Annotated in this window: 105 protein-coding genes, 4 tRNA genes, 5 pseudogenes and 1 other annotated feature (1 of these 115 only partly in view); of the genes and pseudogenes, 31 read left to right on the forward strand and 83 right to left on the reverse strand. The window is 41.4% G+C overall.

Features of this window, described 5'->3' with window-relative positions; translation table 11 throughout:
* The 3 genes from mglB to mglC all read left to right on the forward strand — a co-directional run.
* Positions 1-284, forward strand: partial view of a galactose/glucose ABC transporter substrate-binding protein MglB gene (mglB, locus tag ACOT8F_RS13575; RefSeq protein ID WP_421652474.1) — the 3' end only. It extends 763 nt beyond the left edge of the window; 284 of the gene's 1,047 nt are visible here — the last part of the coding sequence; the start codon falls outside the window, past its left edge; its stop codon occupies positions 282-284.
* A 94-nt stretch (positions 285-378) separates the two neighbouring features.
* The gene (gene mglA, locus ACOT8F_RS13580; RefSeq protein WP_421652475.1) at positions 379-1,884 is read left to right on the forward strand and encodes a galactose/methyl galactoside ABC transporter ATP-binding protein MglA; all 1,506 of its coding nucleotides are present in this window, start codon (positions 379-381) and stop codon (positions 1,882-1,884) included.
* 12 nt (positions 1,885-1,896) lie between these two features.
* Complete coding sequence (gene mglC / locus ACOT8F_RS13585) at positions 1,897-2,919, forward strand: galactose/methyl galactoside ABC transporter permease MglC (RefSeq protein WP_421652476.1); 1,023 nt, start codon at positions 1,897-1,899, stop codon at positions 2,917-2,919.
* A 25-nt stretch (positions 2,920-2,944) separates the two neighbouring features.
* Here mglC and ACOT8F_RS13590 read toward each other — a convergent pair whose 3' ends face one another.
* Both ACOT8F_RS13590 and ACOT8F_RS13595 read right to left on the reverse strand, forming a co-directional pair.
* Complete coding sequence (locus ACOT8F_RS13590) at positions 2,945-3,142, reverse strand: ChaB family protein (protein WP_421652477.1); 198 nt, start codon at positions 3,140-3,142, stop codon at positions 2,945-2,947.
* Between the two features lie 107 nt (positions 3,143-3,249).
* Positions 3,250-3,969, reverse strand: a complete 720-nt coding sequence (locus ACOT8F_RS13595; protein WP_421652478.1) for a YebC/PmpR family DNA-binding transcriptional regulator — start codon at positions 3,967-3,969, stop codon at positions 3,250-3,252.
* Between the two features lie 192 nt (positions 3,970-4,161).
* Here ACOT8F_RS13595 and ACOT8F_RS13600 point away from each other — a divergent pair, with 192 nt between their 5' ends.
* Positions 4,162-5,271, forward strand: coding sequence for a 5-methyltetrahydropteroyltriglutamate--homocysteine S-methyltransferase (locus tag ACOT8F_RS13600; RefSeq protein ID WP_421652479.1), 1,110 nt, complete (start codon positions 4,162-4,164; stop codon positions 5,269-5,271).
* Positions 5,272-5,533: 262 nt separating this feature from the next.
* Here the strand turns inward: ACOT8F_RS13600 and ACOT8F_RS13605 are convergent, their stop codons facing one another.
* The 5 genes from ACOT8F_RS13605 to ACOT8F_RS13625 form a co-directional block, all read right to left on the reverse strand.
* Positions 5,534-7,141, reverse strand: coding sequence for an Ig domain protein group 2 domain protein (locus tag ACOT8F_RS13605; protein WP_421652581.1), 1,608 nt, complete (start codon positions 7,139-7,141; stop codon positions 5,534-5,536).
* A 207-nt stretch (positions 7,142-7,348) separates the two neighbouring features.
* Positions 7,349-7,651, reverse strand: coding sequence for an MGMT family protein (locus ACOT8F_RS13610; RefSeq protein ID WP_421652480.1), 303 nt, complete (start codon positions 7,649-7,651; stop codon positions 7,349-7,351).
* Between the two features lie 97 nt (positions 7,652-7,748).
* A complete protein-coding gene (locus tag ACOT8F_RS13615) occupies positions 7,749-9,179 on the reverse strand; it encodes an MATE family efflux transporter (RefSeq protein ID WP_421652481.1) in 1,431 nt (476 codons plus the stop codon).
* 225 nt (positions 9,180-9,404) lie between these two features.
* Entirely contained in the window at positions 9,405-10,115 is a 711-nt protein-coding gene (locus ACOT8F_RS13620) for a DNA alkylation repair protein (protein ID WP_421652482.1), read from the reverse strand.
* Between the two features lie 37 nt (positions 10,116-10,152).
* Complete coding sequence (locus ACOT8F_RS13625) at positions 10,153-10,914, reverse strand: alpha/beta fold hydrolase (protein WP_421652483.1); 762 nt, start codon at positions 10,912-10,914, stop codon at positions 10,153-10,155.
* A 209-nt stretch (positions 10,915-11,123) separates the two neighbouring features.
* On the opposite strand from ACOT8F_RS13625, the gene ACOT8F_RS13630 reads away from it, so the two are divergent.
* Positions 11,124-12,188 (forward strand): DUF3900 domain-containing protein, encoded by a 1,065-nt coding sequence (locus ACOT8F_RS13630; RefSeq protein ID WP_421652484.1) that lies wholly within the window; start codon positions 11,124-11,126, stop codon positions 12,186-12,188.
* An 86-nt stretch (positions 12,189-12,274) separates the two neighbouring features.
* On the opposite strand, the gene ACOT8F_RS13635 is transcribed toward ACOT8F_RS13630, so the two are convergent.
* The gene (locus ACOT8F_RS13635) at positions 12,275-13,762 is read right to left on the reverse strand and encodes a glutamate synthase subunit beta (protein ID WP_421652485.1); all 1,488 of its coding nucleotides are present in this window, start codon (positions 13,760-13,762) and stop codon (positions 12,275-12,277) included.
* Between the two features lie 23 nt (positions 13,763-13,785).
* Positions 13,786-18,378, reverse strand: coding sequence for a glutamate synthase large subunit (gltB, locus tag ACOT8F_RS13640; RefSeq protein WP_421652486.1), 4,593 nt, complete (start codon positions 18,376-18,378; stop codon positions 13,786-13,788).
* Positions 18,379-18,822: 444 nt separating this feature from the next.
* Between gltB and ACOT8F_RS13645 the strand changes: the two genes are divergently transcribed.
* Together ACOT8F_RS13645 and ACOT8F_RS13650 are read left to right on the forward strand one after the other, a co-directional pair.
* Entirely contained in the window at positions 18,823-19,131 is a 309-nt protein-coding gene (locus ACOT8F_RS13645; protein WP_421652487.1) for a PepSY domain-containing protein, read from the forward strand.
* 44 nt (positions 19,132-19,175) lie between these two features.
* Positions 19,176-19,505 carry a PepSY domain-containing protein gene (locus ACOT8F_RS13650; protein WP_421652488.1) on the forward strand — a complete coding sequence of 110 codons (330 nt, stop codon included), beginning with the start codon at positions 19,176-19,178 and terminating at the stop codon, positions 19,503-19,505.
* A gap of 34 nt (positions 19,506-19,539) precedes the next feature.
* Here the strand turns inward: ACOT8F_RS13650 and ACOT8F_RS13655 are convergent.
* The 18 genes and pseudogenes from ACOT8F_RS13655 to ACOT8F_RS13740 form a co-directional block, all read right to left on the reverse strand.
* Positions 19,540-19,650, reverse strand: a pseudogene (locus ACOT8F_RS13655) (SDR family oxidoreductase); the annotation flags it as partial.
* Positions 19,651-20,135: 485 nt separating this feature from the next.
* Positions 20,136-22,016, reverse strand: coding sequence for a molecular chaperone HtpG (gene htpG, locus ACOT8F_RS13660; protein ID WP_421652489.1), 1,881 nt, complete (start codon positions 22,014-22,016; stop codon positions 20,136-20,138).
* 319 nt (positions 22,017-22,335) lie between these two features.
* Entirely contained in the window at positions 22,336-22,890 is a 555-nt protein-coding gene (locus tag ACOT8F_RS13665; protein WP_421652582.1) for a beta-class carbonic anhydrase, read from the reverse strand.
* Between the two features lie 357 nt (positions 22,891-23,247).
* Positions 23,248-23,494, reverse strand: a pseudogene (locus ACOT8F_RS13670) (homocysteine S-methyltransferase family protein); the annotation flags it as partial.
* 8 nt (positions 23,495-23,502) lie between these two features.
* Entirely contained in the window at positions 23,503-24,714 is a 1,212-nt protein-coding gene (locus tag ACOT8F_RS13675; RefSeq protein WP_421652490.1) for an MFS transporter, read from the reverse strand.
* A 66-nt stretch (positions 24,715-24,780) separates the two neighbouring features.
* Positions 24,781-25,059, reverse strand: coding sequence for an ArsR/SmtB family transcription factor (locus ACOT8F_RS13680; protein WP_421652491.1), 279 nt, complete (start codon positions 25,057-25,059; stop codon positions 24,781-24,783).
* A 209-nt stretch (positions 25,060-25,268) separates the two neighbouring features.
* The gene (locus ACOT8F_RS13685; protein WP_421652492.1) at positions 25,269-25,397 is read right to left on the reverse strand and encodes a hypothetical protein; all 129 of its coding nucleotides are present in this window, start codon (positions 25,395-25,397) and stop codon (positions 25,269-25,271) included.
* A 213-nt stretch (positions 25,398-25,610) separates the two neighbouring features.
* On the reverse strand, positions 25,611-25,808 hold the full coding sequence (locus ACOT8F_RS13690) for a hypothetical protein (protein ID WP_421652493.1): 198 nt from the start codon (positions 25,806-25,808) through the stop codon (positions 25,611-25,613).
* Positions 25,809-25,992: 184 nt separating this feature from the next.
* A complete protein-coding gene (locus tag ACOT8F_RS13695; RefSeq protein ID WP_421652495.1) occupies positions 25,993-26,640 on the reverse strand; it encodes an HNH endonuclease in 648 nt (215 codons plus the stop codon).
* Entirely contained in the window at positions 26,637-27,656 is a 1,020-nt protein-coding gene (locus ACOT8F_RS13700) for an AAA family ATPase (protein WP_421652496.1), read from the reverse strand. The genes ACOT8F_RS13695 and ACOT8F_RS13700 overlap by 4 nt, the downstream gene beginning before the upstream one ends.
* A 206-nt stretch (positions 27,657-27,862) precedes the next feature.
* Positions 27,863-28,054, reverse strand: coding sequence for a hypothetical protein (locus ACOT8F_RS13705; protein WP_421652497.1), 192 nt, complete (start codon positions 28,052-28,054; stop codon positions 27,863-27,865).
* Positions 28,055-28,211: 157 nt separating this feature from the next.
* On the reverse strand, positions 28,212-28,508 hold the full coding sequence (locus ACOT8F_RS13710; protein WP_421652498.1) for a putative quinol monooxygenase: 297 nt from the start codon (positions 28,506-28,508) through the stop codon (positions 28,212-28,214).
* A gap of 51 nt (positions 28,509-28,559) precedes the next feature.
* Entirely contained in the window at positions 28,560-29,195 is a 636-nt protein-coding gene (locus tag ACOT8F_RS13715; protein ID WP_421652499.1) for a nitroreductase family protein, read from the reverse strand.
* Positions 29,196-29,468: 273 nt separating this feature from the next.
* Positions 29,469-32,645 carry a DEAD/DEAH box helicase gene (locus ACOT8F_RS13720; RefSeq protein ID WP_421652500.1) on the reverse strand — a complete coding sequence of 1,059 codons (3,177 nt, stop codon included), beginning with the start codon at positions 32,643-32,645 and terminating at the stop codon, positions 29,469-29,471.
* 111 nt (positions 32,646-32,756) lie between these two features.
* Positions 32,757-33,002, reverse strand: a complete 246-nt coding sequence (locus ACOT8F_RS13725) for a hypothetical protein (RefSeq protein WP_421652501.1) — start codon at positions 33,000-33,002, stop codon at positions 32,757-32,759.
* Positions 33,003-33,037: 35 nt separating this feature from the next.
* On the reverse strand, positions 33,038-34,126 hold the full coding sequence (locus ACOT8F_RS13730) for an ABC transporter permease (protein WP_421652502.1): 1,089 nt from the start codon (positions 34,124-34,126) through the stop codon (positions 33,038-33,040).
* Positions 34,123-35,046, reverse strand: coding sequence for an ABC transporter ATP-binding protein (locus ACOT8F_RS13735; protein ID WP_421652503.1), 924 nt, complete (start codon positions 35,044-35,046; stop codon positions 34,123-34,125). The genes ACOT8F_RS13730 and ACOT8F_RS13735 overlap by 4 nt, the downstream gene beginning before the upstream one ends.
* A 129-nt stretch (positions 35,047-35,175) precedes the next feature.
* Positions 35,176-35,712 carry a GNAT family N-acetyltransferase gene (locus tag ACOT8F_RS13740; RefSeq protein WP_421652504.1) on the reverse strand — a complete coding sequence of 179 codons (537 nt, stop codon included), beginning with the start codon at positions 35,710-35,712 and terminating at the stop codon, positions 35,176-35,178.
* Positions 35,713-35,872: 160 nt separating this feature from the next.
* Here ACOT8F_RS13740 and ACOT8F_RS13745 point away from each other — a divergent pair, with 160 nt between their 5' ends.
* Both ACOT8F_RS13745 and ACOT8F_RS13750 read left to right on the forward strand, forming a co-directional pair.
* Positions 35,873-36,637 (forward strand): GntR family transcriptional regulator, encoded by a 765-nt coding sequence (locus ACOT8F_RS13745; protein ID WP_421652505.1) that lies wholly within the window; start codon positions 35,873-35,875, stop codon positions 36,635-36,637.
* Positions 36,638-36,668: 31 nt separating this feature from the next.
* Positions 36,669-38,015, forward strand: a complete 1,347-nt coding sequence (locus ACOT8F_RS13750) for a GntP family permease (RefSeq protein ID WP_421652506.1) — start codon at positions 36,669-36,671, stop codon at positions 38,013-38,015.
* Positions 38,016-38,242: 227 nt separating this feature from the next.
* Here ACOT8F_RS13750 and ACOT8F_RS13755 read toward each other — a convergent pair whose 3' ends face one another.
* On the reverse strand, positions 38,243-42,013 hold the full coding sequence (locus ACOT8F_RS13755; RefSeq protein ID WP_421652507.1) for an AAA domain-containing protein: 3,771 nt from the start codon (positions 42,011-42,013) through the stop codon (positions 38,243-38,245).
* Positions 42,014-42,213: 200 nt separating this feature from the next.
* Positions 42,214-42,429: a binding site (T-box leader), on the forward strand.
* Between the two features lie 31 nt (positions 42,430-42,460).
* Here ACOT8F_RS13755 and ACOT8F_RS13760 point away from each other — a divergent pair.
* The 4 genes from ACOT8F_RS13760 to ACOT8F_RS13775 all read left to right on the forward strand — a co-directional run bounded on the left by ACOT8F_RS13760 (position 42,461) and on the right by ACOT8F_RS13775 (position 44,485).
* Positions 42,461-42,685 (forward strand): hypothetical protein, encoded by a 225-nt coding sequence (locus ACOT8F_RS13760; protein WP_421652508.1) that lies wholly within the window; start codon positions 42,461-42,463, stop codon positions 42,683-42,685.
* On the forward strand, positions 42,682-42,840 hold the full coding sequence (locus ACOT8F_RS13765) for a hypothetical protein (protein WP_421652509.1): 159 nt from the start codon (positions 42,682-42,684) through the stop codon (positions 42,838-42,840). The genes ACOT8F_RS13760 and ACOT8F_RS13765 overlap by 4 nt, the downstream gene beginning before the upstream one ends.
* A gap of 102 nt (positions 42,841-42,942) precedes the next feature.
* Positions 42,943-43,500 carry a cysteine hydrolase family protein gene (locus ACOT8F_RS13770; protein WP_421652510.1) on the forward strand — a complete coding sequence of 186 codons (558 nt, stop codon included), beginning with the start codon at positions 42,943-42,945 and terminating at the stop codon, positions 43,498-43,500.
* Positions 43,501-43,846: 346 nt separating this feature from the next.
* A complete protein-coding gene (locus ACOT8F_RS13775; RefSeq protein WP_421652511.1) occupies positions 43,847-44,485 on the forward strand; it encodes a 2OG-Fe(II) oxygenase in 639 nt (212 codons plus the stop codon).
* A 30-nt stretch (positions 44,486-44,515) separates the two neighbouring features.
* Here the strand turns inward: ACOT8F_RS13775 and ACOT8F_RS13780 are convergent, their stop codons facing one another.
* The 5 genes and pseudogenes from ACOT8F_RS13780 to ACOT8F_RS13800 form a co-directional block, all read right to left on the reverse strand.
* Entirely contained in the window at positions 44,516-45,583 is a 1,068-nt protein-coding gene (locus ACOT8F_RS13780) for a sensor histidine kinase (protein WP_421652512.1), read from the reverse strand.
* Positions 45,584-46,264 (reverse strand): response regulator transcription factor, encoded by a 681-nt coding sequence (locus ACOT8F_RS13785; protein ID WP_421652513.1) that lies wholly within the window; start codon positions 46,262-46,264, stop codon positions 45,584-45,586.
* Between the two features lie 91 nt (positions 46,265-46,355).
* Positions 46,356-47,171, reverse strand: coding sequence for an ABC transporter permease (locus ACOT8F_RS13790; RefSeq protein WP_421652514.1), 816 nt, complete (start codon positions 47,169-47,171; stop codon positions 46,356-46,358).
* Positions 47,168-48,174, reverse strand: a pseudogene (locus tag ACOT8F_RS13795) (ATP-binding cassette domain-containing protein). The gene ACOT8F_RS13790 and the pseudogene ACOT8F_RS13795 overlap by 4 nt, the downstream one beginning before the upstream one ends.
* 164 nt (positions 48,175-48,338) lie before the next feature.
* Positions 48,339-49,841, reverse strand: a complete 1,503-nt coding sequence (locus ACOT8F_RS13800; protein ID WP_421652515.1) for a malate:quinone oxidoreductase — start codon at positions 49,839-49,841, stop codon at positions 48,339-48,341.
* Positions 49,842-50,208: 367 nt separating this feature from the next.
* On the opposite strand from ACOT8F_RS13800, the pseudogene ACOT8F_RS13805 reads away from it, so the two are divergent.
* Positions 50,209-50,620: pseudogene (locus ACOT8F_RS13805) on the forward strand (DUF4188 domain-containing protein).
* Positions 50,621-50,697: 77 nt separating this feature from the next.
* Here ACOT8F_RS13805 and ACOT8F_RS13810 read toward each other — a convergent pair.
* The 4 genes from ACOT8F_RS13810 to gltC form a co-directional block, all read right to left on the reverse strand.
* On the reverse strand, positions 50,698-51,747 hold the full coding sequence (locus tag ACOT8F_RS13810; protein WP_421652516.1) for an LLM class flavin-dependent oxidoreductase: 1,050 nt from the start codon (positions 51,745-51,747) through the stop codon (positions 50,698-50,700).
* Positions 51,748-52,078: 331 nt separating this feature from the next.
* Positions 52,079-53,221: a hypothetical protein gene (locus ACOT8F_RS13815; RefSeq protein ID WP_421652517.1), complete on the reverse strand. Its 1,143-nt coding sequence runs from the start codon at positions 53,219-53,221 to the stop codon at positions 52,079-52,081.
* Positions 53,218-53,421, reverse strand: coding sequence for a hypothetical protein (locus ACOT8F_RS13820; protein ID WP_421652518.1), 204 nt, complete (start codon positions 53,419-53,421; stop codon positions 53,218-53,220). The genes ACOT8F_RS13815 and ACOT8F_RS13820 overlap by 4 nt, the downstream gene beginning before the upstream one ends.
* Positions 53,422-53,766: 345 nt before the next feature.
* Positions 53,767-54,669, reverse strand: a complete 903-nt coding sequence (gene gltC / locus ACOT8F_RS13825) for a glutamate biosynthesis transcriptional regulator GltC (protein ID WP_421652519.1) — start codon at positions 54,667-54,669, stop codon at positions 53,767-53,769.
* A gap of 113 nt (positions 54,670-54,782) precedes the next feature.
* On the opposite strand from gltC, the gene ACOT8F_RS13830 reads away from it, so the two are divergent.
* Positions 54,783-56,030 carry a cation:dicarboxylate symporter family transporter gene (locus ACOT8F_RS13830; RefSeq protein ID WP_421652520.1) on the forward strand — a complete coding sequence of 416 codons (1,248 nt, stop codon included), beginning with the start codon at positions 54,783-54,785 and terminating at the stop codon, positions 56,028-56,030.
* Positions 56,031-56,214: 184 nt separating this feature from the next.
* On the opposite strand, the gene ACOT8F_RS13835 is transcribed toward ACOT8F_RS13830, so the two are convergent.
* Positions 56,215-56,682 (reverse strand): hypothetical protein, encoded by a 468-nt coding sequence (locus ACOT8F_RS13835; protein WP_421652521.1) that lies wholly within the window; start codon positions 56,680-56,682, stop codon positions 56,215-56,217.
* Positions 56,683-56,802: 120 nt separating this feature from the next.
* Positions 56,803-57,924 carry a hypothetical protein gene (locus ACOT8F_RS13840; protein WP_421652522.1) on the reverse strand — a complete coding sequence of 374 codons (1,122 nt, stop codon included), beginning with the start codon at positions 57,922-57,924 and terminating at the stop codon, positions 56,803-56,805.
* A 58-nt stretch (positions 57,925-57,982) separates the two neighbouring features.
* Here ACOT8F_RS13840 and ACOT8F_RS13845 point away from each other — a divergent pair, with 58 nt between their 5' ends.
* From ACOT8F_RS13845 to nspC, 4 genes are all read left to right on the forward strand, one after another.
* Entirely contained in the window at positions 57,983-58,348 is a 366-nt protein-coding gene (locus ACOT8F_RS13845; RefSeq protein ID WP_421652523.1) for a hypothetical protein, read from the forward strand.
* Between the two features lie 618 nt (positions 58,349-58,966).
* Positions 58,967-60,232 carry an S-adenosylmethionine decarboxylase related protein gene (locus tag ACOT8F_RS13850; protein WP_421652583.1) on the forward strand — a complete coding sequence of 422 codons (1,266 nt, stop codon included), beginning with the start codon at positions 58,967-58,969 and terminating at the stop codon, positions 60,230-60,232.
* Between the two features lie 51 nt (positions 60,233-60,283).
* A complete protein-coding gene (locus ACOT8F_RS13855; protein ID WP_421652524.1) occupies positions 60,284-61,531 on the forward strand; it encodes a saccharopine dehydrogenase family protein in 1,248 nt (415 codons plus the stop codon).
* The gene (gene nspC, locus ACOT8F_RS13860) at positions 61,521-62,648 is read left to right on the forward strand and encodes a carboxynorspermidine decarboxylase (protein WP_421652525.1); all 1,128 of its coding nucleotides are present in this window, start codon (positions 61,521-61,523) and stop codon (positions 62,646-62,648) included. The genes ACOT8F_RS13855 and nspC overlap by 11 nt, the downstream gene beginning before the upstream one ends.
* 193 nt (positions 62,649-62,841) lie before the next feature.
* Here nspC and ACOT8F_RS13865 read toward each other — a convergent pair whose 3' ends face one another.
* From ACOT8F_RS13865 to ACOT8F_RS13890, 6 genes are all read right to left on the reverse strand, one after another.
* Positions 62,842-62,982 carry a hypothetical protein gene (locus tag ACOT8F_RS13865; protein WP_421652526.1) on the reverse strand — a complete coding sequence of 47 codons (141 nt, stop codon included), beginning with the start codon at positions 62,980-62,982 and terminating at the stop codon, positions 62,842-62,844.
* A 90-nt stretch (positions 62,983-63,072) separates the two neighbouring features.
* On the reverse strand, positions 63,073-63,282 hold the full coding sequence (locus tag ACOT8F_RS13870) for a hypothetical protein (RefSeq protein WP_421652527.1): 210 nt from the start codon (positions 63,280-63,282) through the stop codon (positions 63,073-63,075).
* Positions 63,245-64,039 carry a COG4280 domain-containing protein gene (locus tag ACOT8F_RS13875; protein ID WP_421652528.1) on the reverse strand — a complete coding sequence of 265 codons (795 nt, stop codon included), beginning with the start codon at positions 64,037-64,039 and terminating at the stop codon, positions 63,245-63,247. Before ACOT8F_RS13875 ends, ACOT8F_RS13870 begins: the two co-directional genes overlap by 38 nt.
* A 27-nt stretch (positions 64,040-64,066) precedes the next feature.
* Positions 64,067-65,041 carry an ABC transporter ATP-binding protein gene (locus tag ACOT8F_RS13880; RefSeq protein WP_421652529.1) on the reverse strand — a complete coding sequence of 325 codons (975 nt, stop codon included), beginning with the start codon at positions 65,039-65,041 and terminating at the stop codon, positions 64,067-64,069.
* Positions 65,038-66,732 carry an ABC transporter permease gene (locus tag ACOT8F_RS13885; protein ID WP_421652530.1) on the reverse strand — a complete coding sequence of 565 codons (1,695 nt, stop codon included), beginning with the start codon at positions 66,730-66,732 and terminating at the stop codon, positions 65,038-65,040. The genes ACOT8F_RS13880 and ACOT8F_RS13885 overlap by 4 nt, the downstream gene beginning before the upstream one ends.
* A 79-nt stretch (positions 66,733-66,811) precedes the next feature.
* A complete protein-coding gene (locus ACOT8F_RS13890; RefSeq protein ID WP_421652531.1) occupies positions 66,812-67,882 on the reverse strand; it encodes an ABC transporter substrate-binding protein in 1,071 nt (356 codons plus the stop codon).
* A gap of 220 nt (positions 67,883-68,102) precedes the next feature.
* Here ACOT8F_RS13890 and ACOT8F_RS13895 point away from each other — a divergent pair, with 220 nt between their 5' ends.
* On the forward strand, positions 68,103-68,942 hold the full coding sequence (locus ACOT8F_RS13895) for a MurR/RpiR family transcriptional regulator (protein ID WP_421652532.1): 840 nt from the start codon (positions 68,103-68,105) through the stop codon (positions 68,940-68,942).
* 451 nt (positions 68,943-69,393) lie between these two features.
* On the opposite strand, the gene ACOT8F_RS13900 is transcribed toward ACOT8F_RS13895, so the two are convergent.
* The 3 genes from ACOT8F_RS13900 to ACOT8F_RS13910 form a co-directional block, all read right to left on the reverse strand.
* Complete coding sequence (locus tag ACOT8F_RS13900) at positions 69,394-69,549, reverse strand: DUF6220 domain-containing protein (protein ID WP_421652533.1); 156 nt, start codon at positions 69,547-69,549, stop codon at positions 69,394-69,396.
* Positions 69,550-69,613: 64 nt separating this feature from the next.
* Entirely contained in the window at positions 69,614-70,942 is a 1,329-nt protein-coding gene (locus tag ACOT8F_RS13905) for a sensor histidine kinase (protein ID WP_421652534.1), read from the reverse strand.
* On the reverse strand, positions 70,939-71,631 hold the full coding sequence (locus ACOT8F_RS13910) for a response regulator transcription factor (RefSeq protein ID WP_421652584.1): 693 nt from the start codon (positions 71,629-71,631) through the stop codon (positions 70,939-70,941). Before ACOT8F_RS13910 ends, ACOT8F_RS13905 begins: the two co-directional genes overlap by 4 nt.
* A 238-nt stretch (positions 71,632-71,869) precedes the next feature.
* Between ACOT8F_RS13910 and ACOT8F_RS13915 the strand changes: the two genes are divergently transcribed.
* The gene (locus tag ACOT8F_RS13915; RefSeq protein ID WP_421652535.1) at positions 71,870-72,100 is read left to right on the forward strand and encodes an SHOCT domain-containing protein; all 231 of its coding nucleotides are present in this window, start codon (positions 71,870-71,872) and stop codon (positions 72,098-72,100) included.
* A gap of 828 nt (positions 72,101-72,928) precedes the next feature.
* Here the strand turns inward: ACOT8F_RS13915 and rlmH are convergent.
* The 24 genes and pseudogenes from rlmH to ACOT8F_RS14035 form a co-directional block, all read right to left on the reverse strand.
* The gene (rlmH, locus tag ACOT8F_RS13920; RefSeq protein WP_421652536.1) at positions 72,929-73,408 is read right to left on the reverse strand and encodes a 23S rRNA (pseudouridine(1915)-N(3))-methyltransferase RlmH; all 480 of its coding nucleotides are present in this window, start codon (positions 73,406-73,408) and stop codon (positions 72,929-72,931) included.
* Between the two features lie 82 nt (positions 73,409-73,490).
* A complete protein-coding gene (locus ACOT8F_RS13925; protein ID WP_421652537.1) occupies positions 73,491-73,646 on the reverse strand; it encodes a CxxH/CxxC protein in 156 nt (51 codons plus the stop codon).
* A 242-nt stretch (positions 73,647-73,888) separates the two neighbouring features.
* A complete protein-coding gene (locus ACOT8F_RS13930) occupies positions 73,889-75,109 on the reverse strand; it encodes a S1C family serine protease (RefSeq protein WP_421652538.1) in 1,221 nt (406 codons plus the stop codon).
* Positions 75,110-75,208: 99 nt separating this feature from the next.
* Positions 75,209-76,003, reverse strand: a complete 795-nt coding sequence (locus ACOT8F_RS13935; protein WP_421652539.1) for an MBL fold metallo-hydrolase — start codon at positions 76,001-76,003, stop codon at positions 75,209-75,211.
* Between the two features lie 19 nt (positions 76,004-76,022).
* Positions 76,023-76,847 (reverse strand): two-component system regulatory protein YycI, encoded by an 825-nt coding sequence (locus tag ACOT8F_RS13940; RefSeq protein ID WP_421652540.1) that lies wholly within the window; start codon positions 76,845-76,847, stop codon positions 76,023-76,025.
* Positions 76,834-78,189 carry a YycH family regulatory protein gene (locus tag ACOT8F_RS13945; RefSeq protein ID WP_421652541.1) on the reverse strand — a complete coding sequence of 452 codons (1,356 nt, stop codon included), beginning with the start codon at positions 78,187-78,189 and terminating at the stop codon, positions 76,834-76,836. The genes ACOT8F_RS13940 and ACOT8F_RS13945 overlap by 14 nt, the downstream gene beginning before the upstream one ends.
* Positions 78,179-80,044, reverse strand: coding sequence for a cell wall metabolism sensor histidine kinase WalK (gene walK, locus ACOT8F_RS13950; protein ID WP_421652542.1), 1,866 nt, complete (start codon positions 80,042-80,044; stop codon positions 78,179-78,181). Before walK ends, ACOT8F_RS13945 begins: the two co-directional genes overlap by 11 nt.
* 6 nt (positions 80,045-80,050) lie before the next feature.
* Positions 80,051-80,764 carry a response regulator YycF gene (gene yycF / locus ACOT8F_RS13955; protein ID WP_421652543.1) on the reverse strand — a complete coding sequence of 238 codons (714 nt, stop codon included), beginning with the start codon at positions 80,762-80,764 and terminating at the stop codon, positions 80,051-80,053.
* A gap of 534 nt (positions 80,765-81,298) precedes the next feature.
* The gene (locus ACOT8F_RS13960) at positions 81,299-82,720 is read right to left on the reverse strand and encodes a peptidoglycan DD-metalloendopeptidase family protein (RefSeq protein WP_421652544.1); all 1,422 of its coding nucleotides are present in this window, start codon (positions 82,718-82,720) and stop codon (positions 81,299-81,301) included.
* 366 nt (positions 82,721-83,086) lie between these two features.
* Positions 83,087-83,159: transfer RNA gene (locus ACOT8F_RS13965), tRNA-Phe, on the reverse strand.
* A 196-nt stretch (positions 83,160-83,355) separates the two neighbouring features.
* A tRNA-Asp gene (locus ACOT8F_RS13970) sits at positions 83,356-83,432 on the reverse strand.
* Positions 83,433-83,442: 10 nt separating this feature from the next.
* Positions 83,443-83,517, reverse strand: a tRNA-Glu gene (locus tag ACOT8F_RS13975).
* Between the two features lie 9 nt (positions 83,518-83,526).
* Positions 83,527-83,599, reverse strand: a tRNA-Lys gene (locus ACOT8F_RS13980).
* A 186-nt stretch (positions 83,600-83,785) separates the two neighbouring features.
* Entirely contained in the window at positions 83,786-85,078 is a 1,293-nt protein-coding gene (locus tag ACOT8F_RS13985) for an adenylosuccinate synthase (RefSeq protein ID WP_421652545.1), read from the reverse strand.
* 636 nt (positions 85,079-85,714) lie between these two features.
* Positions 85,715-87,070, reverse strand: coding sequence for a replicative DNA helicase (dnaB, locus tag ACOT8F_RS13990; protein WP_421652546.1), 1,356 nt, complete (start codon positions 87,068-87,070; stop codon positions 85,715-85,717).
* A gap of 108 nt (positions 87,071-87,178) precedes the next feature.
* Positions 87,179-87,628, reverse strand: coding sequence for a 50S ribosomal protein L9 (gene rplI / locus ACOT8F_RS13995; protein WP_421652547.1), 450 nt, complete (start codon positions 87,626-87,628; stop codon positions 87,179-87,181).
* Positions 87,625-89,604 carry a DHH family phosphoesterase gene (locus ACOT8F_RS14000; RefSeq protein WP_421652548.1) on the reverse strand — a complete coding sequence of 660 codons (1,980 nt, stop codon included), beginning with the start codon at positions 89,602-89,604 and terminating at the stop codon, positions 87,625-87,627. Before ACOT8F_RS14000 ends, rplI begins: the two co-directional genes overlap by 4 nt.
* 52 nt (positions 89,605-89,656) lie before the next feature.
* Positions 89,657-90,561, reverse strand: a pseudogene (locus ACOT8F_RS14005) (YybS family protein).
* 341 nt (positions 90,562-90,902) lie between these two features.
* On the reverse strand, positions 90,903-91,142 hold the full coding sequence (gene rpsR, locus ACOT8F_RS14010) for a 30S ribosomal protein S18 (protein ID WP_421652549.1): 240 nt from the start codon (positions 91,140-91,142) through the stop codon (positions 90,903-90,905).
* Between the two features lie 39 nt (positions 91,143-91,181).
* On the reverse strand, positions 91,182-91,679 hold the full coding sequence (gene ssb, locus ACOT8F_RS14015) for a single-stranded DNA-binding protein (RefSeq protein WP_421652550.1): 498 nt from the start codon (positions 91,677-91,679) through the stop codon (positions 91,182-91,184).
* 35 nt (positions 91,680-91,714) lie between these two features.
* Complete coding sequence (gene rpsF / locus ACOT8F_RS14020) at positions 91,715-92,002, reverse strand: 30S ribosomal protein S6 (protein WP_421652551.1); 288 nt, start codon at positions 92,000-92,002, stop codon at positions 91,715-91,717.
* A gap of 203 nt (positions 92,003-92,205) precedes the next feature.
* Complete coding sequence (gene ychF / locus ACOT8F_RS14025) at positions 92,206-93,306, reverse strand: redox-regulated ATPase YchF (RefSeq protein ID WP_421652552.1); 1,101 nt, start codon at positions 93,304-93,306, stop codon at positions 92,206-92,208.
* 192 nt (positions 93,307-93,498) lie between these two features.
* Positions 93,499-93,705 carry a DUF951 domain-containing protein gene (locus ACOT8F_RS14030; protein ID WP_421652553.1) on the reverse strand — a complete coding sequence of 69 codons (207 nt, stop codon included), beginning with the start codon at positions 93,703-93,705 and terminating at the stop codon, positions 93,499-93,501.
* Positions 93,695-94,579, reverse strand: a complete 885-nt coding sequence (locus tag ACOT8F_RS14035; RefSeq protein WP_421652554.1) for a mechanosensitive ion channel family protein — start codon at positions 94,577-94,579, stop codon at positions 93,695-93,697. The genes ACOT8F_RS14030 and ACOT8F_RS14035 overlap by 11 nt, the downstream gene beginning before the upstream one ends.
* Before the next feature lie 240 nt (positions 94,580-94,819).
* Here ACOT8F_RS14035 and yyaC point away from each other — a divergent pair, with 240 nt between their 5' ends.
* Entirely contained in the window at positions 94,820-95,458 is a 639-nt protein-coding gene (yyaC, locus tag ACOT8F_RS14040; protein ID WP_421652555.1) for a spore protease YyaC, read from the forward strand.
* Here the strand turns inward: yyaC and ACOT8F_RS14045 are convergent.
* The 3 genes from ACOT8F_RS14045 to ACOT8F_RS14055 form a co-directional block, all read right to left on the reverse strand.
* Positions 95,433-96,143, reverse strand: coding sequence for a DUF554 domain-containing protein (locus ACOT8F_RS14045; protein ID WP_421652556.1), 711 nt, complete (start codon positions 96,141-96,143; stop codon positions 95,433-95,435). The genes yyaC and ACOT8F_RS14045 overlap by 26 nt on opposite strands.
* A gap of 328 nt (positions 96,144-96,471) precedes the next feature.
* Entirely contained in the window at positions 96,472-97,326 is an 855-nt protein-coding gene (locus tag ACOT8F_RS14050) for a ParB/RepB/Spo0J family partition protein (protein WP_421652557.1), read from the reverse strand.
* Positions 97,319-98,080 carry a ParA family protein gene (locus ACOT8F_RS14055; RefSeq protein ID WP_421652558.1) on the reverse strand — a complete coding sequence of 254 codons (762 nt, stop codon included), beginning with the start codon at positions 98,078-98,080 and terminating at the stop codon, positions 97,319-97,321. Before ACOT8F_RS14055 ends, ACOT8F_RS14050 begins: the two co-directional genes overlap by 8 nt.
* A gap of 243 nt (positions 98,081-98,323) precedes the next feature.
* Between ACOT8F_RS14055 and ACOT8F_RS14060 the strand changes: the two genes are divergently transcribed.
* Positions 98,324-98,680 (forward strand): hypothetical protein, encoded by a 357-nt coding sequence (locus ACOT8F_RS14060; protein ID WP_421652559.1) that lies wholly within the window; start codon positions 98,324-98,326, stop codon positions 98,678-98,680.
* Between the two features lie 335 nt (positions 98,681-99,015).
* Here ACOT8F_RS14060 and noc read toward each other — a convergent pair whose 3' ends face one another.
* The 4 genes from noc to mnmE all read right to left on the reverse strand — a co-directional run bounded on the left by noc (position 99,016) and on the right by mnmE (position 104,021).
* Positions 99,016-99,876 (reverse strand): nucleoid occlusion protein, encoded by an 861-nt coding sequence (gene noc, locus ACOT8F_RS14065; protein ID WP_421652560.1) that lies wholly within the window; start codon positions 99,874-99,876, stop codon positions 99,016-99,018.
* Positions 99,877-99,987: 111 nt separating this feature from the next.
* The gene (rsmG, locus tag ACOT8F_RS14070) at positions 99,988-100,704 is read right to left on the reverse strand and encodes a 16S rRNA (guanine(527)-N(7))-methyltransferase RsmG (protein ID WP_421652561.1); all 717 of its coding nucleotides are present in this window, start codon (positions 100,702-100,704) and stop codon (positions 99,988-99,990) included.
* 20 nt (positions 100,705-100,724) lie between these two features.
* Entirely contained in the window at positions 100,725-102,614 is a 1,890-nt protein-coding gene (mnmG, locus tag ACOT8F_RS14075) for a tRNA uridine-5-carboxymethylaminomethyl(34) synthesis enzyme MnmG (RefSeq protein ID WP_421652562.1), read from the reverse strand.
* 21 nt (positions 102,615-102,635) lie between these two features.
* Positions 102,636-104,021, reverse strand: a complete 1,386-nt coding sequence (gene mnmE / locus ACOT8F_RS14080) for a tRNA uridine-5-carboxymethylaminomethyl(34) synthesis GTPase MnmE (RefSeq protein WP_421652563.1) — start codon at positions 104,019-104,021, stop codon at positions 102,636-102,638.
* 113 nt (positions 104,022-104,134) lie between these two features.
* On the opposite strand from mnmE, the gene ACOT8F_RS14085 reads away from it, so the two are divergent.
* Positions 104,135-104,386: a hypothetical protein gene (locus ACOT8F_RS14085; protein ID WP_421652564.1), complete on the forward strand. Its 252-nt coding sequence runs from the start codon at positions 104,135-104,137 to the stop codon at positions 104,384-104,386.
* Between the two features lie 683 nt (positions 104,387-105,069).
* Here ACOT8F_RS14085 and jag read toward each other — a convergent pair.
* From jag to rpmH, 4 genes are all read right to left on the reverse strand, one after another.
* A complete protein-coding gene (gene jag, locus ACOT8F_RS14090) occupies positions 105,070-105,693 on the reverse strand; it encodes an RNA-binding cell elongation regulator Jag/EloR (protein WP_421652565.1) in 624 nt (207 codons plus the stop codon).
* Positions 105,690-106,460, reverse strand: coding sequence for a YidC family membrane integrase SpoIIIJ (gene spoIIIJ / locus ACOT8F_RS14095; RefSeq protein WP_421652585.1), 771 nt, complete (start codon positions 106,458-106,460; stop codon positions 105,690-105,692). The genes jag and spoIIIJ overlap by 4 nt, the downstream gene beginning before the upstream one ends.
* 182 nt (positions 106,461-106,642) lie before the next feature.
* Positions 106,643-107,017 (reverse strand): ribonuclease P protein component, encoded by a 375-nt coding sequence (gene rnpA, locus ACOT8F_RS14100; protein WP_421652566.1) that lies wholly within the window; start codon positions 107,015-107,017, stop codon positions 106,643-106,645.
* 186 nt (positions 107,018-107,203) lie between these two features.
* Positions 107,204-107,338, reverse strand: a complete 135-nt coding sequence (rpmH, locus tag ACOT8F_RS14105; protein WP_066059809.1) for a 50S ribosomal protein L34 — start codon at positions 107,336-107,338, stop codon at positions 107,204-107,206.
* 607 nt (positions 107,339-107,945) lie between these two features.
* On the opposite strand from rpmH, the gene dnaA reads away from it, so the two are divergent.
* From dnaA to ACOT8F_RS14140, 7 genes are all read left to right on the forward strand, one after another.
* Complete coding sequence (dnaA, locus tag ACOT8F_RS14110) at positions 107,946-109,295, forward strand: chromosomal replication initiator protein DnaA (protein ID WP_421652567.1); 1,350 nt, start codon at positions 107,946-107,948, stop codon at positions 109,293-109,295.
* Between the two features lie 189 nt (positions 109,296-109,484).
* A complete protein-coding gene (gene dnaN / locus ACOT8F_RS14115) occupies positions 109,485-110,621 on the forward strand; it encodes a DNA polymerase III subunit beta (RefSeq protein ID WP_421652568.1) in 1,137 nt (378 codons plus the stop codon).
* A gap of 185 nt (positions 110,622-110,806) precedes the next feature.
* Positions 110,807-111,031 (forward strand): S4 domain-containing protein YaaA, encoded by a 225-nt coding sequence (gene yaaA / locus ACOT8F_RS14120; protein ID WP_421652569.1) that lies wholly within the window; start codon positions 110,807-110,809, stop codon positions 111,029-111,031.
* Between the two features lie 300 nt (positions 111,032-111,331).
* Entirely contained in the window at positions 111,332-112,444 is a 1,113-nt protein-coding gene (gene recF / locus ACOT8F_RS14125) for a DNA replication/repair protein RecF (protein ID WP_421652570.1), read from the forward strand.
* A gap of 15 nt (positions 112,445-112,459) precedes the next feature.
* Positions 112,460-112,732, forward strand: coding sequence for an extracellular matrix regulator RemB (gene remB, locus ACOT8F_RS14130; RefSeq protein WP_421652571.1), 273 nt, complete (start codon positions 112,460-112,462; stop codon positions 112,730-112,732).
* A 36-nt stretch (positions 112,733-112,768) separates the two neighbouring features.
* Entirely contained in the window at positions 112,769-114,691 is a 1,923-nt protein-coding gene (gyrB, locus tag ACOT8F_RS14135; RefSeq protein ID WP_421652572.1) for a DNA topoisomerase (ATP-hydrolyzing) subunit B, read from the forward strand.
* Positions 114,692-114,979: 288 nt separating this feature from the next.
* Positions 114,980-115,291, forward strand: coding sequence for a hypothetical protein (locus ACOT8F_RS14140; protein WP_421652573.1), 312 nt, complete (start codon positions 114,980-114,982; stop codon positions 115,289-115,291).
* Positions 115,292-115,343 lie beyond the last annotated feature (52 nt).

Raw genomic sequence — 115,343 nt, forward strand, 5'->3', positions numbered from 1 at the left:
AAAAAGCAGGCTATTTAACTGGAGACAAAATGATGCCAGTAGTTGGTGTTGATGCGATTCCTGAAGCACTTGAAATGATTGAAAAAGGCAAAATGGTTGGTACTGTACTAAACGATGCGAAAAACCAAGGTCAAGCAACTGTTGATCTTGCAGCTAATGCTGCTAATGGCAAAGATGTTATAGACGGAACAAAATGGAAGCTTGATGATACGAAATCCGTTCGTGTTCCATATGTAGAAGTTACAAAAGACAACATTCAAGTTGGTAAAGATGCTTACAAATAAGCCGTTCCATTTAAAGTAAACAAGATTGAGAGAATATGAGCTGCACATTTTTGTGCTCTCATATTTTTTAAGTGGTATGCAAGGAGGTCCGATCATGTCAGAAGCCAATAGTAAATACTTATTGGAAATGCTCCATTTAACAAAAAGATTTCCAGGCGTTATCGCACTTCAAGATGTGACCTTGAGAGTTAAGTCAGGATCCGTACATGCCTTGATGGGTGAGAATGGTGCAGGAAAATCAACCCTTATGAAATGTCTTTTCGGCATCTATTCAATGAATGAAGGCCAAATTCTTTTGGAGGGACAGGAAGTATCGTTCGCAACGTCCAAGCAAGCGCTTGAAAGCGGCGTTTCCATGGTCCATCAGGAGCTGAACCAGGTACGGCAGCGGAATGTTATGGATAATATCTGGCTCGGCCGCTATCCGAAAAAAGGCTTATTTATCGATGAGAAGAAAATGTACGAGGATACAGCAGCCATTTTCAAAAACCTGGATATTAACATTGATCCTCGCCGCAAAGTGAGTTCACTTTCTGTTTCCGAGATGCAGATGGTTGAAATTGCGAAAGCCGTCTCCTATCATTCTAAAATCATTGTGATGGATGAACCTACATCTTCCCTAACTGAAAAAGAAGTGGATCATCTATTCCGTATCATTAAAAAGCTTCAAAGCGACAATGCAGCCATTATCTATATATCTCACAAAATGGAAGAAATTCTGAAAATATCGGATGAAGTAACCATCATGAGGGATGGCAAAAGCATTGCAACTAAAGAAGCGAAAGACCTTACAACGGAAGAAATTATCAAGCTGATGGTTGGCCGCGATTTAACTCATCGTTTCCCTCCAAAAGAAAATCAGCCACAAGAGGTTATTTTAAAAGTAAAAGAAATGACTGCTCTTACTCAGCCTGGCTTCCAGGATGTCAGTTTTGAGCTCAGAAAAGGAGAAATTCTGGGCATTGCAGGGCTGGTTGGCTCTAAGCGGACAGAAGTTGTAGAAGCGATGTTTGGAATAAGAGCCCTTTCATCCGGATCAATGGAACTTCACGGCAAAGAAATTCATAATCATTCTCCGAAAGCTGCGATTAAGAACGGATTTGCTTTAGTGACTGAAGAACGCCGTACGACAGGGATTTATCCTGAGCTTAGTGTCAGCTTCAATTCGATTATTGCGAATTTGCGAAAATATAAAACCAAAGGCGGCTTTCTCTCAGACAAAAAAGTCTATGAGGATTCAAAATGGGTGGTTGATTCAATGAAGGTCCGAACTCCATCCGTTAAAACACCTATCGGAAGCCTTTCAGGCGGAAACCAGCAAAAAGTGATTATCGGACGATGGCTGCTAACGAAACCTGAAATCCTACTGCTTGATGAACCGACAAGGGGTATTGACGTTGGTGCCAAGTTTGAAATTTATCAGCTTATCAATGAATTGGCTGCTGAAGGAAAAGGCATTATTGTAATTTCTTCTGAAATGCCTGAGCTCCTTGGTATTACCGATCGAATCCTTGTTATGAGCAACGGAAAAGCAGCTGGAGTTGTGGATACTGCCACAGCAACACAGGAAGAAATCATGCGCCTGGCAGCATTGTACTAGGAGGAAACACAGATGAATAATGAAGCATCCCGAAAATCAAACGTATTAAAGTGGCTCATCGATAATGTCATCTATGTCGTATTGCTTTTGCTCGTTGTCGTGATTGTCATTGCATCACCTGACTTTTTATCCATTACCAACTTTCTTAATATTTTAAGCCAGTCTTCCTCCCGGATTATTATTGCGCTGGGTGTAGCTGGAATCCTTATCACATTCGGAACAGACCTTTCTGCAGGCCGTATGGTAGGTCTCGCAGCCGTTGTTTCCGCTTCCATGCTGCAGGCGTCGGATTATGCGTATAAAATGTACCCTCATTTAGCTGAGCTGCCGATTTTTATTCCGATTCTGATTGCGATGGTTATTACTGGCCTGCTTGGAGCACTTAACGGTGTGATCGTTACAAAGCTTCATGTACCGCCTTTTATCGCAACACTTGGTATGATGATTACCGTTTATGGCTTAACGTCTATCTACTTTGACCGTCCTCCATACGGAGCACAGCCAATCGGAGGCTTGAGCGATAAATTTACAACTTTTGCACAGCGCGGTATTCCAATTGGTTCCTATGAAATTCCTTATCTCGTAATCTATGCAATTATTGCTTCTGTGATTATATGGGTGATCTGGAATAAAACCCAGCTTGGGAAAAACATGTATGCAATTGGCGGAAATCCGGAAGCTGCAAAAGTATCCGGAGTTAATGTTACAAAAAACCTGATTATCATTTACACTATAGCAGGACTTCTTTACGGTTTCTCAGGTGCTCTTGAAGCAGGACGTGTAGGAAGTGCAACCAATAACACAGGGAACATGTATGAGCTTGACGCCATCGCGGCCTGTGTAGTCGGGGGCGTGTCTCTTTCAGGCGGTATCGGAACCGTTCCTGGAGTTATTACTGGGGTATTAATTTTCCAAATCATCAGTTACGGACTTGCTTTCCTTGGTGTAACACCATACGTTCAATTTATCGTTAAAGGTGCCATTATTATCCTTGCGGTAGCGATTGATATGCGAAAGCATGCAAAAAAGAAATAACCAAAAGCCGGCCAAAAGCCGGCTTTTACTTCTTTACCCAATTACCATCGCTGTTTTTCTCATATTTCTGTTTTACTGCGCTCCATGCGACTTTAAAGGCGGTTTCTTCCTTCTTATACTCTTCGTTTGCCGAATTAAAGGCTTCCTTAAATATTTCCTGAGCATGCTTTGGCAAATTATCTTTCACGGAATCCGGAAGCTCGTTTCTGGAATCATAAGGCATTGGCTTTTCCTCCTTTTATCATCTCTTATACTGACTATTTCCAATTCCTCTGCTTTCCAAACAAAAAATACCCTTCTCAATAAATGAGAGGGGCATCTTCCTTTAAATTATTCGCCTAAATCTACATTGTGATACACTTGCTGAACATCTTCTAGCTCTTCAAGCGCATCAATCATTTTTTCAAACTGCGCTTGGGAATCTTCCGGAAGAGACATTTCATTTTGGGCAAGCATCGTCAGCTCTGCCACTGTAAATTCTGTAATGCCAGCATTTTTAAAGGCTTCCTGTACCGCTTGGAATTGATCAGGTTCAGCATAAACGATGACAGAATCGTCTTCCTCTACGATATCACGTGCATCTACATCTGCTTCCATTAACAATTCAAGAACTTCATCTGCTGTTTTTCCTTCTACACCGATAACAGCTGTTGCATCAAACATATAAGCTACTGATCCGCTCACACCCATGTTGCCTCCATTTTTGCCAAATGCAGCGCGAACATCTGAAGCTGTACGGTTTACGTTGTTTGTCAGCGCGTCAACGATAACCATGGAGCCGTTTGGTCCAAATCCTTCGTAACGAAGGTTATCGTAGTTTTCTTCTGAACCGCCTTTTGCTTTTTCAATCGCACGGTCAATGATTGTTTTTGGCACACTGTATGTCTTAGCGCGTTCTAGAACAACTTTTAAAGCCTGATTCGATTCAGGATCCGGTTCTCCCTGTCTTGCCACTACATAAATTTCGCGTCCGAATTTTGCATATATCCGGCTTGTATTTGCATCTTTTGATGCCTTTTTTTCTTTAATATTGTTCCACTTACGACCCATACTGTTCCACTCTCTTTCAAATTTATATCTGAATAAATCGCTCACAGAAAGGAGCGCTAATGTTTGTTTCTATTATACCTCATTTGTCCAGATTGTTAAAAGACAGGAGATAGCACTCTTGCTTTCAATTGATTTACTTTATCCCTTATTTTTGATAAAATTCTAACTATTTAGTAAATGGAGGGATTAGAGATGACGCTAGAAACACAAAAACAAGCACCTCCCTATCGTGCAGACCATGTAGGCAGTCTGCTTAGGACTGACCAAATTAAACAAGCAAGGCTGAAAAAATCAACTGGGGAAATTTCAGGAGATGAGCTTCGTGTCATAGAAAATGAAGAAATCAAACGCATTGTTGAAAAGCAGAAGGAAGCCGGAATGCAGGCTGTAACAGACGGAGAATTCCGGAGAGCATGGTGGCATTTCGATTTTCTTGAAAACCTGGACGGGGTAATAGGCTATGATACCGACACAGGCATTCAATTCCACCAGAAGCAAACCAAATCCCATACGATCAAAGTAACAGAAAAGCTGGATTTTACGGATCATCCAATGCTTCGAGATTATCAGTTTCTGCACAGTATTGCAGGGAACCATACTGCCAAAATGACGATTCCAAGTCCAAGCATGCTTCACTTCAGAGGTGAAATAGACCGGGACGTATACCCCACTGACGATGCGTTTTTCAGCGATTTAGCTGCTGCTTATAAAAAAGCCATTCATGCCTTTTATAAAGCAGGCTGCCGCTACTTGCAGATGGATGATACAGCATGGGCATACCTCTGTTCAGATGAACAAAGAGACCAAATCCGAGCAAGGGGCCTTGATCCGGATAAACTTGGTGAATGGTACGCCAAAACGATCAATGAGGCCATAGCTGACCGCCCCTCTGACATGAAAATCACTATGCACATTTGCAGGGGAAATTTCCGTTCTACCTGGATTTCTTCAGGGGGATATGAGCCGGTTGCAGAAATCCTTTTTAGCGGCCTTAATATCGATGCATTCTTCCTTGAGTATGATACAGACCGTTCAGGAGGCTTTGAGCCGCTTCGTTTTGTCTCAAGACATGATTTGAACATTGTGCTGGGTCTTATCACATCTAAATTTGGAGAGCTCGAGGATCGTAATGTGATTAAGAGGAGAATTGAAGAAGCCTCGCGCTTTGTAAGCTTAAATCAGCTCTGCCTCAGTCCGCAATGCGGTTTCGCTTCGACTGAAGAAGGCAATTTGCTGACGGAAGAACAGCAGTGGGCGAAGCTTCGGCATACGGCTAATATTGCCGAAGAGGTTTGGGGATAAGAAAGTACCGGTCCATTTGAAGGCCGCTTATATTTTTATCCATAAAAAATGTTTGCAAAAGGCTGTTTTCGCATAGATTGTTGAGCTATTCGTACTATCTTAGAACACGCATAGAGACTTACTTCGTGGCATCTTTTCTAAAAATTCGCAGCTTTATATTGGTCCGCGATTATCTGATATAGATGAAAAAGCAACAATGTTTATGAAAAGAGCCTTACAAAAAAGCAGCAGCCCGAAACCTTCGGCCTGCTGCTTCCCCTATTTAATTGCTCACAATAAAATCATCAATATTCAGCCTTGAGCCTGAGCTTCCGGATACAACAATTTTAAATCTTACAGAGCCTGTCTGATTGACAGATACTGTTGTTGTTCCTAAGGATGAAGAGCTTGTGTGAGAGCTTCCTGCATTTGTCCACGTGGAACCTTGATTTGTGGACTTTTGCAGCTGCCAAGTTGCTCCTGTGTCACTTCCGAAGTTTCCGCTTGTGATTTGGACACTAGCTGCTCCGTTTACATCAAAGTTCATGAAAATGCTTCCGCTTGCTTTTATTCGCGCTGATTGAGAACCGTTTTTCAAATCGCCTGACTGATTGCCGAGGAGTGCATTGTCAAAATACCAGGAACCGCTTGAAAGTGTCACGTTTCCAGCTGCATAAGCTCCTTTTGTGCCTGTCTCAAACGCTTCATTTACAGTACCTGTCGTCGTGCCGCCGCCAGTGCTGCCTGACCCGTAGCCATAAGAACCAGCTTTAAAGGTAGATGGATCATACCATTTATAGCCTGCAGAAGGTGCTGACCATGGCTCTGATTGAGGCTCTGTTGAGTTTTGCGGTGTTTCCATGGAAAGAAGGGATGTCGGCTGGTCAAGCTGAAGCCCGCTCACTTGAGAAAGACTTGTGTAGCTTTCCTGTTTTGATAGCCAGTTTACTACATTCACAAGCAGTGTTCCGTCATTTTGCTCTTTAAATCCGTCATAGGTCGTTTTCTTTGCGCCTGTTTCTTCTCTTAAGTATTTAGGTGTAGCATCTTCTACTGGAGAAGAATCTCCGATAAAGGCTGCTTTACCTGCACCAACTTTGGAAACGGCAACAAAAGGTCCTTCTGCTCGTCCTCCTCCGCTGTACACACCTTGATCTACTGCATTGCTCCATGCTGCAGATGTTTGAGGAAGGTATACGATTCCTTTCGCTTTGTTTGGATCTGTGATGGCTAAAGTTGATCCTGCATGCATCGCTATAGTTGAAACACCGCTAGTGATTCCGAATGCCTGGCTTGATGGAACGATATCATTCGCTGTAATATCTCCAAGAGCGTTGTAACGGAATCTGATTCCAAAATTGTCCGAAAGCCAGTCAGAGCCCTGGACTCCTGTCATAGCTTGTGAAGAGGCTTCCTCGGAAGTCATGCCTTTAGTGGGGTTCGGATATGCACCCCTTCTGTAGCCGTTAAACACTTCTGAAGCGTCCCAGCGGTTTTTATTACGGTCTGCGTTATAATGATCGGCTATAAAGAAGATGCTGCCGCCGTTCTGAACATATTGCAGCAATGCTGCCTGCTCAGAGGTTTTATAAGGAATATTCGCTTCCCCAATAACAAGAACATCATAGCCTGAAAGATCCTGATACGTAATCGGAGTACTTTTGCGAAGCTCCTTCGCATAATAGCCTTTACCTGCTAAAGCATTGGCAAGGTCAGAGAAACCACCATCTAAAACCCAGTCAGCTGCCCCCGCTGTCTGACCGTGCGTGTTATCAAACAGCACTTTTTTGCCATTTGAAGTTCCAACAGGCTGAAGCTGCGGGGCCGCGTCTTGAGGACCTTCTGCATAGACGGAAGATCCTGCGTTTAGGAAAAACGGAAAAACAAGCATGAGAACCAAAGTATAAATAGATAATTTCTGACGGCTCACTTCTTTTCACTCCCTAAATTCAAAGTAGTATTCCACCTTAAATTAGCATGTAATTGTTAGGGAAATGTTAAGAACAGTAAAAATACTCCATAGATCCTACTGATTTCCTTTTCTCCTAATATTTTGGACATATAAAAAAACAGCCTGGTCCCGGTTTTCCGGCTTTTTTTATGGGTGATATTGGAAGGTTTCCAGATCTATGCAGGACTGCTGAATAACAATGCCTTCCGCCTGTAAAAGAGCTTTTTGTGAAAAGCTTCCTTCGTCATCTTTTATCGCGACTTCCCCTTTTGAATTAATAACCCTGTGCCATGGGAGACTGTATTTTCTGCTCATTGAATGCAGGATGCGGACAATCTGCCTTGCTCCGCGGGGACTTCCTGCAAGTGCTGCAATTTGGCCGTATGTCATTACTTTTCCCTCTGGAATCTCTTTTATTATAGCGATGGCTCTTTCTGTAAAAGGCTTCATCTAAAGCTTCCTCCTTTTTCAACCGAACGGACTCTTTATTGCTCTTCCCTTTATTATATTGAAAAAGACAGCTTGGGAATTTCCCAGCTGCCTTTTTCTACATCTGTTCTGCTGCTTTTTCTTCTTTCACCATATGATTCACAAGGGCATACCGCTGCCAGTTTCTGCTCTTCCAGCGGTAGAACATGATAATAGCGCGGGACCATTCATCCGAAGCAATGGCAAGCCATATTCCTGCAAGGCCGAGATGAAGATGAAAAACGAGAAAATAGCCAAGCGGCACACTCATGCCAACCATTGAAATCATCCCCATCCAGACAGGGAATGTGGCATCGCCCGCAGCTCTCAATGAGTTGATCAAAACGATGTTCACTGTTCTGCCCGTTTCCAGGAGAATGCTTAAAATTAATACACTGGTCCCAAGCTTGATGATTTCAGGATCGTGCGTGAAAAGGCTCATCAGCTGGTGACGCAGCAGGATGACGATGACAACCATCAACAGCGTTACTCCAAACGCCCAGCGCACACTCTTCCAAACCCTTTGATAGGCTTCTTCACTTCGGTTTCCGCCAACCAGCCGGCCTACTATAATCGCCGTCCCCATTCCGATCGCAATGGCAAAAAGGAAAATAAACATGGAAATATTCGTCGCGTATTGCCTAGCTGCAAGAGAGGCGGCACCGAGATAGGTGGCATAATATAAAAAGACAATTTGGCATGCCTGATACATAATCTGCTCAAATGCAGAAGGAATGCCGATTTTAAGAATTTTCCCTATATACTCCTTTGATAGGGAAAGGTAATATTCTATTTTCACTCTTACTTCCATAATGCGATACAGCAGCCAGAAGAATACCACGAGGGCAATCAAACGGCTTACAACAGAAGAAATGGCTGCCCCCTGCACACCCAGTTCCGGCAGTCCGAATTTGCCGAAAATCAATGAATAGTTTCCAGCGATATGAATCACGTTCATTCCAAGCGAGACAAGCATCGCCTCTTTTGTAAATCCATGAACACGAATGATCGCAGCAAGAGAATTAATAATAGCTTGTAAAAAGATAGCCCCGCCGACGATCGATAAATAGCTTTGGGCGTATGTCAAAATGTCTCCCTGAAGGTTCAATGCATGAAGCATTTTTCCGCAGAAAAGCAAAAAGGTTCCGCTGATAACAAGGCCAGCCATTAAATTTAATACAACTGCCATCGCTGAAATTTTCGCCGCTTCTGTGAATTTTCTCGATCCAATATATTGGGCAGCAACGATAGACGCACCGTTTCCGATGACTTCTAATATTAAAATAGCAATCTGGAGATACTGGTTTGCGGCTCCGACACCTGAAACAGCATTATCTGAAATCGCACTAAGCATAAACGTATCGGCAATACCCATCAGCATAAAAAGAAAGACTTCAAGAAAAATAGGCCAGGTCAAAAAAAACAGATTAAATTCTTTTTTCTGTTTACCGTCCTTCAGTACTTCGGTTTGAACAGCTGTCAAGATGTCACCTTCTTTTAGATTTTCCATTCTTAAACTTTGTTGCTTTATATAAATGAATTCGAAAACATGTATCCATCTGTGAATTTTAAGAAAAGATGCCTAGTCTTCATGCTTGTTCTAAACCCCTAAGACTAGCAACAAATTTTGTAAAAACAGTCTAAACAAATGTATCTTATCACAGTTATGAAATCGTTACACCATTTTCAAATGATGAAAAAACCCCTGGAAGCCTTAATCCAGGGACAAATGTTTTTAACAGATGCAGGTTTTCCGTTTTTTCCCGACTGCGCCTTTTTGGACCATTTTTTCAATGTATTCTTTTGCAAGAGGAACCTTACAGGCAGTCTGGCCGACGTTAACGTTCACCTTGCCGATTTTTTCTGCAATCTGTTTAGCCTCTTCATGCAAGGGAGGGCAGTAGGCTCCGGCGGCTATAACAAATCCGTTCATGACGTAGCGAACCCGATTTCTCTCGCCGTGAATTTCGGCTTCTATTTTTTTCAAAAGCCCGTATACTTCGTCATTGCTTATTTCCTCATGCGGCGCAATCGAAAGGTAATTAGCGTATGTGCTCCATCCTGCCGCAGCAACCAGCTCGCTTTCAGAAGCCATCCACTCTCTTGCAAGCTCAAGCGCATAGGGTGTTTCTGCTGTTACCTGTGCAACCGTACATTCGCTTATCATATGCCAGTTCGCCTGCTCAGCCCATTCCTTTAGCTGCTCTTTTTTCATCAACTCCGGTTTCACAGAAAGCCCTGCTAAATACATAGCATCGCTGTTTCCAGAGGCATAAAGCTTTAAGGCCAATTCCTGATCTTTTTTCACTTGTTTGACAAGATGCTTTTTCATGTCCCCTATTTTTACTCCGAAAAGCGGTTCCTTTGCTCCATGACGTTCAAATGTTTTTTTCGTTTGGTTCGATCCAAGTTCTTCCAGCTTATCTATTACGGCTTGATAATCCACTTCACCTTTCACCCCCAAATTTTATATCTATTACCTTCTAAAGTCCTCTTCCAATTCCTTCAGATGCCATATTTTTCAGAAACTCTTCATACATTCTTCTGAAAGCTATCGGACGAAACATATTGGCTGCATGGCCAGTATGGGAAATTTCTTTGTATTCCGCATGAGGAATGACTTCTTTCAAATCTGTAATGCTCGATTTAAAGAGCTGATCGTGATCCCCCATGATCCATAGTACCGGAATGCCGACTTTCATTAAATCAGAGCGTAAATCATAGTGAAGCCTGTGGCCGATCGCATCCTTCAGCACTTTTTCATGGAGTTCATGGCCATATTTGTAATACAGCTTAGAGGAGATAATAGCATATGGATCTATCACATTGCTTTTGGGAAACAAGTCCCGTGAATAGTTTCTCAGCCATTCTGTGTAATTGCCGTAGTCATTGGTCCAGAAGTGCTGAAGGACTCTGGATAACGGTGAATCAGAGTTATAATGTCCGCCTATGTAGCATAGGCTTGAGACTTTTTCCTTCCACTTTTTATAAAAAATTGTGCTTGGATAGCAGCCATAGCTGATTGAACAAATATGAGCTTTTTCAATCCTTTCCCGCTCATACAGCTCCTCAAGCTGCCTCGTCAGATGTTCCAGAGTAAAATCCGCTTCTTGTCCCCTATCTTTCCCATGGCCTGGAAGGTCATAGGCGTAAGTATTGTATCCATGGCCGAAATAGTCCATCTGTTTTTTAAACGCCCGTCTCGTTCCTGTTAGACCGTGAATAAAAACGATGTTTTCTTTCATATAGCCTCCCTGTCAAACATTCTTCTGCTTTTTAGCATAGCATATGAATTAATGCCAAAAAAGAAGAAGAGGGCCTCCAAGAAAAGCAGTGTAATAAATGGGGCCAATGCTATTTTCCATTATCGGGCATTGGCCTGTTACATAATTGACGTGAGATCCCCCTTTTTCTATACTTGAAGAACTTCCAAAAGAAACAGGAGAATTCATAGATGGATTTTACAATACGATTTCTATCCTTTTACGTTATTCAAATAGAAGATAAAGACGAACAGGCAAATAAGCGATTTAAACACTATCAAACTCTTAATTCGGAGGAATTTGAAAGCAGTCCTCTTAAGAACTTTTTAGACGGAGAGCTTGCGAAAATTGTGAAACGCAAGTCAGAGCGCCATCCAAAATCAGAGGAGGTACCAACCAAAATCGGCCACTTTGTTGTGGAACCTGGGCATGAGCTTGATTCAAATCCAAACTACAATATGTTTCATAAAATACGATTTGCTGATACAAAAGAAATGTTTAACGAAATAAGCGAACAGTTTATTCGAAACTACCTTGATACAAGCGCTGTAAGAGGGGGAGCCTTTTTAGTAGCATCAGCTGTTCCAAGAAAATACTTTGATGAGGCTTTTGTTTTTATTATGAAATGCGATTTTGAGCCTAAGGTAGCTTCGATTGCGGATGAAGCTACCCTTATTAAAACCGTCGAGATGGCCATTACGACGAAAAATATGAAATCCATTCAATATCCGTATATGCCCGAGGAGGGAATGACGGAGGAGGGTGAGCTGAAAATTCATCAATCTTCCCATGCCCGCTATTTTGAAGACTTCTTAAAATATGTGGAATATGGGGAATCCATGCCTGAAATTATGAAATCCCAGGTCATGAATATGGTTCAGGAGCATGTTTACGAAGCTTTTAATGAAAACAGCCAGGAACTCAAGCAATTCGAGCATGATATGGAAATTTGGGAGGCAAGCCCTAAACGGGAGCTTCAAGAGCGGCTTGATACCCATCAGGTGATTGAGGCGGCCGCTCAAATAGTAGAGACCTCTCCTGAAGCTGAGCTTAAAATGAAGCTTGGCGAAACGGAGATTAAGGGACTGCTAGCGGAGTTCGGTGATTCCATTCACCTGGCTAAAATCAATGACCGGTACATATTGCTGGTTGAAGCGGACTCCATTTCTTTTGAAAAAGGATTTTCACCAATTGAATTTCATAGGCCTGAGGGGCTTCATGATGTCATTGAGAGAATTAAAAACAAGCAGGGATAGGAAAAACCACAGGTCTTTAGCCTGTGGTTTTTCATTGGGATTAATTATAGCTCTATTCCAAACAGCAAGGTGCTTCGATTTTGATTTTATGGCAGCTCAGTTGTTCCCATTAAGAACCTGTCACATTCTCTTGCTGCTTCTCTGCCTTCATTGATGGCCCAGACAATGAGACTCTGGCCCCGCCGCATATCTCCTGCGGAAAATACGCCCTCGATATTCGTTTGATAATTTCCATATTCGGCTTTCACTGTAGAATTTTCTTCTGTTTCAACCTCCAAAGCTTTGATCAGCTCCTGCTCAGGTCCGCTGAAGCCAATGGCAAGAAGCACTAGATCTGCCGGCCATACTTTTTCGGTGCCAGGAATTTCTTCTCTTGTCCTAACGCCATTTTCGTCAATTTTCAGCTCAACGTTAATGGTATGAACTTCTTTGACTTGGCCATCAGAGTTCCCAACAAACTTCTTTGTCATGACAGCATAAGCTCTTGGATCTTTTCCAAAAACAGCAGCAGATTCCTCCTGCCCATATTCTATCCGGTGAATAATTGGATACTGAGGCCAAGGGTTTTCCTCTTCATTCCGTACTGGCAGCTTTTGATTGTAAATATCAAACTGAACCAGGCTTTTGCAATTATGGCGCAAGGATGTTGCCAGACAGTCTGTACCTGTATCACCGCCGCCGATGACGATAACATTTTTCCCTTCTGCCGAGATCCGCTTTCCGTCCGAGAAATTGGAGTCGAGCAGACTTTTTGTGTTGGAATGGAGAAATTCCATGGCATAGTGGATGCCTTTCAATTCTCTGCCTTCTACTTGCAAATCACGGTGAACGGCAGCTCCTCCGCAAAGAATCACTGCATCAAATTCCTCCCTGAGCCTTGAGACAGGAAAGTCTTTGCCAACCTCTGTATTCACAACAAATTCAATGCCTTCTTCTTTTAATAGATTTACCCTGCGTTCGACAACGGCATAAGGGAGTTTCATTTCAGGAATTCCATAGGTTAAGAGCCCGCCTGGCCTGTCGCTTTTTTCAAAAACGGTTACAAGGTGCCCTGCCTTGTTCAGCTGGGCGGCTGAGGCAAGCCCTGCAGGTCCTGAACCGACAACAGCCACTTTTTTGCCTGTCCGGAATTCAGGCGGCTCAGGAACGACCCATCCTTCCTCAAATCCTTTTTCAATAATAGCTCTCTCCACTGTACGGATCGCAACCGGGGGCTCATTTATGCCAAGGACACATGCCCCTTCACAAGGTGCAGGACAGGCAAAACCCGTAAACTCAGGAAAGTTGTTCATCTCATGCTCACGCTTTAGCGCTTCCTTCCATTGCCCTTTGTAGACAAGGTCGTTCCATTCAGGAATCAGATGGTAAACAGGGCATCCTGTTGTTACTCCATTTAGCAGCATTCCGCTCTGGCATGTTGGGACGCCGCAGTCCATGCAGCGGGCGCCCTGTTTTTTTACTTCTTCTTCAGACATAGGAGCTTTGTAGTTCTCCCAGTCTTTCGTACGCTCTGCAGGATCCCGTTCAGGCGTCGTCCTGCGTTCGTATTCCATAAAACCAGTCTGTTTTCCCATCCTTTCCACCTCCTGCAAATGATTTATTTTACTGCTTCCAGATTCAAATTGCTTTCTTCAAAAGCTTTCATTTCCGCTTCTTCTTTAGAAAGTCCGGTACCTTGCAATCGCTGAATTCTTTCCCGTATCTCTAAAAATTGCTTTGGAATAATGCGGATAATCTGTGAAGCTTGAGTCTGCCAGTCTTCCAAAATTCTTGCCCCTTTTGGACTTCTTGTATATTCCACATGCTTGACGATCATTTCATGGATTTGCTCTATTTCCTGATGATCCTTCAGCTGCTCAATATGAACGAGTTCCTTGTTGCATTTTTTCTTAACATTTTCAAGAGAATCATCCAATACGTAAGCCATGCCGCCTGACATGCCGGCTGCGAAATTTTTGCCGGTTGGGCCAAGTACAAGGACTTTTCCGCCTGTCATATATTCACAGCCATGATCGCCTACTCCTTCAACGACAATATTAGCTCCGCTGTTTCTGACGCAAAACCGCTCGCCAGCCAGTCCATTTATATACGCTTCTCCATCTGATGCTCCGTAAAAAGACACATTTCCGATTATCGTATTTTCTTCAGGAATATAGGTCGAGTCAGGAGAAGGATAAACGATAATTTTGCCACCTGATAGCCCTTTGCCTACATAATCGTTTGCATCTCCTTCCAGTGTCAAGGTGACTCCTTTTGGAATAAAGGCGCCAAAGCTTTGACCAGCCGAACCATTAAATTTCAGACGGATCGTATCTTCCTTCAGTCCTTCTTCGCCGTAGCGTCGCGTAATTTCACTGCCGAGCATCGTGCCGGTCACGCGGTTAATGTTGCGGATTGCTGTGGTCGCTTCGACGGGTTCACCGTTTTCAATGGCTTTTTTACACAACGGGATTAATTCCTGGTAATCCAGCGATTTTTCAAGGCCATGATCCTGTTTTACGATAGCACGGCGGCTGACGTGAGCAGGAACATCCGGCTGATGCAAGAGAGCAGACAGGTCCACATTCTTGCCTTTCCAATGATCAATGGCTTTATTCGGTTCAAGAACATCCGTCCTGCCAACCATTTCATTGATGGAATAAAACCCGAGCTCTGCCATAAGCTCTCTTGCTTCCTGTGCAATAAAGCGCATGAAATTGGCTACATGCTCAGGATCACCATTGAATTTCTTCCGAAGCTCAGGATTTTGGGTAGCAATCCCGACAGGACAAGTATCAAGATGGCATACTCTCATCAATATGCAGCCCAATACGACAAGCGGCGCTGTGGAAAATCCGAATTCCTCAGCCCCTAGAAGTGCTGCTATGACCACATCCCGTCCAGTCATCATTTTCCCGTCTGTCTCAACAACAATCCGGTCTCTAAGCCGGTTCAGGACGAGTGTTTGATGCGTTTCTGCAAGACCTATTTCCCAAGGAAGCCCCGCATGCTTGATGCTCGTTCTTGCCGCTGCACCTGTCCCGCCGTCATATCCACTGATCAGCACAAGATCTGCCCGGCCTTTTGCCACGCCTGCAGCAATTGTTCCAACCCCGACAGCCGAAACGAGTTTAACGCTGACTGTGGCTTTTGGATTAGCGTTTTTCAGGTTGTGAATGAGTTCAGCTAAATCTTCAATCGAATAAATATCATGGTGGGGAGGAGGTGAAATCAATTCCACCCCAGGGGTGGAGCCTCTTACTTCAGCGATCCACGGATAAACCTTTTTACCCGGCAGATGCCCTCCTTCACCCGGTTTTGCACCTTGTGCAATTTTTATTTGAATTTCATCCGCATTTACTAGATAGTGGCTGCTTACTCCAAACCTTCCGGATGCAACCTGCTTAATGGAACTTCTCCGCAAGTCGCCATTTGGGTTCGCCTCGAATCTCTCCGGATTTTCTCCACCTTCGCCTGTGTTGCTCCGGCCGCCGATGCGGTTCATTGCAATGGCCAATGATTCATGGGCTTCCTGGCTGATGGAACCATAAGACATAGCACCTGTTTTAAACCTTTTGCAGATCTCTTCAACCGGCTCAACTTCTTCAATCGGAATCGGCTTTCTCTTTTTAAAAGAGAGCAGTCCTTTTAATGACTGCAGGTTGCTGCTTTCATCTGTCAGCAGCTTCGAATATTCTTTGAACAATGCATAATTATTCGTTCTGCATGCTTGCTGAAGAGTATGAATCGTTTGCGGATTATACTGGTGATCCTCTCCATTTTTCCGGTACTGGAATTCGTCTCCTGACGGAAGATAGCTTCTTCCGCCTCTTTTTTTATGAAAAGCTTCCTTATGGCGCATAAGGGATTCTGTTTGGATGACATCAAGCCCAATTCCGCCAAGACGGGATGCTGTTCTTGTGAAATATTTTGAAATAACATCCTGATGAATTCCTACAGCTTCAAATATTTGTGCACCCCGATAGCTTTGAATAGTTGAAATACCCATTTTGGAGAGGACCTTTACTACCCCGTCTGTAACTGCCTGAATATAATTCTCTTCTGCTTTTTCAAAAGACTCAGCAAGAATATCCTCATTTTCCAGCAGTCCTCCGATGGAATCGAAAGCTAGATAAGGGTTAATTCCCTCTGCACCATATCCAAGCAGTGCGGCAAAATGGTGGACTTCTCTAGGCTCTCCAGACTCCAGCAGAATGCTTACCTTTGTTCTTGAACCCTCCCGGATCAGATGGTGATGAAGCCCCGATACAGCGAGCAGTGCAGGGATGGCCGCTCGTTCTTCACTGACTTCCCTGTCTGAAAGAATAAGAAGCACTGCGCCATCCTGTATCGCCTGATCTGCTTTCGCAAAAAGCTCTTCCAATGATTTCTCAAGCTCATTTGAGTCTTCTTTAGCTGCAAACAGAATAGGCAGAGTAACCGTTTTAAAGCCCTCAAGCTGCTGCTGTCTCAGCTTCTCAAGCTCCCTATTGGCAAGAACCGGTGTTTTCAAATGAATATGCCGGCAGCTCTTCGGACCGGGCTGAACCAGGTTTCCTTCCGCTCCGATTGTCGTGCCTGCTGATATTACAATTTCTTCGCGTATTGCATCTATCGGAGGATTTGTTACTTGTGCAAACAGCTGCTTAAAGTAGTTATATAGAAGCTGCGGTTTTTTAGATAATACTGCTAGAGGCGAATCATAACCCATTGACCCTACTGGATCTTTTCCAGAGGACGCGAGCGGCTTCAGAATTTTGTTCAGTTCTTCTGTTGTATACCCAAAAGCAAGCTGCTGCGTGAGAAGTGATTCTTCATCACTAAACGCCTGCACATAACCAGTTTCAGGGAGCTCGTCCATCTGAACTCTGTTAGCCTTCAGCCATTCACCGTATGGTTTTTCAGAAGACACCTGCTTTTTGATCTCTTCATCTGGAATGATTTCGCCTTTTTCCAGGTCAATCAAAAGCATCTTGCCTGGATGCAGGCGATCCTTGTATTCAATTTCATCCGCAAAAAGATCCAGTGCACCCACTTCAGAGCCAAGAACAATCATTCCGTTTTTCGTAACAGAATACCGTGCCGGCCTCAATCCATTGCGGTCAAGACAAGCTCCAATCTGCTTTCCGTCTGTGAAAACAACGGCTGCCGGACCATCCCAAGGCTCCATAAGACTGCTGTGATATTCATAAAAACTGCGTTTATCTTCCTGCATTTCATTGTCGTTGGCCCATGGTTCAGGAATCATCATCATAGCCGTATGGGCAAGGGACCGCCCGGAAAGGTGAAAGAATTCAAATCCGTTATCAAACATTGACGAATCACTGCCGTTTGTATCAATGACAGGCAAAAGCTTCTGAAGCTCCTCATCGCTGAAGCAGTCAGATGAGCAAAGTGCTTCGCGCGCCCTCATCCAATTGACATTTCCTCTAATCGTATTAAATTCCCCGTTGTGGATCGTCATGCGGTTCGGATGGGAACGCTCCCAGCTTGGAAACGTGTTCGTACTGAAACGGGAATGCACGAGAGCCAAGGCAGATTTGTAGTCAGGATGATTTAAATCAATGTAAAACGAATCGAGCTGTTCTGGAATCAGCATCCCTTTATAAATAATTGTACTTGTCGATAAACTGCTAATATAAAAAGGCTCATGCCCTTCGTTTTCAGGAATCGTTTTTTCAGCTATTTTACGAATAATATAAAGCTTTCTTTCAAATTGCATGCGGTCATTTATATCATCAGAAGGCGCAATAAAGACCTGGCAAATAAATGGCTCCGTCTTCTTGGCAACATGGCCCACAAAGGAGTCATTCACCGGAACAGTACGCCAGCCAAGGCAATCTTGTCCCTCTTCTTCAATAATGGCTTCAAACATTTCCTTGCTTTTATTCCGGATATCGTGATCCTGCGAAAGAAAAACCATCCCGATTCCATAGCCGCCTTCTGGAGGAAGAAAGATATCTTCCCTCTCACATTGCTTTTTGAAATACCTGTGAGGAATCTGCGTTAGTATGCCGGCCCCATCACCTGTACTTGTATCAGCCGACTGCCCTCCGCGATGCTCCAGATTACAAAGTATGTTAATGGCATTTTGGACAATTTCATGAGACTGTGTACCATTAATATTTGCGATCATGCCTATTCCGCAGGCTTCGTGCTCATTCGCCGGATCATACAAGCCCTGGAATTTTGGAAATCCATGTCTTTTCATGCCATCATCACTCCTATATAAAAATTATTAATATGCATTAATTCGCATTTTTATTAATTTTAGAGATTTCGTTTTAGAGAACTCTTTTTATTTTTTCGATAGTATATCATAAAAGCCCCGTTTCCATAAAATTATGATTAGTAAGAATCCGGAAATTACTAATACCCTTTCTTATAAGAAAGTATTCCTGTCATTTTACTGCGTCAATAAAAAAAAGCCTATAAAAGGCTTTATATAGAGCTTTACAGAAAAGAAAGGAGTAAAAAATTCAGTTCAAAATTGGAAATTACGTAAAACGTTTTTTGTTAAAATTTCATTAAAATTTCCATTTTCTATCAAGCAGGTCATTCTCCAAAAGGGAGAGATGAATCAGCTTCTTCAAGACTCTAACGAATATTATCCTTCCATCTGTAAAAGCTATGGAAAAAGAAAGGAGAGGGTTAGATGCATTTTTCCGGAAAATTGACAGCCGCTGCTTTAGCATCCCTATTTTGCACATTACCGTTCACAGCAAGCACTGCCGCCATATACCCTGCCCCTCTGGTAAACAGTCAAAGCAGCGCTATATCCATGGATCAGGCGAAGAAAATCGCTTTAAAGGAAACCCCTGGAAAGATCATTAAAATCGCTTTAAAAACGGACGAAGATGGCCGCCTTGTTTACAAAGTCATTGTGCTTTCAAATGGTGCTGAACATAAAATCAAAATTGATGCTAGAACAGGCCAAGTTTTGAAAGTGAAAAACAAAGATTAGACAGCTATTTTTCTTTCCAAATCAAAAGGAGAGGAAGGATTAAGATGAATCTTTTTAAAAAAACAGCCGCTATGATGATTTTTGCATCCCTTATATTGTTCTATCCGTACGTAGCAGATGCAGCCTCCTCTAACAAAATTACACAAGAGCAAAAGAACGAAACGAACATCACAATGGAAGAGGCTCAGGCCATCGCACTAAAAGAAGTCCCCGGCAAAGTAACAAAAGTAGTGTTAAAAATAAAGGACAACAAACCAGCTGTTTACAAATTTGTCATTATAGCCAAAGGAAAAAAACACAAAGTCAAAATTGATGCTAAAACTGGTGCGGTGCTAAAGGTGAAAAAGAAAAATTCTGCGGAGATAAAAAAATGAGGCGAACCATTTTGGTTTGCCTCATTTTACTCTATTATTGAGCTGTATAGCCGCCATCCATCACAACAGCCTGTCCTGTTATACTTTTGGCTTTATCGCTCGCAAAGAACATAGCGTAGTCTGCAATCTCGAGTACATCCAACATAATAAAGCCAATGAACAAAGCACTGGCTTTTTTGAAAGTGCAGTTTATAATGCTTCAATTAAAATGTTACCTCCTTTTATACCGATTAGTAAAATGCATAAAAAGTATCACGGCTATTCTTTTTGGTTATGGGTGGGGTCTGTCCCCACTATAGTGGCAGGCCCTGTCCTTCAGTACGTTAAACTGACAAGGGACAGAGGGCAGGTTCATTCAACCCTTTATTCTAAGCAAGTGTACGATTTGGGGACAGAGCTTTCATCCTTTAATTGATTGGGGGTCAGGTGTTGTACATTGAAGCCCTGTCCCTTATTCCTTTACCGTAAAAGAGGACAGAGGCTAAACCATTTAAACCCTTATCTTGCAAGGATTCAGAGCTTTGGGGACAGTCCTTTAGTGAATTAGCGAATGAAGGGCCAGGCCACTGGTTTTGGAAGGGACAGAGCCACAAAAAAACCTGACTCAACAGAGCCAGGTTCCCCATAAAATCAAACCATTATCTTGCAAATATCATTTGTAAATTCAACCGGATCACTGATTGGAAGTCCTTCAATAAGAAGCGCCTGGTTGTAAAGAAGATTTGTATACAAACCTAATTTTTCTTTGTCTTTTTCATAGGCATCTTTCAATGACTGGAACACTTCATGGTCTGTGTTGATCTCCAATACTTTTTCGGCCTGAACGTTTTGGTTATTCGGCATGGCATTCAGAATTTTTTCCATTTCAATGGATACTTCGCCATCAGTAGAGAAACAGACAGGATGTGATTTCAAACGTTTGGAGATTCTGACATCCTTTACTTTTCCTGAAAGCAATTCTCTCATAGATTGGAACAGTTCTTTGTTTTCGTTCGCTTTCGTATCCTGATCTGCTTCAGTTTCTTTTCGTTCAATTCCTAAATCACTGCTGGACACGGATCTGAATTCTTTTTCCTTGTAGGTCATAAGCATTCTGATCGCAAATTCGTCCACTTCATCAGTGAAGTAAAGAATTTCATAGCCTTCTTCTGCCACTGCTTCTGTCTGAGGAAGCTTTTCGATACGTTCATTGCTTTCTCCTGAAGCATAGTAAATATATTTTTGCTCCTCAGGCATTCTGGACACATATTCATCAAGCGTTACGAGCTTTTTCTCTTTGGATGAGCAGAACATCAACAGGTTTTGAAGATCTTCTTTGTTGGTGCCGAAATCACTGTAAACTCCGTATTTTAGCTGTCTTCCAAAAGCTTCGTAGAATTTTTCGTATTTCTCGCGGTCCTCTTTTAGCAGGCTTTCGAGTTCTCTTTTAATTTTATTTTTTATGTTTTTTGCAATAAACTTCAATTGCTTGTCCTGCTGGAGGATCTCCCTTGAAATGTTTAAGGATAGATCTTCCGAATCAACCATCCCTTTGACAAAACTGAAGTAATCAGGAAGCAGGTCCGCACATTTCTCCATAATCAGTACGCCGCTTGAATAAAGCTCAAGACCTTTTTCAAATTCCTTTGAGTAATAATCATAGGGCATTTGTTCAGGAATAAAGAGGATTGCATTGTAGCGGACAGCACCGTCGACACTTACATGAATATGCTTCAGCGGTTTGTCAAAACCGTAACGCTTTTCAGCGTAAAAGTTCTCATAGTCTTCTGGCGTAAGCTCGCTTTTGTTCTTTCTCCAGATTGGAACCATGCTGTTAATAATTTGCTCTTCTTTTACTTCCTCAAATTCATTTTCGCTGCCTTCTTTAGGCTTGCTTTCGGTTACGTCCATTTTGATCGGGTAGCGGATGAAATCAGAATATTTTTTGATAATGGCTTTTAAACGGTATTCATCAAGGTACTCGTCGTAATTTTCGTCTTCTGTGTTTTCTTTTATTTTCAGAAGAATCTCTGTACCGACATCCTTTTTGTCATAAGGCTCGATCGTGTAGCCATCTGCATTTTCAGATTCCCACTTGTATCCTTCATCACTTCCGAGTGCTCGTGAAATAACAGTAACAGCATCCGCTGCCATAAACGCAGAATAAAATCCAACTCCGAACTGGCCAATGATGTCATGGCCATCCTTCAGTTCGTTCTCATTTTTAAATGCAAGCGAGCCGCTTTTCGCAATGGTTCCGAGGTTATTTTCAAGCTCTTCTTTTGTCATCCCAATACCTGTATCGGTAATTGTCAGCGTTCTGTTTTCCTTATCAGGTGTTACTTTTATGTAGAAGCTGTCTTTTTGAAAGGTTAAGGTATCATCAATTAATGCTTTGTAGTAAATTTTATCAATGGCATCACTGGCATTGGAAATTAGCTCTCTTAAGAAAATTTCCTTTTGGGAGTAGATAGAGTTGATCATCATCTCCAAAAGCCTTTTGGATTCCGCTTTAAACTGCTTTTTTTCCATGAACGTTTTCCTCTCCTTTTAAAGCATTTGAAGGTAAGTTAGCACTCAGGTATGATAGAGTGCTAGCCACTAATTAAATAACACATACTGGGATTTGTGTCAATACAAAAAGAGAAGGGCAGCAATGTGCCTCCCTTCTCATTTTTAATTTTATCAGAATTTATATCATTTCTTAACTCAGTGTGTGAACTGAATCTAGCTCCAGCGCTTAGCCCGATCTTAGGTCACTTCAGAAAATCCCACAAAGTCAAAACCGGACTTTGCAGGTTTTTCTGTAAGTAGCTGTCGGGGCTGTTCAAGGCGCTTGCGCTTTTTTATATTATTTATCGTAGCCTTCGTCTACAAGCTCAAGTCTTCCAGTTTCCGGATCAATGACAAGTCCATGAACAGGGACATTCGGAACAAGCGGATGATTTCGAATTAAGCTGACGCTTCCTTTAATAGCTTCTGTAACATCATCAAAGCCTTTTAGCCAATTTTCAATATACAGGCCGGAATGTTCCAGCACCTGAATTGTTCCATCATCAATGCCGCGTTCTTTAAACTTTTCCTTCATTTTTGCGGGATTGATGTTGCTCATGCCGCAGTCATAATGCCCGATTACAAAAACTTCGTCTGCACCAAGCTCATAAATGGCAACTAATATACTGCGCATGATGCCGCCAAATGCTGTTGAAACAACACCGCCGGCAGACTTAATGATTTTCACATCACCATTTTTTATATTCATGCTGGCCGGAAGCAGCTCCAAAAGCCGTGTATCCATACAAGTAAGGATCACGAATTTTTTGTTAGGGAATTTCGACGTTATGTAAGGCTCATATTTCTTTTGTTCTACAAATGTTTGATTAAAGCTGAGGACTTCGTCTAACAATCTCTCCAATATTTTCCACTCCTTTAAGTAAAACTAAATTCCGCATATATATCTTATCATATCAGTTTTTTGAATTCTTATTAGGGGCCTTTGCAGAGAAAAATAAGGAACATTATAAAGATTAGCTTCATGGCATCTTTTCTTAAAATTTGCAGATGTATTCCCGCTGCATTCACTTAAATAGATGAAAAACTAAAGGGTGAGTTCTTAGGCTCACCCTTTAGTCATTAATATTTTAAGCGTTCTTTCGAATGCCATTCCATTTTTTTATTATTGATTTCTTATCATTTTGTTACCTGTTCTCCACTTTTTTGCTATTTTTTCAATTTGTTCCGGAATTATTTGGCAGATTATCCTAATAATGGATGATATTCTTGTCCTATGAAATTCAGCTAATGTTTCACGTGTAACGTTGTAACGGCCTGTGTATTCCTAGCCATCTGCAAGGAAAGCTCCATACGGTCCGACTGGTGCTGCAATCAGCGGTTTTGGCCGGATTGCTTTCATCTCTTCTTGCAAACCCTTCAATTGTTGCCTGATGGCTTGCCGTTATCGCGCAGTCTGCACTAGCACAAAAATAATTAGAATGAACCTGATAAATGATTATCTTTTTTAATGGGATTTATTCATGACCGGCTGATTTTTTGGCAAAGTTCCGCTGACACTGGCATTGGCATTGCCTGATAAGTGTCTGGAAAGGAGCAGAACTGCGAGAATGGCAAAAGCAACAGCTGCTGCGCCGAACCATGTCACAGAAGCGAGTGACATCTTTCCGGCAATCATGCCTCCAATTCCCGCTCCAGCTGCCATAGAAAGCTGCATAGTGGACTGGTTGAGGCTGAGCATGACACTAGATGAATCCGGAACAAGGGAAACTAGATTAAATTGCTGTGTAGGTCCTGATGACCATGCAGAAAAAGACCATAAAATCAAAAAGGCAAATACAGCAAGAGCTGAGTGACTTGCCAGTGAAAGCAGGATAAGAGAAACAATGTGCAGGAGCATGCCGCTGATCAGCGTGAATGGCACTCCCTTTTTATCCGCACTGTAGCCGCCGATTTTAGAACCGATCAGACTTGCGACCCCAAAGGCAAGCAGGGCGCTGCTGATCAATCCCCCGCTCATTCCTTTCACTTCAAGAAGATATGGCGAAATGTAAGTATAGGCAAGTGAGTAGCCCCCAAGCCAAAGGAAGGTGATGGAAAGACCCAAGGCTACCCTTGGTGTTTTAAGAAGGCCCAGCTGCTTCACTAACGGAACAGGCGCGTCACCTTTCACGCGGGGTACGGTAAATGCCGTAACAAATATGCCGATGATCCCAATCAGAACAATCCCAAGGAAGACAATTTTCCAGTCAAAAGCAGAAGAAACCATTCTTCCAAGCGGAACACCGATGATCAGCGATGCAGTAAAGCCCATGATAACTGTTGCGATGGAGCTTGCCTGTTTTCCTGGAGGAGCAATTTTTGCTGCCATGCTAAGGGCTGTAACGACAACTGTTCCGGCTCCTAAAGCCATGATAATGCGGGAAACAACAAACCATTCGAATCCTGGGAGAAGATATATCAGCAGGTTTGCCGCTGTAAATACTGTGAGACCATATAAAAGGAGCTTTCGCCTGTCCCATTTAGCTGTTAGCGCCATGATAATCGGTGTACCGATTGCGTAGGCCAATGAATAAACCGTGATAAGCTGACCCGCTGCAAAAACAGTAATACCCATGCTGCTTGCGATCTGATCCAAAATCCCTGTGATGATGTTCTGCGAGGATCCAACTAAAAAACTGATGAGTGCTAATACGTATATCTTCCATGCAGCTTCCATTTAAGCATGACGCCTCTTTTCTATTATTTTTATATTTCTGCAAATATCAAAATTAAAATGAAAAAATTATTTGAGCAGATAAGGAGCAAATTTCGCTGCTACCTCATGATCCAGACTGTAATAGATAAAGGTTCCCTCCTTGCGGGATGTCAAAAGGCCAGAGTCAGCCATTTGTTTAAGATGATGGGAAAGTGTTGAAGTCGCTACGCTATCCAATTTTTTGCCAAGAGCTGAACAGCATTGCCCGCTTTCTTCTTTAAGGAGCACAGCAATTCGAAGGCGCGTAGGCTCCCCAAGCGCTTTATATATTTTGACAGCCTGCTGCATTTCTCGATTTTCATCCATAATCCTCAGATCCCTTCCAAACAGCACTTATATTTCGATATCTATCGAAATATAAATTAACATATATTTTTGCAGATGTAAACAGATTAAGTAAGACTTTAAGTTTGAATAACATCGAGCAGTTTAAACAAAAAATCCGATCACCATGAATCAGTGATCGGATTTTCTTTTTTTTTATGATTCCAGAAAAAATAACGTTCCATACCGTTTCAATTCTTAATTGATGGTGGGTGATGCCCACTCTTTGCATGGGCTGGATGATGAAATCGGGCAGTTGCCATAAAAATACCGCTCGCTATGGCTTGAGCGTTTGATGATTTAAATTCCTTTATCGCCATTCCTTCTTCAATGATTGGTATCAGTTGACCAATTAATTAAACACAATGTGGGCGCTAATCACTTTTACAGATTCTTCAGCGAGTGTTGTATACATGGCAAATATTCAGGATCTTCTTTAACCAAGGAATGTTTTATATGAATCAATGTCTTGATCCATAAAAGCAATCGTTCTAAAGCAGAACAGTCTGTTTTGAAAACAGCTTCTAAAGGCTTTATAATACTGTGCAGCCATCTTTCAGCAACAGCTTCACAAAGATGCTTTGCTTTGGAAGTTCCGATAGATGGTTCCATGAACTAGCATTTAGTGCCCTTGCTACATTAACTACACTTGTTTTCTCTGGTCCAAATCGGCGATGCACCTGTTCCGCCGTAACCAGGATGGTTTCTTTCGTTAAGGATTGATCAGCCATTTCTATTACTCAACACCAAGTGAACCCATTTGCTCAGCAGCTTAGCGAGTTCCAGCGACCGCTTCTGCGGGAACGGCTCCTTCAATTTTTTCTAAATCCGATACAGTGAGATTTAGCTTAAGTGCGCCAAACGCATCTTGAAGCTGGGAGCGTTTACGGGGAAAAAAGTCTTTATAAATATACTTTAAATGAGTTTATACTTTTCTAAAATTTGTTTCGACATTGAAGAAAATTCACTGGCCGGTTCTTTTAAAGCTAATATATCCTGCTTAATTTCTTTTTTTACCACTTCATTCTGTGTTTTTTCATAAAGCTGGACAAGAGGTGATAGTGTCTGCTCGATAAATTCACTTCTTTTTTCAATTAATTCCATCCGATCAAGCTTTAGTCGTTTTAAGGAAATAAGAGCTCGATCATTTTTAGGATTGGCAAAAGGAATGGGGCCCAGAAAGAAAATTTCCTGTTCTGGAAAGTCTTTATAGGGATTTAGAAGAGGAAGATTTTTATCATCATAATCTGCTTTACTCTGATTACACTTTCTGCAGGAAATAGTGAAATTATCCCACGCGAAGGTTAACTCAGGATTTTTGCTTTTTGGCAAAATGTGCTCAATATCTCCATAATCGATATGAGTTATTCTGCTTTCACAGTATGCACATTTTCCATGTGTCTCTGATAGTAAAGCCTTTTTGATGTCTGGATGGCGGTAATTTTTAGAAAGACTTGGTGGAATTTTCTGTTTTTCTTTTACATAAGACAATAAAAGGTTGGTCCACGCCTCTTCCTTCTCCTTGAGAATATTAGGTTTTTCCTTCTTATGAAGTGAAATCAACTTTGCTCACCGCCATAAAGATGGTTAACAATTTGCGGAAAAATAGAAATCAAACCGGATTTTTGCAGATCTTCTTTTAAGGCTTTGTAAACGTTATTGTTAAGCTCTTTACCGCGGTACCGGTTTGTAATTTGAGTTAATTCTTCTTCGACCCAAATAGGATAAGTGGCAGTAACACCTAAGACATCTCTTAAGATAGCAGTAACTGATATATTTTCTTGAACAAAATCAATTTTTCTACTGGTTACTCGTAATTTTTCATCATAAGTGAGAGCAAAAATAGCTGTGTCTTTTACCGAATGAACAATGAGGGGACTATGGGTCGAAACAATGAATTGAAATTGAGGAAACGTTTTCACCAATTTTTGCAAAATATTTCTTTGTAAGGAAGCATGTAAATGAGCCTCTAGTTCATCAATTAAAAATAAAAAGGGACCTTCTCTCCCATATTGCATGTGAAAAATATGCCAGCTCAGACAAATAAGATAATTAATGCCAGATGATAATGAGTTTATGTCTATTAAGCCGCTCTTGGTTATTAATACTATGGAATCCTCTTCTATTTTCATTGAAGAAAATCCAAACCATTTAGGAAAAAGCTCTCCTAAAACAATATTAAATGCTTCAAGCAAGTCTGGATCAGTTTTTAATAGATCTAATTCCTTATCTAGATGAGACAATTGACATTCTCTAGAAGGAATATACCTTCCCTGCAAAAGCTGATGCATTGTGGGTACATGTATGTTAACTGAAGGATAAGGGCATAAAGAGTGGTTGGATGAAGAAATTAATATTTTACTATTTCCAACTAAAGTAATGTTTCCTATAGTCTCTTTATTTTCGAAAGAGTCTTTTTTTATATCCTGACATTGAATAAACAGCTGTTTTATAATTTGAAGGATCGTCGTTTTTCCAGAACCATTTTCCCCAACAATGACCGTCATTCTAGGATGGAATTGAAATTCTATAGACTGAAACTGGTTCCAATTTTGAATGGCCATAGCTTCAACAATCATTCTCTCACCTTTTTCCAGAAATCAATTAATACATTAATTTATGAGAGAAGGGACAAGAATGTTAATGCCGCTCTGATAAATGGTTAATATATGTATACAAGGTAAGTTTGGTTCGTATTAAAACTAGCCGTATTATTGACAAATTTCATCTGTCTTTTATACGAATAACCGATTTCAGCCCTTATTAATGCATAAAAAAAGATGACCTACCCTTTAGGCGAGTCAAGTGCTTGATAGGCTGACTGATATTTTCCGCCTTCAGCCACTTCTGAATGATACAAAGCTTTGAGAGCAAAGTTTTTCTCAAGGTCGTGTTCTTCCATCAGCTCTTTTACGCGGATTTGCAGCTCTTTATTGTCTTTCACAAGCTGTTTCATTTGTGATTTTAAAAACTTCATTAGTTGGTAAACTCCTTTAAAATTCGAATCTTTTCGTTAAGTATAGCATTACTCTTGCTCAAATTAATAATCCCCTCAACATGCAAGAAAGTTTAGTAAAAAAGAGCCTAAATAAAAAAGCAAGAACCCTTATTTGGGTCTCTTGCTTTAAGAATACTTATCTTTCTAATGGTTGCCCATCATATGCTTTTACGTCTAAAGGTGACGTTAGGAAATCTTTTGCTCTGCTGACGAATGAAGTGAAATGCGCAGTTTCATTATGGCTTGCTACTGCTTGTGCATCTTTCCAAACCTCAACCATTGTAAACACATTTTCTTTTTCTGTATCTTTATGAAGATCGTAAGAGATATTTCCGCTTTCTTCACGTGATGCTGCGATCAGCGGTTTAATTTCATTGAGAAAATCCTCTTGTTTTGCTGGGTTAACTTGTAATCCGGCATGAATAATAATCATTTTACCTCATCCTCTCAGGTTGTTTTGGATTGAACGAAATAGGTTACATCCTTACTTCCATTGTGCAACTTTTTCAATTGGAAGGCGAACAGAATGATGACCTTCATCTGCTGCTTTTCCGATTGAAAGAAGCATAACTGGCATGTAACGATCTTTTTCTAAACCGAAAGCTTCTGCAATTTTATCTTTCTCATAACCGCCGATTGGATTTGAATCATATCCATAAGCCCTGGCTGCAAGCATGATCTGCATAGCAACAAGACCGCCGTCAACAAGAACAACATCCTCCATATCTTCACGGGAGATTGCTTCGAAATAGGTTGAAAAGGATGAGAAAATATTGTCTTTTACATCTTGAGGCATATGACCTTGTTCGACTGCCATTCCATAGATTTCATCAAATTTTTCAAAATTGTTTAAATCGCCAAATATCGCAATAACGGCAGAGGATGTTTTGACTTGGTTTTGGTTAAAACGAGCAAGCGGTAAAAGAGTTGTTTTTGCTTCAGGACTCTCAATCACAAGAAAGCGCCAAGGCTGCATATTAACAGAAGATGGAGCAGTTGTCGCAACGGAAAGGATTTCAGTCATTTCTTCCTTGCTGATTTTTACTGATGGATTATAATTTTTAATGGAACGGCGTCCTTTAATAATTTGGTTAAAGTCGTTTGTTTTTTGTGTAATCATCGTTGAAAATCTCCTCTTTTAGCTCTAGGTAGTTTTATAAAAAATGATTCGTTGAGGAATCCATTTCGGCATGCCTGTCTTATTTTAAATACGCTCAGCTTATTTATACGTCAACATTTTATACGAGTTTGTTATAAAAAGTATAAAATGAGTGAATGCTTATAAGCCTACTCCTTTTTGTTGGGTTTGTAAACTGATATGGCTTATGGGAAATAATGGACCTACCGCAAAATAAGACCCCGGGTTGCGGGGTCTTTTGTTATATGATTTTCTCTAAATTCTCAATAGATCCTTTATATCCTCTTCTGTAAGGGAAAAATCAGTTTTTTCGTTATAATCGATCACTTCTTTAATGAGCAGCCTCTTTTTCTCCTGCAGCTCATTCATTTTTTCTTCAATCGTGCCGCGTGTGACAAGCTTGATTACGTTTACCGCATTTTTTTGGCCCATTCGATGCGCACGGTCGGCTGCCTGGTCCTCTACGGCGGGATTCCACCATGTATCGTAATGAATAACTGTATCCGCACCAGTGAGGTTAAGACCCGTACCGCCTGCTTTTAATGAAATAAGAAAAAGATTCCGTTCGCCTGCATTAAACCGGCTGCACAGTTCTACCCGTTCCTCCAAATGTGTCTGACCAGCCAGATAGAAGTAAGGCAGACTTTGGACCGCTAATTCTCTTCCGATCAGCTCAAGCATTTTCGTGAACTGAGAGAAAATCAAAACCCTTCTCCCAGAAAGCTTTGCTTCTTCTAAAATGAGCATCAGCTGGTCAAATTTTGCTGATCTCCCGCTGTAGCCATCTACAAAAAGCGCAGGATGACAGCAGATCTGCCGCAATCTAGTCAAGCCTGCCAGAATCTTAATCCTATTTTTTTGAAGGGTATCCTTATCTAAATGCTTTAATGTATCATGTCTTAGCTTGGCTAAATAAGCTGTGTACAGCTTCTTTTGCTCAGGCAATAATTCCACGATTTCCATGCTCTCAATTTTTTCAGGAAGCTCTGAAAGCACGTCCTCCTTCATTCTTCGGAGCATAAAGGGACGGATTCTCCGCGCAATCTGCTTTCTTGAAAGACTGCTGAATTCCTTTAATCCCAAGAATAGTTCGGGAAAAACAACATGATAAATGGACCACAGCTCCTCTCGGGCATTCTCTACAGGCGTCCCTGTCAGAGCAAACCGGTGATCCGCCATCATTTTTTTTACTGCTCTCGCTGTCTGTGTGAGAGGATTTTTAAAGGCTTGAGCTTCATCAAAAAAGACTGTGTGAAAGAATTGTTTCTCATATTCCTGTATATCCTTCCGCACAAGCGGATAGGAGGTTATGATGACATCCATACTTCCCGAGTCTTCGAAGCTTTCGGTCCGCTCCTTTTTACTGCCGTCAATAATTAAAGCTTTTACCTCCGGAGTGAATTTTTGAATTTCATTTTTCCAGTTATATAACAAAGAGGATGGACAAACAATCAGAACAGGCTTCTTTGAAGCACGGATCACTGGAAGCTCAGACAAAATGTAGGCAATGCTCTGTACCGTTTTTCCAAGACCCATATCATCTGCTAAAATCCCTCCAAATCCATTTTCAGCAAGTGATTTCATCCATTTGTAGCCATTTTTTTGATATTCCCTTAGAACTGGTTCAAGCTTTTTAGGAACAGGGAAAGCTAGCTCATTTGGATGAAGGAAGCTGTTCAGGAGCTGATGAAACGATTCCTCCAGCATGATGGAATCAGTTTCCGCTGAATCAAGGAGCTGAAGCCCTTGTATATACGGCATCTCAAGCTCCTTTAACAAATCCTCTTCCTGAACAGGAGCCGCCGCTAGAAACCGCTGAATTTCTTTATACTCACGCGTTTCAAGTGACAGCAGCGCACCGCTTCGAAGCCGGTAATATTTCCGTTTTTCCTGTAATGCCTGAAGCACTTCCCGGATCTCTTTTTCTGGGATATCCAAATCAAATTTAAATTCAAGCCAGTTTGTCCGTTCTCTTTTTACCAGCACCCTGATTTTTGGAGCATGATGCTCTTTAAAAATTCTTGTTCTAATCGCGGTTGTTGCATGCACTTGAGCGAACCTTTCAAGCACAGGCAAAACATGATACAAAAATTCGTACTCGAGCAGTTCATTCTGAAGAAAATAGCCGCTGTCCGTTTTGGCAAACGAGCTTTCCTCCATCAGCTTTAAGATGATCTCCTCTTTCTCCGTATCACGGATCAGCATGGTTAAGGATTGAACCTCCCGTTCATCCAGCGGGTTGAAAACGATATTGCCGTAGTGAAACTCAAGACCTGCAAGCATCCGGTTTTTTATTCGATCCAAATAAAGCTTTGCCATAAACTTAGCATCAGCCTTTTGTCTCGAAATTGCTTCAGAAATCGTTACCTCTCCGAGCCTTCTTAAGCCTGGGACCACTTTATCCAGATAAACGTTCATCTGATCTGGCGGGATGGAGATCACGTCCCTGCCAGACGCCTTGTTGACCCTGCATAATTCAGCTAAGCGCGCATAATCTTCTCCGTTCAATTGAAACAGCTTTCCTTCAAACAAAGCTGAATGATAGGGCTGCAAAAGCGTGAGGCTCCTTAATCCATCGGTTTTCAGCTGAAACCCCTTCCCTTCTTCAAAAAAATCAAACCGTAAAGGGAGGCGTTTATCTGATACATGGAAATCCTTATAGTTCTTTCCTTTCACCTTCAATTCCACTAAGTGCGCTGCCGCAAGCAGAGTGAGAAGACTGTCCCATTCAAATGGGGATAAAATGAGTGCAGCCCCGTCATGCTGGTCCAGCTTTTCATTCTCCATAATATGAACAAGCTGGCGGATGACAGCATCCGTTTCTTTTGGAAAGCAATGAAGGCGAGGGTCATAAGTAAAGGAAGAGGAAAGCGGGATAGCATGTCCGCCTTTGACTTGCTCAAGAAATGCACGGATATTCTGAATTTCTATGGAATGCATCTTTATTTTTATTTGAAAAAGAAAGGCATCCTTTTCAGCAAGAGCAGGCTGTAAATGAAAAGACGCATTCAGTACTTTTCGCTGTTCAAAGTAATTTAGCTCTGCCGCTTGCTGAATCGGACGGCTATGAAAAACCCTCAAAAGCCCTTCTGCAAGCCCGTCATAAGGAGCAGAGGGAATTTCGTATTGAAGCTCAGGAATCGTTTTGGAAGATTGGTAATCTTTTAACGCTAGTAAAACTGCCGCGATATGCTGGCAGTCCCGATTAAAGGAAACAAGCTTAGGACAGCTGCATTCAGCTTGAAAACCGCCCTCTGGAATGGCGTTTATCGAAACAGAGAATTCTTCCGTGCTCTGCACCATAGCTCTGCATCCATCATCACGGTACTCCTCAAATTTCACTTTATTTGAACGGCGGATGGCATCTCCTCTTTTATAAGAGACACTCCCGCACCTGTCTTCAATGATTTTTTTGCTTAATTCGATATTCAACACTCTGGCTCCTTTAAGATTTGCCGCTTTAATTGAGTTGATTATACACATAATGCACTGGGCTCTCAAGATAACACCATCGACCTTCCATTAAAAAAGACAGAATCCAAATTAGAATTCTGTCTTTTTGTTCATGATCATACCGTTCAATCTGTCATTGCGCTCCTGCTGCTCCTCTTGAGAGGTTAAATCATATTTTTTCAGCAGGTGGAATACCTCGTTTAGCGTCTCTTGGTGAAGCTCCCTGTTCAGCAAACTCTCTACATCAACAGCAAGCTTTTGAGGCAGGTATTCCTGCTGGCTGCTGAATTTCTGAAGAACGTCTTCCCGCGAATGATCGATTTTGCAGCTGCTCATACTGTTCACCTCTTTTCTTCTACATTTTCGCTTATCTATTCCCATTTAAACGTGAAGCTTGCGACAATAAAAGCTCCTACGGCCCAGCACCCGAGTATTAGGAATTCCGATCCCAGCGTCAAGAAGGAAGCACCGACGTTCATTACCTCTCTCAATGCATGACTGAGATGGGAGATGGGGAGAACGTATACGATCGGCTGCAGAAAATCCGGCATATTTTGAATCGGAAAGAAAACACCGCCGAGAAACAGCATAGGGAATGATAGAAAACCAGCAATCGGCGCCGCGCTTTCCGGTGTTTTCGCAATACCTGCTATAATAAACCCAATAGCCATAAAAGCAAGTGTACCGAGAATAACGAAGCTGATCAGCTCAAGCCACGATCCGCGCACACCTACACCAAAGAACAATTGCGCGATAATCAGCACAAGCAGGGCTTGCAGGCCATTCAGCAGGAGGCGGGCCGTAATTTGTGCTGCAATAAACGTTGATGCCTTCAAGGTTGTTCCTTGCATTCTTCTTAAAATCCCGCGTTCTCTCCAGGCTGCAATCTGTCCAGCCACTCCGTTCATGTTATTGTTCATAATCATCATGGCAACAATTCCAGGGACAAGGAAATCGATGTATTTCAGGTTCAGCGTTTCAACTCCCTTTGGCTCTGTTACAATAGTTGGCTTGTATGCAGCCTGCTGCTTGCTGATCTGATCAACAGATCCGTTTATTAGCTGCAAACCAACCTGTGAAACTGTTGCATTTGTCTCATCATAATAAACAGGCAGTTTGAAAGGAGCACCGTCTCCATGATTTTCACCGTATCCCTTAGGAATAACCAACGCCATTTGCAGGCTCCCGTTTTTGACGGCTTTTAATGCAGCATCTTCCTTGCTTGCATTCTCTACTTTTATTGCCTTGTTCCTTTTCAAAGCTTCCATAAACGCATTGGATCCGCTCGATTGATCCTTGTCCACTACTCCAACCGTAACCGACATACTGCTGCCATTTCCCAAAAAGGAACCAAGCATGACCATGAGAAAGATTGGAAACGCTAATGTCCAAAACAAGACCTGTCTGTTGCGGAGAAAAATCCGCAGCTGGGTTAACGTTAACTGCCAATATGCCTTCATGCTTCCCTCAAACTCCTTCCGGTCATATGGATAAAAACATCCTCAAGTGTTGCGGTACGAACCTGCAAATCGGCTACTTTAACCCCGCGGTCTGCCGCTGTTTGGATAAGACTCGTTAAAGTGGCCTGCAGGTCATCTGTATAAAGGATGGCCGCATCCTTCTGTCCGCCTACCTGTTTCACCCCATCCAGAAGTGAAAGATCGATTTTTGCTGTTTCTTCTTCAAAACGGAACTCCACCGCATTTTCCGAATGCAGGCTTCGGACTAGCTCTGCAGGGGTATCGAGCGCAATGAGATTCCCCTGGTCCATAATGGCAATCCGGTCACAAAGTACATGGGCTTCATCCATATAATGTGTCGTAAGCACAACGGTTTTCCCTTTTTCCTTTAAATTGAAAATAATATCCCAAAGCGTTCTTCTTGCCTGCGGATCAAGTCCTGTCGTCGGTTCATCAAGAAAAATAATCCATGGATCATGCACAAGAGCAAGGGCAATCGCAAGCCTTTGCTTCTGTCCCCCGGACAGGCTTTTAATCCTGCTATTCGTTTTGTCGGTTAAAATCATATCTTCAATAAGCGGATGAATAGGTATGTTCTTTTTATAGAAACTAGCATAAAGGTGGAGGATTTCTTCTACCGTTAACAGCTCAAACAGTGTTGTAGACTGAAGCTGCACCCCGATTACTTCCTTCACCTTTTTCAAATCCCGAACAACATCAAATCCGCCAATATCCGCAGACCCGCCGTCCGGCTTCCTGAGACCGACGAGCATTTCAAGGGTGGTGGTTTTGCCGGCTCCGTTTGGACCAAGAACTCCGAATACTTCTCCTTTTTGGACCTGAAAGCTCACACCGTTTACGGCTGTAAAGTTCCCGTATTTTTTGACAAGGCCGTTTACATTTATGATGGATTCAGTCATTTTTTCACACTCCAAAATGGGACAGGTCAAGCTGCCCCAAGTAAGTTTTATATAGGTATGTATTCTGTGTGGGGGATCTTTATCCTTTAGGACTTCAGATTCTTTTTCAAATTCAAAGGGAAATGAAAATCATTTACCCGATTTTTTTCTCAGTACTGTTATAAAACCATCCAAGATCTCATGCTCCACTGCAAATCCTTTTCTTTTATAAAATTCCAATGCGTTATCGTTGCCATTTGAAACAAAAATAAAATAATCCTCTACATCTTCAAATTGTTCCAGCCATTTCATGGACATTTGGAATAGCTCAGAACCAATCCGATACTGCCTGTATTCTTCTTTAATGAAGAATTGAGATAAGCAGCCTACATTACTCCCATTAACAGATTGGAGATCAAAAAAAGTGGCAAAGTCATTTGAGTAAGTTTCTTTAGGGGAAATGTTGGAATAGACGTAACCTGCTAACTTATCATTATCTTTTACTATGACAATATAGTTATGGAGTGCACTTTTAATTGACGGAACCATGCGAGTGTCGAAATTCATCGTGTCAAACAATTCCGGTTTAATCGCTGCTTGCTTCTTTTGAAAAGCCATCAGTTCATTGCATAACTCCCTGCAGCATTCCACTTTTTCATCTGGTATGATTTCGAATGTTAAATTCATCGATTCAACTCCTTCTATTTTCCTCATTTCAATCATCATGATTAAACACTCATAAGTCAAATGGATCAAAAAAATAAATAAAAGCGCTTGCAAAATTTAAAATCCCGGTTATAATACTTGTATACAAGTATACTTGCATAATAACAAAGGGAGGGAGTTCATGGCTAAAGAGGAGTTTTTATATCCTGAAAAATGGCTTTCAAAGGCTTCAGCTGGGGAAAGAATTGCCTGCGAACTGAGAATATCCATTATTTCGGGCTTGATTGAAAGCGGTACCATTCTTTCTGAAAATAAAATCGCTGCAGACTTTTCTGTTAGCCGGTCTCCTGTTCGTGATGCCCTGAAAATCCTGGCATCAGAAAACATGGTCCAATTAAAGAGGATGGGTGCTGCTGTCACTGGTTTAACCGATAAGCATATCGAGGAAATTTATGATGTCCGGCTGATGATTGAATCCTTTGTATTCGAACGCATCGTAAAGGCAGAAACGAATGATTTAGTAAAAGGTCTCAGCAAAATATTTGAAATGATGAAAATCGCCATCAAATATGGGGATGCGGATGAATTTTCTTTTCAGGATGTCTTATTTCACGAAACGATTATTCGATCTATTAACCATTCCTATATCCTCATGATCTGGAATAACTTGAAGCCTGTTATGGAAAGCTTAATTCTTTTATCGATGCGGGTGCGTTTCAAAGAAAAATATGAGGATTTTAAAAGAGTCCTTGATAATCACGAGCTTTACATTGAAGCGATTCAATCGAAAGACAGAAACTTAATGATTCAGTCACTTCATCAAAATTTTGACGATGTGCAAGGGAAAGTTGAAGATTTGTGGATGTCTCAGCAGCTTCTGGATAAAGGCGCAGGGCAAAACACAGTTTTGAAATCGATTTCAAAGGAAAACCGGCAAATATTTTAAAATTCATTTGAACTTATAAGGAGAAATTATTATGCCATTAATCATTGTTGCAGTTGGAATTCTCGTATTGCTGCTGTTAATTATGGGCCTTAGGCTCAACACATTTGTTTCATTGATCATCGTATCTTTTGGTGTAGCTTTAGCACTTGGAGTACCGGTAGCAAACATTGTTAAAACAATTGAAACAGGTCTCGGCGGAACTCTTGGCCATTTAGCGTTAATTTTCGGACTTGGAGCTATGCTCGGCAAACTGATCGCCGATTCAGGCGGTGCACAGCGGATCGCTATGACTCTCGTTAATCGATTTGGTGAAAAGAATATTCAATGGGCTATTGTTATAGCTTCTTTTATCATCGGTGTTGCCCTATTCTTCGAAGTAGGACTCGTTCTATTGATTCCAATTGTATTTGCGATTTCCAGAGAATTAAAGATTTCCATCCTGTTCCTTGGTATTCCTATGGCAGCAGCCCTATCTGTTACACACGGCTTCCTTCCTCCGCATCCGGGACCAACTGCGATTGCTGGAGAATATGGAGCAAACCTTGGTGAAGTTCTTCTTTACGGATTCATCATTGCCATTCCCACCGTTATCATTGCAGGACCTGTATTCACTAAAATTGCGAAGAAACTAGTACCAGAATCTTTCACGAAAACCGGCAGTATTGCTTCACTTGGAGAACAAAAACATTTCAAGCTTGAAGAAACTCCAGGCTTCGGAGTCAGCGTATTAACAGCTTTGCTTCCTGTTATTTTAATGTCTATTGCGACAATTATTACTTTAATTCAAAAAACAACAGGTGCTGCGGACAATAATCTGCTTGTTGCTATCCGTTTCATCGGTGACGCATCACCAGCTATGCTGATCTCTCTATTAGTAGCTGTCTACACAATGGGAATTGCAAGAAAAATTCCAATTAACACGGTTATGGCATCTTGTACAACGGCTATCACTCAAATCGGGATGATGCTTCTGATCATCGGCGGAGGCGGCGCCTTCAAACAAGTTCTGATCGATGGCGGTGTAGGTGACTATGTAGCGAAACTTTTCCATGGCAGCGCCCTTTCACCGATCATTCTTGCTTGGCTGATCGCAGCGATCCTGCGTGTTTCTCTAGGATCTGCAACGGTTGCGGCTCTTACAACAGCAGGACTAGTAATCCCGATACTCGGACACTCTGACGTGAACCTTGCACTTGTGGTGCTTGCAACTGGAGCCGGAAGCTTGATTGCTTCACACGTAAACGATGCAGGCTTCTGGATGTTCAAAGAATATTTTGGCCTCAGCATGAAAGAAACATTTGCAACGTGGACGCTTCTTGAATCGATCATCTCTGTTTGCGGACTAGGATTTACATTGCTTTTGAGTTTGATTGTTTAAATATTGATAGAAAGGGAGAAGGAAATATAGATTTCCTTCTCCCTTTTTTCGGAATATTAATTAATCAATTTCTAAATAAAATGCTCTATTATATTTTGCCTGTTGATTTCAATACGAGGCGTACGCTTTCCACTCTAATCAGTAGCTCTCAAAAATCAATATCCTTCGTTAACTTGGTCAAATAAAAAACAAGCAGCCTTAAAAAAATCAAAGCTGCTTACCTATATTCATCCAATAACCGCTCTTACTTCTTCTTTCCTAACGATCTCCTTGATCCTTTGGTCAATGCGCTCTACTTCATTAACCGGGTTCTTCCACCAATTCCTGCTCCAAATTCGTTCAATTTTCCAGCCTCTAGATTCCAAATATCTTTGGCGATAAACATCCCGTTCTCTAGCGCTAGGGGAACTGTGGTACATAGCTCCATCACATTCAACTCCAAGAATATATCTTGAGCGATCATTTGGATGAACAACCGCCATATCAATTCGATATCCAGACATTCCCACTTGAGTGGTAACCTCATATCCTAGGTTTCTAAGTTGTTGATACACTTGCTCTTCAAATGGAGAGTCAAAATGAAGATCCTGTTGGACTACGTGGGTGTTAACAGCTTCGTTAACTTCTTGAACAACAGCTTGAACATCTTCTAACTTTCCTTCGGACACGGCTCTTGCATACTTCAAATATGACTTTAGCAACTTAGGACCGCGTTCAGAAGTGTTAGCTACATTCAAATCTTCCGGTTCAATACTTGAAACTACAATGGAACCCTCTTTTGCACGAGTAACAGCTACGTTCAAACGGTTTTCCCCGCCTTTTTGGTTAAGCGATCCAAAGCGATTGTATACTTTTCCATCTTCTGTTTTCGCATAGCCAATGGAGAAGATAATTATATCCCGTTCGTCACCTTGCACGTTCTCAATATTTTTTACAAATAACCTTTCGTCTAGATCACGGGACATGAGTTCACTGTAAAGAGTACGGAATTCATCATCTTCCGATACTTGAATGTCAATTAAATCTTGTATTTTAGATTGCTGTTTGGCGTTAAAAGTTATTATGCCAAACGTTTTATTGGAATAGTGCTGAAGTAAATATTTTAACTGCGCTACTACCTCTAGTGCTTCTACTTCGTTCGATTGATTGAGCCAATTGCCGTTCACTCGTTTCCAGATTATTGCAGGCGGCTCTTTATAAGGTGTAACATTTGGAGCTATTTGCACATAACCGTTATAGAAAGCGTGATTAGAAAAGTTGATTAACTCTTCATACTTTGAGCGGTAATGCCATTGCAGTATTTTTCCTGAAAAACGCCGTTTCGCCAGATTTAATAAACTCACTGATTCGTCAGTATCAAACTTTGCTTCTTCCTCTTCTTCCTCTTCTTCCTCATCAGCATAACCTGCTCGAAACATAGTTGAAGGCGGAAGCTGTTTTTCATCACCAGCTACAATAATTTGTTTACCGCGATAAACGGCTGGCATACCGCTTTCCACTGTCAACTGGGATGCTTCGTCAAAAATAACAATATCAAATAATCCCTCAGTTAATGGAAAAATAGAAGATACCATTTCTGGCGAAGCTAGCCATACAGGTAAAATATCAACCAGTCCTTTATCAGCAAAATCATTTACCAGTTTACGCAGCGGCCATATCATTCTTTTTTTCCCCGTCTGATGTTTTAGTTCCTTTGTTGATTTTCCTTGAAGCTTCTGTACAGAATGTACTTTATCAGTAAGCTCATGTATTAAATACTCCGCAGCAACTTGCCGTTTTTCTTCCAAAAGGGCGGCAAAAGATGCACGAATTCTTACAAACTCGTTCGTCGATATTTTTTGGACTTCTGGGTATTTTTCTTCAATTTGATCAATCCAGTGGATATAGGCTGAGTTTTTAAAAATATCTACCCATAATTTTGGAAGAGATTCTTCATTATTCAGTTCCTTATTTTGTAATAATTCAATAACACTTTTTACATTGTCACTTGACTGGTGCCAAAATGCATCCATTAATTTCAGGTCTTCAAAATCACGATGGATATACTCTAGTAACAGGTCTAACTCTTTTAATGGAATGTCTCCTTCTGCAATACGTTCCTGTAATTTTTGCACTTGCTCATCCTGTATAAATGCCGATAATGTCTTTATTTCATTGGCCATCGATTTTGTAATATTACCTAATTCATGCATAATCTTTAATGACTGTTTTACCTTTATCCACTCCGTAGAACTAGTTCCTTTAAATTTTTCACCATGCGTAATTTCTTCAATGATGGATTTTCCGGTAATTGTCGTCCACCAGAAAATTCTCAAGCCTTGCAATGTTCTCTTTTGTTGATCATCTAAATCTGGATAAATTTTATCAAGCCGATGCTGTACTTCCCATGTGTAGGCAGGAGTTATTTTTTCTATATCCAAAGCCTTAATAAAATCTACTGATTTTTTTGCTTTCTGAATTAATGCTTCTAATGTTTCGATGGCTTCTATTTTCATTTTCATATTGAACCCAGCAAAACTTTTCCGATGCCTTAATGGATACGTTTCATATCCAAACTTTTCATACCACTCACCGTACGTATATACAGCCTCTGATACGTTCCTTAAAGACTCTTTTGTTATTCGGTTAAATACACTTTCTAAGGAGATAATATGATCCGTATCAGATACTGGAGTTGATACTCCATAAAGCTCATACAACTTAAAACCATGTGACTGTGTTTCGTAAAGGGCCTTCGCAATTGTATTTAATAGCTTCTCTTGATTATCCAACCGTGATGTAACAGCAATCAGGTTTTCTACTGCTTCTGCAAATTGCACCTCATTATGTTCTAAGACAGTTGAAATTTTATGATAAAGAGCTTTTCGATCTACTTTTTCATCATGTACCAAGGCAACATGCTCAGTTAGCCCTAAACTGTGTAGCCTCTGATAGACAACATCTAGAGCTGCCCGTTTTTGACATACTACGAGTATCTTTTTCTTCCGATGAAGAGCGTCCGTAATGAGATTTACTATAACTTGTGATTTCCCTGTTCCAGGAGGGCCATGAACGACTAAACCCTTTTGAATACGGGCTTCCCTTAAAATTTCTTCCTGTGAGCCATCAGTTTGTAATAAATTTAAGATGTCCTCTTTACTGTTAGAAGCTTCAGCTTCCTCTAAACCACTTGGCAAAACGCCTGCCTCAATTGAAGGATCATCTGCAGGACTTATCATTTCACCGACCAACGAGAGAGAACTCGTTTCTGAAAGTGTGATCAATTCTTCATAATCGCGAACGATAGAAGATCCTCCTTGCGGAAAGTCTCCAATGACCGCATTTTCTAGCAATGTCAGATTTGCAATCTCTGGAAGGTCATTTGTTTTGTATTCTGTTAATTTATTTATTCCTGTTTGGGTGTAATCCGCTTTTAACTGAAGCCTTTCTAAAAAAGCTGAAGCTTGAGAAAGATCTATGGAACCAGCAATTGTTGCTGCTTCTTCAAAGATATCTTCGGAAAAATTAAGCTTATTCAGTTTTCTTAACGCTAAAAATAGAGTTCTATTTAGTTGGGGCCCTCCATCTTCTATTTGCAAGACCCATTTTTGTGAATTGGTATGGTCTTTCTCTAAGCGAATGGGAAATAAGAACAGAGGGGATTGAATAAAGGTTCCGTCGAGCAGTGTACCAGATAGGAAAGGATATCCCAGATAAAAATCACGGACACCTGTCTCATCTTCCATTGCCTTTATTTGACGGTATAGATCTGTAAGCTTTTTTGATAGACTCATGGATTTTTCATCTTCTAGTGAGGGATGGAGCAAGGTGATTTTTCCTTTTGTTTTCTGCTGTACAACTTTATTTACAATGGAGTTAGCCTCCTCCATTCCGCCAATTGTATCTAGCGAGGCAATATCAAAACTCCATTTTTGATATATCTTTAATAACCGAATGGATCGGTTTCGTTTATTTATATTATTTAGCTTATCTCTCATATGGATAAGATGCGCTTTCATTTTGGTCACTTCTTTCGTTATTACAGTTTTAAAAATATTATTTACTAAGGTAAATTATACTTCATATTATTAGCAAATAATATTGAGATTTAAGACTTCATAATTTTCTTGAAAAAGTTGTCGATTCATTGAGATTTAAAAATTTTATTCCCAAATTGACTTCTCCCTTTTTTCGGATATATTAATTACAAAATATTTTTCTAAATCCGAGGATTGGGAGAGTAGCTGTTAGCATATGTCCAAGCGAGCCGGGTTGGTGAGAGCAGGTACACCGCTGACAGCGAACCGGACCCATGAGGATAATTTCTGAACTGTGCAGTAGGAAATCACGGCAAAGACAGTTATTTGATGAAGTGGTTAAACATCTGTTTAACAACAAGAGTGGTACCGCGAATGCAATAGCCTTCGTCTCTTTTTAGAGACAGAGGCTTTTATTTTTTGAGGAGGATGGATCATGATCAGCCAATTGCGCATCGTCCGCGAGCATCTGGAAACATGAGCCAGTTCGGTATTTCGTATGATTTGCTGGTTTGGAAAAGCAATATCGTCAGGGAAGGCTTTTGGTATTCAGCGTTTCAGCTGCTGAAAGAAACGGATCAGTTTTCTCTTGAAACAGCAGGTAAGCTTGAAGGATGCTGGGTGCTTAAGCAGGATTTTGCTGAAGACTTATGAACGACAATCAGTACCGGCAGCACAACATCGTTCGGAAAGCATCGGCCGTCATTAATGTCATTGACTACCGCCAGAAGTACCCGCAAATCAAAGCATATGAAGAAAAAAGAGTCCTGCGCGTCTGGCTTGTCTCCCAATTTAAAGAAATAATCTGAGATGCCCTGACCGTTCTAGGCCTGCCTACGCCAAGCTGTTTGTAGAAACGGGATACGTGATGATATGCTTAACTTAATTAACTAACGAAGGGAAGAAAAACAATGGGCACCAATGCAGCACTCCTAGTAATGGATCTTCAAAACGGCATCGTTTCAAGATACGCAGAACAGCCAGAGATCTTGACTTCTTTCCAAAAGGCAGCCAAAGCAGCAAGAAAAGCCAATATCCCTGTCATCTTTGTCAGAGTAGCCTTTCGTGAAGGCTATCCTGAAGTTCCAGCGCAGAACAAAATGTTCTCTGCCATCAGCAAGAATGGCAGAATGACAGAAACAGAATGGGCAACCGAAATCCATGAGGCTCTTGAACGGCAGCCGAATGAACCGCTTGTCACAAAGCGGCGGGTAAGTGCCTTCAGCGGAAGCGATCTTGAGATCGTTTTGCGCGGCCTTAAAGTCAATGAACTGATCCTCACAGGCATCGCTACAAGCGGTGTTGTGCTCTCAACATTGCGGGAAGCAGCAGATAAGGATTACAGCCTTAAGATTCTCTCCGACGCCTGCCTTGACGGGGATCCCGAGGTTCACCGCGTTCTGACAGAAAAGGTTTTTCCGCGTCAGTCAGAGGTGCTGACAGTGGAGGAATGGACAGCTTCACTTTAATGTAAAGCTATGTTAAAGCATTATGTAGATTTTGCAAGCCTGTTGAATGGGGCGAAGCGACGAGGAGGCTTCCAAACCGCCCGTGGAAGGCGTACGCCTGCAGTGAAAATCAAATAACAAAGCCTAATGCAAAGGCAAATCCGCTTTCGGGCGGATTTTTTGTTTCTTTGATTTTATGAATCTAGTAAACATCTCTAAAAATAATAGAGAAAAATATTTCCTAAGGTGGTAGAATATTTTTTAAGAAATTTTTCCTGCTCACAGATTTGCTTCATGGGAAGGTATTCCAATTCCCTATAATGTAACCGTTTACTAAGAGTATTTCATTAAAAGGGGTTGATGAAAATTGGCTGTAAAAACAAAAGAACAATCGATCTTTCTTCACACGGGAAGTAAGATCAAAACCGAAGACCGAGAAATTCAAATACTCACCAAAATAGAGGAGCCGCTTATTGCTGTCTTGGGAAATGTATTAAGTGAAGAAGAGTGCGAAGAGCTTATCCGCCTATCGAAAGATCATATGAACCGCTCCAAAATTGGGTCACAGCGGGAAGTGAACGACATCCGCACGAGCAGCGGCGCCTTTCTTCCAGAAATGGAAGATGGGGTGGTGGCCCGCGTTGAAAAGCGCGTCGCTAAAATCATGGGCATTCCCTGGGAGCATGGCGAAGGGCTTCACATCTTACACTATAAGCCAGGTCAGGAATACAAAGCCCACTATGACTACTTTACATCCGCAAGATCCAACCAAAATCCAAGAATCAGCACCCTTGTCATGTATTTAAATGACGTGGAAGAAGGCGGGGAAACGTACTTTCCGCATTTAAAGCTTTCCGTTGCTCCTCAAAGAGGCATGGCGGTTTACTTTGAATATTTCTACGAGGATCCAGCCCTTAATGAAATAACTCTTCATGGCGGGGCACCCGTTGTGAAAGGCGAAAAGTGGGCGGCAACGCAGTGGGTTCGGAGGAAGCAGTACCGGTAGGTGGTAAAAAGCCTATGTAACGATGATTACTTAGGCTTTTTGATTTAAAGTTACACTAATTGCTGTTCCTCTCCCAAGCTCACTTTCAACGTGAATTTCCCCCTGATGCAAATCAACAATCTTTTTCACAATCGATAAGCCTAGCCCGCTGCCCCCTCCATTCCGATTTCGGGATGGATCAGCTTTATAGAACCGTTCAAACATGTGCATCACAGTTTCCTGATCCATGCCGATCCCAGTATCTTTAATGGTGACGATCAGCTGATCTTCTCCTTTTTTCAATGCGTTCACTGTAATGGTGCCGGATTCTGACGTGAACTTGATGCTGTTATAGATGAGATTGATCCAGACTTGGTCCATCAATTCTTCGTCCGCATAAATGATCATATGGTCAAGCGAGACATCCATCATAATATCTTTCTCTGCCCATTGAGGTTCATTGGCCAGAATAATGCGGCGAAGCTGATGATCGAGCCGGTAGTCTTTTTGTTCGAGGGTTAAATGATCCGATTCTAAAGACGTCAGCTTTAACAGGTTTTCGCTTAATTTGGCCAGCCTGATGCTTTCCGTTTCGATGATCTGCAGATAGTGCTCCCGTTCCTGCCGGGCTATATTATCGTTCTTCAGCGCATTGGCAAACCCGCTGATCGAAGTTAGAGGAGACTGGATTTCATGGGAAACGTTTGAGATAAATTCCTGTCTCATTTCTTCCATGGCACCTAGTTTATCCGCCATATGGGCAATACTCTCCACAATTTTAGAAAAAGGGTGGTCGTTGCGGCCGTTCATTTCTTTTCGATAATAAGAAAGATCAATTTTGAAGTTCCCCTCAGCCATCATTTTCATGGCCTGAATCATTGGGACAAGGTATTTATTCTGCTGATCTTCTACCCATGGAATCTTTCGGATAAAATACATGCCGAAGCCAAACATCATGAACCCCAGAAAGGAATTGATCATTTGTCTGGCAAATTCATTGAGATGAAGATGATTTGCAGCATAAACAAGGGATGTCAGCAAATAAGCAAGCATCCATAATAAAAATAAAACAATGGTAACCGCTAAAATTCCTGTTATTCGCTTGATGATTTCATGCAATCAGCTGTTCACCTCCAGGCGGTAACCGAGCCCTCGGAGGGTGGCGATTTTAAAGGGGCAATCACCTTGAGAGAACTGCTGCCGGAGCCGCTTAATGTGCACATCTATCGTGCGTTCATCCCCCTCATAATCATATCCCCAAATATCCTCGATCAGCTGCTCTCTTGAGAACGTCTGCTGCGGATGGGAAGCAAGCTTAAACAGTATTTCAAATTCCTTTAAGCGCAATGTCAGCTCCTGATCCCCGATGAATACTTTATAGGAAGCCCGGTCCATGACCACATTTCCCATTTCAATCCGATTCGATACCGCAATTTGATAACGCTTGAGCAGGGCTTTTACCCGTGCTGTAAGTTCCGCTGGGGCAAAGGGCTTTACGAGGTAATCATCCGCCCCGAGGTTAAAGCCTTTCACCTTTTGAGCCGTCTCTCCTTTAGCCGTCAACATGAGGATCGGGAGGGTGTCGGAATAGTACGTCCTGACCTCCCGGCAAAATGTCCAGCCGTCCATATTCGGCATCATGATATCTAAAATGATTAAATCAATTTTCTCGGTATCCAGGACGGATAAAGCCTCTCTGCCGTCTTCTGCCTCCGTAATCGATATCCCTTCTTTCGATAAAATAAGGGAGATCAATTCACGGATATGAGAATCATCATCTATGATTAACACTTTTGCCATGCCGCTCATTCCTTTAATTGAAATAAAGGGAACCGCAAGCATGCGATTCCAATCAAGTTACCTTTATTTTACTCTTTTTCCCGTTTAGCAACTATGTTCTTTTCATATAGTACTTGACAGTCAACGGGGCAAACACCGCTACAATAACAAGTCCGCCAATCAAAGAGATCACAATGTCCCAGCCCATCGTGCCGTCGTTTACGAGATCACGGACGGCTGTTACGAGATGCGTAATCGGGTTAATGTTCACAAACCACTGCAGCCAGCCGGGCATTGTATTGGCCGGTACAAACGCATTGGAGAGAAACGTGAGCGGAAACAGAACCAGCATGGAAATTCCCTGTACGCTTGATGCCGTCCGGGCAATTACACCGAAAAAGGCAAAGATCCAGCTGACAGCCCAGGAACAAACAATCACAAGAAGTCCGGCAAGAATCACGCAGCCAAGTCCCCCTTCAGGCCTGTAGCCCATGATATACCCCATCGTCAGTGTAAGCACCGTTGCAATCGTGTACCGGATCGTGTCAGCCATAAGAGCACCGGCAAGCGGAGCAATCCGGGCAATCGGCATCGACTTAAACCGGTCGAAAATTCCCTTATCCATATCCTCCCGCAGCTGAACGCCTGTTACAATGGAAGTTCCTATGACCGTTTGAACAAGGATTCCAGGAATAATCACGGGCAAGTAATTTTGCACATTGCCTGAAATCGCACCGCCAAAGATATACGTGAACATTAAAGTGAAAATAATCGGCTGCAGGGTGACATCAAACAATTGCTCTGGCGTTCGCCGTATTTTTAATAATCCCCGAAAAGCCATTGTGAAGGAATTTTTGACGGATTGGCTAAAGCTCGCTTTTCTTCTAAGCCGGCGTTCAGACGCCGGTACTATGGTTGGATTGCTCATACGCTTACCTCTCTTTGCTGTTCAGGCCGCAGGGCGGAATCTTCCACTGCATGTCCCGTAATGGTTAAAAACACTTCATCAAGGGTTGGTTTCTGAACGCTGAACTCAGCCAGCTTAATATTTGCTTCCCTGAGAGCAATCAAAAGGTCTGCGACATCGTCAGCATGTGCCATTGGGGCCGTAATTTTCCCGCCTTCTGCCGTAACCGCTGACTGGACGTTCAGAATCCGCTCGACAAGACTGCGGGCAGCCTGCCTATCCTTTGCATGCTCAATGTTCAAATGCAGGGAAGATGTGCCAACGGAAGCTTTCAGTTCATCGACCGTCCCCTCTGCCACAACCCGGCCGTGATCAATAACTGCAATCCGGTCAGCCAGTTCATCTGCTTCCTGTAAATATTGTGTGGTTAAAAGAACTGTTGATCCTGTCTTTACCAATCGGCGGATCGTCTCCCACATCTGATTGCGGGTTCTCGGATCGAGTCCTGTCGTCGGCTCATCCAGGAAAATCAGCGGCGGCTGAGCAATGAGGCTCGCCGCGAGATCAAGCCTGCGCCGCATTCCTCCGGAGAAATTTTTCAGCGGACGCTTTGCCGCTTCCGTCAGCCCGAATTCTTCCAGTAAGTCTTCTGCCTTCTGCTTTGCCTCTTTGCGGCCTATTCCAAGGAGCCTTGAGAAAATAATCAGATTCTCCGTCGCACTGAGGGACTCATCGACCGAAGCATACTGGCCGGTACCCCGATTAATTGCCGGATAATGTGAGGCTCCTTCATCACATCGTACCCAAAAATGCGCGCTGAACCGCCATCCGGCTTCAATAATGTGGCGAGCATTCTGATTGTGGTTGTCTTGCCAGCCCCATTAGGCCCAAGGACACCGTAAATCGATCCGGTGCTCACTTTCAGATCGACCCCATCCACTGCACGATTATCACCAAAGGTTTTAACGAGACCGTAAGCTTCTACAGCCCAATCTCCGCTTTTCTTTTGAAATTCATGACTCATTGTGATCCTCCCTTTTCTGAATAACATGGATATGCTTGATAACTAATTGAGATTATAGGAAGGATTTATGAACTGAATGTGAAATGAGGAAATTTGGGCGAAAGCGTAAGGAAAGAAAAAAAGAACCTTCAATCAGTTAAGATCAAAGGTTCTTGTCACCTTATTTAGCTAAAAACTGCTTTTTTTTCGTTCAAACCAAGCGTTTGAGCAGTGGAAGCATGAATCTCCTTGAAAAGCTCAGGATTCTCGGAAAGGGATACACCGTAGGAAGGAACCATTTCTTTAATCTTCGGCTCCCACTCATTGATGTGCTGCGGGAAGCAGCGATTCAATACCTGCAGCATCACGTGCACAGCCGTAGATGCACCAGGGGAAGCACCGAGCAAGGCAGCGATCGAGCCGTCAGATGCCGTCACAACTTCCGTTCCGAATTGAAGAGTCCCTTTTCCGCCTGCCTCTGTATCTTTAATCACCTGCACGCGCTGGCCTGCTACGACAATATCCCAATCCTCGCTCTTCGCGTTTGGAATGAATTCGCGCAATTCTTCCATGCGCTGTTCATTCGACAAGAGGACCTGCTGAATCAAATATTTCGTCAGTCCCATTTCTTTGACACCTGCCGCAAGCATGGTAAAGAGATTATTAGGCTTGACGGAACCGATCAAATCTAAATTTGAGCCTGTTTTTAAGAACTTTGGCGAAAAGCCGGCAAACGGTCCGAACAACAGGGTTTTCTTGTTGCCGATATATCTCGTATCAAGATGCGGAACAGACATTGGAGGTGCTCCAACCTTTGCTTTTCCGTAAACCTTCGCATGATGCTGCTCTGCTACTTCCGGTTTGTTGCAGACTAAAAATAGTCCGCTGACTGGGAACCCGCCGATATGCTTTGATTCGGGAATACCCGTCTTTTGCAGCAGCGGCAGACTTCCGCCTCCACCGCCGATAAAAACGAATTTGGCTGTATGGCTTTCCGTTATTCCGCTGTCCAAATTCTGTACTTTTACTTCCCATAAGCCGTCGCTTGTCCGTTTCATATCCTTTACGCTGTGCTTATAATGAAGCTGCACGTTTTTAGTTTTCAAGTGGTCAAACAGCAACCGTGTCAGCGCACCGAAGTTTACGTCTGTACCAGAATCAATTTTCGTCGCCGCAATCGGTTCGCCTGATTTGCGCCCTTCCATAATTAAAGGAATCCATTCCTTCAGCTTTGCCGGATCATCCGAATATTCCATTCCCTGGAAAAGAGGGTTCGCTAAGAGCGCTTTAAAACGATTTTGCAGAAAAGCTACATTCTTCTCGCCCATCACCATGCTCATATGCGGAATCGGCATAATAAAATCCCGAGGATGCTGAATCAGGTTCCTGTTTACTAGAAAAGACCAAAACTGTCTCGAAAGCTGAAACTGCTCATTTATGCTGATCGCTTTGCTGATATCAATTGACCCGTCCGGTTTTTCAGACGTATAGTTCAGCTCGCACAAAGCCGAATGCCCCGTACCTGCATTATTCCATTCATTCGAGCTCTCTTCACCTGACTTATCGAGCTTCTCAAACACCTTGATTTCCCACTCAGGGGCCAGTTCCTTCAATATTGTCCCCAAAGTAGCACTCATGACGCCCGCACCGATTAAGATCACTTCTGTCTTCTTCTGTATGCTGCTCATAATCTTCCTCATCCCCTATACATATATAAAAGAGTAAGCGCTCCCTTTAGACGGCAAAACAGCCTGCCATCAACAATCCCAGCAAGGAACACTTCTTTTTGTTGAATATGAACTATTTCATATTCTATTATAATGATTTATCTAGTGAAATATCTACTGTTGTCTGATAATTATAAACTAATTAAATCTATAAAAAAAGTGGGAGTTACTTCTGGAAGTGCTTATGAGGGGATAAAATTAACATTTTTCCGAAAAACGGGGTTGAGGATCATTAACACGAATTTGAGATAAATTTAATAAATTCTCTTTGGGTGATTTACCTGATCATTTCCGCCAACCAAGGTAATAGGAAGATCTTGTCGTATTTCTGATTGGGATTAGAATTAACAACCATTGGCCGTGTACAAATGGCTGCCCGTATTCAGCGCCATGCCTGCCATGATCAAGGAGCTTTATGTGAACAAAGCGACATTGGGATTCCTATCGATGGAAAGTTATTTTGGACTGAAAACAACCGTTATGATTCAATATTGGCGTTCAGCAGACCTCATGGCTTATGCAAAAAAAGAGAAGCATTTAACGGCATGGAGAGATTTCAATAAAAAAGTCGGCCGCAATAAGGCTGGCGCATTTACCATGAAACGTATCAAATTAAAAGAGGCGAGTATGAAGCTATTTACGCGAATATGCCTTCTTATGGACTAGGGAAAGCATTAAAGCCTATACCAGTTACTGCAGAAAGGGAAACGGCGCGCAAACGGCTTAGCAGCGCAAGGTAAAAGCTGATTTCTCTTGTTGATCCACGGATGACCGCAAAAAAAGTGACCATTACCTGGTCACTTTTTTTGTAAGCTGCTTATCGCATGGCTTCCCACTTCTTAACTTTCTCCCGAACAATGGGCGCCACTTCTTTCCCAAGCAGCTCTATCGCTTTCATCACATCAGCATGCGGCATGGAACCAACCGGTACATGCAGCATAAACCGTGTAATGCCGACATTTTTGCGAAGGTCAATAATCTTTCGGGCAACAGTTTCCGGATCTCCTGCATACAGGGCGCCTTCAGGACTTCGTGCCGTATCAAATGCTGCCCGGTCATAGTGTCCCCAGCCCCGCTCTCTTCCCAGCACATTCATAACTTGCTGGGTGGGCGGGAAAAATTTATCAGCCGCCGTGTCATTATCCTCTGCAATAAATCCATGGGAATGGGAGGCAACCGGCAATTTGGAAACGTCATGGCCAGCCTGTGCTGCTACCTGCTTATAAAGCTGCACAAGCGGAGCGAACTGAACCGGACGTCCTCCTATGATGGCCAGTACAAGCGGCAGCCCGAGGACCCCTGCGCGGATGACCGACTGGGTGTTTCCACCGCTACCAATCCATATAGGAAGCGGTTCCTGTACAGGACGCGGATACACACCCAAATTGGAAATCGCCGGGCGATGTTTGCCGGACCATGAGACCATCTCGGACTTTTGCAATTTCAAAAGCAAGTCCAGCTTCTCTTCAAAAAGCTCATTATAGTCTCGTAAATCATAGCCAAATAGAGGAAAAGATTCGATAAAAGAACCACGTCCTGCCATGATTTCCGCGCGTCCATTCGAGATGCCGTCAAGTGTAGCAAAATCCTGGAATACCCGTACTGGATCTGCAGAAGAAAGTACAGTGACCGCACTCGTCAGGCGGATACGCTTTGTTTGTGGAGCCGCGGCTGCCAGAACAACGGCTGGAGAAGATGCTGCGAAATCCTGACGATGATGCTCCCCTACTCCAAAGACATCCAATCCTACTTGATCGGCAAACACAATCTCCTCAACGACTTCCCGCAATCGATGGGCATGACTTATGACTTCACCCGTTTTAACGTCAGGGGTTGTTTCGACAAATGTGCTGATTCCTATTTCCACTAACAATCCCTCCTGTATTCGTGATCATTCCTAATAGGAGAGCGAATCTTATAGCCCTATTCCTATTTATATCAATTCACTTAAATATACCTCAAATTCGAGATTTATTCATTAAGAGGGGGTTTAAAAATATCTTTAAACAATGTTTCGAATATTAAGCAAGAAATTAATCAAAACAAATCCATATTTTATGTGTGAGAAGTGTTTCGCTATCTCTAGTTTTATCCTAGTTTTAAGGGGAAGTATAGAAAAAAATAGGTGATTTATACGCATATACGGTGTACCGTATTCTTTATTAGGCCAATGATTTGTTAACAAGGGGGCATACCTATCACCTTGAAATACACATCTCCCCATTTTTTTTAATCCATACTCGCTGATGTGCATCCGAATATTTGAATCTCCACATTTGTCTGTACCATTGCATTTCTTCTGCCTGCACAGGCAATCCGATTTTTACGCGATTAAAGCCCGTACCCATTTGAATGTTCTGATAAGATGATTGGCTGGCCCAATGGAATAATAGATGAAGGATATCTTCCGGTTTTCTGCAATCCGCTAGTTCGATGTTATCTAAAACCAGAGATGTCCGGTCTTCAGTAAGCCAGATCCATGATTGCCCCAATACTTTAGACCCTCTCTCAAACACTAGAAATCCACTGTCAGGGTTAATCAGTCCTTCGATCATGCATGCTTCGCCCATATCGTCCAAACGTTGGCAGCAAACGGTCAATATACCCAGCATTATTTGCAGCTCATCGTTTGCGTCTAAGATCCGAACTTGTTCGTCTTTGTCTTTATATGGAGTGTCTTGTATTCTGCATACAAATGGCTGATTAAATATGCCGGGATATTTTTGCTTAGCCAGTTCCCATTCGATAGCAAATCTCTGATTGATGATAAAAGCTTTCATTACAACCAATGGCTCTTTTCTGGGGAAGCTAGGATGATCCCATAGCCTTGATACCTCATGAATAGTTAGGTTAGCCGTCTTGCCGACATGACTTATAATCCATTGCTTCAGGGTGTCATCTTGATAGGGAATCCGAGGAAGCCCTCCAACAAAATTATAAATATCTTTATCGTGCTTTCTTAATTTTTCCATCACATCGTAGACTTGATTGCCGAATGCCAGGCTAATGTATACTTGGGATTCAATATCCAATTCATCTATTGCCAAAGCATATTTCATGCTTTTTATGTTAAAATTTGAAACGACAAGATCAACATTCAATGCTTCTGTTGCTGATATAATTATTGGAAAAACATTGGGGATTCTATTAAAACGATTAATAAATTCCGTATATAAGGTCTTCACTTTATACATAGTCTCAAAGTCGGATATTTTGGCGATATCCATTTTATTCTCTTTTACCAATTTGTCCAATATTTTGAGGAGTTCAAAAGGAACGTTATGATTAAATACAGATTGGAGAACGTACCAGTCATTTCCTAACGCTTTTTTGTTCCTCATAAATGAAAACTCCCTTGCATTATTGCTATATTGGCAGAATACGGGAGATCCCTTTCAATGAAATGCAGCATACTTTGATTCATTAACGAGTGCAGGGGGTCAAGTGGATCCATTATTAATTTATTTAGCAAAAACAGCACTGCTCTAGCTGCTGCACCTGCACTGCCCAAAATAGAAATTTCCACTCCTTGATGCGTCATATCATCATCTCTTTACGCAAAAAATTTAGATTATTTTTATCTTATGTGCGTTATTTTTGACTGCGACGACGCTTGTCTATTAGCAAGGAATTTCAGGGTTTTTAGGTTTATACAGGGATATAATTATTTCCAGCCTTTCTGATCAGCCTCTAAGAAGAACGAAGACGATGTCCAAAAGACAAAAAATAGACGACCTCAATTAAGAAAGTCATCTAGAAGTTAATAAAATATCTGATCTCAGGGGTTTTAAAAAAATAAAAAATAGGACAGGATTAACACACCTGTCCCATTTTTGGATTTGTAAATAATCTGCCCAAATAAGAATATTTCGGGTAGTTACAACACTTATGTCCAAAAATTAATATTCCTAAAGTAATCCAGCACAAATTCATAAAACAGCTTTTCTGAAGGAGAAAGCTGGCGATTTTTTGGGATAATGACTCCTACTGTTCTTTTCACATCTGGAAGACGGATATTTAATTTTACTGTTCCGCTAGGCATATTCTCAAAGAGTGTTGTCTCAGGGAGAAGAGTAACACCTATCCCTGCTGAAACTAATCCTTTTATCGCATCCAAATCTTCACCTTCAAAAGGAACAAATGGCCGGAAGCCAGCCTGGTGGCAGGCATCTACGACTATTTTGCGAAGAACAAAGTCTTCTGGAAATAATACAAAAGAATCCTGCTCTAATTGGTATAACGATAAACTGCCTTTTGCTGCCAGTGAGTGAGTTTCAGGTAAGAGAGCGACAAAATGCTCTGAAAAAAGGATATCGGCATGTAAATCTGGATCACTATGCGGAACAGGACCGATAAACGCTAAATCAATCTCCCGATTCTTGATTCCCTCAGTTAGAAATTTATAGGATCCTTGCCGCAAATGAAACCTTACCTCGGGATGCTCTTTTTTAAAAGCTGAAATGATGGTTGGCAGGGTGCTGCTAGCTATACTGGAGGGAAACCCTATTCGGATCGTCCCGCGTTCCGGGTCCAAGTATTCTTCGATTAGCTGTGTAGCATTGTCAATCGCCTTTAGAGCAATCATAGACTGGTCTGCGAACAATTTTCCGATCAAAGTTAATTTTACATTCCGTCCTTCTCTCTCAAACAACTCTACACCTAATTCTTTTTCTAAAAGTCCAATCTGGCGGCTTAAAGCAGACTGGGCAACGTGCAAGGTTTCTGCAGCCTTAGAAAAATGCTCGACCCCCGCGACCTCTATAAAGTATTTTAACTGTCTTAGCTCCATAAAACCTTCCTATCTAATATTAAGATCATTCTTATCTATATTATATATTGTTAATATAGATAAAGAAATACTAGAATAACTTCATAGAGATTAAATATGAGGAGTAATTAAAGATGAAAAAAATTGGGTTAGCATGGCAAATTTTTATAGGATTGGTTCTAGGTATTGCGGTCGGCGGGATTTTTTACGGAAATCCCCATGTTGCTGAGTACCTGCAGCCGATTGGGAATATATTCATCCACTTAATCAAAATGATTGTGATTCCAATTGTTATTTCCAGTTTGATTATTGGCGTTGCTGGTGTAGGGGATATGAAGTCATTAGGGAAACTTGGCGGGAAAACCATTCTTTACTTTGAAATTATTACGACGATTGCCATCGTGGTCGGGCTTTTGGCCGCAAACCTATTCCATCCAGGAACAGGTGTCGATCGTTCACATCTTACCAAATCCGATATTAATGCGTATGTCACAACCGCGAAAACAACGGAGTCGCATTCGATGATCGACACTTTTGTGAATATCGTTCCTGTCAATATCTTTCAATCCTTAGCGAATGGGGACATGCTTGCTATCATATTCTTCTCGGTTATATTTGGCTTAGGGGTAGCTGCAATTGGTGAAAAAGGAACACCGGTTCTCCAGTTCTTCAAGGGTACAGCTGAAGCCATGTTTCACGTAACGAACCAAATTATGAAGGTTGCACCACTTGGGGTATTTGCTTTAATTGGCGTGACCGTATCCACATTCGGTTTATCTTCTTTAATTCCGCTGGGAAAACTAGTTCTGGTTGTATATGGATCGATGATTTTCTTTATTATTGTCGTATTGGGCCTGACGGCGAAAATAGCCGGATATAATATTTTTAAACTCTTAGAGTATTTAAAAGACGAATTATTATTAGGCTATTCAACAGCTAGCTCCGAAACCGTTCTTCCAAAAATCATGGAAAAAATGGAGAAGTTAGGCTGTCCAAAGTCCATCACCTCCTTTGTGATTCCAACTGGTTATTCCTTTAACCTTGATGGATCTACACTTTATCAAGCGATTGCTGCCTTGTTTATCGCCCAAATGTACGGAATTCATATGAGTATCAGTCACCAAATCACCTTGGTTCTCGTATTAATGCTCACCTCCAAAGGAATTGCAGGAGTTCCTGGTGTTTCGTTTGTTGTTCTTCTGGCGACTCTTGGAAGTGCAGGGATACCTGTTGAAGGACTTGCCTTTATTGCAGGAATTGACCGGATCCTTGATATGGCAAGAACAGCTGTCAATATTGTCGGTAACTCACTGGCAGCCCTTGTCATAACAAAATGGGAGAATAATAAACTAGAGGAAAAAATAGAACAAAAAATAGCTTAAAAAAGAAAAGGTGCCAATCTCGTGTTATTTGAGACTGCACCTTTTTTGTTTTGATCTGTTCTAAAGATTATTACGCGGGGGAATTAAAAATAAAATCAGCCTTGAAACTGACTTGAAGAGAAAAAATAAAAAAGAGCAAGGAATGTCATTAGCAGATGAATTCCCTTGCTCCTTTTTTAAATGGTTATGAACGTCTTTTATGATAGCCTAAATCAATCAAATATTGAAAACCATATAGAAGCAATGCCCTTATAAAATCAATAACTAAGTACTGAAATTTTTTTAATTTTTTCAAGGAAAAGATTCTGTAACGTTCAACAAATTTGATCCCGCCAAAATAAATGAAACAAATTTGAAGAAGGACATTTGAAATCATGTACAGCGGAAATTTCCCATATGTATGCTTTAACATCCAAAGACTTGTAACAAAATAAGGGCCAAAATTGAAATAATTCATACTCTCTAAAGGAGTGCTTCCTTTATAAAATTTCCACCATTTCTTCTTTTCGCCAAACAAATCGATTGCCTTTATGAAGGTACAGATAAAAATGCCTGCTGGCAGGTATCGTTTCAATGCAGTACGGCCTAATAAGGGTACGCTCAGCCAAGGCAGGATAAGCAATAATAGATAAAACAGTTTTGAGTTTTTCATTCGGACCACTCCTCAAACTTTAGAGTATGTATTTTTCTAACAATTACTCCAAAAAAAAGGAGGGCTTAAAATTTTTCAAGTACAGCTTTAACGCTTCTTTTCATTATGTATTATTATACACTATTGATAATTTATAAAAGCTGGCGCCGGGTCTAGTGCCAAAACATCTTTAGGCGTCATTAAAGGCTGGTCATTCTTAAAGAACAGCTTGAACCCGCCGTATTGAATCGGCTCCTTTTGCACAAGCTGAAGATACCCTGATGTTTTTAATGGAGGAACACCGAATCCATCGTTGTTCAGCACAACTTCCACGTTTTTGGCTGGATGAATGGCGCTTTTATTCGAGATAATTTTCCCTGCAAATTGATGGACCACAACAAATTTGTCCGGAAGTCTGTTCTCCTTTGTTAAATTTGACACATAGTCGATCGCTTCCTGAACATTCCGGCCATCTACATGCCCAAGGTTCACCCCCGGAACCTGCCCTTCCTTTACATGGAACTCAGTATCAATTGCTAAGTGCACATACGGGAGCTTCAAATATTTTTCCAGTGATTTTACTTGATTCATGATCGAGTCGCGGCCTAATTGAACATCCAAAATAATTAATCCATGATTGTCTTTTGCCAGTTTGGCATACTCATCGATGTCCGCGGCTGGGGTAGGGTGGACATAAAGGCCCTTTTCTCCCGGATTCCGCTGGGCAATTGTTGTAATCAATTCAATGGCAGGGATGGCAGGCCTTTTCGGATCTAATTCAGAATAAGCCCGCGTTTGTTCTTTCAATTTTTTCATCAAAGCTTGAGGGCTGTGCTCTCCTAAAATCCCCATATGAGTCGAATTCGGATTTCCATAGTAGGCAACAATCCGGTGTTTCTGAAGCGGTCCCTCGGTCTCATCCGCCACACCTTTTTGCAAGGTCTGTCCTAAAGGAACACTTCTTTCCCTTTTATCTCCATTCGCCTCTGAAATGGGTATTCTCGCTAACTCATCCTTCGTATACTTCGTTTCAAACGGCCGCGCTTTTTCGGAAGGTTCGATCGCCTGATAGGTTGGTTTAAGGGCGAATCTCGGAGATTTTGCTAACTCTTTCGTGTCATAAGGCTTCTCATTAATCGCTGACTGGGACTTCTCATTTTGCCCGGGCACTTGCTTCTCTGTAATGGCTGCTTGCGAACAGCCAGTTAGCAGCAAATACGGTAAGGCGATGGAGCAAACTCCTGCCCTTATTCTTTTTTTCATATTATCCCGCCTAGTTTTAGAGTAGACTTTGATTCTATCATTCTATTAAGAATTTTACATGAATGGATCAGCTGAAAAATCCAAGATGGGAATATCGATATCCAGTGAAAGCCACAAGAATTTGCAAACAAAAAAAAGGATCTGGAGATCTATTCCCCATGCCCATTTTATCTTAAACTTAAGTTTTCAGAATTGCTGTGGATTGGTAGGATTTGTATCGGAAATTCTTGCAGTTGATGAAGAAGTAATTGCTCGTCGCTTTCAAACCATGTTGACAAATCAAGGGGATGAAGAGCTTAAATTCGATGATGTAACAAAAATTATTGGTTGTTGGAATGGGCTAGTTAAACGTGAGAGTAATTCTAACGTGATATCAGCTAACCCTATGAAACGTGCCATCGCTTTTTGCTGGAACGATTCGTGAGTCGAAATTAATTAAAGAAAAGTTCACTGAAGTCGTAAATATGTATATCAATGAAACAGGAGACCATACTTCGAAAATTTATCGCTCAAATGGACTCTCTCATTTTTTTAACTTCGTATAATCAACGTTTCTGTTCAAACAGTGGACTTGGTGACCAGCTTACACCGTTTGGATTGTAGATGTAGATTTGAAATAAAGTCACGATGTGTTTTAAAAAGTATTGAATAGTATTTGAAACAGAAACTGTTAAATGAGCACTCAGCAGCATATAGTTTTTATCAAACTTTTTTCAATTAGAATAAAAACCGCCTGCTTTGTATGAAGTAGGCGGTTTCTTTACGTATATACAATAATTCCAGATTCTTTTAAAAAAACGTGTTTCTTATTGGGAGAAGAGTTTACCGTTATTTATGATAAGGTTCACCGTACCAATTATACTAGCGCTTTTTATCTGCGTGATATCTATTTGAGGTTTTCTTGGATATTCCTAAACTAAAAAATATTACTCTATAAAATCTGCTCCATCATCATATCCTTCAACAGTGTTTGTAGTAGTACAAGCAAACCCTTTTAATTATTCATAAATTATTATAAATACTTTTTAGGGGGAGGGTTATGATGGACCAACTAAAGCCATATACCATCACTATTCTTGGAAGTGGCGGGAGTGTTGCTAAGGCAATATTATCTATCTTTAACCAATCTTTCATAGATAAAAATGATCCAATACATCAAATCCTTATTAATACAAAGCTTTATTTAATAGACATTAAACAAAAAAACATGGAGTATTATACCAAGTTATTCCCAAATTTAAAAGATAAACTAAATCTTTTACAATTTGACCTTAGTGAAGTGAACAAATTTAAAAAACATCTAAAAACAACAAATACAAGAATAGTTATAGATGTGTCCTGGGCTGACACAATCCAAATGTTAGAATGTTGTAATAACCTAGGGGTCTATTATGTAAATTCGGCTTTAGAGAACACCATGGTTGATAACGATGAAAGCTTATATGGGTTTCCGCTAACAGAACGATTTCAAAGGTTCGAAGAGAAAAAAGAAACCTTTACCAATACGAAAGCAATTATAGGTACAGGTATGAATCCTGGTGTCGTACAATGGATGGCTATTAAACTTATGAAAGATAACCCAAATGATAAGCCTTTGGCTTGTTATATTATTGAACATGACAATTCCTTTTATAAAAATAAAAAACTAATTGAACCAAAGACAATTTATACTTCATGGTCCGTAGAGTGCTTTCTTGATGAAGCAATTTTAAGTTACCCTATGTTTGTCAGACATCACTTACCACTCTACTTGTATGAAGAAGTCTATGCAATGGAGTATAAAGTAAAATTGGGGAATAAGGAGTTTTATGGTTGTCTAATGCCTCATGAAGAAGTCCTAACATTAGGGAATTTATATGATATGGAATTAGGATTTATTTATCGAGTTAATGAGTATACAACCGAATTAATCCGGAATAATTTGGATAACGCAGACGATCTTTGGAATTGGAATCAGCGATTGATTGATCCGGAACTAGGTGAAATTGAAGGTGAAGACCTAGTTGGTGTGCTTTTGGTTTACGAGGATATGGAAAAGTTTATGTATAACGTGATGAAAAGCAGTAAAATTTATCCAAAATTCAAAACAAATGCAACATACTTCCAAGTTGCTTGCGGCGTTTATGCAGGCTTTGCAAGCTTACTCCTGGATGATCTTCCTTTAGGAATCTATTACGTTGATGAGCTTTTGCTCAACACCGATAGCAAGTATGGAGAATACCTAACCACCAATATGACTGACTTTGTTAAAGGGGAAAATAATGACTCCGATGGATTGTTGCATCAAAGACTGAAATGGATTGAATAGCTATGGACTTCCCTCATTTATATACAAAATCTATTAGTTAGGAGATAAGAAATGGGAAAAGCACTTATTATTGGGTGTGGTGGAGTGGCATCAGCAGCCATCCATAAATGTTGCCAAAACAGTGAGGTATTTGAAGAGATTTGTATTGCCAGTCGAACAAAATCTAAATGTGATGAGTTAAAAGCCAAACTTGATGGCGGCAAAACGAAAATCACAACTGCACAAGTGGATGCAAATAAGGTTGATGAGTTAATTGCTTTAATTGAAGAGGTAAAACCTGATATCGTAATGAACCTAGCTTTACCGTATCAAGATTTAACTATTATGGATGCTTGTCTAGCGACAAAAACGAACTATTTAGATACAGCCAATTATGAGCCAGAGGATAAAGCAAGGTTTGAATACAAATGGCAATGGGAATATCGCGAACGTTTTGAAAAGGCTGGTATTACGGCTCTTTTAGGCAGTGGCTTCGACCCTGGTGTTACAGGTGTTTTTTCTGCCTATGCGCTTAAACATCATTTTAGTGAAATTGAATATATCGATATTCTCGACTGCAACGCAGGGGATCATGGCTATCCTTTTGCAACGAATTTCAATCCCGAAATCAATATTCGTGAGGTTTCTGCCAAGGGAAGATATTGGGCAAACGGTAAATGGATCGAGACTGAACCTATGGAAATCAAACGCGTTTATAACTTCCCTGAAATTGGCGAAAAAAATATGTATTTGCTGTACCACGAAGAACTTGAATCTCTTGCTGTAAATATTCCTGGAATTAAGCGGATCCGCTTCTTTATGACCTTTGGCCAAAGTTATCTTGCTCATTTGAAATGTCTTGGAAATGTTGGAATGACATCTATTGAACCAATTGAATTCGAAGGAAAACAAATCATTCCACTTCAGTTTTTGAAAGCTGTATTACCAGACCCTGCTTCCCTTGGACCACGCACAAAAGGGAAAACCAACATTGGCTGTATCTTTAAAGGAAAAAAAGACGGAAAAGATAAAACGTATTATTTGTACAACGTTTGTGACCACGAAGAATGCTATAAAGAAGTAGGTTCTCAGGCAGTGTCTTATACAACGGGCGTTCCAGCGATGATTGGCGCGATGATGCTGATAACTGGAACGTGGAGTAAACCAGGCGTATACAATATTGAAGAATTTGATCCAGATCCATTCATGGAAGCCTTGAACAAATGGGGACTGCCATGGAAAGAAAACTTTGATCCAGAGCTTGTAGAATCTGAGCCTGTAAAACTCTTAGAGGTGGAGAACGATCGCAATGCGGTTTAAAGAATTACCTACACCTTGTTATCTCATCGATGAAGGTCTTCTGGAAAAAAATCTAAAAATCTTGAACGGAGTCATAAAACGTACAGGATGCAGAATTCTTTTGGCACAAAAAGCATTTTCAATGTATACAATGTATCCTCTCATTGGGAAATATTTAAGTGGTACAACAGCAAGCGGCTTATACGAGGCTCGTCTAGGTCATGAGGAAATGGGTAAAGAGAATCACGTCTTTTCCGCTGCCTATCGTGAGGATGAAATCGATGAAATTATATCCGTTTGTGATCATATCATCTTTAACTCTTTTTCACAGTTGGAAAAATTCAGGGAAAAGGTCTTTCAGGCAGGCAAAAAAGTTGGCCTGCGCATCAATCCTGAATGTCCCACACAAGTTGGCCATGCCATCTATGATCCATGTGCACCAGGTTGCCGACTCGGTGTAACAAAAGAGAATTTTCATCCCGATTTGCTTGAAGGTGTTTCAGGGCTGCATTTCCACACCCTTTGTCAGCAAAACTCCGATGATTTAGAAACAACGCTTAATGCAGTGGAAAAAAAGTTTGGACCATGGCTATCGCAAATGGAATGGATCAACTTTGGCGGCGGTCACCTTATTACAAGTGAAGATTATGACATCCCGAGGCTTGAAGCTTGTATTAAGAGAATGCAGGATAAATACGGTTTAGAAGTTTATCTTGAACCAGGAGAAACAGTGGCTCTAAATGCAGGATATTTAGTAACGACTGTACTTGATACGGTTCAAAACGGAATTGATATTGCGATTCTTGACACTTCTGCGTCCTGTCATATGCCTGATGTATTGGAAATGCCTTATCGTCCTCCTCTTCTGGGATCAGGAAACGTAGGAGAGAAGCCATTTATGTATCGGCTTAGTGGACAAATCTGCCTTGCAGGCGATACAATCGGAGATTATTCTTTTGATCAGCCATTAAAGAGCGGAGATCGTTTAGTTTTTGGTAACATGGCGATCTACACCATGGTGAAAAACAACACTTTCAATGGCTTGCCATTACCGGCCATCGCTGTTAAAGACAAAGATGGAGAATACCATATCGTGCGCGAATTTGGCTATCAAGATTTTAAAATGAGACTCGCATAAGAGAACAATAGAAATTGAAAAACCGCTTAGTCATACTTTGATCCGACTGGCGGTTTTTATCATTATCAGTTTTTATTCAATTTTCGCTGTTACTTATGATACGGTTCACCGTTCCTATTTAACAGTAATGATGCTGAATAAGGTATTTTTAGTTTTATTGCACCTTGTCTTTTAAAGAGAGAAGAGAGGATTATTACTTTCTCTTCTTTTGTCCTAAAAACCAATCCAAAAATAAAAACAACATGGTTTCTATACGCTTCGCCAAAAAGAAGGTGGGGGAATCATGAACAGTGCCCAGCTGTACCTCAGCCAACGATTTCATTTGTATATCCATGAAATAAATCCCCTATCAAGTAAGAGTTACGATCAATTTTCCCTAATAAAATACAAAAGCTGCCATCCTGATTGGACAACAGCAGTGTAACTAATGTTTTTCTTTAGACAGCTTCAATTGGAGTTGATGTTGAATCGATACCCATAAAGAAATCAATAGCCCCGCCCAAATGACGAATGCGGCGATTAAAGACTGGCCAAAGAGCGATAACAGACAGGAAATCACCAGACAGCCTATTAAAATAGATGCTAACCTTCCATCATCAACGATTAACCCCCATAGCGTTGATAGTACTTTCATTCTGCTTCCCTCCTTTTGCTTGTTTAAGCTTACTTTTTATATAGCGGACTGTCAGCCATGAGAATACTAGCAAGCTGGCGGACAAATACACAATGGACAAATCGGACTGTGGCCATTGTACTTCAAAGGCCTCTCCTACCCAAAAAGCTCCGAAACTAGTAAGCATCACACCAACAATAAATTTCATCGTATTTTCAGGTATCTTAATTAGAGGCTGGCGCAGCAATAATCCTGCTAATAATACAACAACTACTGCTGCCAGTGCGCCAATAATGGTATTCTGCATCAAGCCTGATTTCGTTGAACTTGTCCCTAACGTAATCACGATGAAAATCGCTTCCATTCCCTCTAAAAAAGTAATGCTTAAGGAAGTCATAAATCCGAAGGAATCAATTCCTTTTCCTACATTCCCCGCCTTTTTCTGGCGCTCAAGCTCACTTTGATAGCTCTCAGCTTCGTCATGAATCGCTTTAAGACCTGAATAGCGCAAGATGGCTTTCCTTAGCCAACGGATTCCAAACAACAGCATAAATAGACCAACAAGCAGCTGCACCCAGAAAATATGCACAATTTGTACAAGTGATGTACCGATTCCAGCTACTAATATAGTTAAAATGATAATAGCGGCAGCTGCACCCGATAAGGAGCTTTTCCAGCCCCTAATTGTACCGACCGCCAAAATAATCGTTAATGCTTCAATAAATTCAACACTAGTTCCTAGAAAACTAGCTAATACTGCGTAAGATTCAAAGATCATGAAACGCACCTCTTCTTTGATTAATAGTTAGACTCTAAAAACCCTGCACTTTTCTACAGGAATTTCAATGTTGACGGATGTGCCAATTTCAATTTTATCCGGATGCGCTACTTCAATTGGTTTTATATATCCCTGCACATTAACAAGGTATCGATAATGGCTTCCCAAATAGGTTCTAACCATCACCTTTCCTGACGCTCCTTCCACATTGGCCGGTAAAATACGAACATCATCTGGCCGAATAAAGGCAGAAGATGAATTTCCCTTTTTATTTATGATATTGGCACGGCCCATGAATTTCGCAACATATTCAGAAACTGGTTCGCGATAAAGTGTTTCCGGTGCTCCGATTTGTTCAATTTTCCCGTCTTTTAAAATAGCAATTTGATCAGCCATACTCATGGCCTCTCCTTGGTCATGGGTGACATAAATGACGGTCATATTCAATTGTTTAAAAATCCGCACCAATTCTACGCGCATTTCTTCACGCAGTGCCGTATCGAGTGCAGATAATGGTTCATCCATTAAGATCAAGCGGGGGGTGAGAGCAATAGCACGCGCCATGGCAATCCGCTGTTTTTGACCGCCGGACAATTCATGGGGAAATCGGGACAAATACTCTTCCATATGAAAAATCGAAAGGGTTTCGATCACACGCCTTTTTAACTCCTGGCCCTTTATTCCCCGAAGCTTAAGACCAAAGGAGACATTCTCAAATACATTCATATGCGGCCAAAGGGCAAAGTCCTGAAACACCATGCCAATTTCCCTTTTTTCAATGGGAACCTCGTTTCCGGACTCAGAAACAATTTTCCCATCAATCAAAATTTTCCCTTGATCAATCGAGGTAAGACCTGCTATTGTTTGGAGAAGTGTGGTTTTGCCACAGCCGGAAGGACCAAGCAGTGCTAAAAACGTTCCTTTTTGAATCGATAAATTCATTCCTCTTAAAACCGGTTTATCAGCGTAATGTTTGGTGACGGATTGCAATTCTAAACTCATTCGGTAATCTCTCTTTCCTTTTTCATAGGATAGCCTGATTCTATTGACCCTTGCTGTATTTTAATTGCACGCAATGAAAGTTTCTTACTGATTTGTTTCCAAGTATAGATGATTAGCTGCCCGAGGCCATAGCAAGCCAATACAATTCCAATTGAGAAAACGGTAAGCGCTGCTCCGTCCTCTATCTTAAATTCTGTATAAGACTTAGTAATCACCACTGGCAGCACGCTCTCAGCCGGTGGATACAATAGCTCCGATGAAGGCAGCTCAAACATGATGTGGCTGAAAATGAGAAACAGTGTGGAAATGGTAGTACTCGAGATTAACGGGAACAGAATTTTTCGAAAAACACGGAATAGACCTGCCCCATGGATCCGTCCCGCCTGCAATAATGATGGACTTACTTGCGTTATGGCGGCCATTTGCAAGCGAATCGAGTTAGGCAAAGAGCCAGCAACATAAGCTAGATACAAACAAAATAACGTACCGTAAAAATTCAAATGGAAAGGAATTAAGTATGGTGCATTATAAGCAAACACAAATCCAGCTGCCAAGACGATTCCCGGAATTGCAAGTGTGGACATCGTTAAACCGTAGAGAATTTTCGTCTCCATTCCCGACTTTTGAAGAATGACAAACGCTAACCCAATTCCTAGAATAGTCACCGTTAGGGCTGTTAATGATGCCAAACCTAGGGAACGAATGATAGCCGAATAGGAATCACTTCCACTTTGTATGATGCTTTGGTAATGATCCAGTGTCCAATTCGATGCTATAAACCCATCACTTGAATTTTTTAAAATTGATGTCATAACCTCGCCGCTAATAGGCAACACATATACAAGAAGCAGGAGCAGAAAAGTCACTGCGGTCCATATTGCTGAAGGTGCACGCTCCACCCGGTAAGGTCTTATTTGGTTTTGAATTACACTGTAGGATCCTCTTCCGAGAATCCACTTCTGAACCCAAAGCGAAAGAGCAATAACAGCGATTAAGACGAATGATAAGGCACCGACCTGTGAGTAATTGACTGGCATTTGATTTAGGGCCGTATAGATGGAATAGGTTAGCATCGGAATATGCGCCTGTGGAACCATGGCGGCTGCAAATCCGAAATCACTGACCGATTCGGCAAATACTAGAGTAGCACCTGCTAAAATGGCAGGAAAAAGAAGCGGAATGATAATTTTCATCCATACACGGAAAACCGAGGCTCCTTGTGTTCTTGCAGCCTCTTCAAAATCTGCTCCCAAACGTTCAAGTCCTGAGCGAACCGACAAGTATACGACAGGAAACATACGGAACGCCATGGCACAAATCAGACCGACAGGCGTAAAGAACCATTTGAAGGTTCCATCAGGCAGATGGAACAATTCGCATACTACACCCTTGTCCTGCAGCGTTAAGACCCAGCCTTCTGCTACTAAATAGGAGGGAGTAAAAAAAATAATCCAAATGAACAAACTGACCAGTTTTCCCCCATATACCCATTTCCGGTGAACTGCTACGGCGAAAAACGTTCCCATGATGGCTGCAAGCAACGCCGTACATCCCCCAAATATAAAAGCATTGAGAATGGCACGGTACGTATAGCTGTCTTTGATGATGCCTTCGAAGGACTGGAACGAAAATGTTTGAAAACCATTGTCAAAAAGCTGCGGGAATACGCTTTGCAGCAGTACCGAACCCAAAGGGTAAACGACCAGGCATAGCAGCACGAGTATACTAGGCCAGGTCAGGATTGGGTATTGGATGGGGGAGCTTTTTTGCTTACTTTTGAACAATGTTCTGTGTAAACCACTGCTTAATATCGTTCTCGTGCTGAGCTCCCTGAACAGGATCTTCCTCATTCCATTTTACTGTAGCCGGACGGATTCCCTGTTTTGCCGGCGCATTTTGAAGGAGCGAGATAAAGTTTGAATCCCCGCCGTCAATAGTAGTACCTATTTTGATGGCTTCAGCACTTAAAGCAAAATCTACAAATTTCTTCGCTGCTTCTAAATGCGGAGCCTTTGCATCGATTCCGATATTACTTGTTAAAGTAGTTACCCCTGAGGAAGGATAAATAATATTAATCGGTTCTTTTTTACTCATTCTATCAATAATGGCAGAGTCTTGGGCAATGGCAAATTTAACATTACCTTTACTTAAATTTGTTAAGGTAGGACCGTTTGAGTCGAATACCTGTAAGCCATTTGCTTTTAATTTTGTAAAGAAATCTTTTCCTTGAGGAATGCCGCCTTGTAAAATCATTAATCCTAGAACGGTAGAATAGGTAGGACCTGAAATACTAGGGTTATTCATCGCAATCTGGCCTTTGTATTTAGGTTTTAATAAATCCGGCCAGTCTTTTGGAAGCTCAGATGCTTTTACTAGTTTCGTATTGTAAGCAATAGCCCCTGAGGCTGTAGCCGTTACAGGAAAATAGGCATGATTTTTAGGCAGCATTTTTTTACCTAAATCAGTATATTGAGCAGTTCCTGATGGTAAATAGTCTTTGTAAAGCATTCCCTGGTCATCTAGACCCTGCATATTGGAAGGACCATCAAACCACGCTACATCCCATTGAGGATTAGCTTTTTCAGCTTGCATTTTGGCTAAAAGCGGTCCGGTTGAATCATCTATTAATTTCACTTTGATACCTGTTTTCTTTTCAAAAGCGGCAGCAATATCCTGGTCGAATCCTTCTGCTGAATAAAAGACTAATTCTTTATCTTTTGCATCGCCTTTTGCTGCTGATGATGCTTTTGATTGATTAGATGCAGAGCCGCATCCCGCAGCAGCCACCATCATGGATGTAGTTATAGCGCCTAGTTGGATGATTCTTTTGATATTTTTCAAAGTGTCTTCCTCCTAATTCTATTCATTGATATAGTTGCTGTTACAATCTGTATATTAAACTGGTAGTGTTAACAGAGCATTATTGATATATTGATTTTTTGTAAAAAATAATACAAAAATAAAAAAATGATATTTTTTTTTCATATATCTAGGCACTGCTTGTGAGTTTAATTAAAATAGATTTATAGAAAATTAATTAGAATAAAAGAGGGGGAGACCATTGGCAGTTTTATTTAATGGGGATATTCGCAAATTATCCCCTACCCAGAAAAATATCGCTGATTATATCGAAAAAAATATTGATCGACTGCCTTATATGAACGAAAAAGACATTGCTTTTGAGGTACCGACCAGCATTGCCTCTGTGTCGCGTTTTTGGCAGGCTGTTGGGTACGAGAACTTAAAGGAATTTAAGCTCAGCCTGAGTAATATGGAGGCAATTACCCCAGCCAAAAAAATGAACGAAATTTTCCATAAAATTTCAAATGAAGATCTGCTGGGCGATATGTTGGAACGGACGGCAGGGTATTTGCACGATACGTCGTATAGGCTGGATAGGGACAGTTTTAACCTTGCTGCAGAAGCAATGTCTCATGCTAGGAAAGTTTATGTTTTCGCTCCAGGCCCATCTGAAGGACTCGGCAGTTTGCTGCAGTTTCGCTTGAACCGGTTTGGAGTTAGTATTCAAAGCATGCCAAAGAGCGGGAGAGAAGTGTACGAAGCGCTGCTGCAAATTAAGTCTGATGATGTGATTGTGATGTTCGGCTTTCATAGAATCGCCACGGAGTGTGAAGATATTCTGGAGTATGCTGGGGAATTGAATTGTACGACCATCATGATTACAGACCGGCTTGTTTCCGATCTGAACAATCAGGCTTCCATCGTACTTTACGTGTGCCGCGGTGAACTTTGGGAATTTCATTCCATGGTTGCTCCTACAGCTGTTGTCGAAAGTCTTATTATAGCTGTTGGACTCCGCATGGAGAAGCAGGCACTCTCCACCTTAGATACGCTGCAAAATCTGCGAAAACGGTTTTCCAATCATTCTTCAAAAAAATAGACGGGAGTAGACTGGGTATTACAACATTAACGTTTACCCTAAAACCTGCGAACTTTTTTTACATATTCATGGGCATTTTACAATCCGTTTTGTTTGTTCTCGCTTGTATGCCTGTTGCTGTTAATTCCTTTATCAAGTTGGTTTTAACATACATATTATATACAACCCTTCTTTCGTTTTTTATCTTACCTATTCTCATTGTTTTGATAAAAAAGTAAAAAAACTATTATAATATTTAGGTATGGTGAGTTAAACCTTTGCAATTAAATAGACCACACGTCTTTGGGATATCTAAGATGTGTGGTCTATTTTTATCTATTGGGGAACTAACACTTTCAGAAGAAAGGAAAAATGTAAGATAGAACATCACCATTATTTCTTGAAGTTTCATCAATTGATCAGAGCCCCACTCTCTACACTGAAGCCAGTAAAATCCTCTTAATGGGAAAGCCTATAATACTAAAAGACAAACTGAAATGAGGGACTTTGGAATACCTCCAAAAAAGGACAATATTAGCATGATCAATGGATTCAATGAAAAATAATGTACAAACCCTACATGATAACTCCAGAATTTAGAAGCCTGAAAAACCGCTATCCCAGCCATAAATAGTTGAATAATTATACAAATGAAAAGCAGTTGTGATAGTATTTAGATCCAATTATTACTGTTATAATTCATCACCACGGAATTCACTTAATATCCACCCGATAAGGACTGCACCGCCATCAGGATAGTTCGCGGCAGAAAGTTCCCCGCTGTGGGCTTTAAAAATGCGTCTGGCAATGGTAAGCCCAAGTCCTGCTCCACCGGTTGCCCGATTTCTTGACACTTCACCTCTGTACAATGGTTCGAACATATGTTTAAGGTCAGCCGGTGAAAATCCTGGACCCGAATCTCTGACCGAAATCGTTACTTTCCCTGGTTCTTTGTACCAATTTACAAAAATCTTGCTGCCATTGGGTGTGTGTCTTAGTGCATTATCCAATAAATTGTTCATTGCACGTTCCAATAAATGCCGATCTCCTGTAATTTCACATTTATAAGCAGGAAACTCCGATTCGATGGAAACACCTTTTTCCTCAGCCAAAGGCTTCAAACTTTCAATCGAGCTTTTCAAAATAAGTTCAATTTCAATCTTTTCACAGTACAGCGTCTGTTCCATATATTCAAGCTTTGTAAATGCAAAAAGATCGGATACAAGCCGATCGAGTTGATTGGACTTTTCTTTACATACCGACACATACGTCGCAATTTTTTCCGGGGAAGCTGCAATGCCTTTTTCCAAACCATCCAAGTACCCTCTCAGGGCAAACAATGGTGTCCTGAGGTCATGGGCAATTGCTCCAATGAAAAACCGCCGTTCTTCCTCCAGCTTGGCTTGTTTTTCAAAAGCTTCCCTAAGACCTGCCACCATCACTTCAAAGCCGCTCCGTACTTCTTCAATTTCAGTAACACGAGAAACGGGCAAATTTAAATCAAGATCCCCTTCTGCAATTTGCCGGGCTGTTCCGCTCATAGCCTCGAGCGGCTTTACAATATTTTTTTGCATTTTAAATCCAACAAAGAAAATGCCAAGAATCATGGCCGTCATAGCTAAAAGACGTGCAATGATATCACTTTTCATTTGAGAATATAACTTCACTGTTCCCAAGATTTTGCCACTCTCGATGACAGTAAATTGTTGATTGGATATCCATGGATTACTTCGCCAATTCCCGGATTTAAAAATTAGATGTTTAGATGGTGAAAGGATTTCAACATGAATATTTCCCTTCAATAGCTGACTCCGTAAATTTTTTTGCCACTCAGGATTCTCCCACTTAGCTGAATTGGTGACAATCATATCTAAGGTTTCATTTAACTTTTGCTTTTCAGCTTGGGCCCCGTTTTGAAACGGTGTTCCGTTAAAGTGAATAAAAAAATAAATCATCCATGGAAGAATAACAACGGAATACATGCCAATAACCATGAACTTGCGAATTCTAAGTGTTTTCATGCTCGTATCCCTTCAAAGCGGTAACCAACTCCCCAAACGTTTACGATATATTGGGGGTTATCGGGATCAGCTTCAATTTTCTCCCTGATACGGGAAATATGAACTCTGACAGTATGTTTGTCACCTACACCGCCCCAAAAGGTTTCCAGCAAATGTTCATATGTAAATACCTGACGAGGATGTTCAGCAAACAAAAGCAGCAGTTCATATTCCCTCGGTGAAAACGATATTTCCTGACCGTCAATCCTTACTTCTCTTGCTAACAAATCCAGCACCAATGGCCCAAAATTCAAGGTCGTTAAACGGGTAGTTTGCTGAGAACCGTACCTGCGTAAAACAGCTCTGACTCGTGCCACCACTTCTGCTGGGGAAGCTGTTTTTACGATATAATCATCTGCCCCCAATCCAAGACCTCGAATCTTGTTCACATCATCATCCCGTGCACTCAGAAAAAGAATAGGTACATCGCTTGTGGTTCTGATCTGGCGGCACAAATCAAATCCAGTTTGCCCCGGCATCATAATATCAAGAATGATGCAATCAACAGATTTATTTTGTAATACGGATAACGCTTGAGCGGTATCATACGCCATTTCCACTTGAAAACCATCATTCTCCAAAAAATCATACATCAAATTAACGATACTTTTATCATCGTCCACCACTAAAACGGTTTGTGTCAGCTTCAGCACAAATGACCTCCTATTAATTCCTTACACATAGCACCATGACATTCAACCATGCTTAAACTCAGTTTACCACTTAAGTGAATTTAGCAAATATCTTGTTCCTGATTTGTAATCGGTTGTTGATGGTTTTGAGACAATTATCCATCTGGTTTGAGATATTTGCCGGTTATTCTTATCTTGTACTGCTGAACAGGTGGTATCAGTTAACAATAATTAATTTACAAAGGAGGTCTCGGCTATGTGGTGGGGACATCATGGATTTTTTCCATTCGGACTGTTTTTTTTGATTCCCTTATTCGTATTCTTAGCTATTCGCATTATTCTGTTCAGGCGTTACGGCTCATGGTGCTTTGGGCCAGGTCATTATCAAGGAAGGTACGATGCGGAAACCATTTTGATGCAGCGGCTTGCCCGCGGTGAAATCAGCGAAGAGGAATATTTACGGTTACGGGAAATTATGCAAAAGTAAAAACGGATTGGCTGGTAAAACCAGCTAACCATTCTCGGAATTTGACATAAAAAAGGTTACATCTTTCAGTAAAGCATTCCTTTTTTATGGAGAAACATTGTAAATAGCTATAAATTAGCAGACCAAATCACTTTTGATTTGGTCTTTAAAAATATTTTAGAAATTTCTGATTTTAAAATAGCGGTGATTCCATGGTCTTTAGCTTCATCCAAACGGTGTGTTCAGTACAAATAAGTTGTTTGAAAAAAACCGGGAATTGGATATTTTGGTCGACTACACAAAGTTAACCGTATTTTTGGTGGTTGCAGCATCCTTCGAATAAGAAGAGCAGGCACTTAAATGCCTACTGGTCGTTTCCTATCATGATGGGGGCTTTGAAAGAGATTTATCATCAGGGAAGCCTACCGAGTCATTAACAGGTGAAAACCAGGCCTATCGGATATGCCATGAAATCGAGGGAATCGATCGTTAATCTATCAATTACAAGGGGGAAGGAGATTTGAAGTCTAGAGTCAAGAGGCTCTTCCATCACCACAAGTGGCTCAAACGGTGGATTCAGCGAATCAAGGACAATTGGTTACCCTCCAGCATGTAAGGGTTAAAAATATTACTCAAACAGACAAATATGGCACTTTTGAAATTGGTGCTTTTCAAACTACAACACGTATCCTCGCCGCTTAATATCCTTCAAAAGATCCATAACATTACGCAATTTCCTTGCTGAATTCTAGGATTGTTCTCTCCCTTATTATCGCTACGAATCTTATAATCCCTGTTGTGTTTAATCTCTAATTTATAACCAATAACACCTTGCGAAAAAAACCTCATTTACTTATGGTACGGTTCACCACGATTAATCCTGAACGCCCTGTAAACCTGCTCAACCAAAACCAGCCTCATCAACTGATGAGGAAACGTCATCTTACTAAACGACAAGGTATCATTCGCCCGCTTCATCACTGCATCACTCAAGCCCAATGATCCGCCGATCACAAATGCCACCTTGCTCTTTCCATAGGTAGCCAGCCTGTCCAGATCCGCTGCCAGCTGCTCGGAGGATTTCATTTTCCCTTCAATCGCAAGAGCAATCACATGTGTGTCATCCGAGATTTTCGCCAAAATCCGCTCGCCTTCTTTTTCCTTCACAATCAGCATGTCCTGCTCGCTTAAATTTTCAGGAGCTTTTTCATCAGCCAGCTCTATTATTTCCATCTTTGCATATGATGTCAGTCTTTTTAAATATTCGTCGATTCCTTGTTTTAAATACTTCTCTTTCAGTTTTCCTACTGTACAAATTGTAATATTCACAGGTAATCCCCACTTCAAGAACAAATTTTCCACATTTATTATCCACAACTGTGGATTACTTTCCATATTTAGTGGTCGAGTATTAGTTCCCAACTATATATACAGCAGGGTTTTGGCATAATTCACAGGTTGTGGATAACTCGCTGTTTTCATCAATTTTTTCTATTTCAGGAGCAAGTTCATTTTCATCTACATACATATCAATTGCGAGTTCTACGTGTTCCGCACAGCATTTCATGGTTTTCGCCTCCTTATCCACAAGTGGATATTCCTTAATTATAGCTGATTTCGTAAAGATTGTTTATATTCGTAAGGATAGGGTTCACGTATTGGCTAGCAATCGGGGGCATCTTTTCTTAAAGTTCCTGAATCTTATTTTTTCGTTACCCTCAATTAAGACCTATTAACAACAAAGTTTAAGAAAAGAGCCTTCTATATTCTATCCTAAATCGCTTTTCCACAAGAAAAAAAGAGAGCTGGTTAGCTCCCTTGTGTTTTTTGGGCAATCAGTTTGACGGTTGCTGTTTTCTTCTTGCCGCCTCGATAGTAGTCAATTTGTGCTTTTTCGCCAGGCTTTTTCGCATAAAGAATTTTTCTGAGTGCGAAAATGTCGTCTACTTTTTTGCCGTCCATGCTGACAATCACATCAAATTGCTGGAATCCTGCTCTTGCAGCAGGGGAGGATGGGCTGACATCATAGACAACAACACCTTTTGTTACACTGTCAGGCAGCTTCAGCGTTTCTTTTTGATGATAGGCTGAAACGTCGCTGAGCGATCTCATACTGAGTCCAAGGAATGGACGGCGTACTTCGCCGTAACGCTCCAAATCACTGATGACCGGTTTGACAAGATTAGACGGAATGGAAAGGCCAATTCCTTCAACCTCTGATTGAGCAATCTTCATCGAGTTAATGCCGATCACATTCCCGCCGATGTCCATTAGCGCACCGCCGCTGTTCCCAGGGTTAATGGCCGCATCTGTTTGAAGAACCTCAGCATTCCAGTCCGGCTGGCCGTCTCCGTTTGAATCAACAGGGATCGCCCGTTCAGTACCGGAAATAATCCCTTGCGTAACAGAACCTGCGAATTGTTCACCAAGCGGATTTCCAATTGCGATCACCGGTTCACCCGGCTTCACTTCATCGGAATTTCCGAATGTCGCAGCTTCTTTTATTTTATTGCTTTTCACGCGTAAAACCGCAAGATCTGTCAGATCATCACTGCCGAGGATTTCTGCCGGAAATCTTGTCCCATCGGAAAGACTGATTTCAATCTGGCTGGCACCTGCAATCACGTGATGATTGGTGACGATAAAAGCATTATCGCCGTCGATCTTGTAGATGACGCCTGAACCTGAACCCGCTTCCTGTCCTTTGCTCTTGCCTTGGGTCTCATCCCAAAATCCGCCTGAATCCTGGATATTAATGACCCCTACAACAGAGGCAGAAACCTTATTGACGATTTTTGTCACGTTCGTACTTACATTCACATTCACATTTTTTTCAGGGCCTGCTGGCTTTGTGCTGTATGGCTGTACATTCGGCTGATCCGGCACCCAGCCAAGCCCGCTTAAAAGAGGCATTGCAATGATCACAATGAGGGCACCGAGCAAAGCACCGGTTAATCCTGCTAAAAACCAACCGCCGCGGTTTCCTTTTTGCCGGCGGTTTTGATCATAATCCTGATCATAGTATCCCATCCGCTTTCTGTCCTTTCACAATAAACTTCGCTCTATGGATATTGTGTTATTCTAACCAATATTCTACTCAATCAAACGCTATTAAGGGCTTCTTCTGAATCAAACGGCAAAAATCGGTGTAGGGATTTTCGGATCTGTGTCATATAATTCAAATTGCTCTCCTGCTGAAAATCCCTTGCTCTCCAGTGTTTGCTGGACAGCCATTCGGGCTAAATCCTTCATATTGTTGTCGAGACTAAGGTGAGCTAGGTAAATCCTTTTTGTATCTTCCCCAATAACGTCAGTCATGGCTAGCGCCGCATCTTCATTTGAAACGTGTCCTACATCGCTCAATATTCTGCGTTTAATGTTCCAAGGATATTTTCCCATTCGAAGCATGTCCACATCGTGATTGCTTTCAAAAACGAACGCATTGGAATTTCGGATGATGCCTTTCATCCGGTCACTGACATAGCCCGTATCTGTAATCAGCGCGATTTTTCTGCCTTCATGGTGAAACACATAAAACATCGGTTCAGCCGCATCATGTGATACGCCAAAGGATTCCACGTCCAAAGAACCGAACGTGCGGATTTTTTCCATCGGGAAGATAAACTTCTGTTCTGTTGGTATTTCACCGACAAGGTTTTCCATGGCTTTCCACGTTTTTTCATTCGCATAAATCGGAAGCTGATGTTTTCTCGCCATCACACCAAGACCCTTAATATGGTCACTGTGTTCATGGGTCACCAATATACCGCTCAGCTGTTTCGGTGTTCGTCCGATCTGGGTCAGTAATCCTTCCAGCTGCTTGCCGCTTAAACCGGCATCCACCAGAAGTGATTCGTTTTCTGTCTCTATATATATTGCGTTCCCCGTACTCCCGCTCGCGAGCACGCTAAATTGCAAGCTCATTTCTTTCACTCCAAGATTCTTACTTTTGATCTGATTTCACGACTTCTCCTCTAATAGCTGTCACAAAGAAATCTTCATTTCCGTTCACGACAATGTGCCACGCAGGCGCCAGGATCTGACTGTCTTTAAAGGGATATTGTGTGTAATACCCTAATTCTGCTTTTGTTACCTTATTTTTGTGTGATAAATCAAATTCATTGTTTTTAAAAAGAGCTTCTACCGCTTTGATAGCCGGAATAATATCCTCACTGTCTTCTGCTTCTTTAATGTTTACAAGAATGGACTGCTGATAAGCATAGATTTGGTTTTCATCATTTATTTTAAAAACAAGGACGCCAATCCCGCTGGAGGGATTTTTTTGAAAAATGGTCTTTCCTTTATAATCCTGAAAGTAAATCAGCTGATTGTTCTCTTTATCATACTTCCAGAAACGGTACTGGTCACCAAATAAAATGTTGTCATTCACAAATTGCTGCATTTTTTCCTGCATGTTATCTGCTGGCAGAGGGACAGGCTGGTTGAATTCCATGCTTAGCTGCACAGGATTTTGACTGCCATTATTCTGTACAGGGATAGTAGATGAGTGCTGATCTTTCAATTTTTTATTTTTTAGATCCTCTGCAGTAAAGATTCTATTGTTGCATGTAATATAAGAACCTTTATCTGCTTCCTGTGGAAGCTGAGAGAGCTGGATATCGTTTGCAGATAGAGTATCTTCTATAGTGGAAGCCTGAAGGACATCATACTTGTTGCTGTTTCTCGTCTCGATATATTGGTACAAAAGAAATAGATCCAGCACCAAAAAAGCTATGATAAAAATAGTTTTTGTTTTACTCCAATCCACCGTTTTTCCCCCTTATGCCATTTTCACTGAAATGAATGGCCTGAATCAGACCGGTCTTTGTTTCCATAAACCATACCGGATCGATGCTGACCAGCATGTTTTCCTTCGCACTCATTTCGTAGCCGGGGAAAATCCGTTTAACATTCTCAGGATTATAAAGATCGGTACGTTTTTGAAGAATTTTCATCAATTCTTCTCCTGATTCAATTGTCGTCTGGGGGCTCCTTAGCTTTGAAGACAGCTTGTAAGTTGGACGAATGTATTGGGCAATATCATTGTTTCCCCATTCTTCGATAATATCAGTAGGCCCGAATTGATTGATTTCACTCGGAAAAACAGGCAATCCGTTTTCCATCATAAGCCGAAAGGAAACCGACTGGATACGATTAGTATCTATTTTGTAAAAAACATATTGATTCGTCCATCCGCCATGGTTATTTAAATAGTCAATACTTTGCTGAATAGATGTCGCCCGATCTGAAGTAAGAGAAGGTTTAAAAAGACTGGAAAAAGTCATTTTGTGATCATTGTTGAATACCACAAGCAGATGAGAAGTATCCGTATATTCAACCTTGTTTAATCCTTTTTCCTGATTTAACAGTTCACTTGTAAATAAGACCTGTTTAAACTCATCTGCATTATAAACCATTGTTTCATAATCAAATCGATTGAGTGTAAGAGGCTTTTTCGGCAGCATGAGCATATTGTCCGGAGTAATTCTCTCTGCAAAATAACCTTGAAAATCGGAAAGTCTAGAGAAAGCTCCTTTATCAAGCTGACGCACATCCGCCTGTTTGACAGTTGCCTCAAGCACTTGCCGATGAAAATAGGAGACAAAATAAATTTTGCTCCAGCCGCTGTTTTTGTCATCATCATCAAGCGGAATGACAATCCTGTCAAAAGAAGAGTACAAGACCGCTTTATCCTTCCATTTAGAAAAAATGGATTGAAAGGTTCCGGTCGGTATTTCATCAGAGAAGACAAGTTCTACCTTCCGTTTTCCATCTTCACCTTGTACCCAATTTAAGAAACCATTCTTAAATTGATCGGAAACTTGTCTCGAATTCCTAATATCCCAGGTGCTCATTTTGTTCCAAACCTTGTTGATGACCCCAGGGTCGAAGGTTCCTTGATGCTGTTTATTTTCATGGTAAAAAATTTGGACTGGTTTAACCACATCAGACAATTGCTTTGTTGTAGCCGTTAAATCCTCTGGCTCAAAGTATTTGCTTTTTGGAATATAGTCAAAGTTAGGCTGAAAGGTCCAAATATTCCAAGTAAGGAAAATACTTAACAGTGACAAGAAAATCAGCGTTATTGTTTTAACCCGCTCACGCTTCATCCCACTCATCCTCTTCGATTGGGCTGTATGGAAGGGTAAATGACACAACTGTTCCTTTTCCTTCCTTGCTCTCAGCCCAAATCTCTCCATCATGCGCATTAACCATTTCCTTGGCGATGGCAAGGCCAAGCCCTGTCCCCCCAAGCTTTCTCGTACGTGCTTTATCTACTCTATAAAACCGTTCAAAAATCTTCTTCACGCTGTCTTTAGGGATTCCGACACCCTCGTCTTTTACACTGATCACAATCTCTTCTTCTTCTTCAATCACTCTGAAGGTAATTAGCCCCCCTTCAGGAGAATACTTCATTGCATTGGAAATAATGTTATCCAGTACTTGAGTGATTTTATCGGTATCAATTTCGACGTAAAGATCCTTATCAGGCAGCAGGCGGCGGAATGACACATGATGAGATTTCGTCATTTCAAAACGGTCGATAATTTTATTAAAAAAGTCTGTAAAGTTAATCCATTCAGGAGAAAGCCTGTCATCTTTGCTGTCGAGCTTTGAAAGGTGCAGCAGGTCATTGACAAGACGAATCATCCGCTCTGTTTCATTTTGCGTAACATGAAGAAAATGCGGAGCAATTTCTTTATCTTCCCATGCGCCGTCAGCCAAAGCTTCCAAGTAGCTCCTCATGGTTGTTAAAGGAGTTCTCAGTTCATGCGAGACGTTAGCAACAAATTCTCGTCTTTCCTGATCGATTTTTTCCTGTTCTGTAATATCATAGATTACCGCTATTAATCCATCAATTCTTCCTTGCTCCTGCTGAATAATGGAAAAATTAACTTTTAAAATATAAGGTTTATCTTCTATGCTGACATCAAGTATGAGAGATTCCTGTTCTTCAATGAGCTGTTCAAACGAAAAATCCTCTTCTATATCAAGAAGCTTTATAACAGAAAGATCTATAGCAGTTTCACGTGAAACATTCAGCATCTGAAGAGCTACATCGTTAATTAGGATAATTTCACCAAGCCTGTTCGTTGCGACGACACCGTCTGTCATATTGGTTATGACACTATCAAGCTTTTTCCGCTCGCCTTCTGTTTGGGCATGGGCATCATCGAGCTCTTCTGTCAGATGATTGAAGGTAGCAGCAAGCTGCCCGATTTCGTCGTGTCCATAAACCCTTACCTTCCGCTTAAAGTTCCCTCTCGCAAGCTCCATAGCCTGCTTCCGCATATCAGAAAGCGGTCTCGTGATCGTCCGGGCCAGGATCACTCCGAGTACAGCTGTAATAGCAAGAGAAATACCTGTACCAGTGGCCAAAATACCGTTGATCAGCCTAATTTGGCTGTATACATCTTTCATAGAAGCTTCAACGTAAATGATACCATCTGGATCTTGCTTCGATCGATTGATTCGAAAAGGTGTTGCTGAAATTTCCACCCTCTCATTGGTGCTGGGATCCACTTTAATAGGGTTTTTATCAGGCTTTACATCAGGCGCAAGGACAAGCTGCTGCAAAACAAGAGGCTTCGTAGTTTTCTTACCAACGATGTCCTGCTGGTTAGGATCTGCCGTAGCCAAAACAACAGCATTGCTGTCAATCACTTGAACTTCTTTTATTGTACTATCATTTTTTTTAAAACTCGAAAGATCAGAGGCAAGGTTTTCCCTGATGGCTTTCTCGTCTTTTTTTTGGCCGGGTGTTTCTTTCCCCAGCTCCTGCGTCACATTATATTGGAGAAGACTGATTCTCTGTTCAAGTGAGTTTTCAAAATTATTCGTAAGGGATGATTCAAGCTGCTTGACGAAATAAACACCGATGATCTGCATTGCTATAATAATCAATAGCACGTAGATCACGGTGAATTTGAAGTGTATGGAACGAAAAAAACCTACTTTAACCATTCTATTTTACTCCTGTTCTGGATTTCGCAAATAATAGCCTACTCCTCGTCTCGTTACAATCCAGGTAGGGTGACTCGGATTATCCTCAATTTTTTCACGCAGACGGCGCACCGTTACGTCGACAGTTCGGACATCTCCAAAATAATCATAGCCCCATACGGTCTGCAGCAAGTGCTCACGTGTCATAACTTGTCCAATGTGTTTCGCAAGGTAATGAAGCAGTTCAAACTCACGGTGAGTTAATTCGATCGTTTCGCCGCGTTTTGTCACCACATAGGCATCCGGATGAATCACTAATGAGCCTATACCGATCTCATTTGAATCGTCCTGCTGATCCTCCGCAGTGCCAACAGCGTGCTGTCTTCTGAGATTTGCTTTTACTCTAGCCAGAAGTTCTCTTGTGCTGAAAGGCTTTGTTACATAATCATCTGCTCCAAGCTCGAGACCGAGAACTTTATCAATTTCAGAATCCTTTGCAGTCAGCATAATAATTGGCATTTCGTACTTTTTGCGTACTTCTCTGCAGACTTCCATGCCGTCTCTGTTTGGAAGCATGATATCAAGCAGAAGCAAGTCAGGCTTCAATTCTTCAACCTTTTCAAGGGCGTCATTGCCGTCATAAGCGCAATATATGTCATAGCCTTCTTTTTTCAGATTAAATTCCAATATATCTGCAATCGGTTTTTCATCATCTACAACAAGAATTTTTTTCTTTTCCATGTTACTTCGCCCCTTTAGCAAAAGGTTTCAAACCTATTATTAATGTAACAAATTCCTTTCAAATAATCACGGTATATTACAGGGAAAACCATTATTTTCTAGTAGGAATGATTCATTTTCTTTTTAGTATACCCCTATAATACAATTCGGTCCTATAAAAAGGAAAAAGGACAATAAAAAAGCGCAAGGCGCTCGTATATCAGCGGCAAGCACAAGAAAAGCTTGACTATTAGAAGGTTGTGATTTAACCTTCTAACCAGATTGGCTTGTGATCTCGAGCTGATGGTTCCTGGAGCTAAATTCAGCGCGCAAACTGAGTGAAGAAAGGATATAAATTATGATTTTATAAGGCTGTTTTCGCAGAGATTGTTGTTTTTCGTACTTGCTCTTATCACGCATTTAGACTAGCATCGGGGCATCTTTTCTTTAAGTTTTTGCCATTCCAATGGTTTCGAGGACTAAATATAGGGTCATGAGCAACAAAGTTTAAGAAAAGAGCCTTTTATAAAGAAAAACCTCTAGCAGCACTAGAGGTTATCTTTTAAGATAGTTAAGCGGGTTCTTTAAATTTCCATTTTTATATACTTCAAAGTGTAAATGAAGACCTGTGGAATGTCCAGTTGAACCCATTACTCCAATCTTGTCGCCTTTTCCAATTGTATCACCTTTAGAGACAGAGATGGAGCTCAGATGTCCGTATACAGTTTTCGTCCCATTGCCATGGTCAATTTCAACCTTATTCCCGTATCCGTGGGAAACACCAGCAAATACAACTTTTCCATTATCAGCTGCTTTGATGGTTTTATCCGTTACACCGGAAATATCAATTCCTTTATGCAGCTTGCCCCAGCGGTACCCCATCTTGCTTGTGATCACGCCGCCCATTGCAGGCCATTCAAGGCTGCCATCACCAACAGAGGACTCCTTTTTTGTACCCTTCATGACAATTTCCTTCACAGGATCTTTTACCTTTTGTTCTTTGGTCATTTCCTGAGAAATGATTTGGCCGTTTTCGGTGCTGATCTGATAGCCTCGGTCAGCCTCACCTTCTTCACCTTTTTGCTTGATGCTTTCATCGCCTATTTTACGGGATGCATCATCTATCTTTTCCGTTTTAAAAGGAATGCTTTCTTGCTTTAACCGTTCTTCTTTTATAAGAACATTGAAGTATGGTTTTTTTTCTGCAATCGTCAGTGTTTCTCCAGGTTTAATTGATTCATTTTCTTTAAGAGAAGGATTCAATTCCTTCAGCTGATCCAATGTCATGGAAAAGTCAGAAGCAATTTTGCCTAAATCATCTGCCTCTTTCACTTCATATTTCCCTTCTTTGTCAGTTCCTTTTCCAAGAACATCAAGGGCTTGGCTAACTGTCATAATCGCTTCTGGTTTGGCCTTGACCTCACTCAATTTTACGCCATCAGACAACTTAAGAACTGTTATGCGGGACTCATCTTTTTTAAGCTCTGGAAGGCTCTTCTGGTTATCTTTATTCTCTTCATAAGCCTGTAGCTTGTCTTCAGTTGTGAAGCGCAGTTTATACTGCTTGAGAGCCTCTTCAGCATCCTCTTTGCTTTTGAAAAAGACAACAGGCTTTCCATCAGCAAAGATCGCAGTGGAGTTAATGGCAACATCCATTTCCTTCTCCATTTGTTTTACAGCCTCACCATTATTTGCTTGAGGTCTGAACATCTGCTCTGGCACAATCTCCATATTGCTGATGGTAAGAGGCAGCCCTTTGAACTCATCCTGCTTTTTCTTAATCGTTTCCTGGGAAACCTTTTCAATAAGTTCCTTATTATCTACCGTTCCGATCATTTTCCCATTCATGTATATATGGTAAACAGTAGGGAGGATTTCCTCTGCAGAAGCTCCGCTCGTCCCAAATGTTAAAGCTGCAGCGAATACACCGCCTGTAAGTGTCCGCCTTACAGCCTGCAGCTTACTTTTTTTATCCATCACTCGATTCTTCCTTTTTCGCAAGAATATTCCTCCCCTGAATGTAGTGATTCTTTTTAAGCCATACGTTGTTCTATGTATGTGATATAAAAAAGCAGCTTAGGAAATAAGCCGCAAAATTGCACTTTAATAGATTAACATACTTCTAGTGGCCATCCAGGGAAGTTGAAGAAATGTAATCTTTTTGTATTTCGCATGTCATATTCCCTTGTAATCTGTAACATGATGGGTAATTGATGCCAATTTCGGCCTATAATGTGAAGGGAATGGAGGAAGAATACGGAAGGAAAAAGGGTAAAAAAAGAAAAGGCCTGGAAATCTCCCAGACCTTTTGCAGCAACTGGATAACCTCCAGCTCGCCTTTGATGGCTCGGGACGGAATCGAACCGCCGACACATGGATTTTCAGTCCATTGCTCTACCGACTGAGCTACCGAGCCACATTAAGTGAATAATACTATTGAGTTTCTTCTTGCTGGTCATCGCCCAAATCTCAGGATGTTTAGCCAAGCAGCTGCTCGATTTGTGCGCTGATGCATCGCTTCGGTGCACACTCAGTCGCTTCCTCGACCTTCTCGCTTATTGAAACCCTCTCATTTTCAATTAAGTTTTCAGATGCATGAAAGAAAACAAGAATGGCGGTCCGGACGGGACTCGAACCCGCGACCTCCTGCGTGACAGGCAGGCATTCTAACCAACTGAACTACCGGACCAATTATGTAATGGTGACCCCTACGGGATTCGAACCCGTGTTACCGCCGTGAAAGGGCGGTGTCTTAACCGCTTGACCAAGGGGCCATTGAAAAGTGAGCCATGAAGGACTCGAACCTTCGACCCTCTGATTAAAAGTCAGATGCTCTACCAACTGAGCTAATGGCTCATGATTTTACTCTATTAAATACTTCGAACAGAACGTTTTTAATAATACCATAGAATAAAAAGGAAAGACAAGAAATTTTTTCACAAAAATAAAAAAAGTTTTCGGACTGCTACTAGTTAGGAGGAAAATAATAAAAAAAGAGAGGCTGCTGAAGATCCATTCGGCAGCCTCTCTAATAAATTCCTATTAATTTGTGCTGTAAACACTTCTAACTACGTTTGTTTGTGAACGGTCAGGTCCAACTGAGAAGATAGAAAGAGGAATTCCGGTAAGCTGAGAAACGCGTTCTATATAATGACGCGCATTATCCGGAAGCTCCCCAAGCGTTTTCACACCTGTAATGTCTTCAGTCCAGCCTGAAAGCTCTTCATATACCGGCTCGCAATCAGCGAGGGCTTTTAAGCTTGCAGGAAACTCTTCAATAATCTCACCTTTGTACTTGTAGGCAACACAAATCTTCAGTGTTTCAATGCCTGTTAAAACATCAATAGAGTTAAGGGAAAGATCAGTTAGTCCGCTGACTCTGCGTGCATGGCGGACGACAACACTGTCAAACCAGCCGACACGTCTCGGACGGCCTGTTGTTGTGCCGTATTCGCGGCCGACCTCACGGATCCTGTCGCCGATCTCATTGTTCAATTCGGTAGGGAACGGACCGTCACCAACACGTGTTGTATAGGATTTTGAAACTCCAACAACATGGTTGATTTTTGTAGGACCAACGCCTGAACCGATCGTTACGCCTCCTGCAACAGGGTTGGAAGAGGTAACAAACGGATAGGTCCCTTGATCAATATCCAGCATAACCCCTTGAGCACCTTCAAAAAGAACGCGGCGTCCTGCATCAAGAGCATCATTAAGGACAACTGAAGTGTCACAGACATATTGTTTGATCTGCTGGCCGTATTCATAATATTCATCAAGGATGTCGCTGATCTCAAAGCCTTCTGTTTCATACATTTTTTCGAGTAAGCGGTTTTTCTCCCCAAGATTCCGTGCAAGCTTTTCTTCAAAAACTTCACGGTCCAATAAATCAGCCATACGGATTCCGATGCGTGCTGCTTTGTCCATATAAGCAGGGCCAATCCCTTTTTTCGTCGTGCCGATTTTGTTGGCGCCTTTCCGTTCTTCTTCAACAGCATCCAGTTTTAAATGATAAGGCAGAATGACATGAGCCCTATTTGAAATTCTTAAATTATCTGTACTGACTCCTCTTTCATGAAGGTAAGCCAATTCCTGAACAATTGCTTTCGGATCGACAACCATTCCATTTCCAACTACACAAATTTTATCTTTGTAAAAAATCCCTGATGGAATGAGGTGAAGTTTGTAAGTGATTCCATCAAATTTAATTGTATGGCCTGCATTGTTTCCGCCTTGGTAACGCGCGATAACTTCGGCGTTTTCTGAAAGAAAATCAGTAATTTTACCTTTTCCTTCATCGCCCCACTGTGTTCCGACAACTACCACTGAAGACATTAATCGTGCACCTCCGTATGTAATTAGACTTGCTATTTCAATCCATTTATATACACTAAATTCATTCAATATTGTATCAATCGGCTATGAGAAAGTCAATCTATTTTCCGAACATTAAACTCAAAATACATTATTTTCGTTCGTGAATAGGTGTGTAGACGCATAAATAATGGGAGAGAGGGAGAAAAGCAAATTGAATATCAGTGTTTCTTTCCTTAGATTAGGTGGAGAAAGGGACTATGAGCATTTACATTTTTAATGCCTGGAGAAGCATCCTTCCACTAAGAAAAGCGCAAGCGCCTTGAACAGCCCCGACAGCTGCTTACGGAAAATCACACAAAGTCCGGTTTTGACTTTGAGGGATTTTCTGAAGCGACCTAAAGACTCGGGCTAGGCGCTGGAGCTAGACAAATCAACTTAGGAATTTATACTTTCTTATCTTTTAAAAAAGGCTGTTTTCGCAGAGATTGTTGTTTTTCGTACATGTTCTTATCACGCATTTAGACTAGCATCGTGGCATCTTTTCTTAAAGTTTTTGACATTTCAATGGTTTCGAGGAATAAATATAGGGCCATGAGCAACAAAGTTTAAGAAAAGAGCCTTAAAAAAAGACTGCATCCAAAACAGATGCAGTTTCTAAGCCCCTGGAGCATCGTCAAATCTCCGCTCTAAGTTCACGAACTTGTTATATTCCTTTACGAAAGCCAAGGATACCGTACCGACTGGACCGTTACGCTGCTTGGCTATGATGATTTCGATTATGTTTTTGTTTTCCGATTCTTTATCATAGTAATCATCGCGATATAAGAATGCCACGATATCGGCATCCTGCTCAATACTTCCTGATTCACGAATATCAGACATCATCGGACGCTTGTCCTGCCGCTGCTCAACTCCGCGGGATAGCTGGGAGAGGGCGATAACAGGGACTTTCAGTTCCCTGGCAAGGGATTTGAGTGTCCTGGATATTTCTGACACTTCCTGCTGGCGGTTGTCTTTTGATCGGCCGCTCCCTTGAATGAGCTGCAGGTAGTCGATGAGGATCATCCCGAGGCCCGCCTCTTGCTTTAGACGGCGGCATTTAGCGCGGATTTCACTCACTCTGATACCTGGCGTATCATCAATATAAATACCAGCATTTGAGAGGCTTCCCATTGCCATTGTCAGCTTGCTCCAGTCCTCGCTTGTCAGATTCCCTGTTCTAAGGCTTTGGGCATTGATATTGCCTTCTGCACAAAGCATCCTCATAACGAGCTGATCTGCTCCCATCTCAAGGCTGAAGATCGCTACATTTTCTTCGGTCTTTGTCGCCACGTTTTGAGCAATGTTCAGGGCAAATGCTGTTTTCCCTACTGATGGCCTTGCGGCAACAATAATCAAGTCATTCCGCTGAAAGCCTGCCGTCATACGGTCAAGCTCACTGAAGCCAGTCGGGATACCAGTAATATCGCCTTTTCTCGTATGAAGCAATTCAATGTTGTCATACGTTTGAACAAGTACATCTTTAATATTTTGAAAGGCTCCAGCATTTTTTCGCTGGGCTACTTCCATAATGTTTTTTTCCGCTTCATTCAGAAGATCTTCTACCTCGTCCTCACGGGTATAACCGTCTTGAGCAATTGAACTTGCCGTTCTGATCAGCCTGCGCAAAATCGATTTTTCTTCTACGATTCTCGCATAATACTCAATATTTGCGGCTGTCGGAACAGAGTTGGCTAAATCAGTGAGATAGGAGACACCTCCGATTTCTTCAAGCAAGTTGACGTCAGCAAGCTCGGAGGTGACTGTAACTAAATCGACAGGTTCCCCTTTATCAGCAAGCGTCAGCATTGCGTTAAAAATCTTTTGATGTGCAGCCCGGTACAAATCCTCGGGTATTAATACTTCTGTAGCCAAAGTAAGAGCTTGAGGCTCAAGAAAGATAGCCCCAAGCACTGCTTGTTCTGCTTCAATATTCTGAGGGGGTATCCGATCACCAAAAAGTTCATTCATGATGATCACCGTCCTTTTTATAGTGTGATAGATTCTATTGTATATGAAAAATGTGATAATGCTCTAAGTGAATTTTACCACTTCCTGCATTATCACATCCAATGGAATTTATTTCTCTTCTGTTACGTGTACTTTTAACGTAGCTGTTACTTGAGTGTGCAGCTTCACAGGAACATTCGTAAAGCCAAGTGCCCGTATAGCATCCGGAAGCTCAATTTTACGTTTATCAAGCTTGATATCGTGCCCTTTTTTCAAAGCATCCGCGATTTGCTTGCTTGTAATAGAACCAAACAGGCGGCCGCCTTCGCCGGATTTTGCTTTCAGCTCTACTGTCAGCTTCTCAAGTTTTTCTTTTAGCACCTGAGCTTGCTTCAGCTCCTCAGCTGCTTCTTTTTCTTCTTTTTTCTGCTGCCCTTCAAGGCTGGAGACATTAGCATTATTTGCCTCAATAGCAAGATTCTGTTTGAAAAGGAAGTTATGGGCATATCCATCTGCCACATTTTTAATTTCGCCTTTTTTTCCTTTACCTTTTACATCCTTCAAGAAAATTACCTTCATGAATTGGTGCCTCCTTCGATATATTCAGTTATAGCATGTTTCAGCTGTTCTTCTGCCTCATCAAGCGTTACCCCTGAAATCTGGGTAGCTGCATTCGACAGATGCCCGCCGCCGTTTAAAGCTTCCATCACAAGCTGTACATTTATTTCGCCAAGAGACCGGGCACTTATGCCAACCGTTTGATCATCCCGCTTCGCAAGAACGAAGGAAGCAGAAACACCGCTCATGGTTAGCAATGTGTCTGCAGCTTGGGCGATGATCACCTGATCATACGTCTCTTGGTCAGATGGATCCGCTTTGGCAATAGCAATTCCATTATCCAGCAATGTGGTGTTTTGCACGAGCCTTGACCGTTTAATAAAATGCTCAATGTTTTCTCTCAGGAACTTTTGCACAAGAACCGTGTCTGCACCTTTAGATCTTAGATAAGAAGCAGCGTCAAACGTCCTTGAGCCGGTTCTAAGAGTAAAACTTTTCGTATCCACAATAATTCCTGCAAGAAGAGCGGTTGCCTCGACCATACTCATTTTAAGGATTTTCGGCTGGTATTCGAGGAGCTCTGTTACAAGCTCAGCAGTCGAAGAAGCGTAAGGCTCCATATAAACAAGCAGCGGATCACGGATAAACTCTTCTCCCCTCCGGTGATGATCAATCACAACCACGTCATCAATCTTGTTCAGAAGCTTTTCTACCATAACCATTGATGGCTTATGAGTATCCACAACAACAAGAACGGTATTTTCGGTAGCATTTTCTAAAGCTTCTTCAGGAGAGATAAAATGAGACCATAATTCAGCATTCAGCCTTACTTCATCTATCAGACGCTGAACCCCTGAGCTGATCTCGTTTTCATCCAATACGATATAGCCCTGTTTTCCATTCACCTGGGCAACCTTCAGGATACCGATGGCAGAGCCAATAGAATCCATATCAGGATTTTTATGGCCCATAATGAGCACTTTGTCGCTTTCTGCCACAATTTCTTTTAATGCATGGGAGATAACCCTTGCTCTGACACGGGTCCGCTTTTCCATCGGGTTGGTTCTGCCGCCATAGAACTTAATCTTCCCGTTCTGCTGCTTTATGGCAACCTGATCTCCGCCGCGTCCAAGTGCAAGGTCAAGACTGGACTGTGCGAGATCTCCAAGCTCCTGCAGGCTGTGCAGACCGGCTCCAATCCCGATGCTCAATGTCAAAGAGACGTTCTGGACTGTTGTTTTCTCCCGAACTTCATCAAGGATTGAAAATTTAGACCGCTCAAGCTTTGCTAAAATATGTTCATTCAAAACAGCAAGAAATCTTTCAGAAGAGACCCGTTTCAGGAACAAGCCATAATCAATCGCCCACTTATTTAATAACGATGTGACATCACTGTTTATATTGCTGCGGGTCTGGTCATCCATTCCCTGTGTTACTTCATCATAATTATCAAGATAGATAAGAGCAAGTACTGTGCGTTCATTTTCATATTGCTTTTCTATTTGAGTTTGCTCTGTCACATCAAAAAAGTAGAGCAATCTCTCTTCTCTTTTAATAATAACCCTGAATTTCCGGTCGTGAAGTGTAATCGTTTCAGACTCAACCTCCTGCTTAATGAGAGGTACAAGGGCTTCAGCCACATCAAAAAGAGTGCGGCCAATCAAGGTATCTTCATCAAAACAAGAGGCCAGAAATGGGTTGGTCCATTCAATATAATACTGGTCATTGATCAGCATTATCCCGATGGGCATTTCCATCAGGGCTTCTTCTCCCACTTTTTTCAGACGATACGAAAGGGTCGAAATATAGTCTTCCATTTCCGACTTTATTTTCAAATCTGCCTGTTTTAAGAAATACAGGACAAGTCCTAAAAGGAGGGTAAAAGCAATGCCAAGCATCCAGCTGAAATAGAAAACGGCCAAAATTGCGATCACTGTCACGCCAATCAAAGCATATATGGGATAGCGGAATAAAGGTTTTTCATAAAAGCTTGGCATATTGTTTCAGCTCCTTGTAACCGTGAAACCGTTTAAATTTCCGGGGCAATAATCAGTTTGAGCTGCCTTTAATTCTCCCTCTTAAGGCAAATCCTAAATCAATTATACCTAAGATTCGAACAAGTTGTAGCAAATAGGGAATGAAAATGGTAAAAACAGTAATTGTTATAGGAAATCCTATTGAAAATCCTTTTTTGTGAAAAAAATAGTAAACGAAGGATAAACCCTGAATAATCAGCAGCAATTGAAGAAGGGCTGACAGATTTATAACAGCCAAATAGGGCAAGCTTCCTTTTTCCAGATTCATCATTCCAAGAACAATCACGATCAAGTAATACCACACAATGCTTTGGGGAAGTTTCCATTCTCTGAAGGGCAAAAGCTTTGCTGGTGCCATGTTCATCCGCTTTAGTACAGCTGATGCGATCCAGTGCGTAATAAAGGCGTAGAAAGCACCGATCATAGCGAGACATGACGGGATCAGGTAGATATCTGCAGCATTTGATCTTTCATCTGGTTTACTTTTTTGGCATCAACCTCCTGCCCGAATTGCTTCAGAATAGGAAGTGCCTGCTGAATCGTATCATCAACAAATGTACCTAGCCCTCCTTTTGGAAAGAGATTCAGAAAAAAAGCATAGCTTCCAAAAATAAGAACAAAACCAAATAGATAGGCAACACCGCCTGCAGCAATCGCTGTTCCTGATTTCTTTTTCTTATAAAAATACCCCATCACCAAACCGCTCAAGCAGAAACTGAACGTTTGAGGTATCATGACCGCCTGGCCAAGAACAGCCGCCAAAAAAACAAAAGCAAGCAATAAAAGAAATGCTGTCTTCAATTGATGCCTTATCGTATAAAGGATAAATATGATTGGATAGATAAGCAGAGTAATAACACCTGCTAAAGGTATGTATGCTGTAATAAGGGTCAGGACCGCAAATAAAGCCAGCAGCATGGCACCTTCTGTAATCGAATTGACGCGCTTCAAAACTTCACCTCTTTATATCTCTTTAGGTTTATTGTATGACAATCGTGTATTTATAAGCAAACCGTTCACAAAATAGTTTGGAACCGCAGGATCTTTCTAAAAAGTTGTTCTCGCGAAGATTGTTGATATTCGCTGTATTCAAAACAGCATAAAGACTAGCATCGCGGCATCTTTTCTTAAAATTCGAAAATATGTATAGATACTCGGAATTCATTTATAAAGATGAAAAAACAACAAAGTTTAAGAAAAGAGCCTTCTAAAAAGCAAAAAAAGCAGCAAGGGATCCTCACTGCCTTTTTTCTATGCTATTATTCACCTGATACGTAAGGAAGCAATGCCATTTGGCGTGAGCGTTTAATAGCAACAGTTAATTTACGTTGGTATTTAGCGCTAGTTCCAGTTACGCGACGAGGTAAGATTTTACCGCGTTCGGAAACGAATTTTTTAAGAAGATCCACATCTTTGTAATCGATATGAGTGATTCCGTTAGCTGTAAAGAAACACACTTTACGACGTTTTGCACGTCCGCCTCTGCGTCCACCTGCCATCGTTAAATCCCCCTTTCATGTAAATTTTTTATTCGGTAATCAGAATGGCAAATCATCATCTGAGATATCAATCGGTTGTCCATCATTTGCAAACGGGTCATCATTAAAACTGGTTCGTCCCTGATTTCCGCGCTGCTGTTCTGAACCGTACGGGTTTTGACCTTGACCGCCGGATCCGCTGCCATATTGATTGCTGTTATTGTTTCCACCGCTGCTGCCTTTCGGCTCAAGGAATTGCACGCTGTCTGCAACGACTTCCGTCACATAAACGCGTTTTCCTGTTTGATCTTCGTAGCTCCTAGATTGCAAGCGGCCTTCAACACCTGTAAGGCTGCCCTTCTTTAAGAAGTTGGCAACATTTTCGGCCTGACGGCGCCATACGACGATATTCAAGAAATCCGCTTCTCTTTCTCCTGACTGATTCGTAAAGGTACGATTCACAGCAAGAGTAAAAGTAGCAACTGCAGCACCGCTTGGAGTATAACGAAGCTCAGGATCTTTTGTAAGTCTTCCGACAAGAACGACACGATTGATCATGAAGACCATCCTTTATTTGAAATTTATAGTTACGATTATTCTTCTTCTTTAATTACGATATGACGGATAATATCTTCATTGATTTTCGCAAGACGATCAAATTCTTGAACGGCAGCTGAATCTGAAGAAATTTTAAGTAGCATGTAGTAACCATCGCGGAAATCGTTGATTTCATAAGCTAGGCGGCGTTTGCCCCACTCTTTCGCTTCAGTTAGGTTCGCACCATTATCAGTTAGGATTGTGTTGAAACGCTCAACTAGAGCTTTCTTCGCATCCTCTTCAATGTTAGGGCGAACAATGTACATGATTTCATAATTCTTCACACTTTACACCTCCTTTTGGACTAGACGGCCCTGTAAAAGGGCAAGGAGCAATATTTCATTACTCACAAGTTGAAATTATACCAAATTAATTGAAATTCTGCAAGTTTATATATTAGAAAAGCGGAAGGTGACATTTTTCGGTGCAATGAATATATAAATTAATTTTGAAAAAAACACACAGGCATGAACCTGTGTGCCCGTAATTATACGTTGAAACGGAAGTGGATGATGTCTCCGTCTTTCACTTCATATTCTTTTCCTTCAAGTCTTACTTTACCGGCTTCGCGTGCTCCGCCCATAGACCCTGCATTCATCAGGTCATTGTAAGAAACGGTTTCCGCACGGATAAACCCACGTTCAAAGTCCGTATGGATAATGGCTGCACATTGAGGAGCCTTCATCCCGTTTTTAAACGTCCATGCACGAACTTCCTGCTCACCTGCAGTGAAGTAAGTAGCAAGTCCTAGAAGGCTATAGGATGCTCTAATCAGCTGATCAAGTCCTGATTCTTCGATGCCTAGCTCTTCAAGGAACATCGCTTTTTCTTCGCCATCAAGTTCAGCAATCTCAGATTCGATTTTTGCACAGATCACAATAACCTCTGCTTGCTCATTAGCAGCAAATTCCCGCACTTTTTGAACATATGGGTTGCCATCTGGATCGGCTGCTTCATCTTCAGAAACATTCGCCACATAAAGGACTGGCTTGCTTGTTAAAAGATGAAGCTGTTTCACAATTTTCATCTGCTCGTCCGTAAAGGAAACGGACCGGGCAGGTCTTTCATTTTCAAAAGCATCTTTCAGTTCAGCAAGAATCTCATGCTCAACAATAGCATCCTTGTCTTTTTGTTTAGCCAATTTTTCCACTCGGGTGATCCGTTTGTCGATTGACTCAAGATCTGCAAGAATCAGTTCAAGATTGATGGTTTCAATATCTGCAATCGGATCCACTATACCCGCTACATGGGTAATATTGTCATCTGCAAAACAGCGTACAACATGGCAGATTGCGTCAACCTGGCGGATATGAGAGAGAAACTTGTTTCCAAGTCCTTCTCCTTTGCTTGCGCCCTTCACGATTCCTGCAATATCAGTGAATTCAAAAGCAGTAGGGACCGTTTTTTTGGGCTTTACAAGATCGGTAAGAGCTTGAAGACGGTAGTCAGGTACTTCAACAATACCGACATTCGGGTCAATGGTACAGAAAGGGTAGTTTGCAGATTCTGCACCTGCTTGAGTAATAGCGTTAAAAAGAGTTGATTTACCAACGTTTGGGAGGCCTACGATTCCAGCAGTTAATGCCATTTGTTATTCCACTCCTCTATAGCAAAGCAATCAGATGGATTGCCGGCAATTTCTAATTCAATCTTCACCAATTATAGATAGGAACCTTTGAAAAGACAAGAACTATTCCCTGTTCCTTACTTTTCAATAGGCTTTGTTAAACTTGACTGTGTTGAAATAAGAAAAAGCATGAAGACAGGCAGTTTCCATGCTTTATTCTTCTGATTTTTCGTTTTTCACAAGAACTTTTTTCATCTTTTTGGTAAAATCTTTTCGGGGAATCAGAACGCTGTGTGCGCATCCCTCGCATTTAATCCGGATATCCATTCCAAGGCGAATAATTCTCCAGCGGTTAGCTCCGCATGGATGGGCTTTTTTCATTTCAACAACATCATTCAAACCAAATTCCTTATCCGCCACTTGTTTCACCCTCCCCAGGCGCAGTTTTTTGTTTATCCTTATCGTACATAATAATACGAGGGAAAGGAATTTCAATTCCATTCTCATCAAATAGCAGCTTAATCTCTTTTCGGATCATCCTGGCAACATACCAGTGTCTCATTGGCGCTGTTTCACAGACAATCCGGAGAACGATTTCAGAGGCTCCAAAATTCTGGACGCCAAGCAGCTCAGGTATACCGGCCATATCTTCATATTTTGCAGGAAGTGTCCGTAAAAATTCGAAAATCATTTTCTCAACTTGGTTAATGTCTGACTCGTAAGAAATATTCAGATCGACAACAGCTGTACTGTTATGCAGCGAGAAATTCGTTACCTCTGTAATGCTTCCATTCGGCAAAATATTCAATTCGCCTGTCCAGCTTTTGATTTTTGTTGTTCTCAGGCCGATTTCCTCGACTGTTCCTTCGAAGCTGTTTACTTTTATGTAATCTCCGACCGAAAACTGATCTTCAAAAATAATAAAGAATCCCGTTATAATATCCCGCACAAGGTTTTGTGCGCCAAACCCTACAGCAAGTCCTACAATACCTGCTCCTGCTATAAGTGAAGTGACGTTAATAGTAAGGATTTCGAGGATCATCATTAAAGCAATAAAATAAACGACATACGTTAATATGTTTTCCAAAAGCTTCGTGAGCGTCAGTTCTCTTCTTTCCGATACACGCAAGGGTGCCTTCGTCCTAAAAACAAAGATTTTTCTGATCGCCAGTTTTCCAAGCCTGATAAAAATAGTGGAAATAATAAGGATCAGAATAATTTTTAAGATTCCTTCACCAAGACCAATCCAGAAGGTTTCCTGCGTTATTCGATCGAGGAAATTTGCTTTTTTCACGGGTCCATCACCCTCCTTATCTGCCCTTATGCAAAAGGCTATTTAGCAAGTTTGATGAAATAGAAGTGAATTTGAGCTGCCTGCTAAAGGCAGTCTATCCGTACATTTCTACTTTTTATATTATCAATTTTATGCACTGATTAATAGCAATCTGTGAAAGCATAAAACTTCTCTCCCCTAAGTATAGAACCAAATAAAAATCCGTATACTGTTACTACTAAGCAGAGGGAGTTGGAAACTATGAATCTGAAAACCGGCCTTTTTTCGCCTTTTAAAGAACCCGAAAGAATTTCTTACGAAGATGTTAACGCGCTTGACCTTTTATCAGCCGGTATTCACCAGCTTCTTCCGAAAATCCTTCATAGGCCAATCGTTGTGCTTTGCATCGGCACAGACCGCTCAACAGGAGACAGCTTGGGTCCGCTTGTTGGTTCAAGGCTTGAGGAAATGATGCCTTCTTCATTCCACGTTTACGGTACTCTGAAAGATCCCGTCCATGCGGTAAATCTAGAAGAAAGCATTTCCCGCATTCATCAAACACACCATCATCCGTTTATTATAGCAGTCGATGCCTGTCTCGGCAGACTCAAAAACGTGGGCACCTTCCAAATCGCTCCAGGACCTATCAAGCCAGGAGCAGGGGTGAATAAGGAGCTTCCTCCAGTCGGAGATATGCATATCACAGGAATAGTGAATGTAAGCGGCTTTATGGAGTTTTTCGTTTTGCAGAACACCCGTCTTCATCTAGTTTTTTCAATGGCAAATCTGATTGCTGCGAGTATTTTGGAAGCTGAAAAGCAATACAGCAAGACTAATTTGCCGGCTCCGAAAAAAAGCTGGCTGAACAGAAGCATCAGGCCCAGTGAATCAAATATTTAAAAGCAATCAGTAAAATGATCACAAAAAGGCTTGGCAGCATATTAGCTACCCGGATTGCCTTTATATTCATTATATTGATCCCTATAGCAAGAATAAGCACACCGCCCGTTGCCGTAATTTCGGAGATCAGCAATTTCAGCAGCTCATCATTTATGTATTGATGGATGACATTTGCAAGCAGGGCAATGCAGCCTTCGTAAAGAAAAACCGGAACCGCAGAAATCATGACTCCAACTCCAAGAGTGCTTGCAAGAATGATGCTTGTAAATCCATCTATCATTGATTTAGTCAGAAGAACAGCATGATCACCTCTAAGCCCGCTGTCTAATGCACCGATGATTGACATAGCGCCTATAACAAAGATCAGTGTAGCTGTAACAAAGCCTTCCGCTACATTTCCCGTTTTAAAATGTTTTAGTTTATTTTCCAAGAAATGTCCTACAGCAAGCAGTTTTCCCTCAAGATTCATCCATTCTCCGAGAATCGAACCAAGGACGAGACTGACAATCACATAAAAGATATCTGTCGTTTTTAGCGCCATCGTTATTCCAAGGACCATAACGGCCAGTCCAATCCCGTTCATAACCGTCTCTTTCATCCGCTCCGGAATTCTCCTGAGCAAAAGACCAATCAGCGTGCCCGCAATAATCGCGGCACCATTCACAATACTCCCTAGTAAAACCATCGTTTTCCTCTTTTCTTAAACTTTGTTGTTCTTTCATTCATTTAATTAAATAGCAAAATACAGCTGTGAATTTCAAGAAAAGATGCCACGAAGCTAATCCTCATACGTATTCTAAAACATACGACTAGCAACAGTCTTTTGCGAATGGCTCTTTTCTTAAACTTTGTTGCTCATGACCCTATATATAGTCCTCGAAACCATTGGATTGCAAAAACTTCAAGAAAAGATGCCCCGATGCTAGTCTAAATGCGTGATAAAAGCATGTACGAAAAACAACAATCTCTCGAAAACAGCCTAAAGAAAAAAACCACCTTCAAAAGCAAGATGGTTAGGAAAGCTGTTTAACATCCAGTAATTTCAGGATTCGGTCCAGATCATTTTTGTTGTAAAACTCAATTTCAATGGTTCCTTTATCCTTTTTCTGATTAATGTTGACGGCTGTCCCGAAATATTCCTGAAAATAATTCTCCCGTTCTTTGAAGAAAATGTCTTTTTCAGGTTTTTCCTTTTTCGTTTCCTTTACAGAGCCTTCATTAAGAAGCTGCACAAGCTGCTCCACCTGACGGACATTGAGCGATTCCTTCAGGATTTTTTGGACAAGTGCATCCAGTCTATCCTTCTTTTTCAGTCCGAGAAGCGTTCGGCCATGTCCCATTGTAAGCTTCCCATCTGTAATCAGATTCTGAATAGAAGAAGGGAGGGCCAAAAGCCTGACGTGATTGGCAATGTGAGGCCTGCTTTTTCCAAGCCGCTTTGCCAGTTCTTCTTGTGTAAGCTCAAGCTGCTCCATTAGAGAATGATAAGCTCTTGCTTCTTCAATGGAAGTCAGATCCTCCCGCTGAAGATTCTCAAGCAGAGCAATTTCCATCATCTGCTGCTCAGTAAGATCGCGCACAACAGCAGGTACGGTTGTTAATTTCGCCGCTTTGGCAGCTCTGTACCTTCTTTCGCCTGCTACGATGTCATACCCTTTAATCGATTTCCTGACAATAAGAGGCTGTAGGATGCCGTGCTGAAGAATGGATTCCTTCAATTCCTCAATTGCTTCCTCTTGAAAGAATTTGCGGGGCTGATAAGGATTCGGCCGCAGTTCTTTCAGCTTTAATTCCTGAATCGCTTCACCTTTGCCGGCTTCCATTTCCGGAAATAGGGCACCAATCCCTTTTCCAAGACCTTTAGCCATTGACAACCACTTCCTTCGCAAAATCTAGATATACTTCTGCGCCCCTTGAGCGGGCATCATACAGGATAATAGGCTGGCCATGACTTGGTGCTTCGCTAAGGCGGACATTTCTTGGAATAATCGTTTTATAAACTTTTTCCCTGAAATATTTTTTCACTTCTTCAATTACCTGGATGCCAAGATTGGTTCTCGCATCAAGCATTGTCAGAAGAACGCCTTCAATCATCAACTCCGTGTTTAAATGCTTTTGAACAAGACGGACTGTGTTTAACAGCTGGCTCAGTCCTTCAAGAGCGTAATATTCACATTGGACTGGAATAATGACAGAATCTGATGCAGTGAGTGCATTTATTGTCAGGAGCCCCAGAGATGGAGGGCAGTCAATAATAATATAATCATAGTTTTGTTTTACTTTTTCAATAGCGCGCTTCAGGCGGACCTCTCTTGAAATGGTCGGAACCAATTCAATTTCAGCTCCTGCAAGCTGGATTGTTGCGGGTATTACATCGAGATTCTCAACGACAGAAGCTTTAATCACTTCTGCTGCACTAATGTCGTCTACTAAAATATCATAGACACAATGATTAACTTCTGCCTTATCAACACCAATCCCGCTTGTTGCGTTCCCTTGCGGATCAATATCTACGAGGAGGACCTTTTTTCCTATGTACGCAAGACACGCTCCAAGATTTACTGAGGTAGTGGTTTTCCCCACGCCTCCTTTTTGGTTGGCTACAGCAATAATTCTTCCCACGTTGCCACCTACTTTCGACATTCACAAAAATCTAATCTGTCATCTATCTATTTTAACAAAAAAATTCTCACAATTTGTTTTTTTTACTACAAAAAAGCATAAGAGAATTTTCAGCGGAAAGATGATGCTTTAGAACGTTTCATTCTTGCTTTACAAATGTAAAATAAAGGGAATTACCTTCTTGGATATGAATATATTAAACTGGCCGTTTATTTTGTAAAAAGGAGAGGAGGCGGAGCAGTTTTGAAGTATAAAAAGGGCGCAATTCTTTTCATTATGGCAGCTTTTTTCCTTTCGGTTACAACTGGCTGTTTAAACAGCAGCGCTTCTAAATGGTCCTATGAATTTGTTGTGTGGAATGGACATATTTATAAAGAAAGCGATAAATATGTTGATGAAATCACAAAGGAAATTGGAGAAGTAACAAAGTACTCAGATGGGGAAGGTACCTACTCAGGAAACTTCTCCAACAAGTATGAAAAAGGGACGAAATACTTTGCCATTAAAGGCGTGAGTACTGATGAAGCAATAGCAGTTAAAGAACAGGATGGGAAATATAGAAAGCTCATTAATGACGGTAAATATGCAGGAGGGAAATAGTATGGATTCGATGCTATTCTTTAGGATGCTGAGAGGGATTCATACATCTCGTTTTGGGCTTTAGAATTATGGCATTGCTCTTAAATCTTTGTGAGCGCTCTTAAATCTCTGTCAGCGCTCTTAAATCTTTGTAGCCGCTCTTAAAATCTCTGTCAGCGCTTTTAACCCCTCAATATCTTATAATATTCCATAAAATTCAGTCCATGATAGAAAAAAACTCGTTTCTAATCATAGGAACCCCTTATTTTATGCAAAATTCAGCCATAAAACCCAAATCCCAGGCAGAATTCAGCTTATTCCATAAAAGAAAACTCTCCGTCCATAAGGAGGGAGAGTTATTTAGGAATTCGGATAGTAAACTGAATAAATTCTTCAAATTCTTCTTCTTCAGCATTTATTTTCACACCGGTATCTGCCACCATCGACAGGGATTGGCGGATCGTGTTCATGGCAATCCTTGTATCTCTGCTAAATGCTTTTCTTCTCGGCTTCGGCTTCGGCTCATCCTTCTCGAGCATTTTAACCACACGGTCTTCTGTTTGTTTAACATTCAGCTGCTTTTCGACTATTTCTTCCAGCAGCTTGATTTGGAGCTCCGGAAGTTTTAGAGGAATAAGTGCTCTCGCATGGCGTTCTGTAATGCTTTTTTGAAGGAGGGCATTTTGTACTTCTTCTGGAAGCTTCAGCAGACGAAGCTTGTTGGCAACCGTTGACTGGCCTTTTCCAAGACGCTGAGCAAGAGCTTCCTGGGTCAGCTGATGAAGCTCGAGGAGCTTGGCATAAGCAATAGCTTCCTCAATCGCAGAAAGTTCCTCGCGCTGAAGATTCTCAATCAGGGCTACAGAAGCTGTTTCTGTATCGCTGAAGTCCTTGATAATCGCTGAGATAGTTTCCCATCCTAGCTTTTGGACAGCTCTCCAGCGGCGTTCACCAGCGATTAGTTCATATTGTCCATCCACTAATCTGACAACAATTGGCTGAATGATGCCATGGGTTCTGATTGTTGCAGCCAGCTCTTCTATTTTTTCATCCGCAAAAATAGTACGCGGCTGAAAACGGTTTGGGATAATCTCATGAACAGGTATTTGCTTGATTTCGTCTCTTTCCACTTCAGTTTCAGTTTCAGTTTCTTCCTGATTTAGTTCTGTTTCTTCCTTTTCTCCAACTCCGAAGAAACGAGAAAACGGATGCTTCATGTCCCTACACCACCTTTAGAAACTACCAATTTATAATTCTATCTGCCTTATCCTATTTCCTGCCGGAATACACCAAATCGCCAATTTTTGTTAGTTCAAAGGTCGTATGTATTATTCAATCGGCGTTTTATTCGGTGTTCCGGGTTTGCGCGGATACTTAGCAGGTGTTGGCTTCAATTTATTGATGATAATGATGCTTCGGTCACTATTTTCAATTGGCAGTTCGAAGGTATGGGTGTTTTCCACTTTTCCTCCCAGCAGCTTGATCGCTTTTTCAGCAGCATTCATTTCATCTTTTGCAGATGCTGCTTTCATGGCGATGAATGAACCGCCTGTTTTTACAAGAGGCATGCAGAGTTCGCTTAAGACGGACATTCTTGCTACTGCTCTTGCAGTGACGACATCAAATTTTTCCCGAAATGCTTTGTTCTGGCCAAATGTTTCTGCTCTGTCATGGCAGAACGTAACGTTTGATAGCCCTAACTCTTTTGCCAAATGCTCCAAGAAGGTGATTCGTTTGTTCAATGAATCAACAATGGTCACAGAAAGCTCCGGAAAACAGATTTTAATCGGAAGGCTTGGAAAGCCCGCTCCTGCACCAACATCACAAAGAGATATCGGCTTAGTGAAATCAAAGTAAAAAGCAGCTGTTATAGAGTCATAAAAATGCTTTAAATAGACTTCCCTCTTTTCCGTTATGGAAGTTAAATTCATTTTTTCATTCCATTCAACCAGCAGTTCATAGTACTTATCAAATTGGGAAAGCTGAGCTGGAGAAAGGGATATTCCTTTCTCCTCCAGCTTTTCTTGAAAGTTTGACAGCTCCATATCCAAAACCTTTCTGACTGTTATTCGTTTGCTACCCGTGCGATTCTGCCTTGTTCCAGATAAACAAGCAATATAGAAACATCCGCAGGGTTTACACCTGAAATACGCGAAGCCTGTGCAACTGAAAGCGGACGGACTTGTTTCAGTTTCTGTCTTGCTTCTGATGCTAAACTACTTATGTCATCATAATCAATATTCTCAGGAATTTTTTTGTTCTCCATTTTTTTTAGTTTATCAACCTGCTGAAGGGATTTTTCAATATAGCCTTCATATTTGATCTGTATTTCAACCTGCTCTGCAACATCGGAGCTGACCGCTTCTTCTGCAGGAGCAAGGAGATTGATATGACTGTAGTTCATTTCAGGGCGCTTTAACAAATCAGATGCTCTTATGCCATCTTTCAGTTCGCTGCCGCCCATGGAAACGATCAGTTCCTGTACTTCTTTTGAAGGCTTGATAAAGATAGAAAGCAGGCGGGCCTTTTCATTTTCAACCGCCTCTTTTTTCTTTAAGAACCTTTCATAGCGCTCTTCTTTAATCATGCCAATTTTATGACCGATTTCTGTCAGGCGAAGATCTGCATTGTCATGTCTCAAAAGAAGACGATATTCAGCTCTTGACGTTAACAAACGATACGGTTCACTTGTTCCTTTTGTGACTAAATCATCGATCAAAACGCCGATATAGGCATCAGAACGAGCCAAGATCAGTTCTTCTCTTCCTAAAGCTTTCAAGCCAGCATTGATACCGGCCATAATGCCTTGTCCGGCTGCTTCTTCATATCCGGATGTTCCATTAATTTGACCTGCCGTATAGAGGCCTGGTACCTTTTTGGTTTCCAAAGTAGGCCAAAGCTGAGTCGGAACGATGGCATCATATTCAATCGCATAGCCAGGACGCATCATCTGAACGTTTTCCAGACCTGGAATGGTGCTTAAAATTTCTTTCTGCACGTCTTCCGGAAGACTTGTGGAAAGACCTTGAACATACACTTCCTCTGTATTTCTGCCTTCCGGCTCAAGGAAGATTTGATGGCGAGGCTTATCATTAAAACGGACAACTTTGTCTTCAATAGATGGACAGTAGCGCGGTCCAGTTCCTTTTATCATTCCTGAATACATTGGGGAACGATGTAGGTTTGCATCAATGATTTTGTGGGTGTGTTCACTCGTATATGTCAGCCAGCATGGCAGCTGATCTGTAATATACTTTGTTGTTTCATATGAGAAAGCCCTTGGCACTTCATCGCCAGGCTGAATTTCAGTTTTGCTGTAGTCAATTGTTTTACTGTCCACACGGGGCGGAGTTCCTGTTTTGAAGCGAACGAGATCAAAACCAAGCTCCTCAAGGTGCTCAGAAAGCTTGATAGAAGGCTGCTGGTTATTCGGCCCGCTTGAATAAGAAAGCTCGCCAAGAATGATTCGGCCGCGAAGAAACGTACCTGTTGTAATAACAACCGTTTCGGAACGGTACTCAGCGCCAGTTTTTGTAATAACACCACGGCATTCTCCATCTTCTACAATCAGTCTTTCTACCATTCCCTGTACAAGAGTCAGGTTGGGTTCCTTTTCCAGCGTCTTTTTCATTTCATTCTGATAAAGGAATTTGTCTGCTTGAGCGCGCAAAGCTCGAACAGCAGGTCCTTTTCCTGTATTCAGCATTCTCATTTGTATATGGGTTTTATCAATGTTTTTACCCATTTCTCCGCCGAGTGCGTCAATTTCGCGGACGACAATTCCTTTTGCAGGACCGCCGACTGACGGATTACACGGCATAAAAGCGACCATATCCAAGTTGATGGTCAAAACGAGTGTTTTAGCGCCCAGCCTTGCAGCTGCAAGACCGGCCTCAACACCTGCATGGCCAGCACCTACCACAATTACATCATAATCTCCTGCGTGGTATGCCACTGTGTTTCCCTCCTATTAATTCTATTTCCCAAGGCAAAACTGCGAAAATAATTGATCAATTAAACTTTCATGCACAGAATCTCCAATAATTTCACCAAGAATTTCCCATGCACGCGTCATATCTATTTGAACCATATCAATCGGAATATCCTGAGCAATCCCGTTTAAAGCATCATCGATCGCTCTTAGAGCCTGCCTGATTAAGGCAATGTGTCTTGTATTGGAAACATACGTTAAATCGCCTGCTTGGACGTTCCCCGCAAAGAAAAGAGACTGAATTGCTTCCTCAAGCTTATCGATCCCTTCTTCTTCCTTTAAGGAAGTGGTGACAACAGGCTGCCCGCCAGCGAGTTTTTCAACCAGACTCATATCAATCTGGTTTGGCAAATCCGTTTTATTAACGATAACAATGACATCCATCCCGCTAACCGCTTCAAATAATTTTTCATCCTCATCTGAAAGGATTTCATTATTATTGAGAACAAGAAGAATGAGGTCCGCCTCTTTGAGAACCTGCCTTGAGCGCTCTACCCCAATTCTTTCAACGATGTCCTCTGTCTCACGGATACCCGCTGTATCAACTAGGCGAAGAGGAACTCCTCTGACACTTACATATTCTTCGATAACATCCCTTGTTGTGCCTGGCACATCTGTAACAATTGCCTTCGCCTCATGAACAAGGCTGTTCAGAAGGGAAGATTTGCCGACATTCGGCCTTCCGATAATAACGGTCGACAGCCCTTCTCTTAATATTTTTCCCTGTTCCGCCGTTTGTAAAAGCTTCTCCAGCTCAATTTTTACTTTTGTCGCTTTTTCTACAAGCAAGTGATGAGTCATTTCCTCGACATCATCGTATTCAGGGTAATCTATATTCACTTCTACATGTGCCAGTGTCTCAAGAATCTCCTGTCTCAGCGTCCTGACAAGTCTTGATAAACGGCCTTCCATTTGTCCGATTGCGACGTTCATGGCTCTATCGGTTTTTGCGCGGATCAAATCCATAACGGCCTCAGCCTGTGATAAATCAATCCGCCCATTTAAGAAAGCCCTTTTCGTAAACTCTCCTGGCTCAGCAAGACGTGCTCCGGCATCAAGTGCCAGCTGCAGAACACGGTTGACTGAAACAATGCCTCCGTGGCAGTTAATTTCCACCACATCTTCCCTAGTAAAGGTCTTAGGCCCTTTCATAACAGAGACCATCACTTCTTCTACTACGAGGCCTGAAGGCTGTTCAAGTATATTTCCATAATGAATCGTATGAGAGGCCACCTCTGACAATTTCTTGCCTGCAGGTCCTTTAAAAAGACGATCTGCGATAGGGATAGCTTGTTCACCGCTCAAACGGACAATCGCAATTGCTCCCTCTCCCATTGGAGTGGATATGGCTGCAATTGTATCAAATTCCATGCTGTTCACCTCGTTTCTGTCCAAATTGCAATCTATAGGAAAAGTTTTTTATATGAGGAGTCATCAAATTTTAAAGATACCATAATTAGCAGTCAAAAGGAAGTTATAAGAAGATGATTGTTATCCACAACAAAGAAGACCAATTCGTCCTTATTTTATCTTATCCACATGTGAATAACAATATAATTAGAAAAGCGGAAGGGCTAGCAGCTGCAGCTGGACAGAGAAAAGCGAAAGCGGCTTGTCAGCCCCGACAAGCGCTGGAGGAAAAATCCGAAAAGTCCGGGTTTGACTTTTGGGGTTTTTTCGAAGCGACTCGAGGGGCTAGCCGCTGCAGCTGGACAGAGAAAAGCGGAGCCGACTAGTCTCCCGGATTTATAGTAAGATCCCCGCCGCAAGACCAGTCTCATCTAAAATGGTTTTTGAAGCCTAAACAAGCTGCTATCCGGAAGTTGAGTTTCACTATACATATGCGGAATCGTGCTTACCATCCAATCCAATTTTCATGATATGTTCAATCACGAATATATCAGCGGACGGCGAAGTATACCAGCGGTTCGCTGCAATATTTCAGCGGCATTCAGAAACTTTTCAGTGGAAGACAGCAACATATCGACGGAAGGCGATATATCAGCGGAATATTCGAAAAAAAGAAGATTGATAAACTTCCGGCTTACAGCTGCACTTTAATCTTTTCAGGATCATTTCAACCCTTTTTTATAAGAACAAGCCAGATTCTATTTCACAACTGGCTGCATGGAGTTTATTCCTATCTTTTAAAGCTTGAAAAAGTAATTTTTACACTAATTTCATTCTCCTTCAATGGCTTACTGACCATAAACGGAGTTCAACATGCCAAACAAGGCTTCCTACTGTCCAAACTCCCTTTCCACGAGCCAAGGTGCCCTTCTTACAAGTGAAACTCTTCTTCTTACGAGCCAAGCAGGCTATCAGGAAAATCCCAATTCTCTTTTTAGAACTTATATCCACGGACCCAGATTTGTTCGTAACCTGTAAAAAAAAATCCGCCAGCATTTCGCGGCGGATTCTATTTTTTTCTGGGAGATATGACGAGATGCCTTTTTGGCTCTTCTCCAACAGAATAGGTTGTAATTTTTTGGTTGTGCACCAGTGCAGTGTGAATGACTTTTCTTTCGTAGCTTGGCATTGGTTCGAGCTTAACGTCATTTGCTGTTTTGACTGCCTGATCTGCCAGGCGGTTGGCAAGCTGAATGAGCGTCTCTTCCCGGCGGGTCCGGTAATTTTCAGCGTCAACGATGACATGCAGGTAATGATCAGAGCTGCGGTTCGCAGCAAGCTGGGCCAAATATTGAAGGGAATTGAGGGTTTGTCCTCTTTTACCGATCAAGACGGCGATGTCGTCGCCTTCAATATTAAACGTAGCTTCCCTACCTTCATGTTTAAACGAGATGTTAGCTTGTACGCCCATTTTCCGAATAACGTCTTCCAGGAACAGAAGAGTATCCTGAATAGGGTCTTTCTTCAGCTTCACTTGAACAATGGCAGGCTTTTGGCCGAAGATGCCGAGGAAGCCTTTTTTGCCTTGGTCAATTACATGAATCTCGACTTCTTTTTCTTTAGCTTTCAGATCTTTTAGTGCGGAATGTACTGCTTCATCGACGGTAAGTCCGGTAGCAGTTATCTCTTTCACTTTTTCTTTCCTCCTGCTTTTTGCAGTTTAGGACCTGTAGTTGGATCTGGGCTAGTTCTCAGCTTAGGTTTATTAATTAGCAATGTTTGTAAGATCATGAAAATGTTACCGACCACCCAATACAGCGACAGAGCTGCAGGGAAGTTAATGGCAAAGATGATAATCATGATCGGCATAAGCCAGACCATCATTGCCATTTGCGGATTTTGATTTGCTGTTCCAGCCATCATCAGTTTTTGCTGAATGAAGGTTGCAACACCCGCTACAATTGGAAGAATGTAGTAGGGATCCTTATGTCCAAGGTCGAACCAAAGGAAGCTGTGTTCCGCAATAGCTCTTGTTCTCATAATTGCATGGTAGAAACCGATCAGGATCGGCATTTGCACTATTAATGGAAAACATCCTGCAAGAGGGTTAACACCATGCTTTTGGAAGAGTTCCATCGTTTCTTTTTGAAGCTTTTGCTGTGTCTGCTGATCTTTAGAGCTGTATTTTTCACGAAGCAGCTTCATTTCAGGCTGCAGATCCTGCATGGCTTTCGAGCTTCTCAGCTGCTTGATCATCAGCGGAAGGATAACAAGCCTTACTAGAATCGTAACAATGATAATTGAAAGCCCATAGTTATTGCCTGTTAATTCGGCCACATAGGTTATGAGCTGTGAAAGCGGGTAAACAATATATTGATTCCAAAACCCAGTGCTTTGAGCATTAATCGGCTGATTGACTTGTGTACATCCTGACATCAGCGCTACCAGACCGACAAGCATGAAAAGCAAAACAATATGCTTCTTCTTCAATCCTTATTTCCTCCTAACACTTAATTCTTCGCCTTAGACGAATTATGTACAGGTCCAAGCAAAGCTTACTTAGCATGGCACCCCTTATTTTCCTTTAATAAATCTTAAAATTTTATCTGTATTTTATCATCTTTTCAGCAAAAATACTTGTCTCATTTCTGATTAGAATGCTGATCAGAAGCTTTCTTTTTCTGATGCACTTTTGTTTTTTTGAAAAGATGAAACAGGCTGCTTTTTACTTCCTGGTAATTCATTTCGGCCGCTGGTTTCCTAGCGATAACAATATAATCCCTGCCTTTTAGCAAGGATTCTTTCTCTTCTTGAAAGATTTGGCGAATTAGGCGTTTAACCCTGTTGCGTGTTACGGCATTCCCAATCTTTTTGCTGACTGATAGGCCCAAACGAAATTCCTTCTCTTCGGGGTTGTCCAGCATGTATATAACAAATTGGCGGTTGGCCATTGATTTTCCTTTTTTGAATACATCTTGAAAATCGTCATTTTTTTTAATTCGGTTTCTCTTCTTCATTTTCTCATCTCCGGTACTCCTGCTCTCCAGTTTAGAAAAAGCAAGCTACTGGTTACCCGCTTTGCCAGGATGTCCATTTTAACTGTGATCCAGCTACAGTATTTCTTATTCCTCTTCCTTATAAACGGTCCATCCTGGATTTCTGCAGGACATGTAAAAAAAAGACCACTGACATTTTTCAGTGGACTATGCGGATAATACTTTTCTTCCTTTACGGCGACGGCGAGCCAATACTTTACGGCCGTTCGCTGAACTCATACGGCTGCGGAAGCCATGAACTTTGCTATGTTTACGTTTATTTGGTTGATAAGTTCTTTTCATTATATGCACCTCCCTGAGGAATAGCTGTTAAAGACAGTCTTTTTGATTATAGAGAACAGGTAAGGGAATTGTCAACTCTATAAAAATATTTCTTTCTTCGGAAAAATTCTTTTCGGGAAATTTCCGGCCCTGTGGATAATTTTTTCGGGCTAAATTTGTTATCCACAGCCCTTATCGACAGGATTTTCACATAATCTTTTCTTGTGGACAAGTTTTTTCGACAGGATGTTCCCTGTGTGGATAAGTCTTTAGAGTGTCTTGCAACCAGCGGTTAATTTTGATATTATATTTGTGTTTTAACTCTGTAAAAAGTTACCCGCCTTTTCTTTTATCCACAAAGTGTGGATAAGTTGTGGAAAAATTAGCAACAGCCTGTGATGTAAGTTTTCCACAAGTGGTGGATATTGTCGAAAAGACACTTTTCTACTATATTATATATTTTTCAACAATCAGCTGCAATTGTATATTTATACAACTACGATTTTTCGCGGTTGTACAAAGCTTGTACAAATGAAGCAGCTGCTCTTTTTCGTGCTTTGATTCATCTATGAAACCTAAATCAAAATAGATAAAGAGAAACCTTGGATAAAGGAGGGAAACATGCCATATGGAAAATATCTCTGATCTCTGGAACAGGGCACTAGGGCAAATTGAAAAAAAACTCAGCAAACCTAGCTTTGACACCTGGCTGAAATCGACAAAAGCACATGGTCTTCAAGGTGATACCCTAACCATTACAGCTCCAAATGAATTTGCCAGAGATTGGCTGGAATCAAGGTATCTGCATTTGATTGCCCAGACTATTTACGATTTAACCGGGGAAGAGCTGGCTATTAAATTTGTCATCCCGGCTAACCAGAATGAAGAAGAGATCTTGCCAAAAACACCTATCAGACACTTGTCCAAAGACGAAGATGAACAAACCGAACTTCCCCGGAACATGCTGAATCCAAAATATACTTTTGACACGTTTGTTATTGGATCGGGAAACCGGTTTGCCCATGCTGCATCTCTTGCAGTAGCAGAAGCACCGGCCAAAGCCTATAATCCATTGTTTATATATGGAGGCGTAGGTCTTGGAAAAACACATTTAATGCATGCAATCGGTCATTATGTACTGGATCACAAGCCGTCAGCAAAGGTTGTATACCTTTCTTCAGAGAAATTCACCAATGAATTCATTAACTCGATCCGGGACAATAAAGCTGTCGATTTCCGCAATAAATATCGAAGCGTGGATGTTCTGCTAATAGATGATATTCAGTTCCTTGCGGGAAAAGAACAAACCCAGGAAGAGTTTTTCCATACATTCAATACACTCCATGAAGAGAGCAAGCAGATTGTCATTTCCAGTGACCGTCCGCCAAAAGAGATTCCAACTCTTGAAGATCGTTTGCGGTCCCGTTTCGAATGGGGGCTGATTACAGATATTACTCCTCCAGATTTGGAGACGAGGATTGCCATCCTTCGCAAAAAAGCAAAAGCCGAAGGGCTCGACATTCCTAATGAGGTTATGCTCTATATAGCAAACCAAATTGATAGCAATATTCGAGAACTTGAAGGTGCACTTATACGTGTTGTAGCTTATTCTTCGCTTATCAATAAAGACATTAATGCAGATCTTGCAGCAGAAGCGTTAAAAGATATTATTCCAAGCTCAAAGCCTAGGATTGTCACGATCCAGGATATTCAAAAAACAGTTGGCCAGCATTATCAGATCAGACTGGAAGACTTCAAAGCTAAAAAACGGACAAAGTCTGTGGCCTTTCCCCGTCAGATTGCGATGTACTTATCCCGTGAACTGACTGATTCTTCTCTGCCTAAAATCGGAGAGGAATTTGGAGGAAGAGATCACACAACCGTAATCCATGCTCATGAGAAAATCAGCAGGATGCTGCAGTCGGATGATATGCTCAAACGGCAAATTAAAGAGATTCAGGAAATGCTCAAAGCATAGAGCACCCTGAATACTGTGCATAAATGAGAGAGAGACATACACAGTCTGTCCACATGTGGATAGACTGTGTTTCCTTTCTATTTTGGAGTTATACACATATCCACAGGCCCTATTACTACTTCTACTACTTTTTTTAAAAAAATAATTAATAGAATACTGCCCTTCGCGATTAAAAGGAGGATCCAATAAATGAAATTTGTTATTCAGAGAGATAAGTTATCAGCAAGTGTACAAGACGTGATGAAGGCTGTTTCATCCAGAACAACGATTCCGATTCTAACAGGGATTAAAATTGTGGCAACAGAAGAAGGAGTCACATTTACAGGAAGCGATTCTGATATTTCAATCGAATCTTTCATCCCAACAGAAGAAAATGGAAAAGAAAACGTAGAAGTCATTCAGTCAGGAAGCATTGTCCTGCAGGCGAGATTTTTCAGTGAAATTGTTAAAAAGCTGCCAATGGATGCAGTAGAAATTACAATTGAAAACCACCTGCTAGTTGTTATCCGTTCCGGAAAAGCAGAATTTAACCTGAATGGACTTGATGCAGAAGAATATCCGCAATTGCCTCAGATCGAAGAAAACAATGTTTTTAAAATTCCGACGGATCTATTGAAAACGATGATCCGCCAGACTGTTTTTGCGGTTTCCACTTCAGAAACAAGACCGATCCTAACTGGGGTAAACTGGAGACTGGAAAATGGCGAACTGATTTGTGTTGCTACAGACAGTCACAGACTAGGACTTAGGAAAGCGCCTATTCAAACAGAGCTTGAATCGAGCCATAATGTCGTGATTCCTGGGAAAAGCCTGAATGAATTAAACAAGCTTCTTGATGATACAAATGAACTTGTTAATATTGTTATTACGGAGAATCAGGTTTTATTCAAAACAAGAAATCTTCTCTTTTTCTCAAGATTACTTGATGGGAATTATCCAGATACGTCAAGGCTTATTCCAAGTGAAAGCAAAACAGTTGTTCATGTTTCGACAAAAGAATTTTTGCAGGCAATCGACAGAGCCTCCCTTCTTGCAAGAGAGGGAAGAAACAATGTTGTGAAACTGGCTACCATTCCGAATGCAATGGTTGAAATTTCCTCTAACTCACCTGAAATAGGGAAAGTCATTGAAGAGGTTCAAACCCAAAAAACAGAAGGAGAAGAATTAAAAATCTCCTTTAGTGCAAAATATATGCTGGATGCGTTAAAAGCATTGGAAGGATCTGAAATCATGGTGAGCTTTACCGGTGCCATGAGACCATTTGTTATTACGATTCCTGATGATAATTCCATCCTTCAACTGATTCTTCCTGTTCGTACTTACTGAAAAAAGTTTAAGAAAAGAGCCTTCTAAAAACATTTAGAACGCTAATATAGAGAATATTTTCTGATACAATGAACGCTACTAGACTGATTGCTAGTAGCTTTCTTTACTGCTATGGAAAATACTCTGCTGAAAATACTTTTCCACATGTGGATAACCATTTTTGTTAATGAAGGAGGCGAGCGGGGATGTCAAACCGCCAGCAAGTTAAAATTGAGACAGACATTATTACATTAGGCCAGTTTTTAAAACATGCTGATATCATTCAGTCCGGAGGCATGGCCAAATGGTTCCTATCCGAACATGAAATCACTGTAAACGGGGAACCTGAAAACCGGAGAGGCAGAAAGCTTTACGAAGAAGACGTAATTGAGATCCAAGGAGCAGGCGTCTTTGTCATTGCGAGATCATAAGCACCTCCTTGGTTTTTAAAAAAGCTCTTTTCTAAAAAATTGTTGTTTTTACATAGGTTCTTTGAATAAAAATTATTTAGGTTGATTGGAGCGGAAATCAATCATTCCCAATACTATTTCATAGCAACAAAGTTTGCGAAAACAGCCTTTTTAAAAAATTAGTAAGTAAATTTCTGCTGAGTGATCACAGGCTGTATCAGTTGATTTGTCCAAGCAGCCTAGCCCCTCAAGGTCATAAGCGCCTTTTTAGCTAAAGAAAGGAAGACCGCTTTTCTTAAGTCATGCAAAGTTGGTGGCAAATTGTATATATCAGAATTGAATTTAAAAAATTATAGAAATTATCCTGAGCTTTCAATTACGTTTGATAATAAAGTCAATGTGATTTTAGGAGAGAATGCACAAGGGAAAACGAATATGATGGAGGCCATCTATGTTCTTGCCATGGCAAAATCCCACCGGACCACGAATGATAAAGATCTTATCCGCTGGGATGAAGAATATGCTAAAATAGAGGGCAGGGTGGTAAAACACAACGGTTCGATTCCCGTTCAGCTTGTCCTTTCACTAAAGGGCAAAAAAGCAAAGGTAAATCATATTGAACAGAAAAAGCTAAGCCAGTATATTGGTGCTATTAATGTCATTATGTTTGCACCTGAAGATCTGAATCTTGTTAAAGGAAGTCCTCAAGTGCGCAGACGGTTTATTGATATGGAGATCGGCCAGGTATCTGCAGTCTATCTGCATGATCTAAGCCAGTACCAAAAAATACTGCAGCAGCGCAACCATTATTTAAAACAGCTTCAGACAAAAAGGCAGAGTGACAAAACAATACTCGAAGTGCTGACTGTCCAGCTTAGCGAAGTGGCTTCAAGACTTGTTCTGAAGCGCCGGCAATTTATAGACCAGCTGCAAAAATGGGCTCAGCCGATTCATTCAGGAATCTCAAGAGACCTTGAAACGTTAAGAATAGAATACAAAACAGCTATAGAGGTATCAGAAGAACCAGATTTGTCGAAAATGAATGAAGAGTATCTCGAAAAGTTTGATAAAATAAAAGATAGAGAAATTGAGCGCGGCGTAACGCTTGCCGGTCCGCACCGCGATGATCTTCTTTTTTATGTCAACGAGCGGGATGTGCAGACATTTGGATCGCAGGGACAGCAGCGGACAACAGCCTTATCCTTAAAGCTTGCAGAGATTGAATTGATCAAAGAAGAGATAGGAGAATACCCAATCCTTCTTTTGGATGATGTTCTTTCAGAGCTTGATGATTACCGGCAGTCCCATCTGTTAAACACCATACAGGGAAAAGTGCAAACCTTTGTTACAACCACAAGCGTGGAAGGGATTGATCATGCAACTCTTAAAGAAGCTGCAACCTTTCATGTTGCTGCAGGTGGACTGCAAGCCTAAGAACGAGGTGGTTTTTTGTACATACACTTAGGGGACAATTTTGTTGTTCCTTCAAAAGATGTGGTCATGATTTTGGATTACTCTACGTCCAAGACCTCCCCGATTGTCATGGAATACCTTGAGAAGCAAAAAACAGATATGTCGGAGCTTTCCAGAACGGATGCAAAATCCATAGTGGTGACAGTGAATAAAATTTATTTTTCGTCCCTGGCATCAGGTACCTTGAAAAAAAGAGCTCAGACTGCTTTTGATATAGATTCTCAAACTGGTAAAAGTAGACCAGTTTAAAGCTGCTTTAGAAAAGTGTAGGTGAAAATATTGGATATGGAACCAAAACAAGTAGAACAGCAAGCATATGACGAAAGTCAGATACAGGTGCTTGAAGGGCTTGAAGCCGTGCGTAAAAGACCTGGTATGTATATCGGGTCTACAAGTGCGAGAGGACTTCACCATCTGGTTTGGGAAATTGTAGATAATAGTATTGATGAAGCGCTGGCAGGCTATGCATCAGAAATCAACGTGACGATTGAGGAAGATAACAGCATTACCGTTAAGGATAACGGACGCGGAATTCCAGTCGGGATTCATGAAAAAATGGGACGTCCGGCTGTAGAAGTGATCATGACTGTGCTTCATGCAGGAGGAAAATTCGGAGGCGGAGGTTACAAGGTTTCCGGCGGTCTTCATGGTGTAGGGGCTTCTGTTGTTAATGCCTTGTCCACAGTGCTTGAAGTATGGGTGCATCGTGACGGTAAAATCCATTACCAGAAGTTCGAACGCGGTGTGCCATCTGCAGACCTTGAAATCATTGGCGAATCAGATGTAACAGGAACTGTTACGCATTTTAAACCTGATCCTGAAATATTCACAGAAACAGTCGAGTATGAATATGAAACTCTTTCAACCCGTATTCGTGAGCTTGCTTTCCTTAATCGAAACATCAAAATTACGATTGAAGACAAACGGGAAAATAAACGGAAAAATGAATATCACTACGAAGGCGGAATTAAGTCGTATGTCGAGTACCTTAACCGTACAAGAGAAGTGATACATGAAGAACCGGTCTACATTGAAGCAGAAAGAGACAATATTACTGTTGAGATCGCTCTTCAATACAATGACAGCTATACAAGCAGCATTTATTCCTTTGCTAATAATATTCATACGTATGAAGGCGGAACACATGAACAAGGCTTTAAAACAGCTCTGACCCGTGTAATCAATGATTACGCCCGCAAAAATAATATTTTCAAAGATCAGGATGCCAACCTGACAGGTGATGATGTAAGAGAAGGCCTGACAGCCATTGTTTCCATCAAGCATCCTGATCCGCAGTTTGAAGGGCAAACGAAAACGAAGCTTGGAAACTCAGAGGCCCGTACGATTACCGATAATCTTTTCCATGATGCCTTTGAGAAATTCTTGCTTGAAAACCCTTCTACGGCTAAAAAAATCGTTGAAAAGGGCTTAATGGCTTCTAGAGCCAGAATGGCTGCTAAAAAAGCGAGAGAACTGACCCGCCGAAAAAGCGCCCTGGAAATATCGAATCTTCCAGGGAAGCTTGCTGACTGTTCTTCCAAAGATCCATCAATCAGCGAACTTTATGTCGTTGAGGGTGACTCTGCCGGCGGTTCAGCTAAACAGGGCCGTGACCGTCATTTTCAGGCAATTCTTCCTTTAAGGGGAAAAATCATCAATGTAGAAAAGGCAAGACTGGATAAAATCCTTTCTAACAATGAGGTTCGTGCGATTATTACAGCTCTTGGCACAGGAGTTGCCGAAGACTTTGATATATCAAAAGCCCGGTACCATAAAATTGTGATCATGACTGATGCGGATGTCGATGGCGCCCATATCCGGACTCTGCTTTTGACTTTCTTCTACCGCTATATGAGGGGCATTATTGAAAAAGGATATGTATATATCGCTCAGCCGCCTCTTTATAAGGTCACACAAGGAAAACGGATTGAATATGCCTACAATGACAGGGAAATGGAGAAGCTGATGGCTGAATTGCCTCAGCAGCCGAAACCTGGTATCCAGCGCTATAAAGGTCTTGGGGAGATGAACCCTGAGCAGCTTTGGGAAACAACAATGGATCCTGAATCAAGAACTCTTCTTCAAGTAAATCTTGAAGATGCAATAGAAGCAGATGAAACGTTTGATATTCTAATGGGAGATAAAGTGGAACCGAGAAGAAACTTTATCGAAGAAAATGCCCGTTATGTGAAAAACCTGGACATTTAACATCCACCCATTTTCAAGAAACCTCCTGATTTTTACGGGAGGTTTTTTTATTCTTTGCCGTTTTCGCAAAGATTCTAGCTAGTATGGGTTTAGAACACACACAAAGACCAGCTTCGTGGCATCTTTTCTTAAAATTCTCAGGTGTATTATTGCTTTAATATGAAGAAACAACAAAGTTTAAGAAAAGAGCCTTATTCTAATGATGTTCGCCCATATCCTAACTAGACCTCCATGCATACCTATACGAGTGTAGGCCATTCTTATAAATAAAATGCGGAGGTATGAAATATGCATAACCAACAGATTCAAACAGACGAGCGGTTTGGAAGACCTGGATTCGGCTTTGGCGGTTTCGGGAGACCTGGATTCGGTTTTGGCGGTTTCGGGAGACCCGGATTCGGTTTTGGCGGTTTCGGAAGACCTGGATTCGGTTTTAGCGGTTTTGGAAGACCATTTTTTGGAGGATTTGGATTCCCGTTCCTTGGCGGCCTTGCTGCGGGGGCTTTATTAACAGCTCCATACTATGGCTATGGCTATGGATACGGCTATCCTTATTATGGCTATGGCTATCCTTACTATGGCTACCCATACTACTACTAAGTTTGCTGATTTTTAAAATTTAGTTTTTCAAACTTGTTCCAAAAAGAGCATG

The organism is Chryseobacillus diguaensis (assembly GCF_049220665.1).
In the GTDB taxonomy this organism is placed as follows: Bacteria; Bacillota; Bacilli; order Bacillales; family Bacillaceae; genus Metabacillus_B.

Excerpts from the sequence above, each read along its gene's own strand:
- mglA (WP_421652475.1), top strand. The coding sequence starts at position 379 with ATGTCAGAAGCCAATAGTAAATACTTATTGGAAATGCTCCATTTAACA.
- mglC (WP_421652476.1), top strand. The coding sequence starts at position 1,897 with ATGAATAATGAAGCATCCCGAAAATCAAACGTATTAAAGTGGCTCATC.
- ACOT8F_RS13590 (WP_421652477.1), bottom strand. The coding sequence starts at position 3,142 with ATGCCTTATGATTCCAGAAACGAGCTTCCGGATTCCGTGAAAGATAAT.
- ACOT8F_RS13595 (WP_421652478.1), bottom strand. The coding sequence starts at position 3,969 with ATGGGTCGTAAGTGGAACAATATTAAAGAAAAAAAGGCATCAAAAGAT.
- ACOT8F_RS13600 (WP_421652479.1), top strand. The coding sequence starts at position 4,162 with ATGACGCTAGAAACACAAAAACAAGCACCTCCCTATCGTGCAGACCAT.
- ACOT8F_RS13605 (WP_421652581.1), bottom strand. The coding sequence starts at position 7,141 with ATGCTTGTTTTTCCGTTTTTCCTAAACGCAGGATCTTCCGTCTATGCA.
- ACOT8F_RS13610 (WP_421652480.1), bottom strand. The coding sequence starts at position 7,651 with ATGAAGCCTTTTACAGAAAGAGCCATCGCTATAATAAAAGAGATTCCA.
- ACOT8F_RS13615 (WP_421652481.1), bottom strand. The coding sequence starts at position 9,179 with ATGGAAAATCTAAAAGAAGGTGACATCTTGACAGCTGTTCAAACCGAA.
- ACOT8F_RS13625 (WP_421652483.1), bottom strand. The coding sequence starts at position 10,914 with ATGAAAGAAAACATCGTTTTTATTCACGGTCTAACAGGAACGAGACGG.
- ACOT8F_RS13630 (WP_421652484.1), top strand. The coding sequence starts at position 11,124 with ATGGATTTTACAATACGATTTCTATCCTTTTACGTTATTCAAATAGAA.
- ACOT8F_RS13635 (WP_421652485.1), bottom strand. The coding sequence starts at position 13,762 with ATGGGAAAACAGACTGGTTTTATGGAATACGAACGCAGGACGACGCCT.
- gltB (WP_421652486.1), bottom strand. The coding sequence starts at position 18,378 with ATGAAAAGACATGGATTTCCAAAATTCCAGGGCTTGTATGATCCGGCG.
- ACOT8F_RS13645 (WP_421652487.1), top strand. The coding sequence starts at position 18,823 with ATGCATTTTTCCGGAAAATTGACAGCCGCTGCTTTAGCATCCCTATTT.
- ACOT8F_RS13650 (WP_421652488.1), top strand. The coding sequence starts at position 19,176 with ATGAATCTTTTTAAAAAAACAGCCGCTATGATGATTTTTGCATCCCTT.
- htpG (WP_421652489.1), bottom strand. The coding sequence starts at position 22,016 with ATGGAAAAAAAGCAGTTTAAAGCGGAATCCAAAAGGCTTTTGGAGATG.
- ACOT8F_RS13675 (WP_421652490.1), bottom strand. The coding sequence starts at position 24,714 with ATGGAAGCTGCATGGAAGATATACGTATTAGCACTCATCAGTTTTTTA.
- ACOT8F_RS13680 (WP_421652491.1), bottom strand. The coding sequence starts at position 25,059 with ATGGATGAAAATCGAGAAATGCAGCAGGCTGTCAAAATATATAAAGCG.
- ACOT8F_RS13685 (WP_421652492.1), bottom strand. The coding sequence starts at position 25,397 with ATGGCGATAAAGGAATTTAAATCATCAAACGCTCAAGCCATAGCGAGC.
- ACOT8F_RS13690 (WP_421652493.1), bottom strand. The coding sequence starts at position 25,808 with ATGGCTGATCAATCCTTAACGAAAGAAACCATCCTGGTTACGGCGGAA.
- ACOT8F_RS13700 (WP_421652496.1), bottom strand. The coding sequence starts at position 27,656 with ATGATTGTTGAAGCTATGGCCATTCAAAATTGGAACCAGTTTCAGTCT.
- ACOT8F_RS13705 (WP_421652497.1), bottom strand. The coding sequence starts at position 28,054 with ATGAAGTTTTTAAAATCACAAATGAAACAGCTTGTGAAAGACAATAAA.
- ACOT8F_RS13710 (WP_421652498.1), bottom strand. The coding sequence starts at position 28,508 with ATGATTATTATTCATGCCGGATTACAAGTTAACCCAGCAAAACAAGAG.
- ACOT8F_RS13715 (WP_421652499.1), bottom strand. The coding sequence starts at position 29,195 with ATGATTACACAAAAAACAAACGACTTTAACCAAATTATTAAAGGACGC.
- ACOT8F_RS13725 (WP_421652501.1), bottom strand. The coding sequence starts at position 33,002 with ATGAGCAGCTGCAAAATCGATCATTCGCGGGAAGACGTTCTTCAGAAA.
- ACOT8F_RS13730 (WP_421652502.1), bottom strand. The coding sequence starts at position 34,126 with ATGAAGGCATATTGGCAGTTAACGTTAACCCAGCTGCGGATTTTTCTC.
- ACOT8F_RS13735 (WP_421652503.1), bottom strand. The coding sequence starts at position 35,046 with ATGACTGAATCCATCATAAATGTAAACGGCCTTGTCAAAAAATACGGG.
- ACOT8F_RS13740 (WP_421652504.1), bottom strand. The coding sequence starts at position 35,712 with ATGAATTTAACATTCGAAATCATACCAGATGAAAAAGTGGAATGCTGC.
- ACOT8F_RS13745 (WP_421652505.1), top strand. The coding sequence starts at position 35,873 with ATGGCTAAAGAGGAGTTTTTATATCCTGAAAAATGGCTTTCAAAGGCT.
- ACOT8F_RS13750 (WP_421652506.1), top strand. The coding sequence starts at position 36,669 with ATGCCATTAATCATTGTTGCAGTTGGAATTCTCGTATTGCTGCTGTTA.
- ACOT8F_RS13755 (WP_421652507.1), bottom strand. The coding sequence starts at position 42,013 with ATGAAAGCGCATCTTATCCATATGAGAGATAAGCTAAATAATATAAAT.
- ACOT8F_RS13760 (WP_421652508.1), top strand. The coding sequence starts at position 42,461 with ATGGATCATGATCAGCCAATTGCGCATCGTCCGCGAGCATCTGGAAAC.
- ACOT8F_RS13765 (WP_421652509.1), top strand. The coding sequence starts at position 42,682 with ATGAACGACAATCAGTACCGGCAGCACAACATCGTTCGGAAAGCATCG.
- ACOT8F_RS13770 (WP_421652510.1), top strand. The coding sequence starts at position 42,943 with ATGGGCACCAATGCAGCACTCCTAGTAATGGATCTTCAAAACGGCATC.
- ACOT8F_RS13785 (WP_421652513.1), bottom strand. The coding sequence starts at position 46,264 with ATGGCAAAAGTGTTAATCATAGATGATGATTCTCATATCCGTGAATTG.
- ACOT8F_RS13790 (WP_421652514.1), bottom strand. The coding sequence starts at position 47,171 with ATGAGCAATCCAACCATAGTACCGGCGTCTGAACGCCGGCTTAGAAGA.
- ACOT8F_RS13800 (WP_421652515.1), bottom strand. The coding sequence starts at position 49,841 with ATGAGCAGCATACAGAAGAAGACAGAAGTGATCTTAATCGGTGCGGGC.
- ACOT8F_RS13815 (WP_421652517.1), bottom strand. The coding sequence starts at position 53,221 with ATGAGGAACAAAAAAGCGTTAGGAAATGACTGGTACGTTCTCCAATCT.
- ACOT8F_RS13820 (WP_421652518.1), bottom strand. The coding sequence starts at position 53,421 with ATGACGCATCAAGGAGTGGAAATTTCTATTTTGGGCAGTGCAGGTGCA.
- gltC (WP_421652519.1), bottom strand. The coding sequence starts at position 54,669 with ATGGAGCTAAGACAGTTAAAATACTTTATAGAGGTCGCGGGGGTCGAG.
- ACOT8F_RS13830 (WP_421652520.1), top strand. The coding sequence starts at position 54,783 with ATGAAAAAAATTGGGTTAGCATGGCAAATTTTTATAGGATTGGTTCTA.
- ACOT8F_RS13835 (WP_421652521.1), bottom strand. The coding sequence starts at position 56,682 with ATGAAAAACTCAAAACTGTTTTATCTATTATTGCTTATCCTGCCTTGG.
- ACOT8F_RS13840 (WP_421652522.1), bottom strand. The coding sequence starts at position 57,924 with ATGAAAAAAAGAATAAGGGCAGGAGTTTGCTCCATCGCCTTACCGTAT.
- ACOT8F_RS13845 (WP_421652523.1), top strand. The coding sequence starts at position 57,983 with ATGAATGGATCAGCTGAAAAATCCAAGATGGGAATATCGATATCCAGT.
- ACOT8F_RS13850 (WP_421652583.1), top strand. The coding sequence starts at position 58,967 with ATGGACCAACTAAAGCCATATACCATCACTATTCTTGGAAGTGGCGGG.
- ACOT8F_RS13855 (WP_421652524.1), top strand. The coding sequence starts at position 60,284 with ATGGGAAAAGCACTTATTATTGGGTGTGGTGGAGTGGCATCAGCAGCC.
- nspC (WP_421652525.1), top strand. The coding sequence starts at position 61,521 with ATGCGGTTTAAAGAATTACCTACACCTTGTTATCTCATCGATGAAGGT.
- ACOT8F_RS13865 (WP_421652526.1), bottom strand. The coding sequence starts at position 62,982 with ATGGATATACAAATGAAATCGTTGGCTGAGGTACAGCTGGGCACTGTT.
- ACOT8F_RS13870 (WP_421652527.1), bottom strand. The coding sequence starts at position 63,282 with ATGAAAGTACTATCAACGCTATGGGGGTTAATCGTTGATGATGGAAGG.
- ACOT8F_RS13875 (WP_421652528.1), bottom strand. The coding sequence starts at position 64,039 with ATGATCTTTGAATCTTACGCAGTATTAGCTAGTTTTCTAGGAACTAGT.
- ACOT8F_RS13880 (WP_421652529.1), bottom strand. The coding sequence starts at position 65,041 with ATGAGTTTAGAATTGCAATCCGTCACCAAACATTACGCTGATAAACCG.
- ACOT8F_RS13900 (WP_421652533.1), bottom strand. The coding sequence starts at position 69,549 with ATGGCTGGGATAGCGGTTTTTCAGGCTTCTAAATTCTGGAGTTATCAT.
- ACOT8F_RS13905 (WP_421652534.1), bottom strand. The coding sequence starts at position 70,942 with ATGAAAACACTTAGAATTCGCAAGTTCATGGTTATTGGCATGTATTCC.
- ACOT8F_RS13915 (WP_421652535.1), top strand. The coding sequence starts at position 71,870 with ATGTGGTGGGGACATCATGGATTTTTTCCATTCGGACTGTTTTTTTTG.
- ACOT8F_RS13925 (WP_421652537.1), bottom strand. The coding sequence starts at position 73,646 with ATGAAATGCTGTGCGGAACACGTAGAACTCGCAATTGATATGTATGTA.
- ACOT8F_RS13930 (WP_421652538.1), bottom strand. The coding sequence starts at position 75,109 with ATGGGATACTATGATCAGGATTATGATCAAAACCGCCGGCAAAAAGGA.
- ACOT8F_RS13935 (WP_421652539.1), bottom strand. The coding sequence starts at position 76,003 with ATGAGCTTGCAATTTAGCGTGCTCGCGAGCGGGAGTACGGGGAACGCA.
- ACOT8F_RS13945 (WP_421652541.1), bottom strand. The coding sequence starts at position 78,189 with ATGAAGCGTGAGCGGGTTAAAACAATAACGCTGATTTTCTTGTCACTG.
- walK (WP_421652542.1), bottom strand. The coding sequence starts at position 80,044 with ATGGTTAAAGTAGGTTTTTTTCGTTCCATACACTTCAAATTCACCGTG.
- yycF (WP_421652543.1), bottom strand. The coding sequence starts at position 80,764 with ATGGAAAAGAAAAAAATTCTTGTTGTAGATGATGAAAAACCGATTGCA.
- ACOT8F_RS13960 (WP_421652544.1), bottom strand. The coding sequence starts at position 82,720 with ATGGATAAAAAAAGTAAGCTGCAGGCTGTAAGGCGGACACTTACAGGC.
- ACOT8F_RS13985 (WP_421652545.1), bottom strand. The coding sequence starts at position 85,078 with ATGTCTTCAGTGGTAGTTGTCGGAACACAGTGGGGCGATGAAGGAAAA.
- dnaB (WP_421652546.1), bottom strand. The coding sequence starts at position 87,070 with ATGAATGAACTTTTTGGTGATCGGATACCCCCTCAGAATATTGAAGCA.
- rplI (WP_421652547.1), bottom strand. The coding sequence starts at position 87,628 with ATGAAGGTAATTTTCTTGAAGGATGTAAAAGGTAAAGGAAAAAAAGGC.
- ACOT8F_RS14000 (WP_421652548.1), bottom strand. The coding sequence starts at position 89,604 with ATGCCAAGCTTTTATGAAAAACCTTTATTCCGCTATCCCATATATGCT.
- rpsR (WP_421652549.1), bottom strand. The coding sequence starts at position 91,142 with ATGGCAGGTGGACGCAGAGGCGGACGTGCAAAACGTCGTAAAGTGTGT.
- ssb (WP_421652550.1), bottom strand. The coding sequence starts at position 91,679 with ATGATCAATCGTGTCGTTCTTGTCGGAAGACTTACAAAAGATCCTGAG.
- ychF (WP_421652552.1), bottom strand. The coding sequence starts at position 93,306 with ATGGCATTAACTGCTGGAATCGTAGGCCTCCCAAACGTTGGTAAATCA.
- yyaC (WP_421652555.1), top strand. The coding sequence starts at position 94,820 with ATGAATCTGAAAACCGGCCTTTTTTCGCCTTTTAAAGAACCCGAAAGA.
- ACOT8F_RS14045 (WP_421652556.1), bottom strand. The coding sequence starts at position 96,143 with ATGGTTTTACTAGGGAGTATTGTGAATGGTGCCGCGATTATTGCGGGC.
- ACOT8F_RS14050 (WP_421652557.1), bottom strand. The coding sequence starts at position 97,326 with ATGGCTAAAGGTCTTGGAAAAGGGATTGGTGCCCTATTTCCGGAAATG.
- noc (WP_421652560.1), bottom strand. The coding sequence starts at position 99,876 with ATGAAGCATCCGTTTTCTCGTTTCTTCGGAGTTGGAGAAAAGGAAGAA.
- rsmG (WP_421652561.1), bottom strand. The coding sequence starts at position 100,704 with ATGGAGCTGTCAAACTTTCAAGAAAAGCTGGAGGAGAAAGGAATATCC.
- mnmE (WP_421652563.1), bottom strand. The coding sequence starts at position 104,021 with ATGGAATTTGATACAATTGCAGCCATATCCACTCCAATGGGAGAGGGA.
- ACOT8F_RS14085 (WP_421652564.1), top strand. The coding sequence starts at position 104,135 with ATGATTGTTATCCACAACAAAGAAGACCAATTCGTCCTTATTTTATCT.
- spoIIIJ (WP_421652585.1), bottom strand. The coding sequence starts at position 106,460 with ATGCTTGTCGGTCTGGTAGCGCTGATGTCAGGATGTACACAAGTCAAT.
- rnpA (WP_421652566.1), bottom strand. The coding sequence starts at position 107,017 with ATGAAGAAGAGAAACCGAATTAAAAAAAATGACGATTTTCAAGATGTA.
- rpmH (WP_066059809.1), bottom strand. The coding sequence starts at position 107,338 with ATGAAAAGAACTTATCAACCAAATAAACGTAAACATAGCAAAGTTCAT.
- dnaA (WP_421652567.1), top strand. The coding sequence starts at position 107,946 with ATGGAAAATATCTCTGATCTCTGGAACAGGGCACTAGGGCAAATTGAA.
- dnaN (WP_421652568.1), top strand. The coding sequence starts at position 109,485 with ATGAAATTTGTTATTCAGAGAGATAAGTTATCAGCAAGTGTACAAGAC.
- yaaA (WP_421652569.1), top strand. The coding sequence starts at position 110,807 with ATGTCAAACCGCCAGCAAGTTAAAATTGAGACAGACATTATTACATTA.
- gyrB (WP_421652572.1), top strand. The coding sequence starts at position 112,769 with ATGGAACCAAAACAAGTAGAACAGCAAGCATATGACGAAAGTCAGATA.
- ACOT8F_RS14140 (WP_421652573.1), top strand. The coding sequence starts at position 114,980 with ATGCATAACCAACAGATTCAAACAGACGAGCGGTTTGGAAGACCTGGA.